Origin of the sequence: Streptomyces rapamycinicus NRRL 5491 (assembly GCF_024298965.1) — a bacterium.
Lineage (GTDB): Bacteria > Actinomycetota > Actinomycetes > Streptomycetales > Streptomycetaceae > Streptomyces > Streptomyces rapamycinicus.
Window position 1 is genome coordinate 10,741,587 of sequence record NZ_CP085193.1, and the last position, 113,383, is coordinate 10,854,969.

The following is a 113,383-nucleotide window of genomic DNA, read 5'->3' on the forward strand; positions in this document are numbered from 1 at the left end:
CCGGTGTACTCGGCGGCATACAGCTATCGGGTGCTCGAGGCCAGGACAGGCCGGTTGGTGGATACGTTCAACCTGAGCGGTTCAGTGAGTGCTTGGGATTCCTGCCCGGTCGAGCAGGGCGACATCGCGTCCAGTGACGCGGCGTATCAGCACGTTTCCAGCCGTGACTTGACAAAACGGCTGCGTTCCCTGGCCGAGGGGCCCACGGGGGACTGAGGTGAAGGGCCGGGCCAAGGCCCGGCGACCCTCCTCGTCACTGGCGCGGTCGACTAGGTCATCCGGCTCGTGCAGACGGCGACGGACCTTTGCGTAGCCGTGGGGAATGCCTGACTTGCCCCGCACCGGCGTCGGCGACGGGCACCTCGGCGCGTGCCGCAGCCAGGCCATGAACAGGCCCAGGTGACGGGCGCGGACCGTCCAGGCCGGCCGTTACCCCTGCCGAGGCTGTCCCGCCCGGGCGAGTGGACCCGCCCGACGCGACAGCGCACGACACACTTCACACCCAGCGGAGGTGGGCGCGGTCCGGCCCGCGGGGTGCTGGAGTGCGGTGCCGATGCCGAGCGCGTCGAGCTGCGGGCCGGGATCGCCGCGGCATGCCTCATCGGGCAGGGCCCGCGGGGCGACAGCGGCAATGAGGAATCCGTCACGGTCGTCGTGCCGGTCCAGAAGCCGGTCCAGAAGGACGAGCTGGGCGCCGTCGGGGGTCGGTGCGGATGACGCGGAGGTGCTCGTCGGCGAGGTGGCGCAGTCGCCGGGCGGTGCAAGGGGTCGGACCCGCACGCCCACGTGGCCTGCTCTGGCGGGGTCAGCGTTCGGGCTCCGGATGGACCGTGGAACTGGTCGTGGCGGTGCGCTGCATGAGGCCGCCCAGGATGAGGGTGAGGCCCGCTTCGAATGCCGCTTCATGGTCGAGGACCGGGACATCGGCCGGCAGGTCCTCCTTCGGACCTGTATCCGCCTGCTCCTCCAGCACGCAGCCGACCGTGTACCGGCTGGCGGCCAGCATCGCCATTTGTGCGTCCTTCTCGGGAATGCCGGAGGTGACGAGGAAGGTCATCTTGCGCCGGATCCGGTCGAGGTCGCTGGCCGGGGTGGTGCCGGCGTGGAGGCGCGCGCCGTCACGGCGCTGCAGCAGGGTGCGCCGGAAGCTGCGCGAGTTCTCCAGGAACCACTCGCGCCAGTCGTCCTCGGGCGACGGGAGCGGCGCGCTGGCGTGAGGGGCCATGGCGGCTTCCGCCATGGCCGCCAAGAGGTCCTTCTTGGTCCGGAAGTGGTAGTAGAGCGACGGCTGCTCGACGCCCAGGCGCTTGGCCAACCGCCGGGTGCTGACGGTTTCCAGTCCCACTTCGTCGAGCAGATCCAGCGCCTCGGTGACGACGGTCTCACGGTTCATCTTGGTCACGTTGACAATCTATCGGTGATAGAAGACTCTGGAAGGAAATCAATCACCGATAGATTTTGGAATGGCCGTCATGACGGACAAGATCACGAAGCGTTCTCTGCGGGTTCTCGTCGCAGGTGGCGGCGTCGCCGGGCAGGCGCTGGCTTTCTGGCTCACCCGCGGTGGTCACCAGGTGGCGGTCGTCGAGCGCTACCCGGCGCTGCGCGCCTTGGGCGCGCAGGTCGACCTGCGCGGGCAGGGCATCGAGGCGGTCGAACGCATGGGGCTGCTGAACACCGTGCGCAGTCAGCTGGTGGACGAGGCGGGCGTCGCGTTCGTCGATTCCCGCGGGAGGCCGAAGGCGACGATCATGGCGAACACCTCCGGCAAGGGCCGACAGACCCTCACCTCGGAGTACGAGATCATGCGCGGCGACCTGGTCCGCATCCTCCACGACGCGACCAAGGACGACACCGAGTACGTCTTCGGCAAGAGCGTGGACGGCTTCGACCAGGACGAGCACCACGTCACCGCCCATTTCTCGGACGGGACCTCCGGCGAGTACGACCTGCTGGTCGGCGCGGACGGACAGGGCTCACGCATCCGGCGGGCGCTCCTTCCGGAGGGGGGCGACCCGTACTGGCGCGTCGGCATCCACATGGCCTACTGGTTCGTCCCGCGCATCGCCTCCGACAGCAACATCCGCGACACCTACATGGTCCCGGGCGGCCGACAGATCATGCGGCGCAGCCACAACGCGACCGAGACTCAGGTGTACTTCGTGATGCGCGAGGAATCGGCGGAAGCCTCCGCGATCCACCGCGCTCCCGTCGAGCGGCGGCAGGAGTTCTGGGCCGACCGCTTTCGCGACGCCGGCTGGCAGGTCGAGCGCTTCGTCGAGGGCATGAAGACGAGCCCGTTCTTCTACTCCCAGGAGATCGCCCAGGTGCGCACCGATACCTGGTCCAAGGGCCGCGTGGCCCTGGTCGGCGACGCCGCGCACTGCGCCTCTCCCTACAGCGGCATGGGCGTCTCCGGCGGTCTGGTCGGCGCCTACGTCCTGGCCGGTGAGATCAACCGGCACGCCGATGACCTGCCCACCGCCCTGGCAAACTACGACCGCGTCCTGCGGCCCTTCGTCAACGAGATCCAGGCCGAGGTGAACCCCCGCCTGCTGCGCGTGGGCATGCCCATGAACCAGCACGCGATCAGCGCCTTCCAGAGCGCTACCGCGCTGGCCTGCTTCTTCCGCATCCCCGACCTGGTAGCGCGGTTCTCGAAGGAGGACCGCGGCGGCGGCTGGCAGCTCCCGGCGTACCCCGTCCCGGTCGCAGCCGCGTAGGGGCGACGACGGCAACCTCGGCATCAAGTGCGGAGTGCACGGGGAATCTGCTCAGAAGCCCGTCGACCGAGCACTACACGTCGATCGCGGCCGACCGACTCGGCAACGGGTAATCACACTGACATCCGGGCTGATAAGCCGTACGGGGTACCTCTGTGTGCTCGCGCACTCTTCTGGGCTTCGCATCAGTAGCTTGGTGAGCGGATGCCCTGCTGGGCGGCGTCGTCGGTTCGGGAGGAGCGTGCCATGCACAGGTTTTCCGTTGTTGCGGCAGCAGCCGCAGGAGCCATCGGCGTGACCCTGGGAAGCACCGCTGTGGCAGAGCAGCCAGGGGCCCGGCCGGCCGAGCGCTATCTGAACCTCCATCAGTGCGTCTACGTCGGCAGCGGCGGGCACTACACGAACGTGCTACCGAACACGGCGAATGCCGCCTTCAACACGGGCACGAACGTCTCCAGCACGCCGGACACCGTGCTCTCCTGCGGTCCGGGGGACGGGGGCTGGAGGCCGACGCCCGCCAACTCCGCGGTGAGGGCCTTCGATCTCACCGCCGGCCGGTACCTGAACGTGCATCAGTGCGTGTACTTCTCTCCCGGGCAGCACTACACAGCGGTGCTCCCGAACACCCCGAATGTCAACTTCAACACCGGCACCAACGTCTCCAACACGGCCGATACGAAGCTGAACTGTGGCCCTGGTGGGGGCGGCTGGCGGCTGCTCCTGGCCAACTCCGTCGTCGAATCGTTCGACCTGGCCGACAACCGGTACCTCAACCTGCACCAGTGTGTGTGGACTTCGAGCGGGCAGTACTACATGGGCCTCCTGCCCAACAGTCCCAATGGCAACTTCAATACCGGTACCAACGCGTCGCGCACAGCCGACAGCGCGTTGAACTGCCGCTCTGGCGGCGACGGTTGGGCTCTCGACGGCGTCAACTCGGCATATCGCCCCTTGGGCAGTTGAGCCCGGAGCCGCAAGCCCATCCAGGCTGAGCAGGATGCTCCGAAGCCGGTGATCGGATTCGCCGGCTTCCTCCGCCGGGCCGTCGGGCGCCGTCTCTGCCGGCCTCACCTTGCCGTGGAGTTCCGGAGCTGTCGAAGGACACGTAAATCGCGTGAAAACGCTCAAGCGAGCCATGCACGGCCGTACCTCGTTCGAACTTCTCCGAGCCCGGGTCCTCACCCAGCCACGACCGTCACGGAACCGCGGCCAGTGATCAGTCGTGCCGCGATTCGCCGGCAGCCGAGCGACGACCTCCGATGGAGGCGACCAATGCGTCTGCCACGATCGCCGCATCTGCTTCTGCAACATCTGCCGGGTATTCCGGCAGCAGATCGTCCCAGACGGGCATCCATGATCCGTGCAGTTGGGTCTGTCCCTCGGGCCGGGCGAAGAACCAGATGTGCAGGTGTGCGCCGCCATCTCCGATGCGGTAGACGTGGGCTCGCGAAATGTGTGGCAGGGCCTGCACGTGGCGGACGATGTGAGTGGACAGGACCCCCAGCTCGGCTGCCAGCTCATCGGGCAGGTCGGCCATGTCATAGTGCTCACGCGGATGCAGCATGAGCACCAGCGGCACACCGACTCCCGTGATCCGGGTGAGCCGCCAACTGCCGTTGAACCAGATCCCATCGCTTCGGTCACGGCACGCCTCGCAGTTCGACGGGTCCTCGCCGTGTCGCGGAGGCTCTGGCAGAACCGGAGGGCGCAGCGGCGCGACGCGCAATCCGTCCGGTTCGAACGGGCTGATGTCCCACCGTGCCATGCGCGCGAGCGGGAGCCGACGCTCACCATCCGCAGCGGCAAGCGCATGGTCGTAGAACTCGTCAGGTCGTAAGGCCATGGCCCGAAGGTTAGTTCGGCATGGACACCCAGTGAGGGCCGGGGTGACCTGACTCCTCCCTGGTGTTGTGCGCACGATCCTGGTTGTGGATGACCTGCGGATTCACGAAATCGCGGCCAGAGCCCAATGCGGAGTGCATGCCGCTCGCTCCTACTGCTGGAGCTCCATGACATCGGCGACCACGCAGCTGACGTTGTCGGGGCCACCGGAGGCGTTGGCGAGGGCGATGAGTTCGCGGACGGCCTGCTCGGGTTCGCTGATCTCGGCGAGCACTCGGTGGATGTCCCGGGTCGGCACGACGGTCGACAGGCCGTCGGAGCAGAGCAGATATCGGTCTTCCCGCTGGGCGTCGTGGAGGCGCATGTCGGGGGTGGTGTCGGCTCCTTGGCCCAGGGCCCGGGCCAACAGCGACCGCTGAGGGTGGGAGGCGGCTTCTTCCGGGCTCAGGCGTCCTTCGTCGACCATCGACTGGACCATGGTGTGGTCGTGGGTGATCTGGAACAGTTCTTCGTTCCGTAGGAGGTAGACGCGGGAGTCGCCGATGTGGACGAGGGCCAGCTGCGATCCGGTCCAGAGCATCGCGGTGAGTGTCGTGCCGGTGCCTTCGGCCGAAGATCCGCTCGCGGAGAGGGAGTTCACGGCCTGCTTGGCCTGTTCGATGACGTCTTCGAGGAGGTTGAGGAGGTTGCCGGCCGGGATGCTGTCGGTTTCGAGGTGCTTGAGTGCGTCGATGGCGGCTGCGCTGGCGGGGGCTCCTTGGCTGCCGCAGCCGTCGGCGACGGCGAGCAGCCGGGGTCCGGCGTAGGCGGTGTCCTGGTTGCTCTCGCGGACGAGGCCCGTGTCGGACAGAGCGGCGTAACGGATTCCCAGGGGCTTGGCGGTCGGGGACATGGCGGGGTCCTTCCGTGACAGGTGGTCGATGAGGAAGGTGGCCAGGTTCCGCCGTGCGGCGGTGTCGGCCTCGACCTGGGCCCAGAACGCGCGGACCTCCTGGGCTGCCGCGGCTGCATTCAGCGTTTGGACGTGCTGGATGCGGGCCAGGGGCATTCCCAGGCGGCGGAGCCAGGCGACCAGTCGGGCCTGGTCCAGCTGTTCCGGTGCGTAGTGGCGGTAGCCGGTCACCGGGTCGACGCGGGCGGGGGTCAGCAGGCCCAGTTCGTCGTAAAGACGCAGTGCCTTCGGCGACAGCCGGGACGCCTTCGCGAACGCCCCGATGGTCAGTAACCCCATGCTCGTTCCTCCTCATGCCGAGCGCGTCGCCCGGCTCCACTGATGCTGTGGGCTCCCCCAAGGTGAAGGTCAACCAAGTTTTCTGCTCGGCCCCGTCCGATGGTTCTCCCACTCAGCCGGCCTGGGCTCGTTCGGCCTGGGCCTTGGGGCCCAGCGGGGCCATGGCGCTCTGCCCTGGGTCCGCGAAGAGGGAGCGTGCGTACTCACGGCGGGTGAAGCCGAGCCCGGCGTAGAAGTCCGTCAGCTCCGGTTCGTGGTGGCGCACAGGACGGCCGCGCCCAGCTTCCCGGCCGGGTGCGAGCCCGCCACCTTCTCCCCTTCGGCGACCAGGGCGCGTCATGGGCAGTCGGGGTGCTTCGCGAGCCGGCGGGTGGCTGCGTCCAGTGCGCGGTCGCGGCTGGTGCCGATGTCCTGGGGCTCGACGAGGAACTCCTCGTCCGGCGGGATCGGTCCGTCGTAAGTGCGTCCGGTTCGATCCGCCGCCGAGCTGTCCCCTTCGGCATGAACAGTGACCGCCGCGCCGGCGAGGCCCAGCCGCTACGCCGATACCCGGCCCGGGCGCCGCGGAAGTTCCGCCGATGAGTTTCCGGCGGTTGTGCGGTCTACCCGTCGACGAAGGGAGCGCACCATGCGCAAGATCATCGTTTGCACGTTCCTGACGCTGGACGGCGTCATGCAGGCGCCGGGCGGTCCGGACGAGGACGCTCAGAGCGGCTTCGAGCACGGCGGCTGGCAGAAGCCGGTGGCCGACGACGAGGTCGGCACGGCCATCGCCGGTTGGTACGAGTCCTCTGACGCGATGCTGCTCGGCCGCAAGACGTACGAGATCTTCGCGTCATACTGGCCGACCGCCGATCCCGACAACCCGTTCACCGATCGGATGAACAGCATGCACAAGTACGTGGCGTCTCGGACCCTGACATCCGTCGAGTGGCAGAATTCCACGCTGCTGGAGGGCGACATCGTCGATGCCGTACGCAAGCTGAAAGCGTCCGACGACGGCAACATCAACGTCGTGGGCAGTGGCGACCTCGCCCAGACCCTCATGCGGCACGACCTCGTCGACGAGTACCGGCTGACCATCCATCCGGTGATCATCGGCACCGGCAAGCGGCTGTTCGCCGACGGAGCGATCCCCACTGCTCTGGAGCCGGTCAGCGTCTCGACGACGAGGGGCGGCACCATCGTCGGCGTCTACCGGCCGAGCGGTAAGCCCGGCTACGACAGCTATTAGGCAGTTTCGCGCCCCCAGTAGCGGGGGACGCGCAGGCGGGGCTGAGTGGGGCTGACGACAGCTTCCTCGGACGGATTCCGGAAGCGGTCAGAGCCGCTCGCTGCCCGTATGGTCGCGCGCACCCGCGCATATGACACTCTGGCCGCATGATGTGGAACGGTGATGAGTACCAGTCCCGGTTCGACCGCATCGCCGCCGAAGGAGGGGACGTCCACGGTGAGGCCGCGCTGGTCCGCTCCTTCCAGCCCACCACGGTCCTCGACGCGGGTTGCGGTACCGGCCGGGTGGCCATCGAACTGGCCCGTCACGGGATCGACGTGGCGGGTGTGGACACCGACGAGTCGATGCTCGCCACAGCCCGGCGGCTGGCCCCGGAGATCCGCTGGTATCTGCAGGATCTGATCAACCTCGACCTGGGGTTGTCATTCGATGTCGTGGTGCTGGCGGGTAATGTCCCTCTGTTCACCCCACCGGGAACGGAGCAGGCCCTGGTGGCTGGAGCGGCGGCCCACGTGCGTCCGGCCGGGCGTCTCGTCGCGGGTTTCGCCCTGGACCGCGGTTACACCCTGGACGACTACGACGCGCAATGCCGTGCGGTGGGCCTCATCGTTGAGGCCAGGTACGCGACTTGGGCTCGCGACCCTTACGCCGACGGGAACTATGCCGTTTCCGTGCATATCAGGCCCTAATGCTCTGTGCCGCTGGAAAATGCGATTCGATGCTGTGCACTGCGGCGATGCCGTTCGGTCAGGCAGCCTGGCGGTACTCGTTCACCAGGCTACCGAGAGCGGGCCGTCGATCGATTCGATGGGCCTTGAAGTCGGGGACGTTGTCCAGGGCGGGTGGTTCGATACCGTCACCGTCCGGGGGCAGTTGCTCCCGGGACTGTGGGGGCGGTGCCGGATGTACTTGGTCAGCACGTTCACGGCATGCGCCTCGTCGTCGAAGATTGCCCGTGGCATCTCACGGCCCCGGCGAAATCTGTGATCCCCCCAAATGTCATGCCGAAGTACGCTGGTCGAGCCGCGTCGACAACTGCTTCCGGGAGCGAGTGACCATGGACCCGTCAGTATTTGGCACGAAGCTGGCTTCCAGTCTCGTCGCGCCACTGGTGCGTAGGCTGTTCGTACGGGAAGGGCCCGGGGCGGGGCTGGTGCAGCGGCCGGTGCGAATGTCCGGGCTGGTGTCATTCAGGGGAGAGAAGCGGACTCTCGGCGAGACGGAGTTGCGGGGGCTCGTGCGGGAGCTGGTGGATCGCGCGGCACGTGAAACTCGCGAAAGCCCGCTTGATGGGGCGGAGTTGGAGGCCGTCACAGATGCCCTGGAGCTGACCGTGCTTGCTTTGGGCGATCTCGATCTCGACGACGCACAAGCCGTACGGCTCGGCCATGAGAAGCTCGCCGCGCGGCTGTATGCACAAGCGGGTGGTAAAGAGCTCGTACGTTTCCTCAGCGAAGATTCCGTCTCGCTGTACTCCGAACTGCTGAATAGCTCGTCCCTGCACATCCTGCACTTCTTCGCCCAGCGCTCGACCTTCGTGGCACGCACGCTTGTCGAACAGAGTCGGCAGCTGGAAGAACTGATCACCCGCACCGATGTGCTCACCGAGCGCTTAGCCTCTCGCAGCGGGCAGGACGCGGCATTCGAGGAGCGCTACGCACGATTCATCGCGGCCAAGCACAGCCGCGTGACGATTTACGGGATTGATCTGAACGAGTCCCGTGACTGGCCCCTGGACACGGCATACCTCAGCCTGGAAGCGACCCGGGACACCGAGCACCGGGCAGTGCCCGACCCCGCCCTCGACCTCGCCAGCGATGCGGGCATCGCGGTCCCAGAGCGCTGGCTGCCGTCCGCTCCGCAGCCTGTCGAACAAGCATTGGCCAGCAGCGAGCGGGTACTGCTGCGTGGCGTCGCTGGCTCCGGCAAGACCACACTTGTCCAATGGCTGGCCGTTAGCACCGCCCGTCAAGAACGGCTCACAGGTGAACTGGTTCACCTGATGGGCCGCGTGCCCTTCGTCCTGCCGTTGCGCACCCTGATGCGCGGTGACGCCACGCTGCCTGTTCCGGGCGACTTCCTGAACGCCGTGAGTTGCCCGCTCGCGGGATCCCAGCCGGCCGGCTGGGCCGACCGAGTTCTCTCCGGTGGGCGTGGGCTCCTCCTGGTGGACGGTATGGACGAGGTGCCAGAGCAGGAGCGCACCCGCACCCGACGGTGGCTGTCCGACCTCCTGGCCGCTTTTCCGGACAACCTGTGGCTGGTCACATCCCGCCCGTCCGCCATAAGTGAGGAATGGCTGGGCAGCGAGAACTTCACCGAACTCACCCTGTCCTCGATGAGCCGCGGCAACGTCACCGTCTTCATCCGTCGATGGCATGAAGCAGCGGGAGCCGATCATGCGATGGCCACGGCGCTGCTGGACGCCATCCGCACCAAGCAGGAGCTCGGACGGCTGGCGACCAACCCATTAATGTGCGCCCTGATCTGTGCCCTGCATCGTGAGCGCCGTGGCTTCCTGCCCCGCGGCCGCAAGGCCCTGTACGACGCCGCGCTGTCCATGCTCCTGGAACGGCGGGACCGTGAACGCGATCTGACCGTGGAATTGGACGAGGAGTCCCAGGTCGAACTGCTCCAGCGGCTTGCCTACTGGATGATCCGCAACGGACGTGCCGAGATGGACCGGGCGGACGCCGTGCACCAGTTGGAACGGCTGCTGCCGTCCATGCCATACGTCGCCGCACAGGGCTCCGCGGAGGAAATCCTGCGCCACCTGCTCGTCCGGTCGGGTCTGTTGCGCGAACCGGCCGCCGAGGCCGTGGACTTCGTGCACCGCACTTTTCAGGACTACTTGGGCGCACGGGCGGCGGTGGAGGAGCGTGACTTCGACGTGCTCGTCCAGCACGGCCATCTGGACCAATGGGAAGACGTGCTGCGCATGGCCGTCGCCCACGCGCGCCCGGACGAGCGAGCCCGGATTCTACGAGGTCTGGTAGAGCGCGGGGACCGGGAGCCGAATCATCGTGCTCGGCTCCATCTGCTGGCGACGGCGTGCCTGGAACACGCCCCGAAACTGGATCCGGCCGTACGCGCGGACGTGGAACGGCGGGCTGGTGAGCTGATTCCGCCGCGTAGTTTCCCGGAGGCGAAGGAACTCGCCCAGATCGGTCCCATCGTGTTGGAGTTGCTGCCCGGGCCGGATGAGGTCGCCAACGATCTTACGGCGGCCTCCGTCGTCACGGCCGCAAGCCTGATCGGTGGGGATTCCGCGCTGCCGTGCCTGGCTCGATATCTGCAGCACGGCAGTGGATTCGTGCATCATCGGCTGGGTTTCTACTGGGATCGGTTCGACACCGATGCGTACGCGAGCGAGATCGTCTGTCATCTGCTGGACAAGACGGACGTAGTCATCGTCATTCGTACATCGGAAGAACTCGCGGCGCTCAGCCGACTGGGAGGCCACGGAAGGGTCGAATTGATGGGCGACTTCAGTCCGGCCCAGATTGTGGCCGCCTTCGAAGATCGACAGTTGAAAAGCCTCAGGCTGACGAAGAACACCTCCGTCACCGATCTGGCCTTCCTGAGGAGCCAGGAGAGTCTGCGGGAGTTATACCTCGAAGGATGCCCGAAGCTCTCCTCTCTGGCGCCACTGACGCGGCTTCCCCTGGAGCGGCTGGTCCTGACCGACCTGCCGGGGATCACGGATCTGAACCCGCTACACCGGCTCACCCAGCTGAAGATGCTCAGCTTGCGCACGGGGTCGAAGTGGCGAGGACTTGAGGTCGTGCCGCATGAATCCCCCCTGGACTGTCTGTTCCTCCCGGAAGACGCCCGTGAGTTGACCGCTCTGGCCGACTTCTCCGGACTGTGCCAACTCGGACTGGACTTGGCTGTCCCGCCCACCAAGGAAGAATGGCAGGCAGTCGCGCACCTGGAGAAACTGAGAATCCTGAGCCTGAATTGTGCCGAACTCGCCACGCTCGCTGCCACCGGTGTCCTTCTCCAGGGGGTTGAGACCGTCTTTTTGATGGCACACCACGAGAGGCCGGATCTGGGGCCGGTCTGCACAGCGTTCCCTGCGCTCACCTGGCTCGCTGTGTACGACACCGATGAGGTCGACTTGGCTCCCCTGGCCGCACATCCTGAGCTGCGCCGCGTGACTACCCCGCCCGCCTGCCGCATCCTCCATGCCGACCGGCTGCCGGACACGATCCAGGTCAACCCCCGAAGTACCGGGGAGTAGGAAACGTGATACAGCCCACGGTCCTGAGACGACCGGTGGTCGTGCTGTCGGTCGGCTGGGGGCAGAGACCCGGGCGAACGGCGGGTCGGTACGCAGCACGGGTCCACGCCCATGATGGGCGTCAGCTGCTGGTCGTCATCCAGACGGGGTACTCGGCAGCCTCGACTCCGTCCGGTCTTTCGATCCAGGACGGTACTCCGACGAAAGAGCGCCACGGCGGGATCGGCGAGGGTGCGATAGGTACGGTCCCAGACACACTGTGAGCCAAGGGCCTCACTGGTCGTCGGCCGCGCGCTTGTCCCGGAGGGGCCGTAGGCTGCCAGGCAGGCCGGGGAGCTGGAAGGAACGCCTGTCCGGCGCCGGGGTCCAGGAGAACACCTCCAGCAGCTCCTCGGGCAGGTCCACCCTCGGCAGCATCGCATTCACTGCGGCCCGCCACTCCAGCAGGGAGGCCGGTTCGGGTTCCGGCTCAGGGACCGCGAAGTGCAGGCGGCCGTGGTCGTCGAAGACGATCTGCGCGTTGTCCGGGACCCGGGCGACGACCTCCCGGTAGGTACCCTCCAGCAGCGCGGCCGGATGCCCGCCCGCCTCCCTGGGCAGGTTCAGCGAGGCAAGCACGGTCCGCCTTGTCTGCTGCCACGCCTGGCCGGCCAGCAGCCACTCCCAGGGTTACGACTACCGGCACCTTCGACGATGGCTTGCTTCCCGTGGCATCCGGCACTGCCTCGCCCGCAAGGGCATCGAGTCGTCCCGGCGTCTGGGCCCGCACCAATGGGTCGTGGAGCGGACTATGTCCTCACTGTCCGGCTGCCGTTGCCTGCACCGCCGTTACGAGCGCAAGCCGGGACACCTCCTCGCCTTCACCATCATCGCCGCGATCCTCATATGTCACCGCAGACTGGCCAAGTGAAATGGCTTCTTGTAGTACTCCCCACCCTCGCCCGCGAACGGGTCCTCGCCGGGCTCAAGGCCCTCGCTGATGAGGAGATGGCCTATCTCGAAGCTGGAATGGTAAGCCGCACCGAGTCAGTCAGGCTCACGGACTCCCGTCCACTTGGAGCCCAATCGTGACGGTGTGCAGGAGGGCCGCGAGTGCCTCCGGCAGCTGTACGGCGGGCGGCGCGCCGCCTGGGTCAGGTCCGGTGAGCTGCCGCCACGCCCGTGCAGCAGGAGTTTGGCCAGGGTGGCGGCGTCCTGACCGGCCGTGCGGGCGACTGCGGTGACCGCCGTGATGACGATGACCTTGCCGCTGGCGCCGGCCTTCGCCCCGATGACGACCACAACGTCTGGGACGGCAGGAGATCCCGTACCGCGAGGGCCAGCGCTCGTGCCACGTCCGCGTCCCCTTCGGCGATGGCGGGGCCGTACACAACACCTCTAGCAGGGAGTACAGAAGTCGACGGCCCAGGCGGGGCCTCTACGCGCCCGGCCGCTCCTCCGGCTGGCTGAAGTTCAAGTGTGAGCAAGGTCAGGGATAGTGATCGGCGGATGGACCGATCCGCATGGCACCTGCTCGGGCTCGGCGCCCTTCTCCTCTCGTGGGCAGTCTGTTGGTTCACTCTCGTGGCGAGACCTGGTCCGGTAGATGCCCTTCCGTGACCCGAGTGCAACCACTTTTGCGGAGCGGCAGTTTGGTGCCTGTCGACCGTCCACAACTCTTTTCCGGCAATGCAATACGCTGAATCCGTGGCCACCTTCAGCGTCCTGAGGTACGTCACCGCAGCTCTAGTTGTGGTGTGACATGGGTCCGAGACGGTAGGCCGCACTCAAACTGAGTTCTGCGGGTACAAGCGCCGGGCTGATGCCCTGGCGCCCGTGCAGGTCTTCGCGACCCGTAGCGCGCGCCCGGGGCGCCGGATATCAGCCAAGTGCTGGTCTCCTGTCTCACTCGTCCCGGACACGCCCTACCCTCACTGCCGTGTCCACGTCGGTCTATGGGGGATTGGCTCATGCACGAACTGCTCTGCCGTCCGGCCGCGCCCGGCCTGCGCGAACAAGTGCTGGGGTATCGAGGCTTCCGCTTCAATGCGATCGGGACGCGGCGCAGACTGCTGCTTCCCGACTGCGTCGTGAAGGTGATGCTGGGCTTCGGTGATTCACTGCGCGTGCTGAGCCGGGCTGACCCGACGCGTTCCTGGAGCGCGGCCTCCCTCGCCAACGGCGTTCGTACCACCGCCGCCATCGGCGAACACACCGGCCTCATCCACGGGGTGACTGTGCTGCTCACTCCGTTCGCCGCCTACCGGCTGTTCGGGGTGCCCATGTCCGAGTGGGCCGAGCAGTCCGTGGCCCCGAGCGACCTGTGCCGTTCGACCTGGGCAGAGTTGCCCGCCCGGCTGGCCGGCCTCTCCGACTGGGACGGCCGGTTCGCGCTGCTGGACCAAGTACTGGGGGCGGCATTGGAATCCGGCCCCAGCCCCAGCCCCGAGGTGACCTGGGCCTGGCGAGCACTGCAGGGTAGGGCCGGGCGATTCCGGGTGGAAGAACTCGCCGCCCAGACCGGCTGGAGCCGCCGTCACCTCGAAAGGCGTTTCCGCCACGAGACCGGGCTGACACCCAAGGACACCGCCCAGGTGATGCGCCTGCAAGCGGCACTGCTCCGGAAGGAGGCCGGAGCGAGTTGGGTCGAGGCAGCCAAGCAGGCCGGCTATCACGACCAGCCGCACTTCAACCGCACGTTCAAGGCGATGACCGGCCAGACTCCGAGTGCTTTCCACGCCCACCGCATAGCCGCGCCCCCGCGCGATGCCCAGGACTTCGTGCCCGGACAGGTGACGAGCGTCATCCTCTCCCACCGGACGTGACCATTCTCTTTGCCATGAGTCCGTGAATCGCTGCCGCCTGGTGACGGGGCCTGGGGTGCTCGCGCGGACTCTCCTCGCGCCAACTCGCCGGTGAGCCGGGGGATCTACCGTTTAGGTAACCTAGCGCATGCTTGGCGGTCGGGCGAGCGATGCAACCTGTTGACTGATGATGTGGGCGTGGGTAGCCTCCGAGTGAACCAAGCAAGCGCTCGGTATTTGGGAGGCGTGCGAGCACCCTTGTGGAGCGTACGGGCGTGACCGTGGAGGACCTGGGCAGGTGGCGATCGCGCGGGAGCATGCTGTGAGAGATGCCCGGGCGGCTGCCGAGCACAGCACACGCCTGAGGCTTGGGACCGTGGTACCGGCCAACGACTACCGGCATCCCACCATTCTGGCCAAGGAAGCGGCCACCCTCGACCTCCTCGCCGAAGGCCGGTTGGAACTGGGCATTGGAGCAGGCTGGATGCGCTCCGACTACGAGCAGACCGGATTGCCGTACGATCCACCCGCGGTGCGCCTGTCCCGGTTACGCGAGGCAGTCGACGTGCTGCGTGGCGCTTGGCCAAACGAACCGTTCTCCTATCGTGGCGACCACTACCGCGTGGACAGACTGGACCTCGCGCCCCGCCCTGTCCAGCGTCCGCATCCGCCGCTGCTGATGGGCGGGGGTGGCCGGGTCATGCTGCGGTATGCGGCGCGGGAAGCCGGCATAGTCAATATCACGAACCGGACGGCAGCGGACGGACGCGGTGTCGACCCGGCCGATGTGGGGCTCGACCCGCTGCTGGCCAAGCTCGCGCTGGTCCGCGAGGCCGCGGCGGGCCGGTCACGCGCGCCCGAGATATCCGTCGCAGTCCGTGCGGTGGCCATCGGCGGACGAAGGAGTGTGCTCCACGCCGCGGTGGCGGAACACCTCGACGCTCTGCGAGGTACCCCGTCCGTACTGGAAGGCAGGACCACAGCCTCCGTCTTGTGATCGGGGCCGCGCCAGGTGGTCGAGGCCGTTCTCCAGTTCAGAGGGAAGGCAGCGGAAAGCAGGCGTAACGACACGGCTCATGATTCTCCGTGCTCGGAGAGGTTGCCCGCGCATCGCGTTGGTCAAGTGACCGCCCGGGTGGGAGATCCGCCGTGCGACCCCTCAGGGCGACGCCGCGCGTTCCTCGAGCTTGAGTCGTCGGGCTTGCTCGGAGGTCACTTCCGGGTGTCGATCGCAGAGTGATCGCCGCAGCAGCTCAGGGGCGGAGGGCTCGGCATCTCTTGAGAGAATCACTTGTTTCAATCACTTGACCGACTTACGTCCCCGCCCTACTGTTTTCCCACCGCAAGGGCCTCGGAGTTGGACGACACCGTCTCTGGCCCACCTGGAACAACAGACTCAGTCAGCACACGGACGTCGGCTTGCGGACTCCGCTGCGCCGCGGGTGAAGGCTGGCGCGTTCGTTGCGTATCCGCTTCTCCGCCCCCCTCCCTGTCCCTCTTCTCCTCGACGAGGAGCGCTGCAATGACGCAGACCCGAACGGAAACGGCCTCCGAGCCGCCGCCCGACAAGCCTGAAACCACGGTGCCGGAGGCTGAGGAGCCCGTCCGCTCGATCCGTGCTTTCGTGATGATCCTCATCGCCCTGCTGTGGCCCCTGGAGGTGGTGAGCCTCTCTTACAATCTCGTGGTTCCGGCGGCGACGGATGTCGCCGTGCACTTCCGGACGCAGCAGGTGGGATGGCTGTTCACCGTCCTGACGCTGGTTGGCGCGGTCGCCGGGCCGATCATGACAAAGCTGGGAGATATCCACGGCAAGAAGAAGGTCATGGTCTTCGGAGCCGCCGCGGCCTCGGTCGGCGGAATCCTCGCCGCCATGGCACCGAACTTCGCGGTTCTCCTGGCGGGCCGGGCCCTTCAGGGGCTGCTGTTGCCGCTGGTAGCTCTCTCGTACTCGTTGATGCGCGACATCTTTCCCGCTCGCTGGGTGGCCTTCTCCGCGAGTCTGACCGTGGGCGGGACGGGGCTGGTGACCGTCAGCGGACCGTTCATCGCGGGATATCTCATCGACAACCACGGATTCCGCGCCGTCTTCTGGCTGCTCATGGCCATGACGGTGATCGCCTTCTGTGGCCTTCTCGCGGTGCCGGAGTCGGATGTGCGGGCCCGCTCCAGGCTCGACTGGCCGGGGGCCACGCTGCTCGGCATCGGTATCGGCCTCGTACTCCTGGGGCTCAGCGAGTCGACGACTTGGACCTGGTCGTCCTTCAAGACACTGGGCTGCGTCTTCGGAGGGCTCGCCCTTACCGCCGTCTGGCTCGCCGTGGAGAGGAGGACTCGGGAACCTCTCGTCGACCTGGGTCTCGTATCGCGTCGCCCCGTCCTGACGACCATCGTCGTGGCAGGCCTGGCCTACGGAGCGGTGGGGGCCTACACGACGATCCTGCCGATGATGGCTCAGACACCGCGAGCGCTCGGACACGACTACGGCTTCGGCTCCACGGCGATGCAGCTCACGCTGTTCACCGTCCCTGCCGGGATCGCCACTACGGTGCCGAGCTTTGTGGTGGGCCTCTACATGCGGAGGATAGGCCCACGTCTGCCGGCCATCGCGGGTTCGACGGTGATGACGCTCGCAGCTCTTTACACGGCTCTGTGGCACAGCGAGAAGTGGCAGGTCATCGTCGGTTTCACGGTTCTTGGCGCCGGTGCGAGCCTGGTATACGCCGCGATACCCAACCTGGTCATCGAGGCGAGTCCCGCCGATCAGCAGGGCATTACGGCGGGCATGACCGGTCTGCTCCAGACACTGGGCTCCACGGCGGCCATCCAGGTGGTCTTCGTCGTCCTGCTCCAGAACATCGGGGTGCTGGTGCAGGGCAGCCCCGTCTACACGGACAGCGGATATGCGGTGGGGTTCGTGACCTGTGCCGGACTCGCGTTCGTGGCGGTGGTCGTGGGGATCCTCATCCCGCACGGCAGGCCCGCGCGGCAGACGGAGGAAACGCTCGCACCCGCCTGACACCTCCAGCAGGATGAAGGGGCCGGAGCGGATCATCCGCTCCGGCCCCTTTGCCCTTCTCCGGTTGTCCTCACGCTCCGGTGGCCGCCGCCTCCTCCGGAGAGAGAATGGCCGCTCCGGGGAGGTCGTGGCGGATCAGGATTTTGACGTGCTCGATGGCGCCGGGACGGCCGGGACGGAGCGCGGCGAATACCTCGGCCGTGCCGCCGAGCCCCGCGTATCCGGTGACCATGAGGGCCGGGTCGAACCGGCCGGTCTTGAGGTGGTCGAAGGCGCGGTGGAACGCGTGGTACTGCGTGTCTCCGAAGCCTGGTCCCCCGACGAACTCGACGGAGGTGTTCCGCAGGATCCCGGTGACGGGCCGAAACGACTCCTCGCGCATCGCGGCCCCGATGACCACGATCTTCGTGAAGCTCGGCGCGGTCGCCATCAACGAGCCGATCAGACCCGGAGCGCCCGATGCCTCGATGATGTGCAGACGCTGTCCGGAGGGGGCGCGCTCTCGCCACACCTGTAGAGGGTCGTCGACGAGTGGGTCGACCGCGGCGTGGGCGCCGTAGGCGAGTGCGATCTCCCGGCGTCGGGCGGAGGGATCGGAGACTACGATGGGCGAGGCGCCCCGCGCCGACAGCTCGATGACCGCGCCCAGCCCTACGGGGCCACTGCCGGTGACCAGAGTGCCATCGTTCTCTGTGATGCCCGAACGTATGACGCCGTTCACGCCGGTGGCCAGTGGCTCCGTCACCGCTGCCAGTACGGGTGACACTCCGTCCGGGATTTTCAGGTGTCCGTATGCGCCGACGACCAGGCGTTCGGCGAGCCCCCCGGGGTAGTCGTCGGCGTATCCGACGGTGTGGACCTGCCCGGACGGGTCGGTCACGCCGGGGAGTACCACCAGAGCGTCCCCGGCGGCGTACTCTTCCTCGGCGCCCTTGCCCGCCTCAACCACCCGGGCGGTGAATTCGTGCCCCATGACCAGCCCCCTGGCAGGGTCGAAGACCTCTCCCAGCGCTCCGGTCTCGTAGTGTGCGGCCAGGAATTCGTCGGTGTGCTGCCAGGCGGAGAGATCGCTGCCGCATACGCCTGTGGCGATGGGCTCGACCAGCAGCTGACCTGCTTCGGGGCGCGGCTCCGGGAGCTCTTCGACAGTGATCTTCCCTGACCGCATGACTGCTGCGCGCACCCCGGCACCTCCTTTCGTCGTGCTACGGCCGATTCGTTCCACGCCGTATATCCAGGGGATCCGATCGTCCGATCGAATCGCTTGATGGAATCACGGATGAGGTCTGGCGGGAAGAGGGGGGAGCGGCTCTAGCGGGACGATGCGCGGGCCCTGCGTTCTGTGGCCCCCTGCAACGCATGGACGAGGCCGCCGGTGGCGAAGTCGATCAGTGCTTCGCGTCCGCCCAGCTCCTGTGGCCCGTCAGCTTCGGGCTCGTCGCCGGGAGTGCGGGCCAGGAGCAGGACGACCGCTTCGACTGCCAGCCTCCAGGTGTTTTCGAGATCGTCCGGACGTGCGTCGGGGAATGCCCGGCGCACGAGTGCCTGCAGTCGTTCGGTGGCCGGAGTGGAAAGTGCTTCCATCTCCCGGCTGCCGCTCAGGATGAGTTGTCCCGTGATGGCGAGCCAGCGGCCGCCGCCGATATGGTCCCGTTCCAGCAGTGCGAGGTAAGGCGCCACCACCGTCTCCATGACGTCGCGAGCGTTGGGTTGTGCCTTCTGTGTCAGCAGTTGGTCACACCGCTCGGCGATGTCGGCGACGACGGAACGGCCGCGCCGCTCGAGTACCGCGGTGAGCAACGCTTCCCTGGAACCGAAGTGGTAGTGCACGGCGGCGGGTGCCAGGCCCGCGGCGGAGTTGACCGCGCGGATCGACACGGCCTCCACGCCCTGCTCGGCGAAAAGCTTCTCCGCCGCGTCCATCAGCGCCTCGCGAGTGGCCTCGCCGTCATGCGGACCCTTGCGGCGCTTCTTCTGATCGACCACACGCATTCCCTGGATGTCGGTTCCGGCAACGACTGTGGTCCCGACCCTATCCGTGCGCTCTTGAGTGGGCACCGCATCCGTTCGAATCAGTGGGCTGAATCACTTGTTCCGATCAATTGATCGGCGTAATCTCCTCGCAACGCGGCGGACACGGATCCCACCAGGTCTTGTGTGCCCGAACACCCCAGCACCCTTCCGCGGCAGTCCGCGCGGTTCCGATGCTCAAGGAGGCGGAATGACGCCCCGCAAACGACGGGCGACCGAAGTCGGCCCGGACCCCGAGTTCCTGCTACGGCTCTTCACCACGGTTGCCAGGGCCCGGGCCTTGGAGGACGCGCTGAGCGTTCATATCCGGGACCACGGGTTCGCCGGTTTCTGGCATCCGGGCAAGGGACAGGAGGCAGCGGCGGCAGGGGCCTGCGCCGCACTGCGCCAGGATGACTACCTCTTCTACCAGGGGCGCGGCGCGACGTGGCCACTGGCGAAGGGGATGGGGCTTCAGCCGGTCATCGGCGATCTGCTGGGGAGGGTCACCGGTTCGACGGGTGGCAGGGGTGCGGGGGTACCCCACTGGGCCGACCCCTCGCTGGGGATCATGGGAGAGGGCGCGACCCTGGGAAGTGTCTACCCCCTGGCCGCCGGCGCCGCACTGTCGGCGAAGCTGCGCGGAACCGATCAGATCGCTCTCGCCGACTTCGGTGACGGCACCTCCCACCGCGGAACCTTCCACGAAACCTTGATCCAGTCGTCGGTGTGGAAGCTGCCGCTCATCTACTTCTGTGAGAACAACGGCATCTCGGTATCCACTCCCTTCCACGAGGTCAGTCCCACCGAGAACGTGGCCGACCGGGCCGTCGCCTACGGTGTGCCCGGTGTGATCGTGGACGGGCATGATGCCGTCGAGGTCCACCGGGCCACGGCGGAGGCGGTCGCCCGAGCCCGTGCCGGAGAGGGGCCCACCCTCATCGAGGCCAAGGTCACCAGGGTCGGCGGGCACTGGGAGGGCGATGCGCAGCAGTACCGCGCGACCGACTATCTCGACGGTTACCGGGATCCGCTCGATGTCCTGCGGGAGCATCTCGGCGCGGAATACGAGGAGGCCGCCGACAAGATCGTCGGCGCGGCCGAGGCCGAGGTGGCGGAAGAGCTGCGTACCGCCGAGGCGGCCGAACTACCCGACCCCGGGATCATTCTGAAGGACGTGTTCGCGTGACTACCACGGAGACAATCCCCGCGCCCCCTGCTCAGGGCACCGCGGTGATGACCTATCAGGCCGCTCAGGGCGCGGCGCTGGCCGAGGAGATGCGCCGCGACCCGACGGTCTTCTGCATGGGCCAGGATCTGCGCAACGGAGGCTTCTTCGGCGGCACTCGGGGCATGGTCGAGGAGTTCGGGCCCCAGCGAGTGATCGACACCGGAATCACCGAGGCGTTCATGGCCGGATGCGCGGCGGGCGCGGCGATGACCGGCATGCGGCCGGTGGTGCAGATGGGATTCGCCGACTTCTCCCTCATCGCCGGGGACGAGATTTTCCAGAAGCTCGGCAAGTGGCGGTCCATGCACGGTGGCCAGTTCGAGTTGCCCGCCGTCATCATCATGCCGATCGGACCCAGCGGTGGCGCCGGGCCGGAGCACTCGGGCTCGATGGAGATGCTGGGCATGCACTTCCCCGGGGTGAAGGTCGTCGTACCTTCCGACCCCTGGGACGCCAAGGCGTTGCTGAAGGCGGCGATCCGGGACCCCAACCCCGTGCTCTACTACCCGAGCAAGCAGCTGGACTGGAAGCGCGGGCCAGTCTCCACCGACACCGAGCACCTCGTGCCGCTGGGACAGGCCACGGTCCGCCGGGCCGGTTCAACCGCCACTGTGATCGCGTACGGGTGTATGACGCCCCGTGCCGTCGAGGCGGCCGGGATTCTCGCGCCCGAGGGGATCGAACTGGACGTCATCGATCTGCGCACGCTCGTTCCCCTGGATCTGGACACGGTCACCACCTCCGTACTTCGCACGCACCGCGCCCTGATCGTCCACGAGGCGCCCAGGACCGCCGGGCCGGGCGCCGAGATCGCCGCCGCCATACAGGAGCGCTGCTTCTGGGACCTGGAGGCCCCCGTGATGCGCCTGGGCGCGGTGGACGCGCCCATACCGGCCAGCCGCTTCCTGGAAGAGCACTGCTTCCCGAGCGTGGACGACATCACGCGGGCCGCCCGTCGGCTCGCACACACCTGACACGCGACGCGCCGAGCAGCCGGAGACCCCACATGACGACACTGATCGACATCCGCCTGCCCCACATGGGGTCGGTTGAACGAGCGGTCATCACCGCCTGGCACAAGACCGCCGGCGACAAGGTGGCTGTTGACGACCCCCTGCTGGACGTGTCGACGGACAAGGTCGACACGGAGGTGCCCTCTCCCTCGGAGGGCACATTGGTGAGGGTCCTCGCCGAAGCAGGTCAAGAGGTGCCGGTGGGCGAGGTGATCGCCCAGTTCGCTCCGGCCCAGGCCACCGCCGAGGAGGTCGCCGCGGCCCTGGGCAGGGCAGTACAGGAGGCTCCTGTACGGGAACGGGACGTCACCGCGCCGGTGGCCACGACGCCCCGTGCGCCGGCCGCGGAGGCCCCCGCGGTATCGCCCCTGCCGGAGCAGGACGTACGGGGAGTCTCGCTGGTCCTGGGGGCAGCCCTCCGGCACCTGGCCGCCCCGGCGATTCACAGGCCGCGGCCGGCGACCTCTCCGCTGGTACGACGCATGGCCAAGGAGGCCGGAATCGACCTCGGTGACGTCACCGGAAGTGGGCCCGGCGGACGTGTGACCAGGACTGATGTGCAACGCTATCTGGACGTGGCATCCCAGACACCTCCCGTCCGCCGGGACACACCAGCGGACACCCCGACCGTGCCGGAGCCGACGGCCACGAACACCGTCAGTTGCCCGGATGGATACCAGGATCTGCCACACGAGGCGGTGCCACACAGCCCGATCCGCAAGGCGATCGCGGCGCACATGGTGGAGTCGGTCAGCACGGCACCGCAGCTCACCGCGCAGGTCGACGTGGACTTCTCACGCGTCATGGCGGCGCGCGAGGAGACCAACGCGGGCCGCGCCCGGCGCGGGCTGGGCAAACTCAGCCTGCTGCCCTTCGTCGCCCGTGCCGCCGTCGCGATGCTGCGCGATCATCCGGATGTGAACGGGACATTCACCGCCACGCATCTGCTGCGCTGGGGCTCTGTGAACCTCGGCATCGCCGTGGACGCGGACTCCGGACTCTACGTACCCGTCATCCGCAACGCGCAGCGGCTCAGCCTGGAGGGTCTCGCGGACGCCATCGCCGATCTGAGCGAGCGAGCACGAGGACGCAAGCTGACGGCTCTGGACCTCGCACAGGGCACCTTCACCATCAGCAACTCCGGCAGTGTCGGCGGCGTCATCTCCACTCCGATCCTGACCCGCCCCCAGGTCGCCTCCCTCGGTGTACCCGCCGTGGTGCGACAGCCCGTGGCAGTGAGGGGGAAGGACGGTGAGGAATACGTCGCCATCAGGCCGGTCGCCCGGCTGGGACTGACCTTCGACCACCGCGCGATGGATGGCTCTGACGCCCTGCGCGCCCTGCTCTCGATCCAGCGGAATCTCCAGGAATGGCCCGCCGAAGCCTACCGATGACCGCAAGGAGGAACACACGATGCCAGGAAGCGTCATCATCGCCGGGGCGAGAACCCCGATCGGCAAAATGCTCGGTTCGCTCGGCGGGCTGACCGCCCCGCAACTCGGTGCGACAGCGATCTCCGCCGCGTTGGAACGCGCGGGCGTGGCGCCGAGCGAAGTCGACGCCGTCGTCATGGGAACGGCCGTCCAGGCGGGCGTGGGGCCCAACCCGGCCCGTCAGGCCGCCGCTGCCGCGGGTCTTGCCATGGATGTGCCCGCCACGACCGTCAACAAGTTGTGCCTGTCCGGCCTGCACGCCGTCGCGCTGGCGGACCTCCTCGTCTCCTCCGGTCAGCACGAGGTGGTGGTCGCGGGCGGTATGGAGTCGATGACCCACGCCCCCTATCTGCTGCCCGGGGCCCGCCGGGGATACCACTACGGCCCTGCCGACGCACAGGACGCCCTGGACGCCGACGCCCTGGTATGCGCGTTCGATGGGATCTCCATGGGAGCGGCCACCGAGCGGTACCAAACCGGGCTCGGCATCTCCCGGCAGGAGCAGGACGCCTTCGCCGCCCGGTCACATCGACGGGCCGCTGTCGCGGCCTCGGACGGACGCCTCGCCGAGGAGATCGTTCCCGTGACGGTTCCAGGACGCCGGGAGGACCGCCTTGTCGACTCCGATGAGGGGATCCGGCCCGATACAACGCCCGGGACTCTGGCCCGACTCCGCCCGGCATTCGCCCCCGACGGGACGATCACCGCGGGCTCGTCCTCACAGTTGTCCGACGGCGCGTGCGCCCTGGTCGTGACCAGCCGTGAGCGCGCCGAGTCCCTGGGAGTGCGGCCGCTTGCCGCGATCGGGGCGTACGGCAGTGTCGCGGGCCCGGATCCCTCGCTGTTGTCCCAGCCGGCGGGCGCCGTGCGCGACGCACTCCGCCGCGACGGTGGCCTCACCATCCACGACCTCGACCTGCTGGAGATCAACGAGGCGTTCGCCGGGGTCGCCCTGCGATCCATGCGGGAACTGGATGTGGATCCCGAGAAGGTCAATGTCAACGGTGGAGCCATCGCTCTCGGCCACCCCGTCGGGATGAGCGGTGCCCGCCTGGTGCTGTCCCTCGCCCTGGAACTCCGCCGGCGCGGGGACACAACCGGCGTGGCCGCGTTGTGCGGCGGCGGTGGGCAAGGTGACGCGCTTCTGCTGAAGAGCGGCGCCGCTACATGAGCCGGAACGTGCCCCCATTCGTGCCGAACGATTCCTCGGGGCACGAGACGGTGCCAGGAATCGACACGGAGCGGCTGGCCGCTTTCCTGAGCCGCGCCGTGACCGTCCACGCCCACGCCGGAGACCCCCTGAGGGTGACGTTGCTCTCGGGAGGGCGCTCCAACCTCACCTACCGCCTCACCTGGGGACCACACGACTGGGTAATGCGCCGCCCCCCGCTGGGACATGTGCTGGAGTCCGCACACGACATGGGCCGTGAAGCGCGCGTGCTCACGGCCCTCGCACCAACGGCGGTGCCGGTCCCGGAGGTGGTCGCCGTCTGTGCGGACGACTCCGTGCTCGGCGCGCCCTTCTATGTGATGGAAACGGTCGACGGCTGGGTGCCTCGATCCGACGAGGATCTCGCACGCCTGGAGCGGGAGGCGGCCCGGAGCCTGGCGGACGGGTTCGTCGACACCCTCGCCGACCTGCACAACGTAGATCCCGGCGAGGCCGGGCTCGCGGACTTCGGCAGACCCGAGGGCTATCTGGAACGCCAGCTGCGCCGCTGGGCTCAACAGCTCGCCTCCTCCCGAAGCCGGGAAATCGACGGCTTCGAGGAACTCGCTCGGCGACTCGCCGAGCGGACGCCCCCCTTGCAGCGCGGCGCCATCGTGCACGGGGATTTCCGTCTCGACAACGTCGTGGTGGATCCCGAGCGGCCCGGCCGCCCGCGTGCCGTCCTGGACTGGGAGATGGCCACCCTCGGGGACCCGCTCGCCGACCTGGGGCTGTTCCACCTCTACTGGATCGGCTGGGCCGGGATCGAGAATCCCATCGCCGGCACCCCCGGCCTGTGCCCCGGATTCCCGCCATGGGAGGAACTCGCGGCCCGGTATGCCGCGCGCACCGGACTGGAGTTGGAACACCTGGACTGGTACCTGGCGTTCGCGCCCTACAAGCTCGCCGTGATCCTGGAAGGCATCCACTTCCGGCACCGCCAGGGGCTCACCGTCGGTGAGGGATTCGAGGCCATCGCCGGCATGGTCCCCCTCCTCGTCGACCGGGGACTCGCCGCCCTCAACCGCTGACCGCTCGCACACCTCAGGCCGCGCACCGGCCTCCGCACCGCACTCAGGGAACGGAATGGACTTCACTCCCGACAAACGATCCGCCGCTCTGCACGAAAACCTCGTCGATTTCATGCACACCCGGGTCCTTCCGGCCGAGGAGCGGTTCGTTGAACCGCACTTCGCGCCGGGCTCGGCCGTTCCTCCCGGCGTGCCGGAGACGGGCTGGGGCCGTCCGCCCGTCATGGCCGAGCTGCGGAGTGAAGCACGAGACCGTGGGCTGTGGAATCTGTTTCTGCCGCACTCGCCGCTGGGAGCGGGCTTGACCAACCTGCAGTACGCTCCGCTCGCCGAGGTCACGGGATGGAGCCCGTTGGTGGCCCCCGAGGCGCTGAACTGTGCGGCGCCCGACACCGGCAACATGGAACTGCTCTCGCTGTTCGGCACTCCCGAGCAGCAGGAACGGTGGCTGGGGCCCCTCCTGGACGCGCGTATACGTTCCGCCTATTGCATGACCGAACCGGCTGTCGCCTCCTCCGACGCGGCCAATATCGCCACCCGTGCACGCCGCGACGGCGATGAGTATGTGCTGAACGGACGGAAGTGGTGGTCCACCGGAGCTCTGGCACCGGAATGCGAACTTCTGGTCGTCCTCGCGGTCACCGACCCCGATACCGAGCCGCGACGCCGCCAGAGCATCCTGCTCGTACCGCGAGACACCCCGGGTGTGCGTGTGGTGCGGGGGTTGTCGGTGTTCGGCTTCACCGACGCGAGCCACGGCGGCCACGCGGAAGTCGTCTTCGACGATGCCCGGATCCCGGTCGCGAACATCCTGGGAGCGGAGGGCGACGGGGGGCGTCTCGCCCAGGCCCGGCTCGGCCCCGGCCGTATTCACCACTGCATGCGCCTGGTGGGCATGGCCGAGCGCGCCCTGCAGCTGATGTGCCGCCGGGCCGGGGAACGGAGTGCCTTCGGACAGCCCCTGGCCGGCCACGGCGCCGTACTGGAGTCGATCGCCGAGGCCCGCGTCCGTATCGACCAGCTACGACTGATGGTGCTCCACGCCGCTTGGCTCATCGACGAGCGTGGTGCCCGGGCCGCTCGCACCGAGATATCCGCCATCAAGGTCGCCGCGCCGCGTACCGCGGAATGGGTGATCGACCAGGCCATACAGGTGCATGGCGCTGCCGGTATGGCCCAGGATCTGCCGTTGGCGACACTGTGGGCACAGGCCCGTGGTCTGAGGTTCGCCGACGGCCCGGACGAGGTGCACCGCATGGTGCTGGGCCGTCGGGAACTCCGCCGCCAGGCGGATCTGTGTCAGGCAGGCCACGAGGGCGTCACGACGATCCCGTCCTGGGGAGGCGCACAGTGACGTCCCGGCCTGCCGCACGGATACAACCGGACCATGCCCCTTCCTCGCCGGTACGACTCGAGCGGGACGGGGCCCTGGCCAGGATCGTGTTGGCGCACGCGCACACCGGCAACGCCTTCGACCTCGGCTTCGTCAGGGCCCTGCGAGACGCCGTGGCACAGCTCGCACACTGGACCGAGGAAGCGGACTCCGAGAAGATCGAAGCCGTGCTGCTGAGCGCCGAAGGACCCAACTTCAGCGTCGGCGGCGACCTGCGGGCCTTCGTCGCCGAGCAGGACGCGGTGGGCGGATACGTCCGCGAGGTCGCCGAGACCGCCCACGAAGCGGTGCTCGGGCTGGCCGGACTGTACGTTCCGGTGGTCGCCGAGGTACAGGGTGCGGTGGCCGGCGGCGCGGTCGGGCTCACCCTGACGGCGGACCTGGTGGTGGCCGCCCGTGGCGCGAAGGTGAGGCTGGGCTACACGGCGCTGGGGCTGACCCCCGACTGCGGGGCGTCGTGGCTGTTGCCCCGTCTGCTCGGGGAGCGGCGCGCGCTCGACCTGCTGCTCACCAATCGTGTGCTCCCGGCCGCGGAGGCCGAGGCGTGGGGACTCGTCAATCGCGTCGTCGATGACGCCGAACTTCCCTCCGCAGCCGAAGCGCTGGCCCGTTCACTGGTGGACGGCCACGGGCTCGCCCTGTCGCGGGCCAAGCTCCTGGTGCGCGGCGACCGGCTCGACGGCCTGCGCGATCACCTCGAATGCGAAGCGGAGTTCATCGCCGCGGCCAGCGCTCGGCCACGGACCAGGAAGGCCATGGAGGACTTCCTCGCCGGGACGCGTCCGAAGCGGGGACACCGCGCCCGCTGACACCACAGCCGGGCGGACACGCGTCGGCCTGAGCACTCGGTGGGGTTCGTCATGGCCGCCGTTCTCTTCGACGGCCATGACACCTTCCACCACCGTCGGGGCTCACGGCGCCAGGACGAGGGATCGGCATGCGGCCGGGGTTCCCCAGGCATCACGGAGGGCGCGGGCTTTGCGGATCCACAGGGACAGGTCCAGTTCCTCGGTGTAGCCGAGCGCGCCATGTACCTGTAGAGCTGTGCGTGAGGCGGCGTAGGCAGCCTCGCCCGCGGCCACTTTCGCCGCCGCGCACTCCCGGTGGGCGGACGGGGCGTCCGAGGCCAGGGCCAGGGCGGCGGAGTGGATCAGAGGCTGGGCGAACTCCAATGCGAGGAGAACGTCCGCCAGGCGGTGTTTCACGGCCTGGAACGAGCCGATGGCGACTCCGAACTGGGTGCGCTGGGTGGCGTACGCGACGGTGTGGTCCAGCAGCGCGCGGCCGAGCCCCAGGGCCTGGGCGGCTGTTGTCAGGGCCGCCACATCGGTGGTGTACGCGGCCGCTGCCCGGACCGTGGGCCCCTCGACGAGGACCGTTGCGCCCGTCGGACGGGACAATCGGCGGGCCGGATCGGAGGAACGCTGAAGCGGGCCGCCCCCCGCTGCCAGCCATACGGTCTCGTCCTCGACGACGAATACGGCGTCGGCCGCGTCCGCGTCGAGCGCGTAAGGGCTCCCGGTATCGGGCACGCACAGGGAGACGAGCGCCGCGCCGGTGGCGATCCGCGGCAGCCACGTCTCGGCAGAGGCGTGGTCGCCGAGCCGGTCGAGGAGGGCGGCCGCGGCGACGGTTTCCACCAGCGGACCCGGTACGGCGTGGCGGCCCAGTTCGGTGAAGGCGACGCTCAGTTCGACAGGTAGCGGGCCCAGGCCCTGGTGTCGCTCCGGTACGGCGAGGCCGAAGACTCCCGCGTCGGCGAGCCGACTCCACAGGGTGCGGCCGGGGTCCGGGTCCCCGGCCGCCCAGGACCGTATCGTGCTTGGTGTGTCCGACGATCCGAGCATGCCGTCCAAGGTCTTCGCGAACGCACGCTGCTCGGTGTCGAGGAGGAACCGCATCACCGGCGTCCTTTCGGCAGGCCGAGCAGCCGCTCGGCGATGATGTCACGCTGGATCTCGTTGGTTCCGGCGTAGATGGGTCCCGCGAGGGAGAAGGTGTAGCCCTCGGCCCAACCGCCGCCCTCCGGCGCGTCCTCGGCGTCGTCGGCAAGCTCCCCGTAGGGGCCGAGCAGGTCGAGGGCGGTCTCGTGGAGCGCGATGTCCAGCTCCGACCAGAAGACCTTGTTGAGGCTGGACTCCGCGCCGATCGACTCTCCGGCCGCGATCCGCGAGACGCTCGCGTAGGCGAAGAGTTCATACGCGCGGGCGCCGATCATCGCGTCGGCCACGCGATCGCGCAGGGCCGTGTCCGCCGGGTCGGCCTCATCACGCCACAGCTGCGCCAACCGGTCTGCGGCGGCCGTGAAGCGGCCGGGGCTGCGCAGGGTCAGCCCGCGCTCGTTGCCCGCGGTGCTCATCGCCACTCGCCAGCCCTCACCCGGCGTTCCGATGACGTCCTCGTCGGGTACGAAGACGTCCTCCAGGAAGAGTTCGGCGAAGGCGGGCTTGCCGTCGAGGCGCCCGATGGGCCGGACCGTCACGCCCGGCGCGTCCAGGGGGAACATCAGATACGTCAGCCCCCGGTGTGGCTTGTCCGCTGCCGGATCGCTGCGGAAGAGGCCGAAGGCCCGGTCGGCGAAGGCGGCCCGGGAGGACCAGGTCTTCTGACCGCTCAGCCGCCAGCCGCCTTCGGTCCGCTGGGCCGTGGAGCGCAGACGTGCGAGGTCGGAGCCCGCCTCCGGCTCGGACCAGGCCTGAGCCCAGATGACTTCGCCACTCGCCATGGGCGGCAGGACGCGGGCGCGCTGCTCCGGTGTGCCGTGCTCGAAGAGGGTGGGGGCGAGGAGGTTGATGCCGTTCTGGCTGACCCGGCCGGGTGCGTCCGCCGCGTAGTACTCCTCCTCGAAGATCAGCCATTGGAGCAGCGAGGCACCTCGGCCGCCATGTTCCTCGGGCCAGGAGACGACCGACCACCGGTCGGCGAAGAGGGCGCGCTCCCACTCCCGGTGGGCCTCGAACCCCTCCGCGGTCTCCAGGGAGGGCAGGCGAGAGCTGGGGACATGTGCGGTGAGCCAGGCGCGGGCCTCAGCCCGGAACGTGTTCTCGGCGGCGCTGAAGTCGAGGTCCATCAGGTGCCGGCCTCCTTCATCGCGCGGACGTCCATGCCGCCCAGGGCGTCAGGGGCCGTCTCGGCGTTGTGCGCGTGCGCCAGATGGTGCAGTCCGAAGACCGAGTCCATCCCGGTGTGCAGGCCCTGTAGATCCTCGGCCTGGTTGACGGCACGTTTGGTCAGCGCGAGCCCCATGCGTGGCATGCTGGCGATGCGCGTCGCCAGCTCCAGGGTGTGCTGCGTGAGTTCGGCGCGGGGGACGACCCGGTTGACCATCTGGACCTCGTACGCCCGCTGGGCGCTCATCCGCTCGCCGGTGTAGAGGAACTCCTTGGCGATCCGCGGGGGCATCACCCATGGGTGTGCGAAGTACTCGACACCGGGGATCCCCATGCGTACCACCGGGTCGGCGAAGAACGCGTCGTCGGAGGCGATGATCAGGTCGCAGATCCAGGCGAGCATCAATCCGCCCGCGACGCAGGCGCCCTGCACCGACGCGATGACCGGCTTGGGCAGCTCACGCCACCGTCGGCACATGCCCAGATAGACCTCGGACTCACGGGCGAAGCGGCTCTCCGCGCCCTTCTTGTCCGAGTGGTCCCACCACAGCCCGGCTTTGCGGTCGAACGGCAGATGGGCGTCCCGCTCGGGGGTGCCGATGTCATGTCCGGCGGAGAAGTGTTTCCCCGATCCGGCGAGGACCACCACCTTGATCTCGTTGTCCTCGGCGGCGCGGTAGAAGGCCCGGTCCAGGGCGTAGGTCATGGCGGAGTTCTGGGCATTGCGGTACTCCGGCCGGTTCATGGTGACGATCGCGACGGGGCCCCGGGTCTCGTAGTGCACCGGTTCGTCATGGGCAGCGGGCATCCCGCACTCCTTTTCTAACAAGTGTTTGGTAGGTTACCGTACGACCGTGAGCGCCGTCGAGGATCGAGGAGGCCCCCGTATGACCGCCGCAGGCCCGCCCCCGTATGTCCCCGGCCATGCCCTGCTCGACGGCCGCACCGCGGTGATCACCGCGGCCGCGGGCGCCGGGATCGGCGGGGCCACCGCGCGCAGATTCCTCGAGGAGGGCGCCCGCATCGTCATCGGCGATGCCCACGCTCGCCGGCTGAAGGAGACCTGCGACGCGCTGGCCGAGGAGTTCGGCGCCGACCGGGTCGCCGGTCTGCCCTGCGACGTCACCGACGAGCGGCAGATCACGGACCTGCTCGACCTCGCCGAGGAGCGCCACGGGCGCCTCGACATCGTGGTCAACAACGCCGGACTCGGCGGCACGGCCCGCCTCACCGAGATGACCGACGAGCAGTGGAGCACGGTCCTCGACGTGACCCTGAACGGAACCTTCCGCTGCACCCGCGCCGCGCTGCGCCGGATGGAGACAGCGGGCGCCGGAGGCGTGATCGTCAACAACGCCTCGGTTGTCGGCTGGCGCGCGCAGACCGGGCAGGCCCACTACGCCGCTGCCAAAGCCGGAGTCATGGCGCTGACCCGCTGCGCCGCCGCCGAGGCGGCCGAGTGCGGCGTGCGGGTCAACGCGGTCGCCCCTAGCCTCGCGATGCACCCGCACCTGGTGAAGGTGACCACGGCCGAACTGCTGGCGGAGCTCACCGAGCGCGAGGCGTTCGGCCGCTATGCCGAGCCCTGGGAGGTCGCCAACGTGATCGTCTTCCTGGCCGGCGACTACTCCTCGTACATGACCGGCGAGACCGTCTCGGTCAGCAGCCAGCGGGCGTGAGACGACAATGGCCGGGTGCCGAACACAAGGAACACCAGCGTGCCGGAGAGCGGCAAGAAGAAGCCCACGATGAGCCCGTCGACCGCGCGGCGTGCCGAATTGCTCGCCGTCGCGGCGGATGTCTTCGCCGAGCAGGGCTACAGCGCGACCACCGTCCGGCAGATCGCGGACGCCGCGGGAATGCTCGCGGGCAGCCTGTACTACCACTTCGACTCCAAGGAGTCGATGCTCGACGAGATCCTCTCCGGGTTCCTGGACGAGCTGTGGTCCGGATACGACGCCGTGCTGGAAGCGAACCTCGCCCCCCGGGCGACCATCGAGGCCCTGGTCACCGAGTCCTTCCGGGAGATCGACCGGCATCGTGCCGCTGTCGCGATCTATCAGAAGGAGTCGCGGCAACTGTCCGCGCAGCCCCGCTTCGCCTACCTCGCCGCATCGCAGGAGAAGTTCAAGGAGACGTGGCTGGGCACATTGGAGCGCGGTGTCGCGGTCCACGCCTTCCGCACAGACCTGGACGCCCGGCTCACCTACCGCTTTGTGCGGGACACCGTGTGGGTCGCCGCGTCCTGGTACCGGCCCGGCGGACAGCACAGCCCCGAGGAAATCGCCCGCCAGTACCTGTCGATGGTGCTGGACGGGATCGCCGTACAGACATAGAGACCCCGCGAAGGAGCAGCAGCCATGCCCGAGGCATTCATCGTCGAAGCAGTACGCACCCCGGTCGGCAAACGTGATGGCGCTCTGTCCGCCGTGCACCCGGCCGACCTTGGCGCCCACGTGCTGAAAGCCCTGATGGAGCGTTCCGGCGCCGACCCCGCCGCCGTCGAGGACGTCGTCTTCGGCTGCCTGGACACCGTCGGCCCGCAGGCCGGGGACATCGCCCGCACCTGCTGGCTGGCAGCTGGGCTGCCGGAGGAGGTGCCCGGGACCACGGTGGACCGTCAGTGCGGCTCTTCCCAGCAGGCCCTGCACTTCGCCGCGCAGGGTGTGCTCTCCGGCACTCAGGACCTGGTGGTCGCGGGTGGGGTGCAGAACATGTCGATGATCCCCATCGCTTTCGCCAGCCGCCGGGCCGCCGAGCCGCTCGGCCTCGACGACGGCCCGTACGCGGGCTCCGAGGGCTGGCGGGCCCGCTACGGCGACCAGCCGGTCAACCAGTTCCACGGAGCGGAACTGATCGCCGAGAAGTGGGGCATCAGCCGGGAGGCGATGGAGGAGTTCGCGCTGCGCTCCCACCAGAGTGCGATACGGGCCATCGACGAGGGCCGCTTCGACCGCGAGCTCGTCCCGTACGGAGAGATGACGACCGATGAGGGGCCGCGCCGGGGCACCACGCTGGGAAAGATGGCCTCTCTGGCGCCGGTAGTCGAGGGCGGTCGGCTGACCGCTGCGGTCTCCTCACAGGTCTCCGACGGCGCGTCCGCGTTGCTCATCGCCTCCGAGCGGGCGGTCGCCGAGCACGGCCTGACACCGCGTGCCCGCGTCCACCATCTGTCGGTGCGGGGCGAGGACCCGATCCGGATGCTGTCCGCCCCCATTCCGGCCACGGCGTACGCACTGAAGAAGTCCGGGATGTCACTCGACGACATCGACCTGGTGGAGATCAACGAGGCGTTCGCGCCCGTCGTCCTGGCGTGGCTGAAGGAAACCGGCGTGGACCTGGAGAAGGTCAACGTCAATGGCGGCGCCATCGCGCTCGGCCACCCGCTCGGCGCGACCGGCACCAAGCTGACGACGACGCTGCTGCACGAACTGGAGCGGACCGGAGGCCGGTTCGGTCTGCAGACCATGTGCGAGGGCGGCGGCCAGGCCAACGTCACCATCATCGAGCGGCTCTGACACGCACGATCCGCCTGCCGCCGACCCGAGCGACAGGGGTGGCGGCAGGCGGATTGTCCGAGGCGTCTGGCACGCGCTCAGAGAGCCCGTGGCAGACGCCCCAGGACGGTATGCGCGTCGGCCATGATTCCCTCGACCAGCTCCGCGCACGACGGCAGGTCTTCGATCAGGCCCGCGACCTGTCCGGAGGCCATCACACCGAGATCCGTACGGCCGTCGACCATGGACGCCCGTAGCAGCATCGGAGTGTTGGCGGCCAGCAGGACCTGACTCCAAGTGAGGTCCTTGCCGTGCTTCATGGCCAGCCCGTCGCGGGCCATCCGCGTCCAGCTCAGGCCGGACAGCTTCCTGAAGGACGCGGCGTGACGTACCGCGCGTAGCAGGGCCACCGCTCGGCCGGAGCGCTCCAGTGTGTCGACCAGTTCACTGCGCAGCATCCGGTGGGGGAGCCCGTCCACCTTCGTGGTGACCGTGACGTCCTGGACCGAGGCTTGGAGATAGCGGTCCTGCACGGCACGTGGGACGGTGCTGTCCGATGTCAGCAGGAACCGGGTGCCCATCGCCACCCCCGCCGCCCCGTAGGCGAGCGCCGCGACCAGGCCACGGCCCTCGAAGAAGCCGCCTGCGGCGACGACGGGGATGTCCACGGCGTCCACGACTTGGGGCAGCAGGACGGTCGTGGCGACGTTCCCGGTGTGGCCGCCGCCCTCGGAGCCCTGGACGACCACCGCGTCCGCGCCCCAGGCGGCGACCTTCTCCGCGTGCCGGCGCGCGCCGATGGACGGGATCACGATGACTCCGGCTTCCTTCAGCCGGGCGATCAGTTCGCGGGAGGGCGCGAGGGCGAACGAGGCGACCCGCACGCCCTCCTCCACGATGATCCGCACCCGCTCGGCCGCGTCGCCCGCGTCCGCCCGTAGATTGACTCCGAACGGCGCGTCCGTACGGGACCTGACCTCACGGACCGCCGCCCGCAGCTGGTCCGGTGTCATCGTCGCCGATGCGAGGATGCCCAGCGCTCCGGCGTTCGCCGTGGCCGAGACGAGCCGGGGTCCGGCCACCCACCCCATGCCGGTCTGGACGATGGGATGCCGGACCCCGACCAGTTCCGTCAGCGGTGTCGCGATCGTGACACCGCTCACGACCTCACCTCCCGGTCCCGCAGCCCCTTCGGGTCGAGGACCTCCCGGATCAGGCGCAGTTCCTCCGCCGACGGCGCACGGGTGTGCGGTACCTCGTCCGCAACGGCCAGGGGGAAACCGGTGGCCTCCCGCACCTGGTCCACCGTGACACCGGGGTGCACGGAGCGCAGCCGCAGCGAGCGGTCTGGGGTGGCGAAGTCCAGCACCGCCAGATCGGTGACGACACCGCGGACCTCGTGGAAACGCCTCGTCGCGGGCTCGGCGTCCGCCGCCCGGTCGTAGCCGACACCCGAGACCATGTCCACCCGCTCGACGAAGACGCGCGGTGAGTGCCGGGGGACCCAGTAACTCGTCGGGTTGTTGAGCGTGTTGACGGGAGCACCACGCACGCCCAGCAGCTGCCGTCGTGGCTTGGCCCAGTCACCGATGCAGGAGATGTTCTGGTTGCCGTAAGCGTCGAGTTGGCTGGCGCCCATCATGACGTGGCGCCGCCCACCGGCGACCATCGCGAGGTGCCGGCGGTACGGCAGCCAGCCCTCGGTCACCTGGGAGCCGCTCGCCACCGCCGGGACATCGCCGATCAGCATCGCCTCACCGTCCGTGAGCAGCAGATCGGGGGAGAAGGTGAGCTTCGCCAACCGCGCGCCGATCGTGGGCACCGTGCCCATGGGGCTCGCCAGGATCTCCCCGTCGCCGCGCCACGCCTCGGCGCAGGCCACGACGCAGTATTCGGCGCGAGTCACGCTCTCGCTCATGTGGCCTCCTTGGCGAACGCCGCGACGGCGGCCTGATAGGCGTCCTCGTCTCCTGACAGGAACTGCTCGGTGAAACGTCGCCACTCCTCGGGATCGGTGGCGGCTTGTGCGTAGGCTCGCTGGAAAGCCTCGTCGCGGTCGTAGTCAGGGGCGCATGAGGTGAAGTGCGCGCCGCCCGGAGCCTCGACCACTCCGTTGATGTACGCCCGGGAGACCAGCAGGGTCTGGGGGCCGTGTTCCGCTCGCAACCCCGCGCTGTCCACGATCCGTTCACAGGAGAGGTACGCCTGGTCCGCGGCCTCGCAGAACAGGTCGTCGAAGTAGGGGTCGGGCCCGAGATACTGGCCGTTGCCGTGTGCGTCGGCCCGGTTGAGGTGGACGAGTGCGGCGTCCAGGCGCAGTGCCGGTACGGCGACGAGTTCCTCGCCGTCGTCGTACGGGGAGCGCACCGTGCGCAGCTGTGGGTTGACCTTCATCACGTCCGAGCAGAGGCCCGCTCGGATCGGCATGAAGGGCAGGCGGTGTCCGGCCGCGGTCAGCCCCCACATGAACATGGCCTCGTCCAGCTCCGTCATTTCGAACATGCCGTGCTCCCGGGCGGAGCGGAAGTGCGGTTCGAGGGATATGGAGTCGAGGGTGACGAACGCCGCGATCAGCTTGCGGATCTTCCCGGCCGCGGCCAGCAGGCCGACATCCGGGCCGCCGTAGGAGACAACGGTCAGATCGGTGATGTCCGAGCGCAGGAGGGCCCGGACGAGCGCCATGGGCTTGCGCCGCGATCCCCAGCCACCGATGCCGATCGTCATGCCGCTCTCCAGGCGGGCGACGACTTCGTCGGCGGTCATGGTCTTGTCCCTGCTCATGACTGCCCCTCCTGGCCTTTGCTCTTGTCCGTGCCGAAGGTGGCGCGGACGCGGTCGGCGACCCCGCTGAGGTTCGCTTCGAAGGTGAACCCCTGCTCGAAGCGGTAGCTGCGCCGGACGTCCACGGGGTCGATGCCATTGATGGAAGCCTTGGCCAGCCGCAGCAGATACCCGTCCTTGGCGGCGATCTCGTGGGCCAACTCCAGAGCCGCTTCCCGCAGTTCCGCGCGCGGGACGACTTTCCACACCGAGCCGTGGCGATGCAGTTCCTCGGCGGTGGCGGTGCGCGAGGTGTAGTAGAGGGCGCGCATCAGATGCTGGGGGACCAGTCGTGCCAGATGGGTCGCGGCCCCCAGAGCGCCCCGGTCCAGTTCGGGCAGGCCGAAAACGGCGTCCTCGCTTGCCACGATCGCGTCGGAGTTGCCGACCAGCCCTATGCCGCCACCGACGCAGAAGCCCTGTACGGCCGCGACGACCGGGACCTCGCACTCGTACACCGCGGCGAATGCCTCGAAACAGCCGCGGTTCGCTCCGATCAGTGCACCGTGACCGCCGTCGCGCTGCATTTCCTTGATGTCGACGCCCGCGTTGAATCCGCGTCCGGTGGCGGTGAGTACCACGCACCGGACGTCCGGGTCGCGGCCCGCCGCGCGCACCGCGTCGGCCAGGTCGTACCAGCCCCGTACAGGCAGGGCGTTGACGGGCGGAAAGTCGACGGTGACAACGGCGACGCCCTTTTCCGCCTCGGAGGTGGAGACACCCATGAGCGCATCAGCTACCTTTCTACCAAGCATTTGTTAGGTACCGTAGCAGCGGATCGTACGAAGCGGGAGGTTCATGGTGAGCGTGGCTTACGACCTGTCGGATCGGGTCGCCGTCGTCACCGGCGGTACCCGGGGCGTGGGCGCGGGGATCGCGCGGGCCTTCCTCGTAGCGGGCGCGGAGGTCGTCGTCTGCGCGCGCAGAACCCCGGACGCGACAGTGGAGGCGGATGGCCGCACGGCCCGATTCGTCTCTGTCGACCTGCGCGATCCGGCGGCCGTACGGGAAATCTTCGCCCAGGTGGCCGCCGACCACGGACGGCTGGATACTCTCGTCAACAACGCCGGAGGGGCCCCGTTCCGGATGCTGGCCGACGGCGGGGCCGAGCGCCATGCGCGTGTCGTCGAGCTGAACCTACTCGCTCCGCTGACGGCTTCCCTGGCCGCGTACGAGGTGATGAGCAGCCAGGCGTCGGGCGGTTCGATCACCATGATCGGCAGCGTCAGCGGCACTCGCCCCTCCCCGGGCACCGCCGCCTACGGCGCCGCCAAAGCTGGACTGGAAAGCCTCGCCCGCTCCATGGCCGTGGAGTGGGCGCCGAAAATACGGATCAACACGCTCGTCCTCGGCATGGTCCGCACCGAACTCTCCGCTCTGCACTACGGAGACGAGGCGGGCGTCGCCGCGGTGGGCCGCACCGTACCGCTCGGGCGGCTCGCGGAGCCCTCCGAGGTGGGTGACGCCTGCGTCTTCCTCGCCTCCGACCGCGCCACGTACATCTCCGGCGCGAGCCTGCTCGTCCACGGCGGCGGGGAGCGCCCCGCCTTCCTCGACGCCGCCACCGTCAACAAGGAGACATGAAGATGACCGGAATCTGCGCCGGACGCGTCGCCGTCGTCACCGGAGCCGGCCGAGGACTGGGCCGGGCGCACGCACTCGCCCTCGCCGCCGAGGGAGCGAGGGTGGTGGTCAACGATCTCGGTGTGGGGCTGGACGGGGCCGCGGAAGCGGACGGCCCGGCCCAGCGGGTCGTGGACGAGATCGCGGGCTTGGGCGGCGAGGCGGTCGCGCACGGCGGTGACATCGCGACGACCGACGGGGCCGCCTCGCTGATCGCCACCGCTCTGGAAGCATTCGGGCGGCTCGACACCCTGGTCAACAATGCCGGGTTCCTCCGGGACCGGATGCTGGTCAATCTGGACGAGGGCGACTGGGACGCCGTTATGCGGGTCCATCTCAAGGGACACTTCCTGCCGCTGAAACACGCCGCGGCGCACTGGCGAGCCGAGGCGAAGGACGGCCGTACGCCCCGGGCGCGCGTCGTCAACACCAGCTCTGGCGCCGGGCTGCTCGGCAGCGTCGGCCAGGGCAACTACTCCGCCGCGAAGGCCGGAATCATCGGTCTCACGCTCGTCGCCGCCGCTGAGCTGGGCCGCTATGGCGTTGAGATCAACGCCATCGCCCCGGCCGCGCGCACCCGCATGACCGAACACACCTTTGCCGAGACGATGGCGGCGCCGGGCGAGGGCGGATTCGACGCGATGGCCCCGGAGAACGTCTCCCCGCTGGTCGTCTGGCTGGGATCCACTGCCTCCACGGGAGTCACCGGACGGGTCTTTGAGGCGGAGGGCGGCCGGATCACCGTGATGGAGGGCTGGCGTCCTGGTCCGACTGCCGACAAAGGGGCCCGGTGGAGTCCGGCGGAGGCGGGCGAGGCGGTGCTGGGGCTGCTCGCCGCCTCGGAAATCCCACAGCCGGTCTACGGCGCACGATGACCGCCCGAAGCCTCGCTCGGCGCGTCGGCAGAAGATCAGGATCTATCACTTGTTTCGATCAGGTGATCGCACGTAATCTCCGAGATGCCGGAGGGAAACGGAACTGAGGTCGTCGGCACCGTTGGCGCCCGTGCACCTCTGAGTGTGCCGTCGTCCGGCCGGCCGTGAGGAGGTCCGCATGCCTGATGCAGTCGTGGTATCGGGATGTCGCACCGCAGTCGGTACGACCGGGGGGTTCTTCGCCGACGCCTCGGTGTGCCGGCTCGGCGCCGTTGTCATCCGGGAGGCCGTCCGCCGGGCAGGGCTGGACGGCGGTGACGTCGACGCGGTGGTCATGGGTATGGCCGCGCAGGCGGGGGCCGGACCCAATCCGGCCCGTCTGGCGGCAGCTCGCGCGGGTATCCCGCTGGGGGTGCCCGCCACCACGCTGAACACGCTCGGCCTCTCGGGACTGCAGGCCATCTCGCTCGCGGCGGTGCTGGTCAGCACAGGTCAGTGCGGCGTCGTGGTGGCGGGCGGAATGGAGTCGTCGAGCGCCGCGCCGCAGCTGCTCCCACGCCCGCGTCGCGGTGGGCCGATCGCCGTCGCGGCGGTGACCGAGCCATGGGGACTGAGCCCGTCGCCGCTGCCTCGCGGGGAGCGGAAGAAGCTTGGGGAGGAGTCGCGCCGACGCGCCCTGGCGGCTTACGCGGCCGGCCGGCTGGGTGAGGAAATCGTGTCCATGCCGGTGGCCCCGGCGGGAGGGCGCGGGGCCGGGGTGATCCGGGACCGGGACGAGGCATTGAGCGGGCGTGTTGCCCTTCCGCGGGGGTGGCCGTCGCCCGCGGACGGCGCGGCGGCCGTCGTCGTGATGAGCCCTGCCCGCGCGCGGAGTCTGGGTCCGCCTCCCCTGGCCTCGATCGGTGCTTACGGTACGTCGGCGGGTGGAGCCCGGTCCGCACCTGAGGCGGTTGCGGTGCGCGATGCTCTGCGGCGCGACAGCGTGCTCGATGTTCCGGACCTCGTGCTCTTGGAGATCCACGAGGAGTCGGCCGGGGCTGCGGCCGAGGCCGCGAGAGCACTTCGCGTCCCCTTGGAGCGGGTCAACGTGAACGGTGGGGCGCTGGCCTTCGGGCATCCGATCGGCATGTCGGGTGCGCGCATGGTGCTGACGCTGGCATACGAGCTGCGGCGGCGCGGGGGCGGGGCCGGTGCGGTGGCCGTCCGCGCGGAGGACGGGCAGTGCGAGGGACTGTTGATCAGCGTGTAGGCGTCGTCGTGACACCAGAGATACGGCACCACAACGAGGGAGTGAACGGTGAGACGAACGGATGGAGCCGGAGAACTCGGCGGCCGGGTGGCACTGGTCACCGGAGCGGCCCGTGGCATGGGGGCAGCCGAGGCCAGGCTCCTGCACGCGGCGGGTGCCGCAGTGGTCCTCACCGATGTCCTCGGTGAGGAAGGCGCGGCGCTGGCGACGGAATTGGGCGACGACGCGCTCTTCGTCCACCACGATGTGACCCTGGAGGCACACTGGCGGGCCGTGGTGAGCAGCGCGCTCGACCGTTTCGGACGCCTCGACATCCTGGTCAACAACGCGGGGACATACAGCACCAGACCCCTCCTGGAGGAGACCGTCGAGCGCTTCGAGCGGCTCTACCGGGTCAATCTGATCGGGCCGTTCCTCGGCATCCAAACCGTGGCGCCGGTCCTGCGTGAGGCCGGGGGAGGGACGATCGTCAACATCTCCTCGACGGCCGGTATGACGGCTTTCCCGGAGCATGCCGCCTATGGCGCCTCCAAGTGGGCGTTGCGGGGACTGACCAGGACGGCCGCGCTGGAACTCGGACCGCACGGAATCCGGGTCAACTCCGTTTACCCGGGCGCCGTGAGCACACCGATGCTCGCCGGCGTCGTTCAGCGTGCCAAGGAGCAGAACACCGCGGGACCGTCACCACTCAGGCGGTTCGGGGAACCGCGGGAAGTGGCGGAGCTGGTGCTCTTTCTCGCGTCCGATCGCGCCTCGTACGTGAACGGAGGCGAGTTCGTCGTGGACGGAGGGACCGTCGCGGGCCGGGGCGGATGATTGAGGCCCCCGGCCGCACGCGAACGGGTCAGCCGTCTGCCCGCGATGTGCGGGTCCGGGTCGCGGTCGTCGTCTTTTTCGTGGCCGTCGTCTTCTTCGCCTTCGCCGTACTCGTGCGCTTCGCGGGGGCGCGCTTCGGCTTCTCGGGGACCCTTTCGGTGTCGCTGTCGAGCAGGCCGTGCAGGATGACCGAGAGATACTGATCCGCCAGCGCCTCTTCGGTCAGCGGGCCCTCCGGCCGGTACCAGCGGACGGAGACCCACACGGCGTCCCGGATGAAGCGGTAGACCGTATCGGGATCGAGACCGGCCCGGAAGACACCGCTGGAGATGCCTTCCTGGAGGACCGAGACCCACAGGCGCTGCGTCCGGCGCTCTTCCTCGTCGAGGTAGGCGAAGCGAGGCAGTTCGCTCAACTGCTCCCGCTCGTTCTGGATGACGGTGACGGCGGCGCGGTGCGCATGGAGGGAGGAGAAGGCGGCGGTGATCAGCTGCCGGATCGCCTCCGCCGGCTCCAGCGACCTGTCGCTGATCTCCTGGTAGCGGTCCCCGATCTCCTTCAGATAGCCCGAGACCAGCTCATGGAGGATGGTCTCCTTGGAGTCGAAATGGTGGTAAAGGCTGCCCGACAGCACTCCCGCCGCGTCGCCGATCTCCCGAACCGTCGTCGACCGATAGCCACGTGTCGCGAAGAGATCCGCCGCGATATCGATGATGTCCTGCCTCCGAGCGGAGGTGTCGGCGGCGCGTCGGCGCCCCGCCGTGCGAGTCCGTTGGGCGGACGGTGGCTTGGTCATGGTCATCGGTCCAATTCCTCGAGGCACGTCGGCCGGGCGGCGACTGCACGGCGATGATACCTAGCACTTGCTGGGGTAGAGGTCCGGTCCGTCGGCACTGACCACGGCTGCTTCCTTTGGAGCCTGTGGTCAGCGGTCTTGACAGCGCAGTCCCTCACTGAAACGCTACCAAGCAAATGCTTGCTATGTCGTCGAGTCGGCGGGTTGTTCCGCCGGTGGCGATGTCTTCGGCCCCTCGCCCGGTCAGGAACGAGCCGCAGGTCACCTGAAGCGTGCCCGGCGCGGGGTCCGGAAAGCCCCAGGGACATCAATGAGGGGAGCCCTCCGCACATGGGCGCAAACGTTCGTAGCAGAATGCAGTTCGGGATTTTCCTGGGGCCGTTGCACAAGCCGTCGGGGAATCCGACATGGGACCTTGAGCGGGATCTCCAGATGATCCAGAGGCTGGACGAACTCGGATTCGATGAGGCCTTCATCGGCGAGCACCATTCGAGCGGCTGGGAGATCATCGGCAGCCCCGAGGTGTTCATCGCCGCTGCGGCCGAGCGTACCAAGCACATCAGGCTCGCCACTGGTGTGGTGTCCCTGCCCTATCACCACCCGCTCATGGTCGCCGAACGGCTTGTGTTGCTCGACCACCTGACCCGCGGGCGGGTGACGCTCGGCGTCGGCCCGGGGGCCCTTCCTTCCGACGCGTCCATGATGGGCCTCGACTACTCCTCCCTGCGGGAGCGCATGGAGGAGTCACTCGAAGCCATCCTCGCTCTCTTGCAGGACGAGGGCACCATCGACCGCAAGACGGACTGGTTCGAACTCCGCCGTGCACAACTCCAGATGCTTCCCTACACCAGGCCGCGTCCGGAGGTCGCGGTGACCGCTGTGGCCTCGCCCTCCGGCCCACGGCTCGCCGGGCGTCTCGGCCTGCCGATGATCGCACTCGCGGCCGGTACCCCGGCCGGCCAGAAGGTGCTTGCGGAGCACTGGCGGATCTACGAGGAGCAACTGGCGGCGGCCGGCCATCCGGCTCCGGACCGTGCCGACTGGCGGCTGGTGAGCCCGATCCATGTGGCCCCCACCCGTGCGCAGGCCGAACACCAGGTCTCATACGCGATCGAGGACGCCGGCGGCTACTTCTTCCGCGACTCCAGCGTGCTGACCTCCGTTCTCAACGAGGCCGGACTGCCGCCGGACGCACCCAAGCTCGATGTCTTCCGTGCCTCCGGGATGGGGTGCATCGGCTCGGTTGAGGACGTCATCGAGCACATCGAACGGTTGCGGGAGCTGTCCGGCGGTTTCGGCAAGTTCCTGATCATGGTGCAGGACTGGGCCGATCACGACGACACCCTGAAGTCCCTGGAGGTGTTCGCCCGGGAGGTCATGCCCCACTTCCAGGATTCAAACCGACGTCGGCTGGAGAACTGGAACACCTTCCACGCCGGCGAGCCGGAGTTCCAGCGCGACCTGGCCGCCGCCGGCGCCCGCGCGCGGGAGCGGTACGAGGAGACGCGCCGCTCCGGCGACGGCACGCGATGACGATGCCGTACCCGACCGGAGATGGACGAAGAGGGAGCCATATGCCTGATCTTCATGGCGCGGTGGCGCTCGTGACCGGGGCCGCGCAGGGCGTGGGACGGGCCACCGCGCTCGCGTTCGCCGAGCGGGGTACCGCCGTCACGATCGTGGACATCAACGCCGCGGGCCTGCGTTACGTCGCTGACGAGGTAAAAGCGGTCGGCGGCGAGGTGCGCCTCGTCGTGGCGGACGTCGGCAAGGAGCCGGATGTCGCACGTTCGGTTCAGGAGACGGAGGCTGCGTTCGGCCGACTGGACATTCTGGTCAACAACGCCGTGGCGTACAACCGCGACATCGAGGGCGCGGACCTCGACGTGGTCTCCACTCCCGAAGCGGTCTGGGCGCGTACCTTCGATGTCAATCTGCACGGTGCCACCTACGGCATCCGGCACGCCATTCCGCTGATGCTGCGCGGTGGCGGCGGTTCCATCGTCAACGTCGGCTCGACGTCCGGCTTCAGTGGCGACGTGGTGCATGTCGCCTACGCGGCGTCAATGGCGGCCAAGTATTCGCTGACGCGCTCGACAGCCACCACTCATGGCAAAGACGGCATTCGCTGCAACGCGCTGGCCACCGGGCTCATTCTCAGCCCCACGGCCAGGCAGAACCTCGATGGCGAGAAGCTGTCGGCCTATCACGACAATCTGCTGGTACCGGACTTCGCGGTGCCGGAAGACATCGCGTCCGTCATCCTCTTCCTCGCCTCCGACGCCAGCAAGTACATCAACGGCCAGACGATCATCGCGGACGGCGGCTTCCAGGCCCATCAGCCCTGGCACGCGCAGTCTCACATCGTCCATCCGGACGCCGTCGGCCATCAAGAAGGGCGAAACCGCGCATGACGCAGAACACCGATGAACCGGTGGTGGCGACCGCCGGCGGACCAGTCCCGGTGTCCCGGCTCGGCACCACGCTGATGCACGAGCACATCTTCGTGACCAGTCCCGAGATCCAGCAGAACTGGCCGGACTATCCGGAACAGTGGGACGAGGAAACGCAGATCGAGGCGGCGCTGAAGAAACTCGCCGACGCCAAGGCGAACGGCATCGACACCATCGTCGACCTCACCGTGATCGGGCTGGGACGCTACGTCCCGCGGGTGAAACGGGTCGCGGAGCAGACGGACGTCAACATCGTCGTCGCCACGGGTGCCTACGTCCTGCACGACCTGCCGGTGTACTTCCATTACCGAGGCCCCGGCACACCGGCCGGGGGCCCCGACCGGATGTACGAGTTCTTCGTCCGGGACATCGAGGAGGGCGTCACCGGCACCGGCGTGCGAGCGGCGATCCTCAAATGCGTGACCGATGCGGCCGGTCTGACCCCGGACGTCGAGCGTGTCCTGCGTTCAGTGGCCCGAGCACACCGCCGCACGGGTGCGCCGATCACGACGCACACTCACGCCGGGCTCCGGCGCGGGCTGGACCAGCAACAAGTCTTCGCCAACGAAGGAGTCGACCTGAGCCGCGTGATCATCGGTCATTCCGGTGACACGGACGACTACGGATACCTCGAGGAACTCATCGCGGCGGGATCCTACCTGGGGATGGACCGCTTCGGGCTCGATACCGTCCCGTTCGGCAAACGGGTCGAGATCGTCGCGGAGATGTGCCGACGCGGCCACGCCGACAAGATGGTCCTCTCCCACGACACCTCCTGCTTCTCGGACATGTCCGATCCGGTGCGCCGCAGGGAGCTCTATCCCGACTGGCGGTGGACGCACATCCCCCAGGACGTGGTCCCGGCACTGTTGGAGCGCGGGGTGACCCAAGAGCAGATCGACCAGATGATGGTGGAGAACCCGCGGCGGATCTTCTCGCACGACGGGGGTTACTGAGCGTGGCTCTGGCGGACCTCGTGGGAGCCGATCTGGGGACACGGAGGATGGCGTACCGGGAGGAGGACGCCATCCTCTATGCCCTGGCGGTCGGAACCCCCGCGGACCAGCTCGACCTGGTCTTCGAACGTAACCTGCGTGTTCTGCCGACCTACGGCCTGGTCCTGGGGCTCTGGGTCGCCGACGCCGCCGGAGCGCTCGGCGCCTTCCGGCCTCAGGACGCCCTGCACGGAGCCCAGACCCTCAACGTGCACAAGCCGCTGCCGCCCGAGGGCGACATCGATGTCCACGGGCGTGTGGCGGCCGTATGGGACAAGGGGAGCGCCGCGGTGCTGGAGGTGGTGGCCGAGTGCGATCACTTCACGGCCGGATACTCGATCTTCCTGCCTCGGCAGGGCGGTTGGGGCGGCGAACGCGGCCCCTCGGCTGTCCGGGCCGATAACCCGGCCCCGGTCGGTCCCGTGTGGTCCGGCAGTTACGCCACCTCGACCCAGCAGGCTGCACTGTACCGGCTCACCGGCGACCGCCACCTGATCCATATCGACCCGGAAGCGGCTCACGCCGCCGGCCTTCCCGGCGTCATCCTGCACGGACTGTGCACGCTCGGTATCGCGGCTCGCGAAGTTGCGGAGGCGGCGGGGGCTCGCCCCTGGGAACTCGCCTCACTGCGCGCACGGTTCACCGCGCCCGTGCGACCCGGGGACACGATCGCACTGTCCTGCCGCCGTGGCGGAGACGGTGCGATCGCGTTCACGGCCCAGGCCGCGGGGGCGACGGTGCTAAACGCGGGGTCCGCCGTTTACAGCCCTCAGGGCGCTGCAGATCCCGGGTAACCGCCGCCGTCGTACTCGGCGTCGAGCAGGTCGTAGTCGGTCATGAATCCCCGCTTCGGGATCGCCTCGGCGAACACCACTGTCCGCGGCTTCTTGTAGGACGCGATGAGTGTGCGGCAGTGCTCGATGATGTCGGCCTCGCTCGCTCCGGAGCCCGGCGTGCGTGTCACGATGGCCTTCACACTCTGGCCCCAGCGGGTATCGGGTACGCCTATGACGGCCGCGTCGGCCACCCCCGGGTGCTCGCGGAGCGTGCGCTCGACCTCCGCCGCGTAGATGTTCTCGCCGCCGGATTTGATCACGCGTCCACGGGAGCCGATGAAGGTGATCGTGCCGTCGGCCTCGCGGCGCCCGAGGTCGCCAGTGTGATGCCATCCGCCTCGCTGTCGCTCGGCGTTGAGTCCGGGGCGGTCGAAGTAGCCGCTCATCACATGTGGACCACGGGCCACGATCTCACCGACCTCGCCCGTCGGCACCTCATCGCCCCTCTCATCCACCATGCGCACCTGCAGGAAGGGAGACGGGCGGCCGTGGCTGCCGATCCCCCCGATGCCCTGGCCGTTGTAGGTGGCCATGCCCGCCACCTCCGTCTGGCCGTAGCCGCCCAGCGCCCGGCCCCAGGGGCTGTTGTCCACGGAGACCATGGCATTCCAGGCGTCGTCCCCGGGGGTGACCTGGAGACTGCTGATGTCGTACCGGCGATCGGCGTTGGCCTTCGCCAGTTCGTCCACCATCTGGGGGAAGAGCAGGGCGGACTGGCATCGCTCCGCCTCGATGAGGGCACACGCCGACACCGCGTCGAAACACGGCATGAAGACATTGGTGCCGCCTAGGTGGAAGGTCGCCGTGCAGAACATCAGGGTGCCGACGTGGTAAAGCGGGCCCGAGTTCAGATAGACGAAGCCCGGCTCGATCTGACGTTGCAGGGCCAGCGCGATGTTGTGGGTGAGAATGGCCTGCTGGCTGATGAGGGCCGCGTTGGGTCGGCTGTCGAACGCCGCGGTGTAGAGGGCCAGAACGGGTGTGGCGGGGTCGATCTCCGCCTCGGTGTCGATGTCCGGGGCGCTCCGGAGCCACTCCTCGTAGGAGTCCGGGCCGGTCCCGTCGTGCTGGATCCAGCGGGTCGGCCGGTGTTCCGCCAGCTGCCGCGCCTCGGCCAGGCGTGGGCCGAGTTCCGCTTCCTGCCAGATCACGAGGCGCGGACGCAGGTCGTCCAGGGCAAAGGCCAGTTCCGCTCCGCCGAGCCGCCAGTTCGCCGGGCACAGGATCGCTCCGAGCTTGGCGCAGGCCAGCAGGAGTTCCAGCACCCGGAAGGAGTTCTGCCCCGCCCAGAGCACCCTGTCGCCGGCCGCGACGCCCTGGGCGGCCAGGGCGTTCGCCACCCGGTTGACGCGGTCATCCAAGGCCGTGTAGGTCAAGCGCACCTGGCCGTCGACCACGGCCGTGGCCTGGGGACGGCCGCGTCGGTTCTCCCGCGCGATGTCGCCGAGGCTGAGCGTGTGCTGCTGATTCATCTCTTCACCCTCCCGAGGTCCGGGCCTCGATCTACCGAGGTCCGGGCCTCGATAGTCTTATCAACCAAGCGATAGTTCAAGTAGCATGAAGCGGCCCGATCGCTGAAGAGGACGCGCTCATATGCCCGCCGCCCCAGGAGCAGGTGCCGAAACCTGTACGGGCACGGGATCGGGCGTCTTCCCCACCCCGAAGGAGACGCAGTGGCAGGACATCGCCCCTTCCGATTCGCCGCCGTGGTCCGGCAGACGGATTCCGCCAAGGCATGGGCCGAGCGGGCCCGGCTGCTGGAGGATTCCGGTTTCTCGGCACTGCTGGTCCCGGACCACTTCATCGGTCCACGTTTCGCACCCTTGCCGGCCATGGCCGCCGCCGCTGCCGCCACGACCACGTTGCGGGTTGGCACGCTGGTGCTCTCGAACGACTACCGCCATCCGGTAGCCCTCGCGAAGGAGGCAGCGACCCTCGACGTGCTCTCTGACGGTCGGCTCGACCTCGGACTCGGCACCGGCTGGCTGCGGCAGGACTACGACCGCTCGGGCGTGGCTTTCGACCCCCCCAAGGTGCGCTTCGAAAGGTTCCAGGAGGCGGTGCGGATACTCAAGGGACTCTGGGGCGAAGGCCCCTTCTCCTTCCGGGGCCAGTACTACCGGATCGATGAGCTCGACCAGGAACCACGCCCGGTCCGGCGCCCGCACCCCCGATTGCTCTTCCCCGGTGGCGGGCCGCGGATGCTGCGGTTCGCCGCCGCCGAAGCCGACTCCATCAATTTCGCCCTGCAGGTCAAGGCAGATGGCTCCGGCCCCGACCAACGGGACGGCGGGCTCGCCGCCTTCCTGAAGAAGATCGACATTGTCAGGGAAGCCGCGGGGGAGCGCTTCGACCGGATCGAGCTGGGGACGAGCGTTCAGCAGCTCGGTGTGGGGGTGAAGAAGGAGGAGTGGAGCTACGCCAATACCTCCCAGCAGAGCGAGACCCCGCAGGTGCTGGTCGGCGGGCTCGACGAGATCGTCGAGAAGCTGCGCTACTGGCGTGACGAACACGGCCTCTCGTACTTCGTACTGCACAACGACAAGGACCTCGACGCCTTCATCCCGGTCGTCGCCGCGCTCGCGGGTACGTGAGGAACGGGCGGGGGCGTCGTTGGAACGCCCTGAGGCGGTGACGCGATCGGGAGGGCGTCACCGCTCCGCGCCCAGGAACTGCTCCGTCCAGATGGTTTTCCCCGACTGTGTGTACCGGCTTCCCCAGCGGTCCGTGAGCTGTGCGACGAGGAAGAGCCCGCGTCCACCCTCGTCGGTGCTGCGCGCCCGGCGCAGCCGCGGCTGGCTGTTGCTGGGGTCGGAGACCTCGCACACCAGCACCCGGTCGCGGATGAGACGCAGCCCGATGGGCCCACTCGCATACCGAATGGCGTTGGTGACCAGCTCGCTCACCACGAGTTCGGTGGTGAAGGCCAGATGATCGAGCCGCCAGTTGGCCAGTTGCCGGGTGACCCGCTCTCGCGCCCGTATGACCACGGACGGGTCCGCGGGGAACTCCCAGGAGGCGATGTCATGTGCCGGGATGGCCCGGGTACGGGCCAGGAGTACGGCGGCGTCATCGGGACGGGTCGTGTCCAGGAGCTCGGTGAACGCGTCGCGGCCGACATGGTCGAGGTTGCAACCAGGGGCGGCATGGGTGCTCAGCCAGTGACGCAGTCGCTCCATACCGAGTCCTATGTCGCCCGTGGGGAAGTCCACGAGGCCGTCGGTGTAGAACGCCAGCACACTCCCCGGCTCGAGCTCGAATTCGGCGGGTTCGAACGGCATCCCGCCCACGCCCAGTGGCGGACCGGGAACGAGGTCCACGAAGCGAGCCGTGGCGTCCGGTCGCACGACGATGGGAGGAGGGTGTCCGGCACTGGCGAGAACACACTTGCGCGTCCCCGGGTCGTACACGCCGTACAGGCAAGTGGCACCGAGGACGTCCGTGTCCGAGCCGGACTCCGCTCCGCGGTCCGCGGCCGGCCCGGTGACCAGATCGTCCAGGTGAGTCAGCAGTTCATCGGGGTCGAGGTCCAGGTCGGCCAGGGTCTGCACCGCGGTGCGCACTCTGGCCATCGTCGCCGCCGCGTGGATGCCGTGTCCGACGACGTCCCCTATGACGAAGGCGATGCGCAGGCCGGGGAGGGGAATGACGTCGAACCAGTCGGTGCTGACACCGGTTCCCGGGGACGCAGGCAGATGCATGCCGGTGGTTTCCGCCGCCGTGCTCTCGGCGACGGAGCGGGGCAGCAGGCTGCTCCGCAGCGCGGTGGCGGCGTGGCGCTCCCGGAGGGAGCGACGGGTGTTGTCCAGGCTCAGCGCGGCGGAGGCGGCGATCTGCTCGAGCAGGGCGAGGTCGTCGCCGTCGAACGGCGTGGTAGGCCACCGCGTGCGCCACACGGTGATCGCGCCCAGCAGCAGGCCCCGGGCGTACAGCGGAGCACTCAGCCCCGAATGCGTTCCTTCGGGAATCACCGACTGGACCAGGCCGGGGTCGTGGCCGAGTGACGCCTTGAGTGCGTCGATGTCGTTGATCAGAACGCCGTGCCCCTCCTGGAGCAGGCGCAGCTCCGGGAAGTCCGGAACGGTGGGGGTCTCGGCGCCCTCGACCGAAAGTTTGGCGGGCCACCCGCCGCCGCGCCGCACAGCGGCCATCCTGCGCAGATGCAGTTCCCCGAAACGCGTGACGGCTGGGATGTCGTCTCCCTGCGGCACGGCCTCGGCGAGGTCTACCGCCACCACATCGGCGAAATCGGCGGCAAGGAGAGCCGCGAGTTCTGTGACGATCCGTGCCGCATCCGAGGACGGCTCGATACTGACCGCGGCACGGAGCAGATCCAGATTGCGGTGAGTCCGCCAGTTCCGCTCATCCGGACGGGAGGCGGACGCGACCCCCGTCTCCGGATGGACCAGCACCAGGCAACGGCCCGTGGCTTCCGTCGTCGCGGCGGCTACCAGCGGGAGGATGTGCATGGAGGCCGTCACCAGGTGCCCGTCATGGTTGCGCAGGGTAGCGGGGTGGATGACTGACGGATCTGTGCGGGCGGCTGCCAGTGCGGTGGCGAATGCCTCCTGGTCCGCCCACAGGCGATGGGCGGGAAGTCCTCCGAGTTCTTCGGCCTGATATCCGAGGAGTCTCTCGAACGCCGGTGTCGACGCCAGGACCCGCCCGCGCCCGTCCAGCACGATCGCCGCGCCCCTGACAGCGTCGCTCGGAAGGGGAGGAACGTACCTGTCGTCCCGGCTGGCTGGACTCATCTCATTCTTCGCCGCACTCTTCACAAACACCTTACAGGGACTGCTCGCGATCGCGCCGCTGGAAGAGTGCCCGGTCCTCGCCACTGGTCAGCCGGTCGGGCGCCACGTCAATAGTGACGCACGGTGAGCGTGCGCGTCCTCGTCGTCATACCTGAGGTCGTGGTATTCCGCCACGACCGGCAGTCCGATGTGCAACCCGGCGCCGTCCTGCGGTCCGTTCCATCCGCCCGGCAGGATCAGATCGTCACCCTCGGCCAGCCGGACGAGCAGCACGACATAGGGCACTTGACGACCGGGTTGCAGCGCGCGGTGGCAGACGGTCCAGCTGGCCACCGTGCCCCGGCCGTCCGCCGTTTCCCAGGTCCACGCGAAGCTGCCGCAGCCGTTGCACATGGCCCGCGGCGCCCAGCGAAGCAGCCCGCACCCGTCGCAGCGCTGGAGGATCAGCCGGTGCTCGGCCAGCGCCTGCCACCACGGTGCGGAGTCACGGTCGGGGACGGGGCGGTTCATGAGTCCCTCCTGAGGACCAGGGCCGAGGTCACCCCGGATACATAGCCGGGCTGGCCGGTGACCAGCGCGGTTTCGGCGCCCTGCACCTGCCGTGCCCCTGCCACTCCGCGCAGTTGCAGTACGGCCTCGACGGCGTGGTTGAGGCCATGAACATATCCCTCGGACAGATGGCCGCCGTGGGTGTTGACCGGCAGCGTGCCACCGAGCGCGGTCTCTCCCGCGGCCACGAACGGTGCGGCTTGCCCGGGGGCACAGAAGCCGTAGTCCTCGAGCTGCATCAGGACCAGCGGGGTGAAGGCGTCGTACAGCTCGGCCACGCTGATCTCGCGCGGGCCGATTCCGGCGGCGGCGAACAGGCGGGGAGCCATCGTCCGCGCCGCGCTGGTGGACAGGTCGGCGTATCCGTCGGAGAAGTAACTGTGGCCACCACCGGTGGCCGCCGCGCTGATCAGCACCGGCGGATGGAGCAGATCGCGGGCGCGCTCGGCGGAGGTCACGATGACGGCGATGGCGGCGTCGGTCTCCAGACAGCAGTCGTACAGCCGCAGCGGTTCGGCGATCCATCGCGACCCCAGGTACTCGTCCATGGTCAGTGGGGCCCGCATGAGTGCCCGATCGTTGAGCGCGGCGTGTGCCCGCTGGCTGATCGCGACGCGACCGAGGTCCTCGGACGACGCTCCGCTGCGTTGCAGGTAGGCACGGCCGATGAGGGCGTACTGCTGGGGTGGTGCGAGAAGGCCGTAAGGCACCTGGTACTGGAATTCGACGAGGGTGGGAGCCGCACGTCCGGTTCCGCCCATGCGGAACTCGGACCGTGCGTTGAGCGACCGCCACACGACGACGGTCTCCGCCTGGCCGGCCGCCACCGCCGTCGCGGCGGCGCCGACAGCGGCCGAGGACATGCTGCCGCCGCCGTTCAGGTCGAGCAGCAGCCGTGGATCGCGGACGCCGAGGCAGGCCGCCACCGCGGCGGCGGGTGCCGAGTCGCCCACTGAGTGAGTGACCAGGCCGTCGATGTCCCGCAGCCCAAGGCCCGCGTCCGACAGCGCGGCGCTGATCGCGCGCAGCGCCAGCTCCAGCGTGCTGACCCCGGAATTCTTCGAGTACGGGGTCCAGCCGACGCCCGTGATGGCGGTGCGGTCACGCAGGCCGTGTCCGGGCACGGTCACCGCGGGGCGAGCTTGGAGCCGGGGAAGGCGGCGAGCAGCGTCTCCCGCCACGGGCCGTCCAGGAATTCGCGGGCGCGCTTGTTCCACTTCAGCAGCCGGTCGTCCCCCTTCACCTCGTCGTCCAGACCGAGCGCGGCGTCTCGGGCGCGCTGGAGGGCTAGATGCGCGTCGAGGTCGGTTCCCCAGACCGTTACCACCTCTGTGTCGCTGAGCAGTACCTCGTACAGACCGGTTAGGCGGTGGCCGTGCTCCGCCATGACAGGAGCGCGTTCCTCCCGCACCGCGGCGAGGTAGTCATGGGCGGCGCCGGGCTTTACCTGGGCGGACTCGAAGAGGAAGAACGGCGCCCGGTAGCCCTCCTGGACGATGTCGGCGAGAGCGGGACTTCCGGCTACCGCGCCGAGCGGCCGGGAGAAGGCGCTCCACCGCAGATCGTCGATCTGCGACAGGAACAACTCCGGCTTGACGTCATCGTAGATCTCCATCATCTGGCGCCAGCCGCCGTCCCAGCCGCCACGGCAGTCCCAGAGTGTGACGGCCTTGAACTGGGTGTGACCGGTGATGCCCACGGCGTAGAAGGCGCCGACGAGGTCGATGTCGGAGGAACGCACCGACTGGGATGTGGTGAGTACGGATGTACCGCTCTCCAGCGCTTCGTCCTCGCGCTTGTAAGCGGTCAGCCACTCCAGGTACTTCAGTGGCCGTTGCGAGTTCATGGGGTGGAACTGGACCTCTTCGAGCAGATAGATGCCGCGCCGCATGCCGGGCTCCTTGAGGATGGGGATCGACTCGATTATTCAACCGAGCGCTTGCTTGGGAGGTTAATTGTCGTGCGGCCGCCCGGTCAATGCGTCGTCCGCGACTATGGCCGGACCAGGATCGCCGCGCTGCCCAGACTTCCGCCGAACCCGGTGCACAACGCCACCGAGGGATCGCGCACCTGGTTCGCCACCGCCTCGCCCCGCAACTGGCGCACCGCCTCGGCGATGTTGTTGAGCCCGTGCACGTATCCCTCGGACAGCAAGCCGCCGTGCGGATTGACCGGGAGACGCCCGTCGTCGTCCGCCCCGCCGTCCCGGAAGAACGCGCCGGCCTCTCCGCGGGACACCAGACCGAAGTCCTCCAGCTGTACCGGAACGACCCAGGAGTACGCGTCATAGATCAGAGCGAGATCGATATCGCGCGGGGACATGCCCGCCCGTGCGTACAGCGGAGCGGCGAGGTAGGAGGAGAACAGCCGCTCGACATCCGGCGCCCGGTCCATTTCGGAGGTCCCCGGCCCGCCGCCGCGCACCACGGTGTGTACGCGGGGGCTGCCCGGCCGGGTGGAGTCCGCCACATCCGTCCGGGCGACCACGAGGGCCACCGCGCCGTCGCTCTCCAGACAGCAGTCCACACGGCGCAGCGGTGTGGCGACAAGGGGCGTGGCGAGGTAGTCGTCGAGTGTGAGGGGTTCGCGGAAGACCGCTCGGGGGTTGCGCGAGGCGTGGCGGCGGGAGTGGCGGACTACTGCCGCCAGATCCGCTTCGGTGGCACCCGTTTCGTACATCCACCGCTGGGCGGCCAGCGCGAACAGATGGACCGGCCCCAACATGCCGTGAGGCAGTGAGAACTGCGCTTCGGCTCCCGCGCCGATGCGCAGCGCGGTCTGCCCCATCCGCTTGCCGGAGCGGCCATTGAGGGCGCGGTAGACAAGAACGGCCCGTGCTGTTCCGGAGTCGATGAGCATCGCGGCGTCCGCGAGGATCGACGCACACTGGGTGCCGCCTCCGTAGAACTCGTTGCTCCATACCGGATCCGGCAGGCGCAGGGCCGAAGCGAGGTAGCCGACGGGAACGGAGTCGTCGAGGTGGTAGCTGAGCACCGCGTCCACGTCCCCGGCGGTCAGTCCGGCGTCGTCGATGGCCGCCCGGCATGCTTGGCGGGCGAGAGCGAGCACCGAAGTGCCGGAGTCCCGGGAAAGCTCGGTCATGCCCACACCGGTGATGGCCGCCTTCCCCGAGAAGGACTGCCGCCGCCAGGCCGTCTGCCCGCCGCTCACCGGTCCGCTGCTCAAGGACGCGCTCCGGCGGGGCCGGTGGCCGGTCGATACCGGTCGAAGCGCTGCGCCGCGCCAATCGCCACCGCTGCCTCGTCGAACGAGCGGAACATCCGAAGCCCGTTGCGTTCCGCGAACGCGGACAGCCTCTCCTGGTCGGTCGGCGGGGCGATATCCAGGTTGCGGGGAACGAGCGCGACACGTTGTGGGAAGCCGCGTTGCAGAAGGGAGCCGAGCGCGTCGAGGAGCGGGGTGAGGCCCGCTGTGCCGTAGTTGAAGTAGGCGGCGACGTTGACGTGGACCAGCACATCGGCATATGGCTGTCCGCCCTCGCCCAGCACGGGTTCGAGCGCGTCTCGCAGGATGTCTACGGGGGACGCGGGACCGATCGGGATCTCCAGTGGGTTGGCGACACTCGTGCCGGCGCCGTAGCCGAGGTCGCGCAGTCGCGTCCGCAACTCTTGGCGCAGCGGTGTGATGGTGAGCCCGGCGCGGTCGGCGGCGTCCGCGGCGAGCACAGATGCCCCGCCGCCGAGCCCGGCCACCAGTAGCCCCTCGGCTCCTTCCGGCGTGTGGGCTCGGTGGGCATACCGCTGGAGGTACCCGAGGGTCCCCAGCAGATCGTCCAGGGTGTGCACCAGGCTGATCCCCGTCGCCTCGGCCACTGCCTGCCAGACTTTCGGCGCTCCGGCCATGGAGCCGGTGTGAGAGGAGACGGCGCGGGCCCCCTGTCGGCTGCTTCCCCCCGTCAGCACGACGACCGGTTTGCGTCCGGACGCCCGCCGCAGGGCGCGCAGCAGCCGGTCCCCGTCCTTCACGCCTTCCAGGTAGAGGCCGATGACCTCGGTGTCCGCGTCGTCCACCAGCCACTCGACGAGATCCGCGTGGTTGACGTCGATCGCGTTGCCGATGCTCACCAGCTTGGCGTACCGGATGCCACGGCGGTCACCGGCGGTGACCAGGTCGCCGGAGAGCCCTCCGCTCTGTGAGACGACCGAGACGGTACCGGGCTCACGGGGTGATCCGAGTGTGAAGGTCTGCTGCCCGGCGGGGCTGAACACGCCGAGGCAGTTAGGTCCCAGCAGACGGGTGTCTGTTCCTCGCACGGTCGCCACGAGCCGGTCTTCGAGGTCTTTGCCCGCGGTGCCCATCTCCCCGAACCCGCCCGTGATGACGTGGATGAACTTCACCTTGCCCACCGCGGACTCGACCACTTCCGGGACGCGTGCGGCGGGCACGGCGACCACCAGGTAGTCGACGCTGCCCGGGATGGTGTCCAGCGAGGGATACGCGGATACGCCGTCGATCTCGGTGGCTGATGGGTGCAGGGCGTACAGGTCGTTCGTCCGGCCGATGCCGCGGTACGCGGCGAGAAACCTGTTGCCGAAACCCGGTTTGTTGGCTGACGCGCCGACCACCGCGACACCGCGCGGTGCGAACAACCGACTGAAGTCGGTGCCGACCTCCGGCGCCGGCCGTGCGCCGAGCGGGCTGGACACCATGGTGAGCCGGGCGTCCAGTGCCACCACCCCGTCTGCGGTCGCGACCACCGGATTGCATTCGAACTCGGCCAGCCGCCCCCCGAGCTCGTCGATGACGCCTCCCTCTCCGGCGATCGCGAGCAGTAGCGAGACGAGGGCGTCCCGGTCCGCCGGTGGCCTCCCGCGGCTGCCGGTGAGCAGAGGCGCCCCGGGGAAGGACTCCACCAGCGCTTGTGCGTCGGCGGGGGAGAGGGGCGCCACGCGCAGGGCGGTGAGATCCAGCATTTCCGTGGCGATGCCGCCCAGTCCGAGCAGGACAACGTGGCCGAAGCTCTCGTCCCGCACTACCCCCACGATGAGTTCGACACCGCTGGGGTGCTGCTCCTCGACCAGCCACCCATGAGGCGGGAGTCCAGCGGCGTGCAGCCGCTGCCACATGTCGGTGCCGGCGGCGGCCACGGAATCCGCGTCGAGACCGAGGCGGACAGCGCCGACATCGCTCTTGTGCACAAGCCCCTGCCCCCATGCCTTGAGCACGACCGGGGCGCGCAGGTCCGCCGCGGCCTCGGCCAGGCCGGCATCCGGAACGGCCTGATCGGTGATGGTGATCACGGCGCCACGCGGAGTGTGGATGCCATGCCGACGCAGCATCGACTTGACCACGGGTTCCGGAACGTGTCCCCGGCCAGGCCGGTCCCGGTCGGGCAATGGATCAAAAGCGGCGGGTGCTTTGCGGGTGGTGGCATCGGGAGCCGTCGGGGGCGTCATGCGCATCTCCTTCTGCGGCCGCTGTGCGGATCGTTTGGTGAGTCGGTCTGCCATGCGACAGGCTAGCAAGCAAGTGCTTGGTGGGTAATTATGGAGGTGGTGACGGCCGAAGCGTAGACAAGCGCTTGTTCAAATCCTAGTCTGAGCGACATGCCTGGACTCCACAAACCGGACACCAGGGGCTATGCGCTGGGATTCGACGTCGGCGGTACGTTCACCGACGTGGTTCTCGCGGGCCCCGAGGGCCAGGTCGCCGTAGCGAAGTGCCTGAGCACGCACGACGACCCCACCGAGGGAATCATCAGCGGGGTGACCGCCGCCCTGCGCGAGGCCCGTGTCAAACCTCAGCAGATCACCCGCGCCGTACACGCGACGACCCTCGCCACCAACGCCATCCTGGAACGGCGAGGCGAACGCGTCGCCTATGTGACCACCGCGGGATTCCGCAGCCTGCTCCCGCTCGGCCGCTACGCCCGGGTCGAGGAGGACCGTTACGACCTCTACTTCGATCCACCCGTTCCCCCCGTACCGGCGAAGGACTGCTTCGAAGTACCGGAGCGCGTCGACAGCGGTGGCCGCGTGCTGCGGCCCGTCGACGAGGACGCGGTGCGCCAGGTCGCCGAGGAGATCCGCGCACGCGGGATCCGGGCCGTGGCGGTGTGTCTGCTCCACGCCTACGCCAACCCAGTTCATGAACGCCGAAGCTGCGAGATTCTCCGGCAGGTGCTGCCCGCAGGCTCCACGGTCGTGATGTCCAGCGAGATATGGCCGGAGATCCGTGAATACGAGCGGGCGACGACGACGCTGATGTCCGCGTACGTCGGCCCCGTGATGACCCGCTACCTCACGAGGTTGCAGGACCGTCTCGCCGAACTCGGCGTGGCCGCCCGGGTGCAGGTGATGGAGTCCGGCGGTGGCGTCATGTCCGCCGACCTGGCCGGTCGCCGGGCCGTGGCCACCATCGAGTCGGGTCCCGCGGCCGGTGTCCTGGCCGCGAGCTTCACCGGCACGGCGGCCGGGCACCCCGACGTCATCTCCTTCGACATGGGAGGCACGACCGCCAAGGCATGTGTCGTCCGTGGCGGACGTCCCCACATCACACGCGAGTTCAGCGTCGGTGGCAAGGGAAGCTTCGGGGGACGCCGCGCCGGAACCGGGGTGCCCATCAAGGTTCCGGCCATCGACCTCGCCGAGGTGGGCGCGGGAGGCGGCAGCATCGCCTGGGTGGACGACGGCGGCGTGCTGCACGTCGGGCCGCGCTCGGCGGGTTCCGCTCCCGGACCCGCCTGCTACGGTCTGGGCGGCGCGGAACCGACCGTCACCGACGCCAATCTGGTCCTTGGATATCTGGATCCGTCGTCCTTCGCGGGCGGCACCATGGCGCTCGCCCCCGAACTGTCCGAGAAGGCGATCGACCAGCGGCTCGCCGGGCTGCTCGGAGTGGATCGCGCCGTCGCGGCGCACGCCGTCCATGACCTGGCGAACGCCACCATGGGCTCCGCCGTCCATGTGGTGACGGTCCAGCGCGGCATCGATCCCCGGGGCTTCGCCGTAGTGGCCTTCGGCGGTGCGGGACCGATGCACGCGGCGCGGGTCGCGGAGCGTTTCGGCATCTCTACCGTGATCGTGCCCCCGTCGTGCGGCGTGGGCTCGGCGGTCGGGTTGCTCGCCGCCGATCTGAGCACGGACCGAGTGCTGACACATGTGGTGTCCGCGCAGGACGCGGATCTCACGGAGCTCGAACGCGTCTTCACCGAGCTCGCCGCCTCCGCCTCCGGCGACCTCGACGTCGGGCTGGGAGATCCCGGCACGCGGGTCGAACGCTCCGCGGACGTCCGGTTCAGCGGACAGGCGCACGAGCTGACCGTCGCGATGCCGACCGAGCCCGTCGACGCGAAGGCCATGGACAGGCTGCGCCGGGAATTCACCGCCCGGTACCAGGAGGCGTACGGCATCGCCATGACCGGCCCCGTCGAGCTCGTCAGCCTGCGGGTGCGGGTCACCAGGTCGGTGGAGAAGGTGCCACTGGGACGGAGGCCCGAAACCGTCGCCCAGGGCGGCGCGCCGAGTTCGATCCGTCCGGTGTGGTTTCCCGAGTCCGGCGGCTACCAGGACACCCCGGTGTACGAGCGCGGACGCCTCGGCCCGGGCCACCGGCTGTCCGGCCCGGCGATCGTGGGGGACCACGAATCGACGGTCGTCGTCCCGCCGGGCTGGAACGCCTCGGTCGACGAGGAGTTCAACCTCGTGCTGAGTGCGGACACCGCCGAAGACGCCGCCGGAGCGACCACGTCGACATCCCAGGGGAACATGTCATGACCACCATGCCGCCCGCCGCTGTGCGGCCCGCCGCCGACGCCCTGACCGCCGAGATCCTGCGCAACGCCCTGGCCGTGGCGGCCGAGGAAGCCAGCATCGTGGTCGTTCGCTCGGCTTACTCGACCTTCGTCGTGGAGGGATCCGACGCGTCCGCCGCGATCCTGGACGCCGAGGGTCGGCTGATCGCCCACTCGGTGGCGACCACGCTGATGAACAGCATGGCACTGTCTGTGGCGGTTCCCCATCTGCTGGAGGACATCCCCGCCGACACCATGAGTCCCGGCGATGTGTTCGTGATGAACGACGCGTACCGCGGCGGCATTCACACCAACGACCTGCTGGTGTTCCGCCCCGTCTTCGTCGACGGCGCCGTACGGTACTTCACCGGAACGCTGATCCATGTCTCGGACATCGGCGGCGCCTCCGCCGGGGGCATGGCCTCCCTGGCCACGGAGATATTCCTGGAGGGTCTGCAACTCCCACCGGTACGAGTCGCCACCGCCGATGGGCTGGAACTCCCGATCACGCGGATCCTTCAGCTGAACAGCCGGACCCCCGACAAGGTGCTCGGTGATGTGCAGGCGCTGATCGCCGGCGCGACCACGGCGGCCACCCGGGTCGAGGCACTGATCACCGAGCACGGGCCCCAGGCATTCGACGAGGGGGTGCTCGGCTATCTGCGCCACACCGAGGAGCGGACCCGTGCCGCCCTCGCCGCGCTGCCGCACGGAACCTTCCGGGCTTCCTATGCCATCGACGACGACGGCATCCACCCCGGCCGAACCCATACCGTCCAGGTGGCGGTCACCGTCACCGACGGATCGGTCGTGCTCGACTTCGACGGCACGGACCCGCAGGCCCCGGCGGCCGTCAACGCGAGCCTGTCGCAGTCGTTGGCGGCCGTGGTCTTCGCCGTGCGGTGCTTCCTCGACCCGACGATCCCCATGAACGACGGATGCCTGCGCGCCCTGGACGTGCGGCTCCCCGTCGGGTCGCTGCTCAACGCACAGTCCCCCTACCCGTGCGGCGGCAGATTCCTCCCCGCCTACGCGGCCATGGAAGCGGTGTTCCAGGCGCTGTCGGACGCGGTGCCGGACAAGGCCATCGCGGCATCCGGCATCCTCCAGCCCTTCAGCATGGCCGCCCGCAACGCCCCGTACTGGATTCACCTTGCCTACGACTACGGGGGTGTCGGCGCCCGCCACGGCAAGGACGGGCCGGACGCCACGGGCGTCCACTTCGGTCTGGGACGCAATTCGGTGCCCCAGGTCGAACCGGTGGAGAACCGTTGCCCCATCGTCGTGGAGAGCGTTGAGTACCTCACCGACAGCGGGGGTCCCGGCCGCTGGCGCGGCGGCCTCGGCACCCGTACGGTCTTCCGGCTGAGGGCGGACGCGGACATCACCACCCGCGGCGACCGGCTGCGCAATGGTCCGCCCGGCCGCGACGGTGGTCATCCCGGCACTCCTGGCGGCTTCTACCGGCTGGCCCCGGACGGTGGCAGGGAGCGCCTGGAGTCGAAGGTCAACAACGAACCGTTCGTGGCGGGCCAGGCATTCGTTGTGGAAACCACCGGCGGCGGAGGCGTCGGCTGTCCCGAGGACCGGCCGGTCGACGAGGTACTGGCCGACGTGGCCGCCGGCAAGGTGTCCCGGCAGGCCGCCGCCGAGGTGTACGGGCTGGTCTGGGCCGGAGAAGAGATCGACCGCGCGGCCACCGAACAGCGCCGAGCCCGCCTGCGTGCCCATGTGCCGGAAGCGAACCGACCGGCCGTGGCCCAGAACTGAAATTCCCTTGTCGCGGCCCCGTGATCGGGGCCGCGATATCGCATCCCTCTGACTTCCTGTTCGGAACACCCCACCCACCACACGGAGGCGGAACCCGTGAAGTTTTCGATGATCTTCGAGGCCCAGATGGCCGATCCGACCCGCGAACACGAACAGCAGGTGCTGCGTGACTGCGTGGAGCAGGCCGTGTTCGCCGAGGAGATGGGGTTCGACCGGATCTGGGCCGTCGAGCACCACGCTCTGAAGTGGTACGCGCATATGAGCGCGCCGGAGATCTTCCTCACCTGGGTGGCGGCGCGGACACAACGCATCCGCGTCGGCCATGGAGTGGTGTGCATGCCGTTCGGATTCAACCACCCGGTCCGGGTGGCCGAACGGGCGGCGATGCTGGACATCCTGTCCGGCGGGCGGCTGGACCTGGGGGCCGGGAGGGGCGGCACCGTCCAGGAGACCTCGCTGTGCGGAGTGGACATGGACCGCACGAAGGCGGAGGTGGAGGAGGCACTGCGGATCATCGGGCAGGTGTGGCAGAAGGACGAGTTCGAGTGGCACGGCGAACTGCTGGACATCGAGCCTCACCCGGTGCTCCCGCGCTCGCTCCAGGAGCCCCATCCTCCGCTGTTCATGGCCTGCAGTCGCAAGGAAACCCTCAAGGAGGCGGCCGAGTTCGGGACCGGCGCCCTGGTCATGGGATTCGCCGGCCCCAAGGACGTGGCGGACATGCGCCGCGTCTACGACGAGGCGATCGCCGCCCGCACGGGCGACCGGTTCGTCTCCACCGTGGTGAATGACCATCTGTCCGCGCTGTGCCCGACCATCGTGCTCGACGACCGGGAAAGGGCTGAGCGCATCGGACTGCGCGGCCAGCGCTTCTTCGCCCAGTCCATCGCGCACTGGTACGGCGGTGCGGGCATCCCCGACGAGGCGGTGGTCGAGGGCGCCGACGAACGTGCCGAACTGGCCCGGGCCGCCGAACAGGAAGTCGCGATGTTGCACGAGTCGAACATCCCGGTCAACGCCTCGATGCGGGAGAAGTACCACGGATCGCATGCCTACGGGACCGCGGACGACGCCATCGAGTATGTGCGGCAGCTGATCGATGCCGGTGCCGACGAGATCATGTGCCTGATCCAGATGGGAACAGTCCCCCAGGACGTGTGCATGGAGACCATCCGGCAGTGGGGGAGCACGGTGATCCCCCACTTCCGTCGATGATGACACCGCGCCGCCCCGGGGCGTCCGCCGCGGGGTGGGCCGTCCTGGGGTTGCTCTCCTACGCGCCCGGGCTCTCCGGGTACGAACTCAAGCAGTGGGCTGATCACAGCCTGCGCTTCTTCTACCAGGCGCCCGCGATGAGCCAGATCTATTCGGAACTGCAGCGCCTGGAAGCACTGGGGTGGGCCGAATCCCGACTGGAGCCACAGGGGCACGGGCGCGACAAAAGGGTCTATGGGCTCACCGAGGACGGCGCGGCGGCGCTCGAGAGGCATGTGGAGTCGGCGCCGTTCCGGCCGCCCATGGTCAAGAATCCGGTGGCCATGCGGATCTGGCTCGGCCACCTGACCGGCGGGGCGGGCATGGACCGGCTGATCGACGCCTACGACGCGCACCTGAACGAGTTCCTCGAAGGCGTGAGGGCCGCGCTGAAGACCACCGAGGACCGCTCCGAGCTGGCCTATGCCGCGATGGCGCTGCGCTGGATGGCCCGCTCCAACCAGGCGCAGGCCGAAGCGCTCGGGGAGTTGCGACGAGAACTGGCCGAGCGCAGGGCCGAGGCCCCAACGTGCAAGGAGGGAACGGGAGGCCCTGTGGCTTGACGGTGTCGAGCGGAGAGGCAAGACTTGCACCAAGCGCTTGCTTGTTACTCTGTGTCCTCGGAGGCTGACATGGGTTGGGAGAACAAGGCCGCGCTGGTGACCGGGGCGGCCTCCGGCATCGGCCGAGCCGTCGTCCGTGAGCTGGTCGGTCGCGGAGTACGAGTGGCGGGGCTCGACAGCGACGGCGAGGCGCTCACCGCGGCGATGCGGTCGTTTCCCAAGGGGCGCGTCACATCACTTGTGGCGGACGTCAGCGATGCCGGGCACGTCGAACAGGCCGTCGACCGGACGGCAGATGCGTTCGGACGACTCGACGTGGTCTGCAACGTCGCCGGCGTCGTCGATGACGCCACCCCCACCCATCAAGTCCCCCTGCAGCAGTGGCATCGGGTTGTCGCCGTCGATCTGACCGGTCCCTTCCTGGTCACCCGCAGTGCCTTGCCGCACCTGCTGGCGAGCGGGGGCGGCTCCATCGTGAACATGGCGTCCTCTGCGGGGCTGTTCGCGGCAGGGGGCGGCAGCTCGTATACGGCAGCCAAACACGGGTTGGTGGGGCTGACGCGAAGAGTCGCCCTGGAATACGGGGATCGGGGCGTCCGCGCGAACGCAGTGTGTCCCGGCTACATCGCCACGGAACTGAACGCGTCCTACCGCACACCGGAACCGGCCAACGAGCCCGTCGCCGGGGCGGTGGCGGCCACCCCCGCGGGGCGATGGGGGACACCGGAAGAAGTGGCGACACTGGTCGCCTTCCTCGCCGGCGACGACTCGCGGTTCATCACGGGCTCGGTGTACACCATTGACGGCGGACTGCTTATCCGCTGAGCGGGACAACAGCCGACCCGTGGGGTCGGGAAGAAACGGAGCGATGGCATGGCTGACGACAGCAAGATCGGTAATGTGCTCTACCCCGTGGCCGACGTAGGCGCCGCGGCGGCCTTCTACGGTGAATCGCTCGGCCTCGCCACCAAGTTCACGGACGGCGACCGCTTCGCCGCACTGGACGCGGGAGGCGTGACGCTGGCGATCGCAGGTGAGGAGGAGGATGTCACCGGCGGGACCCCGGCGGCCTCCTTCAAGGTCCAGGACGTGTCCGCCACCGTGCGGCGGATGATCGACGCGGGCGCCAAGGTCGTTCGGGAACCGGAGGAGGGCCCACACGAGGTTCGTGCCGTTGTCGAGGACCCGTGGGGCAATCCCGTCGTCGTGTACTCAGCCAAGCACTGAGTATCTTCCCGCCGACCGTTCAGCCGGACACCACGCTGCCACCGAACGCCTGGAGCATGTGGTGACTCAGGTCGCCGGTGTACTCATTGATCATGTGACGGTGCTCGAAACGCCACTGGCCGTCCACCTGGCGGAAACGGTCGTGATAGCGGCCGGACAGGATCGGCTGTAGGGGCAGTGCGTCGGTGCACTGGAAGACGGTGACATACGAGCGGCACGTGGCCGTTCCTCCCTCGTCGTCCACATCGAGGATGGGGTTGGTCGTCACGTGCCGCGTGTGCGGGGTGCCATTGTCGGAGTACAGCCGAGTCCACCGCTCGTACATCGCCCGTACTTCACCCTCGCCGCTGACCTCTATGTCGTTCTCCTCGACGGTGATGGTGGCGTGGGCGAACAACCGGCCGAGGCCGTGGAAGTCACCGGAGTCGATCAGCTCGGCGTAGCGGGCGAGCAGGTTGGGGATGACGTGGTAACCGGATACCGGGGGTGCCATGGCTTCCTCTCCAGGGGAGTCCGAGTCGGCCGTCGGAGGCCGGTCAACGTTGTGGACGATTCGTCAGAGGGATACGCTCCGCGCCGCTCATCGACGACAACCCTTCGGGATAGTCCGGGTCACCCGCCTGACGCAGGTCCGGCAGCCACCGCACGAACAGCGCCAGCGCCTCGGCCATCTCGGCGCGCGCGAGTGCGTGGCCGAGGCAGAGGTGACCGCCGTGCCCGAAGCCGAGGTGCCGATGTGCGTTGGCACGCGTCACGTCGAACCGGTGCGGATCCGGGAACATCGCCGGGTCGCGGTTCGTCGCATAGATGTTCACTGCCAGGAGAGTGCCGGCGGGCAGTGTCAGACCGTGGTACTCGACGGCGTCGACCGCCTTGCGCAGCATGATGTGCAAGGCCGGTTCAAGGCGCATCGCCTCTTCGACCGCGCCCGGAACGAGGTCCGGCTCGGTACACACCCGCTCCCACTCGCCGTGCTCCAGGAGGAGCTGGACCACCCAGCCGAACTGGTACCGAGTGGTGTCGTGACCGGCGAAGAGCAGGTTGAGAAGCGCGCCGTGGAGCTCATCCTCCGTGAGCGGCCCGGTCTCGGTCTGGGCCGCGATCAGCGTGCTGACGAAGTCTTCGTCCGGTTGTCGGCGCCGGAGCTCGACAAGTTCGCGGAAGTACGTACGGAGGCCGAGGATCGCGGCATCGATACGGGCCAGATGTGGCGTGAGCGGGAACCGGGCGAGGAGCCCCAAGTCCACCGTCCAGCCGCTGAACCGTCCGATGTCCTCCTCCGGTACACCCATCAGTGCGCAGAGCACCTCGAGCGGATACAGGTGGGTGAAGTCGGCGACGAGGTCGAACGGATTCCGGTCGGCCATCCGGTCGATGAGCCCGCTCGCTACGGCGCGCATCCGCGGCCGCAGTGAGTCGGTGCGTCGGTGTAGTAGGAGGGGCCGATGCTGTCGAGCCGTGGGTCGAAGCACATCTGCCGTGCGACGTCGTAGGAGAGGACTTCGTACCCGCGCAAGGTCTGGATGATCCAGGACTGCTGGCGGATCAGGTCGAAGGCGGTCCCCGGGTTCGTGCGGAACCTCTCGTCCGCGAGGTCGACACGCGGTACCTCGGCAAGCGCCTGAGCTGTGGTTTCGGACATGGTGGTCTCCTGTCTCGTGGGGAGGCGGCTTCACCCGTGAGCCAGGTCCGCGAGCTGGTCGATCCGGGGGAGCAGATCTTCGGCGGGCAGCGACGGCAGCCAGAAAACGCACCGGGTGATACCCAGTGCGGCATAGCGTCGCAGTGCCTCGCGTTGCGGCTTGGCGTTGAACAGGGTTACCGGCGCCTGGTCCCGGCCCAGCTCGGCAGCTCTTTCCTGTAGTTCGGCCACCCGTGCGGAGAGCTCCTCTTCGAACGGTTCCGGGTCGGTGGACGCGAATTCGGCGGAAGACCAGTCGTCGGATCCGTCGCGGAAAGGCATCCAGCCGTCGCCGTAGTCGAGCACGCGCTGCAGGACCCCGCTGCCACTTCCGCCGATCAGCACCGGCGGACGGGGACGCTGGAGAGGTTTGGGCCAGGACCAGATCGCCGAGAAGTCGACGAACCGGCCGTGGTAACTGGCCTCGTCCTCGGTCCAGATCGCCGTCATCGCCTCGATGCGCTCACCCAGAAGCGTCATGCGGGTCTTCGGATCGGTGCCGTGATTGAGCATCTCCTCCCGATTCCATCCGGCCCCGACCCCCAGGATCAGCCGCCCACCGGAGATCAGGTCGAGAGAGGCGATCTCCTTGGCCAGCAGGATCGGATCGTGCTGGACGACAAGGCAGATCGCGGTTCCCACCTTCACCCGCGTTGTCGCCGTGGCTGCCGCCGTCATGGACACCACCGGCGACAGGCAGTGTGCGTACTCCCGTGGCAGCTCACTTCCGCTGGGCCAGGGTGTTTCCCGCCCCGACGGAATGTGGGTGTGTTCTGGGAAGAAGACCGACTCGAATCCCCGCGTCTCCGCCGCCCGGCCGAACTCGGCCGGTGCCATCGAGTACTCCGTGGGAAACATCTGTACACCGAAGAACATGGCACCTCGGGGGCGGCATCGGAGGCCGCGCCCCTGGACCCGGTGGGCCCAACGGTCGCGGATCTCGCGGCGCAGCAGTTTGCCCTGGCCGCCGGAAGCGTCCTGACCGTGTGGGAGCCTGTCGGCGATCACCACGGCGTCCGGGCGGCAGTGCTCCGGTAGCACCTCGGCGAGGGCGTCGCGTACCGTCGGTTCGTCCAGATCCTGCTCCGGCACGGGCGCCACGGCCAGAAGGATGTGCTGGTCCCGGCCTTTCCCGGGGACCGCGACCGCTCCGGCCTCCGCGACGCCGGGAACCGCCAGGGCGGCTTCCTCGATCTCGCCCGGCAGTACGTACCGACCCGCCCGGGCGATGGCGTCCTGCCGTCGGCCAAGGACGGTGAGTGCGCCGTGCTCGTCGAGCACGCCGAGATCTCCACCGACGTACCAGCCGTCGCGCAGCACCTCGGCGGTCTGCTCGGGCTGGCCGTCGTAGCCCGCCAGCAGATGCGGTCCGGTCAGGCAGATTTCCCCGGCCTCACCGACCAGCCGGTTCCCCGAGGCGTCGACCACCTTCACGGCGCAGGCCGTACGGGCCCGCCCGACGGCCCTCGTGGCCATCGCCGTCCCTGGGCGGCCGATGACGCTGTAAGGGGCTTCGGTCTGTCCGTAGTAGGAGAACACCTCGGTCGTGGGCAGTCGCTCCTTGATACGCGCCAGTACGGCCGGCAGCACGGATTCGCCTCCGAGGAGCACCACTCGCAGGGACGTGAGATCCGCCTGGCGGTGCTGGTTGTCACGCAGCAGCTCAGTGAAGAAGCTGGGGATCACACTGATATGCGTGATGCGCTCGCGCGCGGCCGCATCGAGGAAGGTCGCGGGGCTGAAGTCGGCCTCGAGGACGAGGCGCATTCCGCCGTAGAGGGCCGGCCCGGCGATGGCGATGAAGCCGACCCCCCAGATGATCGGTCCGGTACCGAAGACCGGATCCGGGCCACGAGGTACGTCCAGCCACAGCTGCGCGGTGGACAGCGCGCCGGAGTGGGTGTGCACCACCGCCTTCGGCAGTCCCGTGGTTCCCGAGGTGAAGAACAGGGCAAGCGGATCGTCGTGGCGTGCCCCGGGCTCCGGCTCGGCGTCGGAAGCGGCGTCGCTCTCGCCGTCGAAGTCCACCGTCGCGGGGGCGGGCCCGCCCAGCCGCAGCCAGTCGGTCACTCCCGGCAGCGCGGGGCGGATGCGCTCGACGACATCGTCGGCCCATCCGTCATAGACGAACGCCGTACAGCCGGATCGCTCCACGATCGCCACGAGCGTGTCATCGGACCAGTACGGGTTGAGGGCGGCTACGACGGTCCCCGTCTTGGCCGCGGCGATATAGACCTCGGTGATGCCCAACGGCGCGTGCAGCAGGCACGCGACCCGGCGGCCTTGGACGACGCCCCGGGAGCGCAGTACCGCGGCGCGCCGATTGACCTGGCGGTTCAGTTCGGCGTACGTCCGGCGTCCGGCGTCGCAGTCGAGCGCCACGGCGTCCGGTGTGCGCAGAGCCTGCGCGGTCAGTACGGCATAGCCGTAATTGGCGAAGGGCGAGTGGGTGTGTGTCGCCGTCAAGGATGCCTCCTGTGCGACGTGGGGCCGTGCAGTCCCGACGTGGCCGGACCCGGATTTCTGGTCAACCTAGCGCATGCTTGGTGATGTTTCAAGTGGTGTGCGACGTTCCTGCGCGGCTGGTCAGCGGAACGCGGGGATGACCTCCTGGGCGAAGAACCTGAGGGTCTTCTTCATCTCATCCAGAGGCAGCGGCCGTGTGCTGCCGAAGTCGCACATCAACTGAGAGTAGCCGAATTCCTGGAGCGTGCGGATCTGGCCGATCACCCGTTCCGGGTCGCCGATCACCTCGAGCTGCTCCCACCGGAAGTCGCTGTCCACCGAGCCGCCCTTGAGGTAGCGGTCCTGCCAGTACTCGAAGCCCTTGGCGATCTCACCGGTGGACGAGTCGATAGGCGCGCTCTGGTGGTTGAAGATCCGCTCGCGGTTGAAGAGCCGCTCGAAGCGCTCCTGGTCCGCCCGGGCCTGCTCGATGGTGGGCGCGGCATACACCGCGCGGGTGACCACGAGATCCGTGTCCGAACCTCCATGGCCGGCCTCGGACGCGGAGGCGTGCCAGGCTTCCGCCGCGCGGCCGACCTTCTTGAAGGTGGCGGCGGGGTCGGCCAGGATCGGCAGGCCGCGAGCGGCGTACAGCTCGACGGTTTCGGGGCTCACCGCGGCGACATAGACGGGTGGATGGGGCTTCTGGAGGGGCTTGGGTACCAGATTGATGGCGCCGGTCCGGTAGTACGTGCCCGTGTGCTGGAAGTTGTCCTGCGTCCACAGACCCTGGATCACCTCGAGGGCTTCGTTGAACCGGTCGCGAGCCTCCGCCAGGTTCAGCCCGAAGGACTCGAATTCCACGCTCTGGTAGCCCCGGCCGATACCGAAGTCCACCCGTCCGTCGGACAGTACGTCGAGCTGGGCGATCTGCTCCGCGATGTGTACCGGGTTGTGCAGGGGCAGCACGACGATGCCGGTGCCCAGCCGTAGCCGCTCCGTGCGGGCGGCGATGTAGGAGAGCAGCGCGGGAGTGCAGGGGATCGTTCCGTATGGCCGGAAGTGGTGTTCGGCCACCCAGAAGCCATCGAATCCCAACTCCTCTGTATAGGAGGCAAGTTCCAGGTTGTAGTCGTAGACCTCTCGTACGGACATGCCGTCGAATTGGTGGAACAGGTTGAAGGTCGAGAACTTCATGGGCCTACGCGGTGTGACCACGGCTCACTCCTCGCTGGATGGGTGCGCTGAACGATGACGTATCGTCTGACCAAGCGCTAGCTTGGTAGTCTAGCAGTCGGGAAACAAGAGACAGGAGAATCGGATGCGGGACTTCGCCGACCGACCGGGTGTGGCAGTTATCGCTGGTGCCACTGGTGGCATCGGTGCCGCCATCACCCGCATGCTGGCCGGGCGCGGCAGCCATGTGGCGCTGACGTACCGGAAGAACGCCGAGGCCGGGGCCGCCCTGGCGGAGGAGGCCGAGGCGGCGGGCGTCCGGGCGGCCGCCTGGTCGCTGGACCTGTCGGACGCGGACGCGACGGCGAGTTTCCTGGACGAGGTGGCGGACCGTTTCGACGGCATCCACACCCTCGTCTACGCGGCCGGACCGCATGTGCCCATGGTGCATCTGAGCCGGGTGACGCCGGACCGGTTCCGACAGCAGATCGAGGAGGACGCGATCGCCTTCTTCAACCTGGTGCAGCCGGCCCTGCCACGGCTGCGCGCGGCCAAGGGCGGCATCGTCGCGGTTACCACGGCCGCCACCCGTCGCTTCCCGGTCCGGGACGGGCTTTCCGCCGGGCCGAAGGGGGCCGTCGAAGCACTTGTGCGCGGATTCGCCGCGGAGGAGGGCCGGTTCGGCGTGCGTGCCAACTGTGTGGGCCCCGGAATGCTGCTCGACGGGATGGCCGCACGGCTGATCGGCTCGGGCGACCTCGATGAACAGGCCCTGGAGGTCACCCGCGGCAATATCCCCCTGCGGCGGTTCGGATCCGCGACCGACATCGCCGAGGCCGTGTGCTTCCTGGCCTCCGACCGGGCCGGGTTCATCTCCGGCCAGATGCTCGACGTCGACGGAGGCTACGGGGCGTGAGGCCGCGTGTCCCGGCGGGGGCATCCGCCACCCGCCGGTCACGCCGAACGAACCCGGCCTCGCCGTGCGAGCCGACGCCGCCTAATGAACCCGGAATGGTGGCAGACCTCATGAGGAGCCCTTCCCCCGGGAACGCGGAAGACCGAGAGTGCGCTCGGCGATGATGTTCCGCTGGATCTCGCTGGACCCCGCGTAGATGGTGTCGGCCCGGCTGAAGAGGAAGACCCGCTGCGCGAAGGAGAGATCGTACGGCGGGCCCTCCGCGAGTAGTCCGTCGATGCCCAGTACGTCCATCGCGAGCTCTCCGAACTCGCGATGCCAGGTGGACCAGTAGAGCTTGGCGAAGGACACCTCGGGCCCCGGTTCCCCGTCACCCAGCGACGTCATCGTGCGCAGCGCGTTGAGCCGCATGATCTCCAACTCGATCCAGGAGCGAACGAGTCGGTCCCGCAGAACCGGGTCGCCGATCGCCCCGTTCTCCCTGGCGATCGCGGCGATCCGATCGAACTCCCTGCGGAAGCCCAGCTGTTGGCCCAGAGTGGACGCACCGCGCTCATACGCCAGCGTCGCCATGGCCACCCGCCAGCCGTCGCCCACCGCGCCCACCACATTCTCCCGCGGGGTGCGCGCGCCGTCGAAGAAGACCTCGTTGAACTCCGAGGTGCCGGTGATCTGGACGATCGGCCGGATCTCGACGCCGGGTTGCCGCATGGGCACCAGCAGGTACGACAGGCCCGCGTGGCGAGTGGTGGCGGGGTCGGTGCGTGCCAGGACGAAACACCAGTCGGCCTCGTGGGCGAGTGACGTCCATACCTTCTGACCGTCGATGACCCACTCGTCGCCGTCCAGCCGCGCCCTGGTCCGTACCCCGGCCAGGTCCGAGCCGGCGTCCGGCTCCGAGTAGCCCTGGCACCACAGCTCCTCGCCGCGCAGGATCGGCGGCAGGAAGCGGTCCTTCTGTTCCTCGGTGCCCAGGTCGATCAGGGTGGGCCCGATCAGTCCCTCGCCGATATGGCCGACCCGGACGGGGGCGTCGGCACGCACGTACTCCTCGTGGAAGATCACTTGCCGTGCCAGTGAGGCGCCTGGGCCGCCGTGCTCACGGGGCCAGCCGAGGCATGTCCACCCGGCCTCGCCGAGTCGCCGCTCCCAAGCGAGCCGCAGCGGGAAGGCTTCGTGTTCCCGGCCTGGCCCGCCGAGCCCTCGTGCGTCGGCGAATTCACCTGTGAGGTTGTCGGCCAGCCATGCCCGCACTTCCGCGCGGAATGCCTCGTCCTCTTCACTGAACCGTAGGTCCATGCCTGTGTCCCGGGCCCGTTAGTCGGTGAACCGGCCGTAGCCACCGCGGAAGAACAGCAGTGGCGAGCGGTCCTCGGCCGCGAGGTGGCACACCCTGGCAACCACGATGACATGGTCGCCCGCGAGGTGTTCGTCCTCCGTCGTCACCTCGAGCCAGGCCACGGCCTCGTCCAGTACGGGAGCACCGCCGGGCGAAGGCGCCCAGCCCACGTCATGAAACTTCTCCGCACCCTTACGGGAGAGCTGTCGGCACACCTCCTCCTGGTGCTCGGCCAGGATATTGACGCAATACCGCTGCGCCGTGCGGACCCGGGGCCAGGAGGTGCTGGTGTGGGCGACGCAGAAGCCCACCAACGGGGGGTCCAGGGACACGGAGGTGAAGGAGTTCGCGGCCAGGCCGGTGGGGATGCCGGTTTCGGGGTCGATGGCGGTGATGGCGACGACACCTGTGGCGAAGTGGCCGAGGACGGTGCGGAAGGTGGCGGAGTCCAGCGCCTCGGACGGGCCGAGGGACGGCGAGTCGGTCGTAGTGGGCATGGTGAGCTCCAGAGGGTGTGAACGTTACTGTCCCGGTTGTCCAGGAAGAGCGGACAACTGGGCACGCAGAGCCGTTTTGTCGGTCTTGCCGTTGGCGGTGGTCGGCAGCTCGGACATGACGATCACGCGGCGCGGCACCTTGTAGTTGGACATGTGCTGCCGGGCCCAGGCGATGACCTCGCCTTCGACGAGCCCGGTGTTCGGGCGGGGGACCACGAAGCCCCAGGCGACCTCGCCCAGGGTCTGGTCCGGTACGGCCACGACGGCGGCGTGCCCGATTGCCGGATGGCGCTGCAGAAGGTTCTCGATCTCGGCCGGGTAGGCGTTGAATCCGCCCACGATGAACATGTCCTTCTTGCGGTCGACGATGGTCAGGTTTCCCCGTTCGTCGAGCACCCCGATGTCGCCGCTGTGCAGCCAGCCCTCCTCGTCCACCCCGGCCGAAGGCGTTCCGGACGCGTCCCAGTACCCCCGCATGACGCCGTAGCCCCCTACGTGGACTTCACCGCGTTCGCCCGGCGGCAGCGGTCTGCCGTCATCGGACGTGATGCGCAGACGCACGCCGGGCATGGGCCGGCCCGCGGTCGAGGCGACCACCTCCGCCGGGTCCCCGGGGCGGGTCATGGTGACCACCGAGCCCTCGATCAGCCCGTAGGCGTTGACCACGCGCTCGGTCCCGAGACGCTGCCGCATGGCCCGCACCAGTTCGGTCGGTACGGCCGCCGCACCCACGATCGCGACGCGCAGCGATGTCAGGTCCCGGCCCGGCAGTTCCGGGTCCGAGAGGAGGCGCGCGAACAGATTCGGCGGACCGGCCAGGATGCTCAGCCGCTCCTTTTCGATGAGGCCGAGTGCCCCGTCCGGGTCGAACACCGCGATGGGCAGGATGGTCGCCAGCCGTGCGACACAGGCGATGATGCCCGCGTTGATGCCGAAACCGTGGGCGAAGGGACTGATGACCGGGTATCGGTCTCCCTCATGGAGACCGACGACCTCGCTCCAGTCCCAGTAGGCGCGCAGAATCTGCTCGCCGGTCAGGGCCACCCCCTTGGGGGTGCCGGTGGTGCCCGAGGTGCACAGGATCTCGAACAGGTCCTCCGGCCGGACGGTGAGAGCCCGCCGCTCGGCCTCGGTACGATGTACGGAGTCGGCCCGGGAGACGAAATCGGTCCAGGACCGGACTCCGACGCCCTGTCCGGCACCATCGAGGAGGATGACGTCGCGCAGGTCCGGCAGCCCGTGGAACGGGTGGTCATCGCCTGGCCCCTGGGCGGCTTCGGCTAGCATGGACAGCTGGCTGACGCCGAGAAACCCTTCGTGGACGAAGAGTGCCTTGGCACCGGTGCGCCGAAGAAGATCCTCGCTTTCGATGCCCTTGCCCCGGGTGCTCAGCGGCACGATGATCGCTCCGGTGTCCCAGATCCCGAAGGCGGTGACCACCCACTTCCAGGTGTTGGGCGCCCAGACCGCGACTCGGTCGCCGGGCTGGACGCCGAGGGCGATGAGGGCGCGTGCTACCGAGGCGGCTTGGTCACGCAGGGTCTGAGCGGTGACAGTCACCTCTCCGTCCGCCACTACCGGGGCGTCGGGGGCGATGGCCGCACGGTCCCGGAGCATTCGCGGCAGCGTTCCCCAGCCGGGTACAGGTTCCATCTTCCGCGCTCCTCTTCGTTTACCCGCCGGTGGTGTGCGCTCGGACCGATGTCTTGCGGTCCCTGCCGAGGTGCTGCCCTCGGTGATCCGTGATCGTCGGCGGTGCCGAGGTCTCCTCGACCGTCTCCTCGACCGTGACGTCGATGTGCACGGGGGTGAGCGCGGTGAGTGCTTGGGCGATCCGGCCTTTCCACATGCCGTTGTTCACCAGGCTCGGACGGTTGAAGGTGACCCCCAAGGTGCTGGTGTCCAGAGTGCCCCGACGGTCGATCTCCAACTGCCAGCGGCTGATGCCGTCGATGCCTCGCAGGGCGTGATCGAGGCCGCTCAGCGGGACCCAGCGGCCGCGGATCAGGATGTGGTCACCGATTGTGTGCCAGGGAGTGGGAATGCCCGTCGCGCCGTCCGTGATGTGTGCCACCTGACCGGTGCGGACCGCGATGCCATCGAGCAGATCGTGCCACTCGTGCGTCACGATGAGTTCCGCGGTGCCGGAGGGATACGGGGAGGGCAGCACCCGGTCCTCGTCCAGCGGGGCACAGTGCAGGAGCCCGGGCCGGACCGGCCGCAGTACGGCCGCGGGCTCCTCCGCGTCGCGGTGGGCGACCGGAACACCCGTCACCGGGTCGGCATAGAGCTCGACCACGCGGGTGTCGAACTCGGCCGCCACATGCCGGACGGTGCGCTGGTCGACGATTTCGCCGGTGAACACCAGAAGGCGCAGCCCGAGGTCGAGCGGGTCGACGAGGAACTCCAGATGCAGGCGGGCCAGGAAGTCGGCCGCTCCGGTCGGGGTGGCCACCAGGACGTTCCCGCGCAGCGCCTGGAGAGTACGCAGCAAGCGCATCCGGCCCCGCGGCCCGGTGGCGACGGCCGCCTCGGCGACATCGGCTGCCGCCTGGGCGATCAGGGCACCGCCGAGGTCGCCGTCGTTGTTGAGTGCCACGACGACGCGGTCGCCACCGGTCACACCGGCCGCGGTGAGTGCCTCACGGGTGAGGCCGAGAGCCTCGGCCAGATCGGTGTCACCGAACGGGACGACGGTCTCACCGTCGGGGGAGGTCAGGAGCAGCCCGCGCGCGGTGGCGGGGGAGAGGCCCATGCGGGGCAGTTCCTCGCGGGTGGCCCAGGAAATCGATGCGTTCACAGTGTCACCACGTCGGTTGCGAAGAGCTTGATGGTGTTCAGGACGTGCTCGTTGGCCAGACCGCCGACCTGGAACTGACCGATCAGGTCAGTCACTCCCGCCTCTTCCAGGCGCGCGATCGCGCGGCGTGAGCCCTCCACGTCATCGAGGACGATCATGAGGTTGTCCCGCAGGGTCTCGATCGCCTCTTCCGGGGACTGACCGGCTGCCAGCGCCCCGAGGACGCGGTGGGTGGCGTGACGGGCGTCGTAGTAGTCCGGTGGCGCCACCAGATTCACCTGTCGGCGGATGTACCAGAGGATGGCGTCCGCCGCGTTCTCGTACGCCTCCTCCCGGCTCTGCGCGACATGCCAGGGGATCATCAGGGCGATCCTGCGGGATTCGGGGTCGAAGCCGTTGCGGGCCAGTTCCGCCTTGTACGCGGCGATGTCCTCGGCCACCGCGTCCATGCCCTTGAGCATCGTCATCCCGAGGAGGTTGTAGCCCCGCTTGGCGGCCGCCAGATAGCCGTCCAGGCTCGTGGAGGCCACCCAGACCGGGGGATGTGGCTTCTGTACGGGACGCGGATACACCCCCACATCGGGCACCGACCAGTACGCGTGTTCCGCGCTGACCGGCTCTCCATCGGCTTCGAAGATCTCGAGAACCGTGTCGAGGTTGTCCTCCCACAGCTGACGCGACTGTTCGAAGGGCCGCTGGAATGCCTGGTACTCCAGCGGCGAGGCGCCACGTCCGGTTCCGAACTCGACGCGGCCCTGGCTGAGGATGTCCAAAGTGGCCACGCGCTCCGCCGTCCGCACCGGGTGCTGGAAGGGCAGGAGCACCACGCCGAGGCCGAGCCTGATGCGCGTGGTGATCCGGGACAGCGCACTCAGCACCAGATCGGGGGCGGAGGAGTGCGAGAAGCCTCGCGTGAAGTGATGCTCCACCATCCACGCCGTGCTGTAGCCCAGCGTGTCGGCGAGCGTCACCTGTTCCAGCAGATTTTCGAAGCTCCGTTGTTCCACCTGTGAAGAACGTCCTCGTACCTCGAGTTCGTAGCCCAGGCCCACCCGCAGCGATCCCATCCGCCGCCTCCCTTCTGTTTAACCAAGCGCTTGCTAGGTAATGTAGCGCCGCACCCCTGAGCGCTCAACCCCCTCGGGTGCCTGACTCGGTGAATCCGCCGTCTTTCGCCGACGGTGCCAGCCCGATCCGCTCGGCCACCTCGACCCGGTGCTCGGCAGGACTGCCGAGCAGGGACTGCGACGACTTCGCCCGCTTGAGATGCAGATGAGCGTCGTGCTCCCAGGTGAAGCCGATACCGCCATGCACCTGGAGGCAGGTACCGGCGGCCGTCAGGTAAGCCTCCGTGCAGTAGGACTTGGCGAGCGACGCGTACAGCGGCAGCCGTTCAGGCGCGCTGTCCACGCACCAGGCGGCGTACCAGGCGGCGGACCGGGCTGATTCCACCCGCAGCAGGCTGTCCGCGAGCAGGTGCTGGACCGCCTGGAATGATCCGATGCGCTGTCCGAACTGGACGCGCGTCCGGGCGTATTCGACGGCCATGTCCAGACACCGCTGGGCGCCGCCGACAGACTCCAGGGCGATGGAGACCTGGGCCAGGCGCGCCGCGTGCCGCACTGCCCCGGCAGCGGAGCCGGGGGTGCCGATGCACGTCGCCATCACATTCCGGAACTCTGTCCGGGCGAACCGCCGGGTCTCGTCCATCGTCGTCAGTGGTGAAAGCGTCAGCCCGGCCGTGTCGCCAGGCGTGACGAACAAGGTGGGCCCCTGAGGGGTGTGGGCCGTGATGACCAGTACATCTGCCGCCTCGCCGCCCAGCGTCATGGGGTCGATGCCGTCGATCGCCCAGCCTCCGCCGGTCCGCCGTGCGTCAAGGGCGGATCCTGGTTCTCCGTGAGCGAGGTCGACGCCGGTCAGCGCGGCGAGCGTGTCTCCGGCGGCGATGCCGGGCAGCAACTCCTCGCGGGCGTCGCGGTCAGCGCCCGATAGAACCGCACCGGAAGCCAGTACGGCCGAGGGCAGGAGCGGGGAGGGGAGAGGGCCGCGTCCGGTCTCCTCCAGCGCCACCGCCAGATCGACGAAGCCGAACCCGGCGCCGCCGTATTCCTCGGGGACGGGCAGGGCCGGGAGGCCGATCTCCGACAGCAGACTCCACAGCTTCCGATCATGACCCTCCGCTGTGGCGGCCGCTCGGCGGACCTCCTCGGACGGTGCGCGTTCCTGTAGGAGCCTGCGCACGGTATGGCGCAGTTCCTCCTGTTCATCGGTGAAGGCGAACCTCACGTCGACCTCGCCATCTCGCTAGCTTCGATACCAACCAAGCATTTGCTTCGTTCGAAGCTACTGCCGCTCGAATCGCGCTGCAAGGACGTGGAGATGTCATCCGGTGCGGCGATCGGCCGCTTCGTGCGCCGTGATGCGCGAAGTGTTGACTCCGTCACACGGCGGACGTTAAATGTCCGCACCCAAACCAAGCGATTGCTTGTTCGCTGCGTGGCCGTTTGGTTGTACTGCGCGGGTCTCACCCCGCGTCTGGAGGAGAATCCATGGACGGACATCGCTCCGCGGCGCCGTACGGCGTGCCGGACGAACTCGACGCAGGTCGCCTGGAACACCGTTCCACGGCTTTCTGCGTCTTCGTGCTCATCGTCCTCGTTCTGATCGGCGAGATGATCGCCTTCGAGTTCACCTTCGTCTACCCGGCGCTCACCGAGCTCGCCGCCCTGTACAAGACCCCCGACATCGGCTGGGTACTGACAATCGCCAGCCTGGTCGGAGCCTCGGTCACGGCCACGGTCGGAAAGCTGTCCGACATGTACGGCAAGAGGCTCGTCATCGCGTGGATGCTGGGAGCTTTCGCGATCGGGACACTGCTGTGCGCGACCACATCCTCCTTCGGAGTGCTGTTGCTCGGGCGGGTGCTCCAAGGTGCGGCCATCCCGATCAGCGCGGTCAGCTACGGTCTGGTCCGCGACATCATGCCTCGCCGGCTCGTGCCGATTGGGCTCGGCATGCTCGCGTCGGGTGTCGGCGCTTCCGGCGTCCTCGGCCCGCTGCTCGGTGGCGCTCTGATCGACTGGGCCGGGGTCAGGAGCATCTTCTGGTTCCTGCTCGTCTATGTCATCGTCGTCGGCGCGGTCCTGCTGGCCGTCGTGCCCGAGTCGCCGGTCCGCGCCCCCCAGCGCCTGGATCTCGGCGGTGCGATCACCCTGTTCACGTCCGTCGCGCTGATTCTGCTCGCGGTGAGCAAGGGGGAGGAGTGGGGATGGAGTTCGGGACGGACACTGGCCTCTCTCGCCGGCGGAGTCCTGGTAATGGGCGTTTTCTTCCAGGTGCAACGACGGGTCACGGAACCTCTGATGCACCTCGGCCTGCTCACCCGGCGCTCGGTCGCGACGACACTCCTAGTCGCGCTGCTCGGGCAGTTCCCTCTTGCCGCGTACTCCTTCCTCAATCCCTTGATGCAGCAGAGTCCGCCACACCCGGGAAACGATCACGGCCTCGGCCTGTCCGCCTTCCGGCTCGGAGTGGAGATCACCGTCTTCCAGGGCGGCATGGCCGTGATCTTCGGGGTCGTCGGAGGGCGACTGGCGCGGCGTTGCGGTGGAAGGGTCGTCGCGATAGCGGGCTGCTCGGCGCTGACCGTGGGCATCCTGTCGCTCGGCTACGCGGGTACGACCCTGTGGGAACTGCAACTCGTCGCGGCGGTCACGGGCGTGGGATTCGGAATGTACTACGCGGCCATTCCCAATCTGATGGTGGAGGCCGTCCACGCGAAGGAACAGGGCATCGCGGCGGGGATGCAGGGAGTGGTCGCGGGATCCGCCGCCTCGGCCGCCACCGCGGCGCTCGGGGCGATCCTGGCCCGGCATGTTCTTGTGAACGACCCGGCCACCGGTGTCGTGATCTATCAGACGGACGGCTTCCGGTACGCCTGCTTCGCGGCCGCCCTCGTCGGGGCGGGCTCCGTGGTGGCGGCCGTCTCGATGCGACATGGCCGGGCGCCGGCGACCGGCGGAGCCGCTCCGGACGCCGACCCGGAGCGTGCGGCGCCCGCGGGAACGGCGCCACCGGCGCCATCCGCGACCTAGGTGTATCCCGTCGGTGACGGCGCGGCCAGGGGTGTCCCGGACGCCCCTCTCGAGTTCATGAAAGCAGACATGGAGAGGAACGAATGATGGCACGGCTTGACGGACGGGTGGCGCTGATCTCAGGTGGTGCCCGAGGCCAGGGCGAGGCGGAGGCCCGGCGCTTCGTGGCGGAAGGAGCATCGGTGCTCATCGGGGACGTCCTCGACGAGGAGGGCCGGAAGGTCGCGGACGACCTCGGTGCCGCCGCGCACTACACGCACCTCGACGTGACGAATCCGGAGCACTGGTCCGCGGCGGTGGACATGGCCGTGCGCAATTTCGGGAAACTGGACGCCCTGGTGAACAACGCGGGTATCGCTCGTTTCGGTGCTCTGCAGGACTTCCCGCTGGACGGCTATCAGCGAGTGGTCCAGGTGAACCAGGTGGGAACGTTTCTGGGCATGCAAGCCGTGATCCCCGCGATGCGGACGGCCGGGGGTGGGACGATCGTCAACATCTCCTCGACCGCCGGCCTCGCGGGTGTGACGGGCACCATCGCCTACGCCGCGAGCAAGTTCGCGGTGCGGGGCATGACCAAGGTCGCCGCCATCGAACTGGGTCCGCTGGGCATCCGGGTCAACTCAGTCCACCCGGGCGGCGTGGACACGCCCATGAACGACCAGGCGGTCGACATCGACCTCGCGGACCCCTCGGGGGATCCGAATGCGAAACTGCCGATGGGCCGGATCGGCCGCCCGGAAGAGGTGGCGAACATGGTCCTCTTCCTCACCTCCGACGAATCCTCCTACAGCACCGGGTCGGAGTTCATCGCGGACGGCGGCATGCTCGCGGGTCCGCTGTTCTGAGCGCCAGATGCCAGGTCATTGACGAGGGTGGCGTGCGGGATTAATGTGACCAAGCGATTGCTCAAATAGCGGCTGTTGAATGGAGGACAGGGTGAGCGCACGAGTGGCTCCGGTGGCCTCGCCGCTGACCGCTCCGTACTGGGAAGGCATACGAGCCCGCCGACTGCGGATACAGCGTTGCGCATCCTGCCGCCGCTACGTGCACTTCCCACGGCCCGAGTGCCCGTCATGCGGAGGCGCGGAGCTTTCGTATGAGGAGGTGTCCGGCCGCGGCCTGGTGCATACCTTCAGCGTGGTGCATCGCACTTTCGCTCCGGGATTCGCCGACCGTACTCCTTATGTCATCGCCTGGATCGAACTGGTCGAGCAGCCAGATCTGCGGGCCTTTGGCAACGTGCTCGGATGCGAGCCCGGGGAGTTGCGCATTGGAATGCCGGTCGAGCTGTGCTTCGAGGAACTGGACGGGTTCGGCCCCCTGCCCGCCTTCCGGCCGTTCACAGATGACAGTGGCCACGACAACACCCTCAGGTAATCGGGAGAACCCATGCGATTCGGTGTCACGGTCGGACTGCTGCACCCCGCCGTGTGGCGGGACTTCGCGATCGAGGCGGACAAACTCGGCTTCGAATCGGTGTGGGTCCCCGAGCACCTGGTCTTCACCGAGGACATGGCGCGGTCGCAGTATCCCGGTGGCGAGAAGCCGCCGGTCCTGCCCGAGGCACAGCTCTTCGACGCACCCGCCATGCTCTGCGCGATAGCCCAGGAGACCCGGAACATCAAGCTGGCGACCTACGTCTACCTCTTCGGTCTCCGTCACCCGTTCATCGGTGCCCGCGCCTTCTCCACCCTCGACGCCGTCTCCGACGGCCGTGCCATCGTCGGTGTGGGGTCAGGCTGGATGGAGTCCGAATGGGACGCGGTACAACTCGACTTCGCCAGCCGAGGCCGTCGGCTCGACGAAGCCATCACGGTGGCCAAGAGACTGTGGACCGAGCGGGTGGTCACACACCACGGTGAGTTCTACGACTTCTCCGGGGTGTACTTCGAACCCAAGCCGGTGTGCGAGCCGCATCCACCGGTCATCGCCGGAGGCACATCCAAGGCGGCACTGCGGCGCGCCGTGCGGTTGTGCGAGGGCTGGGTGGGCATGCCGGGCACCCTGGAGACGGTCAAGCCTCAGCTCGATCTACTCGAAGAGATCCTTCGTGCCGAGGGGCGCGGCCGGGACACCTTCGAGGTGACGGTGAGCGCGTTCGACATGGCCGGGCCCGAGGAGGTCCGGGAGTGGGAAGCGCTCGGCGCGGACCGCGTCGTGGTTCGCCCCTACACCCGTACGAGTACGGCGATCGAGGAACTGCGGCAGTTCGCGCGGGAGTACGGCGTCACCCCGGCGGCCGGCTGAATGGTCGCGTGGCACCGAATACCACGACAGGTCCGGGGCCCAGGCCGGTGAGGCGGAGGAGAGCGTATGGACGGAGTCAGGCTGGACGGCAGGACCGCGCTGGTCACCGGCGGCGCCGGTGGCATCGGTGCCGCCATCTGCCGGACCATCGCCGAGCGCGGAGCGCGTGTTCTCGTGGCGGACATCGACATCGCGGCGGCGGAACGGACCGCCCGTGCCCTGCCGGATGCCGTGGCCCTCCACGTCGATCTTGACGACCAGCTGGATGTCGCCGCCCTCGGCGACGCCGTGACCAGCCGGTTCGGCGGCGTGGACATCCTGGTCAACAACGCGGGCGTGAGCAGTGTCCAGCGTTTCACGGAGAGCGACCCGGACACCTGGGACCGCATGTGGCGCATCAACCTTCGCGCCCCCATGCTGCTGAGCCGTCTGCTGCTGCCCGGCATGGCCGAGCGCGGATGGGGGCGGCTGATCTACATTTCGACGGACGGGGCACGGGCCGGGGCCGGCGGCGAGAGCGTCTACGCGGCGTGCAAGGCAGGCCTGTTCGGCCTGGCCAAGACACTGGCGAGGGAAGCTGCCCGTAATGGGGTCACCAGCAACGTGGTGTGCCCGGGGCTCATCGACACCCCCATGCTTCAACAGGTCAGAAGTGCTCAGCCGGGGATGGTCGAGTCCCTCCTGCGTGTCGTCCCGATGCGCCGGGCGGGTCAGACGGAGGAAGTGGCGCACTTGGTGGCGCATCTGGCCACGGAAGCGGCCGCCTACACCACAGGGCAGACGATCAGCGTCAGCGGCGGCGTCACCATGGTCTGACGCCTCCTCGGCAGAGAGGCAATTCATGACGGAGCACACCACCGCCAACGGCGCCGGAACGCGGGCGGACAACTGGGGACGCTGGGGGGACGGAGACGAGCGGGGTGCCGCCAACCTCCTGACCCCGGAGGCCGTCCGCACGGCGGCGGGCACGGTCCGTGAAGGGCGAGTGCTCAGCCTCAGTCTGCCGATCCGCGGAGCGACATCGAGCCGCGCTCCGCAGACGGTCCCGCATCTGCCGGGCCGTCCGCTTCCCCAGCACTTCATGTCGGTCGACGGAGCCGACTACTGCGCGGGTGCCCGGCGAATGCATGGTGAGATCGGCGTGGCCGATGACGCGCTCATCCTCTCCCACCACGGAACCACCACCCATATCGACGCGCTGTCCCACATGTGGCGCGGCGACACCCTGTACAACGGGCATCCCGCCAACCGGGTGCGCTCGTACGGAGCCACCCGATGCGGCATCGAGAAGGCCGGCCCGATCGTGGCGCGCGGGGTTCTGTTCGATGTGGCAGGGCACCTCGGCGTACCCCACCTGGATGAATCCGTGCGCATCGGCGCCGATCTGCTGCGGGCCACCGCCCAGGCCCAGGACATCGAGATGCGTCCGGGCGATGTGGCCGTCGTACGCACAGGATGGCCGACCGTCTACGACACCGATCGGGCGCGCTACCAAGCGGGTCAGCCGGGTCTGACACATGACGGCGGCCTCTGGCTCGCCCGTCACGACATCACCGCCGTGGCCTGCGACAACGCCGGGATCGGCGCATTGGCCATGGACGGCACCTTCGACGCGGGGCCGGACGAGGACCTCCACCTGCTGCTGCTGTGGAAGTTCGGGATCTACCTCGTCGAGATGGTCTGGCTGGAGGAGCTGGCGGCCACCGGACGCCACGACTTCCTCTTCCTTGCCGCGCCCCTGGCCGTCGAAGGGGGCACGGGAAGCGCGGTCAACCCGGTCGCAGTGCTCTGAACGGCCGGGTCGGCCGGGCCCCTTCCTTCACTCGACGTTCATCCAGACGGATTTCAGATCCATCCACTCGTGCAGGGCCGTCGCCCCATTGGCCGTTCCACCGTTCCCGCTCTGCTTCTGCCCTCCGAAGGGCATCGCCCAGTGCATGGCCTTGTATGTATTGACCCAGACATTGCCGGCCCGCAGCCGGTTGGCCATCCGATGGGCGCGGCGGACGTCTTCGGTCCACACGCCCGCGGCCAGACCGTACGGCGTGTTGTTCGCCAGAGTCACCGCCTGATCCTCGCCGTCGAACGGGAGCGCCACGGCGACCGGGCCGAAGATCTCTTCCTGGCTGATGCGCAGCCCGTTGTCCTCGGTGGTGAACAGGGACGGCTCCGCGTAGAAACCACCACGAAGCGGTGAACCCTCCTTGATGAGATCCTGCGTCGTGCGCCCTCCTACAGCGAGCCGGGCACCCTCCTCCTGCCCGAGCCGCAGATAGGAGCGGACGGTGTCGTACTGGCTCTCGGTGGCGAGCGGGCCCATGCCGGTTGCCAGGTCCATCGGGTCGCCGACCGCGATGGACCTGGCGTGTGCGGCCAGCCGCTCGACGAAGTCGTCGTAGACGGAGGCCTCGATGAGCACCCGGGAGCCGGCCACGCACGCCTGACCGGCATTGGGTGTGAAAACGCCCGCCGAGACACCGGCGACCGCGGCGTCCAGGTCCGCGTCGGCGAACACGATGTTGGGGGACTTCCCGCCCAGTTCGAGCAGCAGGTTCTTGATGTTCACCGTGGCGCGCTCCATGACCCGCCGGCCGGTCTCCGTCGAGCCGGTGAAGCTGATCTTGCCGATACCGGGGTGTCCGGTGACCGCGTCACCCACCTTGGAGCCGCGTCCCGAGACGACGTTCACGAGTCCTGGCGGGATGTCGAGTTCGTCGAACAGCCGAGTCGCCTCGAGGATGGACACCGTCGCCTGCTGTGCGGGTTTGACCACGATCGCATTGCCCGCGGCGAGGGAGGCGGCCACCTTCGCGAAGAAGACGGGAAGCGGCCCGTTCCACGGGATGATCAGCGCGGTGACCCCCACGGGCTCCCAGCGGGTGTAGGCGAACGCGCCGGGGCGAACATCCACGGTGGACCCTTGAATGTTCTCGGCCAGTCCGGCTATGTAGCGGACCTGCATGGCGGCACCGGGAAGTTGGGCGAAGCGGGTCTCGCGCAGCGGGCGGCCGTTGTCGCGGGTTTCCACCTCGGACAGCCATTCGGCGTTCGTCTCGATGGCATCAGCCCAAGCGCGCAGCCGCGCTGCCCTCTCCGCGGCCGGGAGATCCGTCCAGTCGCCGCTGTCGAACGCATGCTGTGCCGCGCGCACGGCGTCGTCCACATCACCAGCCGTGCTCGCCGGAATCCGGGCCCAGACCTGCCCTGTGGAGGGGTCGACCGAGTCCAGCCAGGCTCCTGAGCGAGACGGTCGACGCTCGCCGCCGATGTAGTTCAGGAACTCCTTCAACGTCTTCTCCCTCACCTCTGTCGAACCAAGCACTTGCTTGAGTGTAGACAAGTGCTTGCTCAAGTCATAGCCTCCGGTCATGCCATTCCCGGATGAAAGGTGACCGGAATGCCGCTCGACGAGGCGTCCACGGCGATCGTCGCCCGGATCGACGAGACCATGGCACGCATCGGCACGGAGATCACTGACCCCGCCGAGGCCAGGCTGCTCACCGCCACACCACCTGAGGCGCTGGCCAACCCGACGCCGGTCGGCTCAGTGGAAGACCGGACCATTCCCGGTCCGCACGGGTACGAAGTACCCGTGCGTGTCTACCGGCCGCTCGATGAGTCGGCCGATCCTCCGCCCGTCATGCTTTTCTGCCATGGCGGCGGCTGGGTATTGGGCGACCTGGACGGTCACGATGGCATCTGTCGGCAACTCAGCAACCGTGTCGGCTGCGTCGTCGTCTCCGTCGACTACAGGTTGGCACCGGAACACGGATTCCCAGCGCCCTTGGAGGACATGTACGCGGCGCTCGTCTGGACCGCCGCACACGGTGACGATCTGCGGGTCGACCCCACACGACTGATCGTCGCGGGTGACAGTTCCGGAGGAAACCTGGCCGCCGCTGCGGCCCTTCTCGCCCGGGACCGAAACGGTCCCCCGATCGCCTTCCAGCTGTTGGTCTACCCAGTGGTCGACCACGACTTCGGGCGGGACTCGTACGTGGAGAACGGCTCGGGATATCCGCTTTCGGCGGACCTCATACGGTGGTTCTGGGACAACTACGCGGATGAGTCCGTGCGCCTCAATCCGTACGCCACCCCGATGCGGGCCCCCGACTTGGCGAACCTGCCGCCGGCTCACATCGTCAGCGCCCAGTACGACGTGCTGCGCGATGAGGACGAGGCATACGCCCGGCGATTGCGAGACGCGGGCGTCACCGTCAGCCTTCGATGCTATCCGGGAGCCTTCCACGGCTTCTTCGGCTTCGGTGCCCGCCTGCCGGTCGCACGCAAGGCGTTCGACGACGCCGTCCGGCAGGTGAGGGCGGTTCTCGACACCCGTGTGACCTCGGCTCGCAGGTAGATCCGCGACACATGGAGCGTAGCCGAGCGGCCTCGGGCGCGCGACGGAAGGAAATCAGCATGACCACATACAAGCTCGCCGTCATCGGCGGGACCGGCCCGCAAGGCAAGGGCCTGGCCTACCGTTTTGCCACAGCGGGCCACACCGTCATCATCGGGTCCCGACACACCGAGCGCGCACAGGTGACGGCAGAGGAGATCACCGTCCGGCTCGATGGCGACGCCGTCCACGTCAGCGGGGCGGACAACGCCACCGCGGCCGATGCGGCGGACATCGTCCTACTGGCCGTCCCATTCGACGGCCACGCCGCCTTGGTCGAGTCGCTGCGTGCCCAGCTCGCGGCCAAGGTGATGATCAGCTGCGTGAACCCGCTCGGCTTCGACAAACGGGGCCCCCACGGTCTTGATGTCGCGGATGGCAGCGCCGCGGAGGAAGCCCAGCGCTTGGTTCCCGACGCGCAGCTGGTGGGCGCTTTCCACCATCTGTCGGCGGTGAACCTCTGGAACGAGGCGGCAGAGCTGGAACATGAGGACGTGCTGGTGTGCGGCGACAACACCGAGGCCAAGGCCGTGGCGATCGACCTGGCACGCGCGATCTGCGGCCGTGACGGCATCGACGTCGGCCCTCTCCGGCTGGCTCGGCAGCTGGAACCGCTCACCGCCGTACTGATCAGCGTCAACAAGCGTTACGGCGTCCGCTCCGGCCTCCGCCTCAGCGGTCTGGACAAGCACTGATCAGGAGGTCCGATGAAGTCGGTTCTCATCACGGGATCGTCGAGCGGGTTCGGCCGCGAGGTCGCGGTCATGCTCGCCCGGCGCGGGTGGCTCGTCCTCGCCTCGATGCGAGACACCGCCAAGCGGGATCGGTTGTACGAGCTGGCCAAGGCGGTGGGCGCACCCACCGAATCGATCCGGGTCGTGCCGCTCGATGTGGCATCCGACTCTTCGCGCGGCGAGGCGGTCGAGCGGGTTCTCGAGATCACCGGCGGAAACCTGAGCGCGGTGCTGCACAACGCCGGCTACACCACGACAGGGTTCTTCGAAGACCTGTCCGGCGAGCAATGCCGGCACATTCTCGAAACGAACCTGATAGGCGCGATGGATCTCACCCGCCGCCTCCTGCCGGCCCTGCGGCACAACGGATCAGGGCGGATCGCGGTGATCTCCAGCAACGCGGTCAACGTTCCGCATCCGATGTTCTCCGTGTACGCGGCGGCCAAGTGGGCGCTCGAAGGATGGTGCGAGGCGCTGTCACTGGAACTACGGCCTCTCGGTGTGGACGTCCTGATCTTCCAGCCGGGAAACCACGACACGGCATTCGGCGCACACGCCGTGCCCGTGTTGCCGGAGCACAGCGCGTACGAGCTGCTCGCGGAGCGGGCACTGCCACGTCTGGCCGGCCTCTCCCACTACAGCAGGCCGAGTCACAAGGCGTCGCGGCGGATGTGCGATGTCCTCGAACGGGCCCGGCCACCGCTGCGGACCCGCTTGGGCGTGGACGATGTGGCGGCGAGCCTGCTCGCCCGGCTCGCACCGTACCGCCTGCGCCGACTGGGAGTTGAACGCATCACGGGGTTGGGCCGATGACCGGCCACCCGTCCAGGGCGGCGGCCTGTGGGCGGGGCAGGACATGATGCCGACCAGCCCATCAACCGCCTCGGCACCGCCGAAGAGATCGCTCAGGCCGTCCTGTGGCTGTGCGGCCCCGGCGCCGGATTCGTCATCGGCGTCGCCCTTCCTGTCGACGGCGGCTACGTCGCCCGCTGACGGACACGGCCCCCAGCGGCGACGCCTGCACGTGGTCGCAAGAAGTGCCATGCCTGCGGGCGGCCCATCGGACCGGCCGGGTTGCGGCTTCGGCAGATTTCGCCGGGTTCGCCCGCAGGGTACGGCAGCTCGGAGAAGCTCCTCACCGAAATTGCGTCTCTCCACGCCTGATATTCCTGGTTTCGATCACCGGTATGGCTCCCGCGGTTATCGCTCAGACGTGGAGAAACACGCGGCACTTTGCCGGTCGCATTGTGGTCGCTGAGGCACAGGAAACCGCGTTGTCGTACATGGAACGATTCCCCGCATGGGAAAGCCAATCGCCGTCGGATGACGGTGAGCGGCTCCCCTGGGCGGCCCTGCTGGCGCTCGCCTTGGCCGGTTTCGTGAACATCATGACCGAGACCATGCCAGCCGGATTTTCTCCGCTGTGGTGTGGGGAATGGTCGCCGGCTACGCCCGTCTCCTGGTGCCCCGGCACATGGCGCAACTCCCGCTCAGGAACATCATGGCGGCGGAGCTGCGCGCGTACACGGCGAAGTTGGAGGCCACCGTCTCCTCAGTCGACTACCGGCGCGGCATCTTGTCCGAGTTGTCCAGCATCCTGGAGGCGGCCGTCGATGACAAGCGGCTCGCCAGGCACCCCATGCACGCGAAGTCTGTGCGGTGGCCCAAGGCAACGCGGGAACGTCGAGAGGCATGGTCGCTGGAGACCGCGCTCCGAGTCCGTGACGCGATCAGCCCCCGGCACCGAATCACCGTCGTACTCGGTCTGGGATGCGGACTTCGTCAGGGCGAAGTGTTCGGGGGCGGATGGACCGCGAAGGACGTTCTCCCTCGTGCTCGCTACGCGACTCGGCAGTGCCGTGGCCGTGGACACGTGGAACACCTACACGTGGAAGCCTGCGCTGGCAGGGGGATCGGCATGCCGGCCGAAACTCCCCAGATTCTCCCCAGGGCTTATCGGGGCGGATTCCCCGGCTTGTGGGTGCCTGGACCCAAACGCGGATTGCAAGGTCAGTAAGTCGGATAGCCTGGGAAAATGTTGACCGAAGTCACCGCGATCCGCTATGTCACGCCCTTGCGTGAGGGCGGGTCGCTGCCGGGCATCGTCGAGGCCGACGATCTGGGCACCTATGTCATGAAGTTCACGGGCGCCGGGCAGGGCCGCAAGACCCTCGTCGCCGAGGTTGTCTGTGGTCAGCTGGGCCGTCGGCTGGGGCTGCGGGTGCCGGATCTGGTGCGGATCCAGCTGGACCCGGTGATCGGTCTGAGCGAGCCGGACCAGGAGGTTCAGGAGCTGCTCAAGGCCAGTGGGGGGCTCAATCTCGGCATGGACTACCTCCCGGGGTCGCTCGGCTTCGACCCGCTCGCCTTCGAGGTGGGCGCGGAGGAGGCCGGGCGGGTCGTGTGGTTCGACGCGCTCGTCGGTAATGTGGACCGCTCCTGGCGCAACCCCAACATGCTGGTCTGGCATGGGCGGCTGTGGCTCATCGACCACGGCGCCACGATGATCTGGCACCACGGCTGGCGCGGGCTGGAGAAGGCCGCCACCAAGCCGTACGACGCCTCCGACCACGTCCTCGCGCCGTTCGCGCCGGACGTCGCCGCGGCCGGCCGGGCCCTCGCGCCGCGGATCACCGAGGAGCTGCTCACCGAGGTGGTGGCGGACGTCCCCGACGAATGGCTGACCGACGAGCCGGGCTTCGACGGCCCGGACGCGGTGCGCCGCACCTATGTCGAGGTGCTGCTGGAGCGGGCGGCCACGGTGGGGACGAGGATCACGCTCGGGGAGCGCGCCGGTGAGGGGCCGTCCAAGGCCCCCGAGTGGCTGCGGGTGTGGGTCGACGGAAAGGCGTCGCAGTGAGCGGGTTCCACAACGGCCGGGATGTCTTCGAATACGCCGTGCTGCGGGTCGTCCCCCGGGTCGAGCGCGGTGAGCTGATCAACGCGGGCGTGGTCGTCTACTGCCGCGCCACCTCCTTCGTGGCGGCCCGGATCCATCTGGACGAGGACCGGCTGCGCGCCCTGGACCCCTCGGCGGACGTGCCCGCGGTACGGGCCGCGCTGCGTGCGGTGGAGTGTGTCTGCGGCGGGGGAGAACGGGCCGGTCAGGCGGCCGGGGAGGACGCGGGGCGGCGGTTCCGCTGGCTGGTGGCGCCGCGCTCCACGGTCGTCCAGCCGGGGCCGGTGCACACGGGTCTGACGGCGGACGCGGAGGCGGAGGTGGAGCGGCTGCTCGAGCTGCTGGTGCGGTGACGCATCGGCTCAAAGCGCGCGGAGGTGAGCGAGCACATACGGGCGGTCGTTGACAGGCGGTGGCGGGCCTCATAGCGTCTCGTGCGCAGGAGAGACTAAGCGGTTGCTCACTCCCGGGGCCGGGAGGTGAGCCGCCATCGATGCGAGGGAGAACCCGCATGTCCACCACAGAGCAGCGCGTTGCCATCGTGACGGGCGCGGCCCGCGGCATCGGCGCGGCGACCGCCGTGCGCCTGGCCGAGGAGGGCCGGGTCGTCGCCGTGCTCGACCTCGACGAGGGGGCCTGCGCGGCCACCGTGGAGAAGATCACCGAGGCGGGCGGCAAGGCCATCGCCGTGGGCTGCGACGTGTCGGACGCCGAGCAGGTCGAGGCCGCCGTCGCGCGTGTCGCCGAGGAGCTCGGCGCGCCGACGATCCTCGTCAACAACGCGGGTGTGCTCCGCGACAATCTGCTGTTCAAGATGAGCGAGTCCGACTGGGACACCGTGCTGAACGTGCATCTGCGGGGCGCGTTCCTGATGTCGCGCGCCTGCCAGAAGCACATGGTGGACGCGGGCTTCGGCCGGATCGTCAACCTCTCCAGCAGTTCGGCGCTGGGCAACCGCGGCCAGGTCAACTACTCCGCGGCCAAGGCCGGCATGCAGGGCTTCACCAAGACCCTCGCCATCGAACTCGGCAAGTTCGGCGTCACCGCCAACGCCGTGGCGCCCGGCTTCATCGCCACCGACATGACCGCCGCGACGGCCGAGCGCGTCGGCATGGGCTTCGAGGACTTCCAGAAGGCGGCCGCGAGCCAGATCCCGGTGCAGCGCGTCGGGGAGCCCGCCGACATCGCCAACGCGATCGCCTTCTTCACCGGCGAGGCGGCTGGTTTCGTCTCCGGCCAGGTCATGTACGTGGCCGGCGGCCCGCTCAACTGATCAGGAGTCACGCACCACATGACCGCGCAGATACAGGACAGCGGCAGGGCCGCCCTCATCACCGGGGCGAGCCGGGGGATCGGCTACGCCATTGCCGAGGCGATGGTGGCCCGCGGCGACAAGGTGTGCGTCACCGGGCGCAACGAGGACGCGCTCAAGGAGGCCGTGGAGCGGCTCGGGGCCGACCGCGCGATCTACGTCGCCGGGAAGGCCCATGACCAGGCGCACCAGGCGGCCGCCGTCGAGCGGACGATGGAGGCGTTCGGACGGGTCGACCACCTGGTGAACAACGCCGGCACCAACCCGGTCTACTCGCCCATCGCCGATCTCGACCTCGATGTGATCCGTAAGGTCTTCGAGACCAATGTCGTCTCGGCACTGGGCTTCGCCCAGCGGACCTGGAAGGCCTGGCAGCAGGAGAACGGCGGCACGATCGTCAACATCGCCTCGCTCGCCGGGATGTCGTCCTCGCCGTTCATCGCGGCGTACGGCGTCAGCAAGGCCGCCATGATCAACCTCACGGTGCAGCTCGCCCAGGAGTTCGCCCCGCGGGTGCGGGTCAATGCCATCTCCCCGGCGGTGGTGAAGACCAAGTTCGCCACCGCCCTGTACGAGGGGCGGGAGGACGAGGCCGCGGCGGCCTATCCGCTGAAGCGGCTCGGCGTGCCGGAGGACATCGGGGGCGCGGCCGCGTTCCTCACCTCCGACCAGTCGGCGTGGATCACCGGCCAGACGCTCGTGGTGGACGGTGGCATTCTCCTGGGCGCCGGGCTCGGCTGACCGGCGCCCGGTCCGGCCGCGCGCCGTCCCGGTCCGGCCCCGCGCCGCCGAGGTGGCCCGGGCGCGTGTGAGGCGTTGTCAGTGGCCGCCGGTAGGTTCTGTGTCCGTAAGACGGAAACACCGACCGGAGGTTGAAGACGTGCCCTATGTGCTGCCCGAGTCCTGGCGCGGGGTCCTCGGCGAGGAGCTGGAGAAGCCCTATTTCAAGGAGCTCACCGAGTTCGTCGAGGAGGAGCGGGCCAACGGGCCGGTGTACCCGCCGCGCGAGGAGGTGTTCGCCGCCCTGGAGGCCACGCCGTTCGACCAGGTGAAGGTGCTCGTCCTCGGGCAGGACCCGTACCACGGCGAGGGCCAGGGCCACGGTCTGTGCTTCTCGGTGCGGCCGGGCGTCAAAACCCCGCCGTCGCTGCGGAACATCTTCAAGGAGATGAAGGAGGAGCTCGGCCACCCGGTGCCCGACAACGGCTATCTGATGCCCTGGGCCGAGCAGGGTGTGCTGCTGCTCAACGCGGTGCTGACGGTCCGGGGCGGCGAGGCCAACTCCCACAAGAGCAAGGGGTGGGAGAAGTTCACCGACGCGGTGATCCGCGCGGTGGCCTCGCGCCCCGATCCGGTCGTCTTCGTGCTCTGGGGGAACTACGCCCAGAAGAAGCTGCCGCTCATCGACGCGTCGCGGCACGCGGTGGTGAAGGGGGCGCACCCGTCCCCGCTGTCGGCGAAGAAGTTCTTCGGGTCGCGCCCCTTCACCCAGATCGACGAGGCGGTCAAGGCCCAGGGCCACACCCCGATCGACTGGCGGATCCCGGACCTCGGCGCCTGACCGGGGCTGAGCGCTCCGCTGGAAGTGCCGCGATGGGTCGTCGGCCGACTGCGGCGCCGTCGTGGCTGGTCGCGCCCGCGCGGCGGAGCCGCACATCGGCACAGCCCCGCGCCCCTTCGGGGCGCTGCCCGAACCGTAGCGGACTTCCTCTGACTGCTTAGAGCGTGTAGTCGAAGCTGTAGGGGATCTCGGACTCCCCCCGCACGGCGGAGAAGGCGCCCGATCCGGTGAGCCCGGTCAGCTCGCCGGTGCCGGATCCGGGCACCATCTCGAAGGTGCAGCGGACGGTGGCGTCCTCGCCCCAGCTGCCGTGCTGCACCACGACGAAGCTGCCCGCGCGCCCGTCCAGGGTGCCGGTCAGCAGCTCGTAGCCGCAGCAGACGCCGGTCTTGTCGGCCCGGTAGGTGATGGCGTACTGGCAGCTGGTCCGCGGTGCCTCGATGCCGCCCGAGAAGGCGTTCGTGACCACGGCCCGGGCCAGCTTGGCGCGGCCCTCGCCTCCCTCGCCGCCCTCGGTCTCATCGAGGGCCGTCTCCTGCCAGTCGGCGTAGGTGAAGTGGCCGGTGGTGTGCGTGGTCATGGTGGGTCCTACCTTTCAAGGGTGGTTGCTCTGGTCATTCGTAAGATCGGAGGGCCCAGGGGTTCTGGGTATGGCTGGCATGTGGGCGCCGTTGGCAAGGCTCAAAGGACTTGGCCGCCCGGGACCCCGCGACGACTCGACCGCCAATTGGGAGACGCGACTCGATCGCTGCTGTAGGACAACGTCGGCGAGGTCGTCTGCGGGTGACATGTGAGACGGCGAGCTGGCGGAGGTGGCCGTGCCCGAGATCTGGGCCGGAGTGGACATCGGCAAGGAACACCACCACTGCGTGGTGATCAACGCGGACGGCGAACGGCTGCTGTCGCGCCGGGTCCTGAACGATGAGACCGAGTTGCTTCACCTCATCGGCGATGTCCTGGCGATATCCGCGGACGTGCTGTGGGCCGTCGATCTCAACCACGGCGGAGCTGCCCTGCTGATCTGCCTGCTCCTCAGCCACGATCAGCCGATGGCCTATCTGACCGGCCTGGCAGTCCACCGTGCCTCGGCCACCTACAAGGGCGAAGGCAAGACGGACGCGAAGGACGCCTTTGTCATCGCCGACCAGGCCCGCGTTCGCCGGGACCTCGGGCTGCTGAGGCCCGGTGACGAGATCGCTGTCGACCTGCGCACGCTGACCAACCGGCGCCTTGACGTGGTCTTCGACCGCACCCGGCAGATCAACCGGCTCCGCGCCCAACTGCTGGAGATCTTCCCCGCGTTGGAGCGGTCGCTGGACCTGGTCAATAAAGGCCCGGTGATGCTGCTGACCGGCTACCAGACCCCGGCCGCGATCCGCCGCGCCGGCGTCCAGCGGATCGAGACCTGGCTGAAGAACCGCAAGGTCCGCGGTGCCGCGGCGCTGGCGAAGACGGTTGTGGAGGCCGCCCGGGCCCAGATGACCGCACTGCCCGGCGAGAAGCTGGCGGCCGCCATGGTGGTCCGCCTCGCGAAGGGGGTGATGGCCCTTGATGAGGAGATCGTCGAGCTTGACGCCCTGATCGAGGCCACGTTTCGCGAGCATCCGCACGCCGAGGTGATCCGTAGCCTGCCCGGTATGGGCCCCAAGCTCGGCGCCGAATTCATCGCCGCGACCGGCGGTGACATGGACGCCTTCGGCAGCGCCGACCGCCTGGCCGGCTTCGCCGGCCTTGCCCCCAGGCCCCGTGACTCCGGCCGCGTCAGCGGCAACCTGCGCCGCCCCCGGCGCTACCACCGCGGACTGCTGCGGTCGATGTACCTCTCGGCGATGGTCAGCATCACGAAATGCCCCGCGTCCAAGGCGTACTACCAGCGGAAGAGAAGCGAGGGTAAGGGCCACAAGCAGGCCCTGCTCGCGCTCGCCCGCCGCAGGCTCAACGTCCTGTGGGCGATGATCCGTGACGGACAGTGCTACCAAGGTTCACCTCCCGTCACGACTGCGGCTTGACATCACGATTGGGAAGTCCTTTCCGGGGCCGGGATCGGCTGCGAAAGCCACTCTGGCCGCCATACCTGACATCTTCTGTCACGTATGGCGCCCACAATGGACCGCATGCGCGCCGACCGTCTTCTCTCACTGCTCCTGCTGCTGCAGAACCGGGGCCGGATGACCGCGCCCGAGCTCGTCGCCGAGCTGGAGGTCTCGGTGCGCACCGTCTACCGCGACGTGGAGGCGCTGAGCGCCTCCGGGGTGCCGGTCTACGCCGACCGGGGCCCGGCCGGGGGCTTTCGGCTGCTCGACGGCTACCGCACCCGGCTGACCGGGCTCACCGGCGACGAGGCCGACTCGCTCTTCCTCGCCGGGATGCCGGGCCCGGCCGCCGAGCTGGGGCTGGGCGCCGACCTCACCACGGCCCAGCTCAAGCTGCGGGCGGCGCTCCCGGCCGAGCTGGGGGAGCGGTCCCGGCGCATCCAGGAGCGCTTCCACCTCGACGCGCCGGGCTGGTTCCGGGACGCCGAGCCGGTGCCCCATCTGGCGGCGGCCGCCGAGGCCGTATGGGAGCGGCGCGTCCTGCGGGTGCACTACCGCCGCTGGCGCGGCGAGGTGCGGCGCGAGCTGTGCCCGCTGGGCCTCGTCCTCAAGGGCGGCATCTGGTACCTGGTGGCGAGGGTCGAGGATTCCGTGCGCAGCTACCGGGTGGCGCGGATCCTCGACGCCGAGGTGCTGGCGGAGGTCTTCGAGCGGCCCGCCGGATTCGACCTCGCCGCCTCCTGGGCGGAGTCGTCCCGCAGGCTGGAGTCCATGCGCTTCCAGGGCGAGGCCGAACTCCTGCTCTCCGAGCGCGGGGTGAAGCTGCTCCCGATGCAGTTCGGGGCGGCGGGCGCGGAGGCGGTGGCCGCGGCGGGCCCGCCCGACGACCAGGGGCGACGGCGTGTCGTCCTCCCCGTGGAGTCGCTCCCGGTCGCGGTCCACGACATGCTGCGGCTGGGCACCGACGCCGAGGTGCTGGGCCCGCCCGAGCTGCGGTCGGCCGTCGTCCGCGCCGTCGCCGAGCTGGCCCGCCGCTACGGCGCGCCGGACGACACCCCGTTTGACGACACCCCTTGAGGCCCGCCGCAAGGCCGCGCCGCGCCACGACACGCCGAGCGGCGCGGGCGCGAGCGGCTAGGGTCCTTCTGACGGATCTCCGCGACGCCGCGGAGATCCGTCAGAAGGACCCTAGCGTCGTCCGAAAGACGGGAGGCGGCGATGGCGGAAGCGCGGCAGCAGGCGCCGGAGGGCGATGCCGTACTGACCCGGATCGGGCAGGCGGTCATGCTGCACCGGGGCGGCGACCGGGAGGAGGCGCGCAATCGCCTCGCCGCGCTGTGGCGGGAGATCGAACGGGACGGCGCCCCGTTCCACCGCTGCGCCCTCGCCCACTATCTGGCCGACACCCAGGACGATCCGCTCGACGAGCTGATCTGGGACCTGCGGGCGCTCGCCGCCGCCGACGCGCTCACCGGAGCCCTGGCGCCGCGGGCGTTCCTGCCCTCCCTCCACCTCAAGGTGGCCGCGGGCCATCTGAAGCTGGGCCAGGAGGAGGCGGCCCGGGGTCAGCTGGCGCTGGCGCGCGAGGCCGCCGGCGCGCTCGGTGAGGATCCGTACGGCGACGGGGTGCGGGCGGCCATCCTGCGGCTGACGCTGGTCCTGGAGGGCGCCGGCGGGGACTGAAGGTCCGGCTATGCCGCCTCCGCCAGCTCCTCCCAGCGGTCGGCGAGTGCCTTCAGCTTGACGACGAACCGTTCGCGTTCCGCCTCGTCGAAGGACTCCAGGAGGATCTTGTCGAGCCTGCGCGCCCGGTGGTTCGCCTCCTGAAGGGCCTCCTTGCCCGCGTCGGTCAGATAGAGCAGTTTGCGGCGGCCGTCGGCGGCCGCGGTCTTCCGGGCGAGCAGACCACGGTTCTCCAGCCGCCGGGCCACATCGGCCATGGTGGAGGTGTCCAGGGCGACGGCGGCGGCCATGGAACGCTGGTCCTGGCCGGGATGGGCTTCCACGGTCTGCAACACCGCGAACTGGGGGCCGGTGAGGACTGGGTCCACCTCCCGTGCCCACACGGCGAGATACGCCTGGTAGAGACGGCGGACCTGATAGCCGGGCGCGGCCGTCAGGGCAGTGGGGGCCTCCGGCCCGGTTTGGGGGGGGGGGGGGGGATCAGTCATAGAACCTACTTAAGCACGCACGGTTGACGCCGAGGGACAGCGGGGCGGAGGCCGGCGCACCCTTCGGCCCCGGCCGCGGCCTCACCGACCGGTACCGAGGTGGATCGGTTCCGTACCGCTCGGGCTCCGACCGGTCGTCGTTCCGGCGCCGCTCCCGGCAGGCCGGGAGAGCCGGCCGCCGAGCAGGCTCCCGGCGCCGGGCACGACGGGCGGCAGCCCGAGCTCCGTCAGGATGCGGTACGCGGTGGAGGTGGCCGCCGACAGCACGGGCAGCCCCGCCTCGTCCTCGACGGGCTGGATCGACGCCAGCGACGGCATCTGCACGCAGGCCGACAGCACCAGCGCGTCGGCTCCGCTCAGGTTCAGGCGGCGCCAGTGGTCGCGTAGATCGGCGGGGTCCAGACGGGCCACCGCCAGGTTGTCCGGGACTTCGAGGCTGAGCGCGTCGACCACCTCGATCCCGGCGTCCTCGATGTAGTCGACCACCTTGGCGGTGAGCTCCTTCATATACGGCGTGATGATCGCGACCCGGCGGGCGCCGAGCGCCTCGGCGCCGCTGAGCAGGGCGCCGGCGCTGGAGACCACGGGCGCCTGGGAGCCCTCGGCCCGCAGCGCGGAGGCGATGTCGGCCTCCGCCGCACAGTGGTGACCCGGCCCCTGCGCCATGATGGCGACCAGGCAGGCGGTGGCGACGACGTCGGGCCGCGCGTCGGCCAGTTCGAGGGCGGCACGCTCGGTCTGCGCGTTCATATTGCGCAGTTCGTCCGGGGTGACGTGCTTCATCCGCATCCGGCTGCCGTGGAAGACGAAGCGGTCGTCGGCCGCGATGGACTCCCGCGCGTTGAGCATCCGGGGAAGCTCGGTCTCCATCGTCAGGTTGGAGCTGGGCACGATCAGCCCGATGTGATGGTCTGCCATGGGGTGGGTCCTCCGGAAGGGGGCGGCGGGTACCGGTCAGGCGGCCGGGGAGAGGATGGTCCGCAGCGCGTCGCGGAGCGTCGCGGTGGCGATCGCCGGGGCGTCCCAGAAGATCATGTGACCGGCGCCGGGGATCTTGTGCAGGGGCGCCCGCGGATTGCTCTCGGCGGCCTCCCGCGCCCCTTCCGCCGTCACGACGGGACTGTCGGCTCCGTAGAGCAGGTGCGCCGGTCCTGGCACCCGGGGCCACCAGTCGAAGAAGTCCTCGTGTTCGAAGCCGTGGTGCGTGGCCACGATGGCCTCCTCGGCGCAACTGGACAGCCAGCGGGCCCGCAGTTCCTGTTCCCGCCGCGGCCAGGTGGGCCAGGAGGCGGCCACCTCGTCGGCGTCCGTTCCGCGCCGGGCTTCGGCGAGTTGCCGCAGGAACACCTCCCGGGCGGTGGGGTAGGGCCCGCGGTCCGGGCCGCTCATCGGCGGATCGGCCAGCACGGTGCCGCGCAGGGGCACCTTGGCGCGCACCGCGACGGCCGCCGCGATCCGCGCGCCCATGGAGTGACCGAGGAGCAGCGGACGGTCGAGGCCGAGGTGGGTGATGAGGGCTTCGGTGTCCTCGGCGTACTCCTCCAGCCCGTAGCCGTCGCCCTCGTCCGAAAGACCCCGGCCGCGTACGTCGAGCACCACCGGCCTGACCAGGCCGGTCAGTTCGCGTGCCACGAAGTCCATGGTGACCGCGGGACTGGTGATACCGGGCAGGACGACCAGTGGCGGCCGGTCGCCGCCGTAGTCGAGGGCGTGCAGCCGCACCTCTCCGGAGCGTGCCCACCGGCTCGTGGCGGGTACATCGGCCAGATCGGCGAGCGCGCTCTGCGGGACCGAACGCCGTGTCATGTGCTGTCTCCTCGTCGATGGGAACGCCGGGCCGCGTCAGGAGCCGCCGGGGCGGGAACGGAGCCGAGGTAGCCGACGGCGTCGTCGAGGGTGACGACGTCGCCGTACTTGGCCTGGATGTCGAAGAGCGCCGCGTCCGCCGGCCCCTCGGCCCGGTCGCCCACGCAGGCACGGGGCACCAGCACCGGGAAGCCCGACTGGACGGCGTCGACCACGGTGGCCCGCACACAGCCGCTCGTGGTGGCGCCGCACACCACGACGGTGTCGCGGCCCAGAGCGGTCAGGGTGGCGGCGAGACTCGTGCCGAAGAAGGCAGAGGCCCCCTTCTTCACCACCAGCTGATCGTGTTCCGGCCGCATGGGCAGCCGCGGGTCGATGGCCACGGCATCGCTGCCCTCGACCAGGGCGCGCATGCCGGGAGCCTTGCGCAGCCAGGCGACCGCGTCACCGGACGCCTCGGCCTCGGTGTAGGCGATCGCGGTGAAGATCACCGGCACATCCGCGGGCCGGGCCGCCTCGATCAGGCGCGTGGTGGCGGCCACCACCTCGGAGAGGTCGGCACCCGAGGGATGCGAGTCCTCGGTGAAACCCCGGGTCAGGTCCACCACGACGACCGCCGGACGGCTGCCGCGCGGCACCGTGGCACCGAAGCCGGCCCGCTGGTAGGTGCGGTTGGTGGTCAGGCCGTACAGTCCGCCGCTCATCGGCGCCTCCCCAGCAGCCAGCCCGGAACGAACCCGAGCAGGAACGCGGCCGCGACCGGGCCGTACTTCTTCAGCAGCGGACCCGCGATCAGCACCATCCCGTTGAGCTCACCGGGCACCTCGGCGGGCGCACCGGCCGCGGGAGCGGACGCGGCGGGCGCCGCGCCGGAGGCGGGGGGCGCTTCCGCGCCGTCCTGCCGAAGGAGGAGGTTGCCGAGGTTCTGGGCGAACTGCTGGAGAATCTTGTCGGACACGGCCCCGATGGCGCCCTTGCCGAACTGGGCGATCTTGCCCCGGATCACCAGGTCGGTGGAGAGGTTCAGCTGGGCGCCGCCCTCGGCCGGGACGACCTCCAGGGAGACCTCGGCCTCGGCATCGCCGCTGCCGTGGGTGTCGGCGCCACTGGCGTGGACACGCAGCCTCCGCTTTTCGGCGTCGACCTCCAGGAAGCGCACGGTGCCGGCATAGGCGGCCGAGATCGGGCCCACCTTGATCTTGACCGCGCCACGCCAGGCATCGCCGTCACGGCCTTCGAGAGCGGCGCCGGGCATACAGGACGCCACCCTTTGGACGTCGCCGAGCAGCGCGAACACCGCGTCGGGCTCGGCTTGGACGGAAACGGTATTGATCAGTTGCATGAGTCCTCCTCGGCGCCCGCGGCCCGCTGGGAGCGCCGGGCGGTCGCGCAGGCGTCGATCGCCTCGACGATGGTCTGGTAGCCGGTGCACCGGCACAGGTTCGCGGCGACGACCTCCCGGATGTCCTCCTTGGTCGCCTCCGGCCGCTCCGCGAGGAAGCCCTGGGCCAGCATCAGAAAGCCGGGGGTGCAGAAGCCGCACTGCAGGCCGTGGTGGGCGGTGAAGGCCCGCTGGAGATCGCTGAGTTCGCCGGTGCCGGAGTCGGCGAGGGATTCGACGGTGGTGATCCGCGCTCCCTCCGCCTGGGCGGCGAACATCAGACAGGCCCGGACCGGGAGCCCGTCGACGAGCACGGTGCACGCGCCGCAGATCCCGTGCTCGCAGCCGACGTGGGTGCCGGTCAGCCGCAGATCGTGGCGGAGCACGTCCACCAGGGTGCGGCGCGGCGCCGTGATCACCTCGTAGCACGTCCCGTTGACGTCGAGCGTGATGAGCTGGACGTCGTCGCCCAGGCCGGTGGTGTCGTTCATGGTGTCTGCTCCGGTGTGCGGGGGATCAGGGCACGGTGGACCGTCTCCGGTGTGATGGGCGTGTTGTCCAGTTCGACGCCGGTGGGCCGCAGTGCGTCGTTGACGGCGTTGAGTACGGCGGCGGGGGCCCCGATGGTGCCGCCCTCGCCCGCGCCCTTGGCTCCCGTCGCGGTGAAGGCACAAGGGGTCTCCAGATGGTGGATCACCACCTCCGGGATCTCATGGGCGGTGGGCACCTTGTAGTCCATGAAGCTGGTGGCCGACGGCTCGCCCTGGGCGTCGTAGGTGATCTGCTCGAAGAGCGCCCCCGAGATGCCCTGTGCGATGCCGCCCCGGCACTGCCCCTCCACCACCTGCGGATTGACGGCGACACCGCAGTCCTCGACGCAGAAGTAGGCCAGGATTTCCACCTGCCCGGTGCCCTCGTGCAGTTCCACCACCACCCCGTGGGTGGCGTTGGAGAAGGTGCCGTCGTTGTGGACGTCGAAGACGGCGGTGGCGGTGAGGCCCGGGTCGATGTCCTTGGGCAGCAGATGCGACTTGAGATAGGCGGTGTCGGCCAGGTGCTCGTAGGAGAGTGCGACATCCGGGTCGTCGCGCCGGCGGACCCGGCCCCGGTCCAGTTCGGTCTCCTCCGGGAGGATGCCCCACTCGTCGGCGGCGATGGCGCGGAGCTTGTCGCCGAGCTTGCCCGCCGCCAGCCGTACGGCACTGCCGCCGACCGCGATCGAGCGGCTGGCGAAGGTGCCCCAGCCGTAGGTGATGCGATCGGTGTCGCCCTGGTGGAGTTTGACCTTGGCGATGTCGAGGCCGAGCGTATCGGCGACGATCTGCGCCATGGTCGTCTCATGGCTCTGCCCGTGGCTGATGGTGCCGGTGGTGGCGGTGACCGCGCCGCTGGTGTCCATCCGGACCTCGGCGAGGTCGAACCCGGGCACGACCTCCATCTTGCGCTGGGCGAAGGCGGCGGAGCCGTAGCCGGTGCGCTCGCTGAAGCAGCTGTAGCCGATGCCGATGTGCCGGCCCTCGGCCGTGGCCGCGGCCTGCCGGTCGTACCAGCCCGCCTCGCGCACCGCCCGCTCGCACAGGTCGAGGGATTCCAGATACGAACCGGGGTCGTAGGTGATGTTGTTGACGCCGGTGTACGGGAAGTCGGTGATGACGTTGCGGCGCCGGATCTCCACCGGGTCCAGGCGCAGTTCGCGGGCGGCGCGCTCCATGAGCCGCTCCATGGCCATGACGTACTGCGGACGGCTCACGCCCCGGTAGGGGGCGGTAGGCGCCTTGTTGGTGGTGATGGCCCGGCCGCGCACCCGGTAGGCGGGGACCTTGTAGACGCCGGGCATCTCGGCGGAGGCCATCAGCGGCTCGATACCGGCGGTGAACGGGTAGCAGGAGTACGCGCCCATGTCGCACACCACGTCCGCGTCGAGGCCGAGGATCCGGCCGTCGGCGTCGAAGGCGGCGCGTGCGGTGTAGTGCTGTTCCCGGGCCAGGAACGAGGCGGACAGGGCGTCCTTGCGGTCCTCGATCCACTTGACGGGCCGGCCCAGCCGCAGCGCGGCCGCCGCGGCGGCGATCTCCTCGCGGCCGACCACGCACTTGAGGCCGAAGCCGCCCCCCATGTCCGGGACGATCACTCGCACCGCGCGCTCGTCCAGCCGCAGACAGCGCGAGGCCACGGTACGCACCTGATGCGGCGTCTGGGTGCAGGTGTGCAGGACGAGCTGCTCCTCCCGGGCGTCCCACTGCGCCACCGCGCCACGCGTCTCCAGCGGCAGGGCGTTCTGCCGGCCGGTTCGCACATCGACGTGGACCACGCAGGGAGCCTGGTCGAAGATCTCGTCGATGCCCTCGGTGGCGAACAGGCCGACGTCGACCAGGGTGTTCCCGGCGGCCTCCGCGTGCACCCGCGGAGCACCGGGCGCGAGGGCCTGTTCCTCGCAGGTGATGGGCGGGAGGGGCGCGTACGTCACCTTGGCGGCCTCCAGGCCGTCCTCGGCGAGATAGGGGTCGCGGGCGACGACCACGGCGACGGGCTCGCCGACATAGCGGACCCGGTCGCGGGCGAGGACGGGCATGGCGGTCGGCACGAACTCCGAGAGCGGGCGGCCGAGCTGGGCGGTGATATCACCCAGCTCCAGATCGGCGGCGGTGAACGCGGCGACGACACCCGGGACCTGACGCACCCGCGTCAGATCGATCTCGGTGATCGTCCCATGAGCGACCGTGCTGCGGACGAACTGCGCGTGCAGCATGCCGGGCAGCTCGATGTCGTCGACGAAACGGCCACGTCCGGACAGCAGCCGGGGATCCTCCCGGCGCGCCACCGACCTGCCGACCAGCCGGTCGTCCTTGGCGGACGTCATCGTGCCATCGCCTCCTCACAGGCTCGCTCGATCAGATTGCGGATGAGGTGCTTGCGGTAGTCGCCGCTGCCGTTCGCGTCACTCGGCGGATCCACGGCGGAGGCCGCCGCCTCCGCGCAGTCCCGGAACGAGCCGCCGGCCGCCAGCACGGCCTCCGCCTCGGGCACGCGTACCGGCATCGCGGCGACACCGCCCAGAGCCACCCGGCCGCCGCGGACGAACCGGCCGTCGGTCGCCAGATCGACCGCGGCGGAGACGATGGCGAAGTCCCCGCGACGCTCGGCGAACTCGGTGAGCGCCGCGTGCGGCGCCGGGCGGGGGAAGACGATCTCCACGAGGATCTCGTCGGGGTCCAGGGCGGTGGTGTAGTAGCCGAAGAAGAACTCTCCGGCCGGGACGCGACGCCGCCCGCGCGGGCCGTGGGCCACCAACTCGGCGTCGAGCAGCACGGCCAGCAGACACCACTCGGCGGTCGAGTCGGCGTGCGCGATGCTGCCGCCCACGGTTCCGCGGGTCCGGATCGGCAGATGGCCGATCCATCGCATGGCGTCGCGGATGACCCCGAAACCCGCCCCGAGCCGGTCCGCGGGCGCGGTCTCCACCGTGTGATGGGTGGTGAGCGCCCCGATGCGCAGCCCGCCGTCGGCCTCGACTCCGAGGTGGTCGAGTTCGCGCAGGCCGGCGATGTCGACCAGATGCCCCGGGCGGGCCAGCCGGAAGTTCATCATCGCGACCAGGCTCTGGCCGCCGGCGATGACCTTGGCCTCGTCGGGCAGTTCGGCCAGGAGTGCCGTGGCGCCCTCGACGTCGCGCGCCCGGTGGTACTGGAAGGGAGCGGGCTTCATGTTTCTCCTGTCGTTTTCCGAGGCCGGCCCGGTCGGGGCGGGCCGCCCTTCAGCGCACCGGCTGGCCGACGGCCGGCTCCGGGGACGCGGGGGCGGGCACCGCGGCCGGGTCGTCCTCGTCGAGGTCGCGTCCCTTGGTCTCGGGCGCCGCGAACGCCGTCCAGATGACGGCCCCCAGGACGGCCGCGGCCAGTACCCCGAAGGTCAGCGGCAGCCCCAGCAGCGGCCACATCACCGAGCCGAAGAGCATCGGGGCGAAGCCGGTGAGCGCCCGGCTGAACGAGGACGCCCAGCCGAAGCCGCTGGCCCGCAGCGTTGTCGGGTACAGCTCGGAGGCGTAGGCGTACATGGCGGGGATGGTCAGCTGCATCAGGAAGCCGAAGACGGCGATGGCCACGACGGACCCCGTCGGCATGCGCATCACCAGCGCGAACACCACCAGCGCCAGAGAGGCGATCGGGGCCGAGACCCCTATGAGCCACTTCCGGCCGACCGCGTCCACCAGCACCGTGGAGGTCAGGACGCCGACGATGCCGACCGCGCTCATCAGCGTGGTGCTCATGAAGGCGGCCGTGTCGCCCAGGCCCTCCTCCTTGAGGATGGACGGCAGCCAGCTCAGGGCCGCGTAGTACACCAGCATGACGGTGGCGAACAGCAGCCAGGCGGCGGAGGTGATGCGCGGGCTGAACTTCCAGACCGCGCGCAGCTGTTCGAGCGCGGCGCGGGGGCCGTTCCCCCCGGCCTCGGGCACCGGGGCGGGAATGACGTACGGCTCGACGGGCGCGCCCGTGCGGGCGACCAGATCGTCGATGACGGCCCGCGCCTCGGCTTCCCTGCCCTTCCTGCTGAGGTAGACGGGCGACTCCGGCACCCCCCTGCGCACCCAGAACAGCAGCAGCGCCGGAATGCTCATCACGCTGAGCATCCACCGCCAGTTGCCTTCGAGGGACAGCATGGCCGTCGAGACCAGACCGCACAGGGTCACTCCGATCGGCCACCAGGCGTCCAGCGCGGTCAGTACGCGTCCGCGGTACTTCGTCGGGGAGAACTCCGCCACCAGGGCGTAGTCGACGGGCACACAACCGCCCAGTCCGACACCCGCGATGAAGCGCAGGGCGAGGAATATCCCGTAGTTCGGGGCCAGGGCACCGGCCACCGAGAACACCGCGAAGATCAGCAAGGTGACGCTGAAGGCCTTCTTGCGTCCGATGCGGTCGGCGATCGCGCCCCAGGTCACCGCGCCCACGGCCATGCCCACCAGATTGGCGGTGGCCACCAGGCCTCGCTGGGAGAGGGAGAGGTGGAAGTGGTCGCCCAGCAGCGGCATCAGGAAGCCGTTGAGGGCGATGTCATAGGCGTCGAAGAGGTAGCCGAGGCCGCCGATGATGAAGATCCTGCCCTGGACCCCCCATCTCCATGGGAGGTCCTGGACGATTTGGTCGCCTGTTTTCACTGTCGCTCCACGGGGTGTTCGGGGATGTGCCCGCGCGGGGCGACACCGAGGTGGATGAGCGGGAAGTGGCCCCGGAGGGGGCGGGGATGAGCGGGAGGGGAAGGGGAGGGGAGGGGCCGGTCAGCGGGCGAAGCGGTAGTCGAAGGCGCCCAGGTCCGGGTCCTCGAGCGGGCTGCCGCTCCACAACCAGTGGTAGGAGACGTCGGATTCGCCGTCGAAGCCGCGCCGCAGCAGGGCGTCCCTGGCCTCCTGCTGGGGGCCGTCGGGATAGTGGTAGAAGGTCTTGTTCTGCAGTGAGGCGTCCTGGACCATTCCGGCGTGCTTGGCTCGCCGGTCCACGTAAGCCCGCAGCGCTCCCTCGACGCCGTCGGCGTTGATACGGCCCAGTTCCTCGGCCAGTACGGCGGCGTCCTCCATGGCCTGGGAGGCACCTTGCGCCTGGTAGGGCAGCATGGCGTGGCAGGAGTCGCCCAGGAGGGCCACCCGGCCGTCCATCCAGACCGGGTCGCGGCGGCGGTGGTAGAGGGCGAAGGAGAGCACGTCCTCCTTGGCCTTGGACAGCATCGCCGCGGCCCGGTCGTCCCAGCCCTCGTAGGCGTTCACCAGGTCTTCCGCGGTGGCCGAGCCGGTCCATTTCTCGGCGATCTCGTCGGTGCAGGGGACGCAGCCGACGACGTTGAGGTACTCGCCGCCACGGATCATGTAGTGGACCAGGTGCCGGTCGGGGCCGTACCAGATGGTGCTCTGGAAGCGGTCCATCAAGAAGCGCGTGGCCGGGTCGGCGGCGATGAGGTCGCCGGGGATGAGGGCCCGGAAGGCCATCTCGCCGGAGAACAGCAGGGTGTCCGGGAGGCCTATGAGGTCGCGGACCCGGGAACGGATGCCGTCGGCGCCGATCAGCACGTCGGCCTCGAAGCGCCGGCCGTCATCGGTCACGGCCGCGGGGCGGCGGGGGTCGCTCCGGTCCAGTTCGCCGACCCGGCTCGAGGTGTGCAGTGCGACCACCGGGCCGGGGCCGGTCGGGTCGACGCAGGCATCGGTGAGGACACCGTGCAGATCGGCCCGGTGGTAGTGCCAGTACGGCGCGTTGTACTGCTGCTTGCAGTAGTCACCGAGCTGGGTCAGCCCGATGATGCTGCCGTCCTTCCATCGGCGCCGCACCTGGTCCTGGGGCTCGGTGCGGATGGCCTCCAGTTGCTTGCGCAGCCCCAGCCCGAGCAGGACCCGGCTGGCGTTGGGCGCCGTTTGGATACCCGCGCCGATCTCGCCGAACTGCGGTGCCTGCTCCAGCACGGTCACGTGATGCCCGCGCTGCCGCAGCGACAGCGCGGCGGTCATTCCGCCGAGCCCGCCGCCGACGATGACGACGTCGAGGGATTGGGTGGATGCCATCTTCTCTCCAGATGCAGGTGCGGCGGCGGGATCAGTGGTCGACGAGTCGGCCCGCGGTGACGACGTCCTGGCCGTCGACGGAGACGGTGCAGCCGCGCATGGCGATGTCGACGTGCGCGTACGATTCGCGCTCGAGTACGGGGTGGGGTCCGGTGGACCACAGGAAGTTCCCGGCGAACGCCCGCGCGTCCATGCCCATCAGCTCTTCCTTGCCGTACAGGGCGGTGGCGAACCAGTCGGCGGTGCGCATCAGGCCCCAGCCCATATGGGACAGGCTGCGTCCCCATTCGTCGTCCGCGTCGTCGAAGAAGGTGTTCAGCAGGTGGGCCTCGGCGCCACCGGACACCTTCTCGATGTTTCCGCCCGCGATCTCCAGAGTGACCGGCTGACGTACGTACTCCTTGAACGGCAGCAGGATGTCGCCCTCGGAGAGCACGATCCGACCCTCGGAGAACCGCGGCCAGCACAGGACCATGGTGCTCGGCCAGTGGTCCCAGCGGCCCGGGTCGTCGGCGAAGCCCACCTGGAACTCCGGCTTGGCGCCCGGCAGTTCGACGGTCAGGTCGGTGCCGGCCTCGGAGGTCACCCGCATGACGGATGCGCTCTTCAGCAGGTTGACGCCCTTGAGCACCTCCGCCTTGTCCTCCGGCTTGGGCAGATTGCGGATGAGTACGTCGGGGGCGTCGCACACGAAGAGGATGCGGGTGCCCGTCCGCATGATCTCCTGCTGGAGCGGGGCGTGGATGAAGCCCTCCCGGGTGAGGTCCACGACGAGGTCGGCGGCCTTGAGCAGGTCCTGCGCGGCGGTGTCGCCGAGCACCGCGCTCAGGCCGGGTCCGGCACCGGTGCGGGTGCTGTCCGAAGGCGACGGGTTGCCGCCGGGGACCGTGGCGGCGATGACATGCGCGCCGCAGGACTTGGCCGCGCCGAAGGCGGCCGCCACGTAGTCGCCGCGGCTGGTGGGCTCGGACAGGACGACGACGTGCTCATCGGGCTTGAGCTTGCACAGCTTCAGCTCCTGGGTGAACGCGTCGAGCAGGTCAACGGAGGTGAGGTCGAGCATGTCTCGCTCCTGGGGAGGGGGAAGGTGGCAGACGGTGATCGCACGGTCCGGGCGGGCGTAGAGGTATAGATCCAGCCATGCGGCCAGGTGGCTTCATGCGGAGACGTGGGTCTCAAGGGCGCCGCCGACGCAATTAATCCGAACGCGTACGATCTGGGTCTGGCAAGGGGTACGGCCAAACTTTTTTGTGATCAGCCCACCTCGCGGGGTGCCCCCAGCGGGCGGAACATGCTCGCTGACCTTGCATTTTCCCCAGATGTCGGCCGTCTTTCCCGGGTTCACGAAGATGAACGAAAGATGATTGCGGCTGGCGTGAAGCCTTGCGCCGAGAGTTCGTACGTGCTCGGATGGTTTCTGTTCACATCCGGATCGCGCGCCCCGAGCTGCCTGGCGATGGCTGGTTCTCGGCGGCGCGCCACCTCCAGGGAGGGCTTCCGATGGCCATCCTCGCGGGAACGTGCGAGGGCCGCAGGGCGTCTGCCCCGCGGCCCCGGCTGACGCGGCGTCGCTATTCGCCGGTGACGCCGTCGATCCGCTCGCGGATGAGGTCGGCGTGGCCGTTGTGGCGGGCGTACTCCTCGATCATGTGGAGGTAGATCCAGCGCAGGTTGTAGTCCCCACGGCCGCGACGGGTGACGACATCGTCCAGGGAGCGGCCCGCGGCGGCCTCCTTGGCCTTGGCCACCTCCTCCCGCCAGATGGCGAAGGCGGCCTCCGGGGTGTCCTCGTCGGTGAGGTGGAACTCCCCGTCCGGATCCTCCTCGCTGTACCAGATCGGCGCTATGTCCTGCTGGCCGAGCACCCGCCGGAACCAGCTCCGCTCGACCTCGGCCATGTGCCGTACGAGGCCGAGCAGGGTCAGCCCGGACGGCGGCGCCGACGCCTCGCGCAGCTGCTTGTCGGCCAGCCCCTCGCACTTCAGGGCGAGGGTCGCGCGGTGGAAGTCCAGCCACCCCTCCAGGCTGGTGCGTTCATCGGCGGTCCGGGGCGGGTCGGGACGTTCTGTGGCTGTCATGGCGGTCATGATGGCGGCGCCGCCACCCGGCCCGCCACGCGTTATCCGTCCAGCATCCCGCGCAGCAGCTCCCCGAACCCGGTGCGCAGCGCCGCGCGGTCCGGTACGGCGTCGTGGTCGGCGCCCGCGGCGCAGCTGAACATCAGCCCCTCGCACCAGGCGGCCAGCGACCGCGCGTGCCGCCGGGGCTCGGTGGACCCCAGCGCCGCCATCATCGCCTCGAGCGGCTCCCGGAAGCCGCGCCCCGTGGCGTCGTAGAACTCCCGCAGCTCGGGGCGGCGGGTCGCCTCCAGTGCGAGCTCGTAGCGGGCGATCAGCAGATCGCGCTGGGTGGTGAGCGAGCGGTGCAGGGCGAGCGCGAGCGCGTCGGCCAGCGGCGCGACCGGATCGGTTCCGTCCGGCGCCGCACCGGCGGGGCCCGGCATCTCGTCGGGCGCCAGCACCTCCGCCTCCCGCTGGGCCAGCCGCCGGACCGCCGCCTTGAGCAGGGCGGCGCGGGTCCGGGCGTGGTTGGAGGTCGAGCCGAGCGGCAGCCCGGCCGCCTCGTCCACCGCGCGGTGCGTCAGCCCCCGCATCCCGCGCTCGGCCAGCAGCGCCAGCGCGGTGTCGGCGATCAGCTCGACGCGGGACGCTCCGGACGCGGAGGCGGGCGGGGCGCCGGAAGCGGAAGCGGCGGTTCGATCAGCGGTCATGGGGCCAACCTAAGCCCATCCGCCACCCGTACTACGGATGTAGTAACGTAAGTGAGTACTACACCTGTAGTGTCCTTGGAGGAGTCATGCAGCAGCCCCGTGCCGTCGTCATCGGTGCCGGAGTCGGCGGGCTCACCGCCGCCGCGGCCCTGCACCGCCGCGGCTGGTCCATCACCGTCCTGGAGCGGGCCGCCCGCCTCGAACCGGTCGGTGCCGGAATCTCGCTCGCCGCCAACTCCCAGCGCGCCCTGGACGCCATCGACCTCGGCGACGACGTGCGCGCGCTCGCCGCCTGGCAGGGCGGCGGCGGACTGCGCACCCCCGGCGGCCGCTGGCTCTCCCGGATGGACAGCGCCACGACGGCCGAGCGGTTCGGCGGCCCGCTGGTCCTCCTCCACCGGGCCACCCTCGTCGACCTCCTCGTCTCCCGGCTGCCCCGGGGCGTCGTCCGCACCGGGGCCGCCGCCCGGCTGGCCGACCCCGGCGCCCCCGGCCGCCCGGCCCGGGTCACCACCGAGGACGGCGACCACGAAGCGGACCTCGTCATCGGCGCCGACGGCATCGACTCGGCCGTCCGCCGCACGCTCTTCCCGGACCACCCCGGGCCCCGCTACGCCGGATTCACCACCTGGCGCGTCGTCATCCCCGCCCCCGACCGGCCGTTCGAGCCGCACGAGACCTGGGGGAGGGGCCGGATCTGGGGCACCCAGCCACTCAAGGACGGCCGGGTCTACGCCTATGCGGCGGCCGTCGCCCCGCCCGGCGGCCGGGCCCCGGACGACGAGCGGTCCGGACTGCTGCGGCTCTACGGCGACTGGCACAGCCCCATCCCCGACGTCCTCGCCGCCGTCGCGCCCCAGGACGTGCTGCGCCATGACATCCGGTACATGGCCGAGCCGCTGCCCGCCTACCACCGGGGCCGGGCCGCCCTCCTCGGCGACGCCGCCCACGCGATGGCCCCCACCATGGGGCAGGGCGGCAACCAGGCCATCGAGGACGCCGTCGTCCTCGCCCACCATCTGGCCCCCGAGATCACCGACCCCTCCGCCGCCCTGGCCGCCTACACCCGCGACCGGCTGCCCCGCACGATGGACGTGGTGCGCCGCTCGGCGCGCACCGCCCGCATGATCACCCTCACCAGTGCCCCCGCCGTCGCCCTGCGCGACGCCGCGATCGCCGCCGTGGGCCGGCTCGCCCCCGGTCTCGCCCTCCGCTCCTTCGACGGCATCGCCGACTGGCGCCCGCCCGCCCCCACGTATCCTGCGGGGGCACAGCGGAAGGCGAGATCGGAAGAGACCGGGGAGAACATATGAGGGTCGGCTGCGTCGGGCTCGGCGACATCGCGCAGAAGGCGTATCTGCCCGTGCTGATGGCCCGCCCCGGTCTGGAGCCGCATCTCCACACCCGCACCCCGGCCACCCTCCAGCGGGTCGCCGACACCTATCGGGTCCCGGACGCCCAGCGCCACGCCGACCTGGACTCGCTGCTCGCGGCCGGGCTCGACGCGGCCTTCGTGCACGCCCCGACCGATACCCACGCCGATCTCGTCACCCGGCTGCTCGAGGCCGGGGTGCCCACGTACGTGGACAAGCCGCTCGCGTACCACCTTGCCGAAAGCGAGCGGCTCGTACGGCTCGCCGAGGAGCGCGGGGTGAGCCTGATGGTCGGCTTCAACCGGCGTTACGCACCCGGCTACGCCCAGTGCCTGGACCATCCGCGCGATCTGGTCCTGCTCCAGAAGAACCGCGTCGGCCTCGCCGAGGACCCGCGCACCCTGGTCCTGGACGACTTCATCCACGTGGTCGACACGCTGCGCTTCCTCGCGCCCGGCGAGGTGGACCACATCGATGTGCGCGCCAGGGTCCGCGGCGGGCTGATACACCATGTGCTGCTGCAGTTGTCCGGGGACGGGTTCACCGCGCTCGGCGTGATGAACCGGATGAGCGGCTCCACCGAGGAGGTCCTGGAGGTCTCAGGACAGGACACCAAGCGGCAGGTGCTCAACCTCGCCGAGGTGGTCGACCACAAGGGCCAGCCGAGCGTGCGCCGCCGGGGCGACTGGGTGCCGGTGGCGCGGCAGCGCGGGATCGAGCAGATCACCGACGCCTTCCTGGACGCGGTGCGCTCCGGGCGGCGGATCGGCGCCGAGGACGCGCTGCGCACCCATGAGCTGTGCGAACGGGTCGTCAGGGACGCCCTGGAGTCGGCTGGTCCGGCCGCCGGTCCGCCGGTCGCCCCGGCCGCCGGTCCGTCCGCCGTCTGAGCGCCCGGCCCCCCTCGGCGGCGCAGTAGACGGCGAGGGCCGCCATCGCCCCGTACACCGGCCAGGGCCCGATCCGCACATACGGGCTGGTGCCCTGCCCCAGCGGCACCGTGTACACGGTGGCCGCGCTGGTGCCGGTGGACATCCGGGGGCCCACCGGCTCACCGCGCGGCCCGAACACCGCGCTCTCCCCGGTCAGCGTGGCGTGCACCATCGGCCGCCAGGTCTCGGCGGCCCGCAGCGCGGCCAGCGAGGCGTGCTGCTCGGGCGCCCAGCTCCCCTGGAAGGTCGAGGTCGAGGACTGGACGACGAGCATCCGCGCCCCCTCCCGCGCCAGGGTCCGGCTCATGTCCGGGAACGCCGACTCGAAGCACACCAGCGGCCCGATCCGCAGGGAACCGGGGAGGTTCATCACCACCGGTTCGGTTCCCCGGTGGCGGTCCTCACCGGCCGCCTTGCCCACCGAAGTGGCCCAGCCCAGCAGCGGCCGGGCCGGGATGTACTCCCCGAAGGGGACCAGCCGCATCTTGTCGTAGCGCTGCCCCGTCGGGCCGTTCGGGCCGATCAGCACCGAGCTCTTGTAGATGCCGGGCATATCGCCGCGCCGCGCGTCCACGTTGACCAGCAGATCCGCGCCGACCGTCCGGGACAGCGCGGCCAGCCGCCCGCGCAGCCCCGGATGGGTGGTCAGATCCTGGGCGACGCTGCTCTCGCCCCACACCACCAGGTCGACATCGCGGCCGGCCAGCTGCCGGGTCAGCTCCGCGCTGCGCTCGAAGCGCGGCCCCGGCCCCTGGACGACCCCCGGCTGCACCACCGCGACCCGCGCCGTCCCGGGCTCCTTGGCCTGCGGTACCCAGGCCCATGCCCCGGCCGCCGCGGCGCCGCACGCGGCGAGCCCGGCCAGCGCGACCGTACGGGCCCGGGCCACCGCGATCAGCACGGTCACCGCCACGTTCACCAGGACCAGCAGAAAGCCGAGCAGCCAGACCCCGCCCACCGAGGCCAGCCGCAGCGCGGGCGCCACCTGCCACTGGCTCGCGCCCAGCAGCCCCCAGGGCCCGCCGAGATACTCCCAGGACCGGGCCAGCTCGGCCATCAGCCAGACGGACGGCAGCAGCACCAGCGCCGCCGCCACCCGCCCGGACTCCGGTCGGCCGTGCAGCAGCCGGTGCGTCAGCCACCCCCAGGGCACCCACAACAGCCCCAGCAGCAGCGCCAGGAGCACGATGAACACATGCAGGCTCGGCATCAGCCAGTGGTGTACCGCGAGCAGGAACCCCGCGCCGCCCAGCCAGCCGTCCCGCATCGCCCGGCGCCCGGTGGGCGCCGAGCGCATCAGCAGCAGCCAGGGCACCAGGGCCACATACGCCCACCACCACAGCGAGGGCGCGGGGAAGGCCAGTGCGGGCAGCGCGCCCGCCAGCAGTGCCATCGCGCCCCGCCACCACGGGGAGGCCGGCAGCCGCCCCCACCGACCCTCGCCGCCGACCGGCCTCCGCACCTCGGATGCCCCCCTCCTGTTGGCACAGGGCCAGTGTGCGGGAGTCAGCCGATCATGAACAGGGCGGGGGTGTGCCGGAGCGTGCTTCATGCCGATTCCGGGAGGTCGTGTTCCGGGAGGTCTCGTTCCGGGAGGTCTTGTTCGGCCCAGATGAGCTTGCCGCCCTCGGTGTAGCGGGTGCCCCAGCGGCGGGTCAGCTGGGCGACGAGGAACAGCCCCCGGCCGCCCTCGTCGGTGGTGCGGGCGTGGCGTAGCCGCGGCGAGGTGTTGCTGGTGTCGGTGACCTCGCAGATCAGTACGTCGTGCCGGATCAGCCGCAGCCGGATGGGGCCGGTGCCGTGGCGGATGGCGTTGGTGACCAGCTCGCTGACGATCAGCTCCGTGGTCGTCATCAGCTCGTCAAGACCCCACTCGGCGAGCTGGCGCATCGCCAGCGAGCGGGCGCTGGCCACGACGGCCGGATCGGAGGGCAGGTCCCAGGAGACGACGTGGCCGGTGCCCAGACCGTGGGTACGGGCCAGCAGCAGGGCCACATCGTCCGTCTGCGGGGAGGTCAGCAGGGTGTCGACGACCGTGCGGCAGAGCTCCTCCAGCGGCAGCACGGCCTGGCCGAGGGCGTTGCTCAGCCGGCTGAGACCGACGTCGATGTCCTGGTCGCAGGTCTCGATGAGCCCGTCGGTGTAGAGGGCGATCAGGCTTCCGGCGGGCAGCTCCAGCTCCGCCGACTCGAACGGCAGCGACCCCAGGCCCAGCGGGGGACCGGCGGGCAGCGTGGGGAAGGTGACCTCGCCCGAGGGGTCCACGATCGCCGGGGTCGGGTGGCCCGCCCGCGCCATCGTGCACCGCCGGGTGACCGGGTCGTAGATCGCGTACAGACAGGTGGCACCCATCACCGCGGCCGCCACGCCCTCCTGCCCGGCCTCCTCCTCGGTGAGCCGGATGACCAGGTCGTCGAGGTGGGCCAGCAGTTCCTCGGGCGGCAGGTCCATATCGGCGAGCGTGTGCACGGCCGTCCGCAGCCGCCCCATGGTGGCCGCGGCGTTGATGCCGTGCCCGACCACGTCGCCGACCACCAGCGCCACCCGGGCGCCGGACAGCGGGATCACATCGAACCAGTCGCCGCCGACCCCGCTGCGCGCGTCCGTGGGCAGATAGCGCGAGGCCACCTCGACGGCCTGGCCGCCGCTCAGGGCGTGCGGCAGTAGACTCCGCTGGAGGGCCAGCGCGGTGGCGCGCTCACGGCTGTAGCGGCTGGCGTTGTCGATGTTCAGCGCGGCCCGCGCGACCAGTTCCTCGGCGAGCAGCAGATCGTCCTCCTCGAACGGGTCCGGATGCCGGGAGCGGACGAACGAGGCCACGCCCAGGAGGGCCCCGCGGGCGCAGATCGGAACCACGATCAAGGAGCGCATCCCGAATTCGTGCACCTTCCGCGTCCGGGCCGGGTCGTCGCCGCTCCACGCCTGCAA

105 protein-coding genes and 3 pseudogenes (2 of these 108 only partly in view) are annotated in these 113,383 nt (G+C 69.3%); 58 read left to right on the forward strand and 50 right to left on the reverse strand.

Annotated elements, in window-relative coordinates; all coding sequences use genetic code 11:
* Positions 1-216: the final stretch of a hypothetical protein gene (locus LIV37_RS44680; protein ID WP_121826627.1), read on the forward strand. It extends 369 nt beyond the left edge of the window; the window shows 216 of its 585 coding nt (coding positions 370-585); its start codon lies beyond the left edge, outside the window; the stop codon is at positions 214-216.
* A 318-nt stretch (positions 217-534) separates the two neighbouring features.
* A complete protein-coding gene (locus LIV37_RS52790; RefSeq protein WP_020873665.1) occupies positions 535-717 on the forward strand; it encodes a hypothetical protein in 183 nt (60 codons plus the stop codon).
* An 88-nt stretch (positions 718-805) separates the two neighbouring features.
* Here the strand turns inward: LIV37_RS52790 and LIV37_RS44690 are convergent, their stop codons facing one another.
* A complete protein-coding gene (locus LIV37_RS44690; protein ID WP_167525972.1) occupies positions 806-1,393 on the reverse strand; it encodes a TetR/AcrR family transcriptional regulator C-terminal domain-containing protein in 588 nt (195 codons plus the stop codon).
* A gap of 79 nt (positions 1,394-1,472) precedes the next feature.
* On the opposite strand from LIV37_RS44690, the gene LIV37_RS44695 reads away from it, so the two are divergent.
* Both LIV37_RS44695 and LIV37_RS44700 read left to right on the forward strand, forming a co-directional pair.
* Positions 1,473-2,723 (forward strand): FAD-dependent monooxygenase, encoded by a 1,251-nt coding sequence (locus LIV37_RS44695; protein ID WP_121826771.1) that lies wholly within the window; start codon positions 1,473-1,475, stop codon positions 2,721-2,723.
* 246 nt (positions 2,724-2,969) lie between these two features.
* Positions 2,970-3,686, forward strand: coding sequence for a hypothetical protein (locus LIV37_RS44700; protein ID WP_148717928.1), 717 nt, complete (start codon positions 2,970-2,972; stop codon positions 3,684-3,686).
* A gap of 253 nt (positions 3,687-3,939) precedes the next feature.
* On the opposite strand, the gene LIV37_RS44705 is transcribed toward LIV37_RS44700, so the two are convergent.
* The 3 genes from LIV37_RS44705 to LIV37_RS44715 all read right to left on the reverse strand — a co-directional run bounded on the left by LIV37_RS44705 (position 3,940) and on the right by LIV37_RS44715 (position 6,061).
* On the reverse strand, positions 3,940-4,566 hold the full coding sequence (locus LIV37_RS44705) for a hypothetical protein (protein WP_121826626.1): 627 nt from the start codon (positions 4,564-4,566) through the stop codon (positions 3,940-3,942).
* A 150-nt stretch (positions 4,567-4,716) separates the two neighbouring features.
* Complete coding sequence (locus LIV37_RS44710) at positions 4,717-5,796, reverse strand: MerR family transcriptional regulator (protein ID WP_020873670.1); 1,080 nt, start codon at positions 5,794-5,796, stop codon at positions 4,717-4,719.
* 112 nt (positions 5,797-5,908) lie between these two features.
* Positions 5,909-6,061, reverse strand: a complete 153-nt coding sequence (locus tag LIV37_RS44715; RefSeq protein WP_020873671.1) for a hypothetical protein — start codon at positions 6,059-6,061, stop codon at positions 5,909-5,911.
* A gap of 363 nt (positions 6,062-6,424) precedes the next feature.
* On the opposite strand from LIV37_RS44715, the gene LIV37_RS44720 reads away from it, so the two are divergent.
* The 3 genes from LIV37_RS44720 to LIV37_RS44730 all read left to right on the forward strand — a co-directional run bounded on the left by LIV37_RS44720 (position 6,425) and on the right by LIV37_RS44730 (position 11,273).
* Positions 6,425-7,030: a dihydrofolate reductase family protein gene (locus LIV37_RS44720; RefSeq protein WP_020873672.1), complete on the forward strand. Its 606-nt coding sequence runs from the start codon at positions 6,425-6,427 to the stop codon at positions 7,028-7,030.
* A 146-nt stretch (positions 7,031-7,176) separates the two neighbouring features.
* Complete coding sequence (locus LIV37_RS44725) at positions 7,177-7,719, forward strand: class I SAM-dependent methyltransferase (RefSeq protein ID WP_020873673.1); 543 nt, start codon at positions 7,177-7,179, stop codon at positions 7,717-7,719.
* Positions 7,720-8,087: 368 nt separating this feature from the next.
* A complete protein-coding gene (locus LIV37_RS44730; RefSeq protein WP_121826624.1) occupies positions 8,088-11,273 on the forward strand; it encodes an NACHT domain-containing protein in 3,186 nt (1,061 codons plus the stop codon).
* 357 nt (positions 11,274-11,630) lie between these two features.
* On the opposite strand, the pseudogene LIV37_RS44735 reads toward LIV37_RS44730, so the two are convergent.
* Positions 11,631-11,930, reverse strand: a pseudogene (locus LIV37_RS44735) (hypothetical protein); the annotation flags it as partial.
* 4 nt (positions 11,931-11,934) lie between these two features.
* Between LIV37_RS44735 and LIV37_RS44740 the strand changes: the two are divergent.
* From LIV37_RS44740 to LIV37_RS44760, 5 genes and pseudogenes are all read left to right on the forward strand, one after another.
* Positions 11,935-12,183 (forward strand): annotated as a pseudogene (locus LIV37_RS44740) (IS5/IS1182 family transposase); the annotation flags it as partial.
* A 758-nt stretch (positions 12,184-12,941) separates the two neighbouring features.
* A complete protein-coding gene (locus LIV37_RS44745; protein ID WP_243146580.1) occupies positions 12,942-13,013 on the forward strand; it encodes an SCO3870 family protein in 72 nt (23 codons plus the stop codon).
* Positions 13,014-13,222: 209 nt separating this feature from the next.
* Positions 13,223-14,077, forward strand: a complete 855-nt coding sequence (locus tag LIV37_RS44750; RefSeq protein WP_020873679.1) for a helix-turn-helix domain-containing protein — start codon at positions 13,223-13,225, stop codon at positions 14,075-14,077.
* 301 nt (positions 14,078-14,378) lie between these two features.
* Positions 14,379-15,053 (forward strand): LLM class flavin-dependent oxidoreductase, encoded by a 675-nt coding sequence (locus LIV37_RS44755; protein WP_274596718.1) that lies wholly within the window; start codon positions 14,379-14,381, stop codon positions 15,051-15,053.
* 525 nt (positions 15,054-15,578) lie between these two features.
* The gene (locus LIV37_RS44760) at positions 15,579-17,075 is read left to right on the forward strand and encodes an MFS transporter (protein ID WP_020873681.1); all 1,497 of its coding nucleotides are present in this window, start codon (positions 15,579-15,581) and stop codon (positions 17,073-17,075) included.
* Positions 17,076-17,145: 70 nt separating this feature from the next.
* On the opposite strand, the gene LIV37_RS44765 is transcribed toward LIV37_RS44760, so the two are convergent.
* Positions 17,146-18,258 carry a zinc-binding dehydrogenase gene (locus LIV37_RS44765; protein WP_121826621.1) on the reverse strand — a complete coding sequence of 371 codons (1,113 nt, stop codon included), beginning with the start codon at positions 18,256-18,258 and terminating at the stop codon, positions 17,146-17,148.
* A gap of 128 nt (positions 18,259-18,386) precedes the next feature.
* The gene (locus tag LIV37_RS44770; protein WP_243146545.1) at positions 18,387-19,061 is read right to left on the reverse strand and encodes a TetR/AcrR family transcriptional regulator; all 675 of its coding nucleotides are present in this window, start codon (positions 19,059-19,061) and stop codon (positions 18,387-18,389) included.
* A gap of 235 nt (positions 19,062-19,296) precedes the next feature.
* Between LIV37_RS44770 and LIV37_RS44775 the strand changes: the two genes are divergently transcribed.
* Genes LIV37_RS44775 through LIV37_RS44805 form a run of 7 tightly spaced genes read left to right on the forward strand, consistent with a single transcriptional unit; the run spans position 19,297 to position 27,205 of the window.
* Positions 19,297-20,274: a thiamine pyrophosphate-dependent dehydrogenase E1 component subunit alpha gene (locus LIV37_RS44775; RefSeq protein WP_020873684.1), complete on the forward strand. Its 978-nt coding sequence runs from the start codon at positions 19,297-19,299 to the stop codon at positions 20,272-20,274.
* Positions 20,271-21,290 (forward strand): alpha-ketoacid dehydrogenase subunit beta, encoded by a 1,020-nt coding sequence (locus LIV37_RS44780; protein WP_202979704.1) that lies wholly within the window; start codon positions 20,271-20,273, stop codon positions 21,288-21,290. The genes LIV37_RS44775 and LIV37_RS44780 overlap by 4 nt, the downstream gene beginning before the upstream one ends.
* Before the next feature lie 32 nt (positions 21,291-21,322).
* A complete protein-coding gene (locus LIV37_RS44785; protein ID WP_020873686.1) occupies positions 21,323-22,723 on the forward strand; it encodes a dihydrolipoamide acetyltransferase family protein in 1,401 nt (466 codons plus the stop codon).
* 19 nt (positions 22,724-22,742) lie between these two features.
* Positions 22,743-23,933 carry an acetyl-CoA C-acyltransferase gene (locus LIV37_RS44790; protein WP_020873687.1) on the forward strand — a complete coding sequence of 397 codons (1,191 nt, stop codon included), beginning with the start codon at positions 22,743-22,745 and terminating at the stop codon, positions 23,931-23,933.
* Complete coding sequence (locus LIV37_RS44795) at positions 23,930-25,003, forward strand: phosphotransferase family protein (RefSeq protein WP_020873688.1); 1,074 nt, start codon at positions 23,930-23,932, stop codon at positions 25,001-25,003. Before LIV37_RS44790 ends, LIV37_RS44795 begins: the two co-directional genes overlap by 4 nt.
* Positions 25,004-25,058: 55 nt before the next feature.
* Positions 25,059-26,357 carry an acyl-CoA dehydrogenase family protein gene (locus LIV37_RS44800; RefSeq protein ID WP_020873689.1) on the forward strand — a complete coding sequence of 433 codons (1,299 nt, stop codon included), beginning with the start codon at positions 25,059-25,061 and terminating at the stop codon, positions 26,355-26,357.
* The gene (locus LIV37_RS44805) at positions 26,354-27,205 is read left to right on the forward strand and encodes an enoyl-CoA hydratase/isomerase family protein (protein WP_276064758.1); all 852 of its coding nucleotides are present in this window, start codon (positions 26,354-26,356) and stop codon (positions 27,203-27,205) included. The genes LIV37_RS44800 and LIV37_RS44805 overlap by 4 nt, the downstream gene beginning before the upstream one ends.
* A gap of 102 nt (positions 27,206-27,307) precedes the next feature.
* Here the strand turns inward: LIV37_RS44805 and LIV37_RS44810 are convergent, their stop codons facing one another.
* Genes LIV37_RS44810 through LIV37_RS44820 form a run of 3 tightly spaced genes read right to left on the reverse strand, consistent with a single transcriptional unit; the run spans position 27,308 to position 30,314 of the window.
* Positions 27,308-28,297, reverse strand: coding sequence for an acyl-CoA dehydrogenase family protein (locus LIV37_RS44810; RefSeq protein WP_020873691.1), 990 nt, complete (start codon positions 28,295-28,297; stop codon positions 27,308-27,310).
* On the reverse strand, positions 28,297-29,466 hold the full coding sequence (locus tag LIV37_RS44815) for an acyl-CoA dehydrogenase family protein (RefSeq protein ID WP_020873692.1): 1,170 nt from the start codon (positions 29,464-29,466) through the stop codon (positions 28,297-28,299). Before LIV37_RS44815 ends, LIV37_RS44810 begins: the two co-directional genes overlap by 1 nt.
* On the reverse strand, positions 29,466-30,314 hold the full coding sequence (locus tag LIV37_RS44820) for an enoyl-CoA hydratase (RefSeq protein ID WP_020873693.1): 849 nt from the start codon (positions 30,312-30,314) through the stop codon (positions 29,466-29,468). The genes LIV37_RS44815 and LIV37_RS44820 overlap by 1 nt, the downstream gene beginning before the upstream one ends.
* Positions 30,315-30,393: 79 nt before the next feature.
* Here LIV37_RS44820 and LIV37_RS44825 point away from each other — a divergent pair, with 79 nt between their 5' ends.
* From LIV37_RS44825 to LIV37_RS44835, 3 genes are all read left to right on the forward strand, one after another.
* Positions 30,394-31,185: an SDR family oxidoreductase gene (locus LIV37_RS44825; protein ID WP_020873694.1), complete on the forward strand. Its 792-nt coding sequence runs from the start codon at positions 30,394-30,396 to the stop codon at positions 31,183-31,185.
* Positions 31,186-31,254: 69 nt separating this feature from the next.
* On the forward strand, positions 31,255-31,842 hold the full coding sequence (locus LIV37_RS44830) for a TetR/AcrR family transcriptional regulator (RefSeq protein ID WP_121826769.1): 588 nt from the start codon (positions 31,255-31,257) through the stop codon (positions 31,840-31,842).
* A gap of 24 nt (positions 31,843-31,866) precedes the next feature.
* On the forward strand, positions 31,867-33,024 hold the full coding sequence (locus LIV37_RS44835; RefSeq protein WP_020873696.1) for an acetyl-CoA C-acetyltransferase: 1,158 nt from the start codon (positions 31,867-31,869) through the stop codon (positions 33,022-33,024).
* A gap of 77 nt (positions 33,025-33,101) precedes the next feature.
* Here LIV37_RS44835 and LIV37_RS44840 read toward each other — a convergent pair whose 3' ends face one another.
* The 4 genes from LIV37_RS44840 to LIV37_RS44855 are packed head-to-tail and all read right to left on the reverse strand — an operon-like array spanning position 33,102 to position 36,548.
* Positions 33,102-34,151, reverse strand: a complete 1,050-nt coding sequence (locus LIV37_RS44840; protein ID WP_121826768.1) for a nitronate monooxygenase — start codon at positions 34,149-34,151, stop codon at positions 33,102-33,104.
* Between the two features lie 11 nt (positions 34,152-34,162).
* A complete protein-coding gene (locus LIV37_RS44845; RefSeq protein ID WP_020873698.1) occupies positions 34,163-34,921 on the reverse strand; it encodes a CoA-transferase subunit beta in 759 nt (252 codons plus the stop codon).
* Positions 34,918-35,784: a CoA transferase subunit A gene (locus tag LIV37_RS44850; RefSeq protein WP_020873699.1), complete on the reverse strand. Its 867-nt coding sequence runs from the start codon at positions 35,782-35,784 to the stop codon at positions 34,918-34,920. Before LIV37_RS44850 ends, LIV37_RS44845 begins: the two co-directional genes overlap by 4 nt.
* A complete protein-coding gene (locus tag LIV37_RS44855) occupies positions 35,781-36,548 on the reverse strand; it encodes an enoyl-CoA hydratase family protein (RefSeq protein ID WP_020873700.1) in 768 nt (255 codons plus the stop codon). Before LIV37_RS44855 ends, LIV37_RS44850 begins: the two co-directional genes overlap by 4 nt.
* A 73-nt stretch (positions 36,549-36,621) precedes the next feature.
* Between LIV37_RS44855 and LIV37_RS44860 the strand changes: the two genes are divergently transcribed.
* From LIV37_RS44860 to LIV37_RS44875, 4 genes are all read left to right on the forward strand, one after another.
* A complete protein-coding gene (locus tag LIV37_RS44860) occupies positions 36,622-37,407 on the forward strand; it encodes an SDR family oxidoreductase (protein ID WP_020873701.1) in 786 nt (261 codons plus the stop codon).
* Between the two features lie 2 nt (positions 37,408-37,409).
* The gene (locus LIV37_RS44865) at positions 37,410-38,321 is read left to right on the forward strand and encodes an SDR family oxidoreductase (RefSeq protein WP_121826619.1); all 912 of its coding nucleotides are present in this window, start codon (positions 37,410-37,412) and stop codon (positions 38,319-38,321) included.
* Between the two features lie 178 nt (positions 38,322-38,499).
* On the forward strand, positions 38,500-39,570 hold the full coding sequence (locus LIV37_RS44870; protein WP_020873703.1) for a thiolase family protein: 1,071 nt from the start codon (positions 38,500-38,502) through the stop codon (positions 39,568-39,570).
* A gap of 48 nt (positions 39,571-39,618) precedes the next feature.
* The gene (locus LIV37_RS44875; RefSeq protein ID WP_274596710.1) at positions 39,619-40,386 is read left to right on the forward strand and encodes a glucose 1-dehydrogenase; all 768 of its coding nucleotides are present in this window, start codon (positions 39,619-39,621) and stop codon (positions 40,384-40,386) included.
* Positions 40,387-40,414: 28 nt separating this feature from the next.
* On the opposite strand, the gene LIV37_RS44880 is transcribed toward LIV37_RS44875, so the two are convergent.
* Positions 40,415-41,188, reverse strand: coding sequence for a TetR/AcrR family transcriptional regulator (locus tag LIV37_RS44880; protein ID WP_020873705.1), 774 nt, complete (start codon positions 41,186-41,188; stop codon positions 40,415-40,417).
* Positions 41,189-41,536: 348 nt separating this feature from the next.
* On the opposite strand from LIV37_RS44880, the gene LIV37_RS44885 reads away from it, so the two are divergent.
* Genes LIV37_RS44885 through LIV37_RS44900 form a run of 4 tightly spaced genes read left to right on the forward strand, consistent with a single transcriptional unit; the run spans position 41,537 to position 45,424 of the window.
* On the forward strand, positions 41,537-42,715 hold the full coding sequence (locus LIV37_RS44885) for an LLM class flavin-dependent oxidoreductase (RefSeq protein ID WP_202979703.1): 1,179 nt from the start codon (positions 41,537-41,539) through the stop codon (positions 42,713-42,715).
* A 41-nt stretch (positions 42,716-42,756) separates the two neighbouring features.
* Positions 42,757-43,596, forward strand: a complete 840-nt coding sequence (locus LIV37_RS44890; RefSeq protein WP_158635004.1) for an SDR family NAD(P)-dependent oxidoreductase — start codon at positions 42,757-42,759, stop codon at positions 43,594-43,596.
* The gene (locus tag LIV37_RS44895; RefSeq protein ID WP_020873708.1) at positions 43,593-44,591 is read left to right on the forward strand and encodes a phosphotriesterase family protein; all 999 of its coding nucleotides are present in this window, start codon (positions 43,593-43,595) and stop codon (positions 44,589-44,591) included. Before LIV37_RS44890 ends, LIV37_RS44895 begins: the two co-directional genes overlap by 4 nt.
* A gap of 47 nt (positions 44,592-44,638) precedes the next feature.
* The gene (locus LIV37_RS44900) at positions 44,639-45,424 is read left to right on the forward strand and encodes a MaoC/PaaZ C-terminal domain-containing protein (RefSeq protein WP_020873709.1); all 786 of its coding nucleotides are present in this window, start codon (positions 44,639-44,641) and stop codon (positions 45,422-45,424) included.
* Here the strand turns inward: LIV37_RS44900 and LIV37_RS44905 are convergent.
* Positions 45,400-46,938: an AMP-binding protein gene (locus LIV37_RS44905; protein ID WP_020873710.1), complete on the reverse strand. Its 1,539-nt coding sequence runs from the start codon at positions 46,936-46,938 to the stop codon at positions 45,400-45,402. The genes LIV37_RS44900 and LIV37_RS44905 overlap by 25 nt on opposite strands.
* A 201-nt stretch (positions 46,939-47,139) precedes the next feature.
* Here LIV37_RS44905 and LIV37_RS44910 point away from each other — a divergent pair, with 201 nt between their 5' ends.
* On the forward strand, positions 47,140-48,060 hold the full coding sequence (locus LIV37_RS44910) for a TIGR03621 family F420-dependent LLM class oxidoreductase (protein ID WP_020873711.1): 921 nt from the start codon (positions 47,140-47,142) through the stop codon (positions 48,058-48,060).
* Between the two features lie 57 nt (positions 48,061-48,117).
* Here the strand turns inward: LIV37_RS44910 and LIV37_RS44915 are convergent, their stop codons facing one another.
* From LIV37_RS44915 to LIV37_RS44940, 6 genes are all read right to left on the reverse strand, one after another.
* Positions 48,118-50,220 (reverse strand): SpoIIE family protein phosphatase, encoded by a 2,103-nt coding sequence (locus LIV37_RS44915; RefSeq protein WP_121826616.1) that lies wholly within the window; start codon positions 50,218-50,220, stop codon positions 48,118-48,120.
* An 87-nt stretch (positions 50,221-50,307) separates the two neighbouring features.
* Entirely contained in the window at positions 50,308-50,730 is a 423-nt protein-coding gene (locus tag LIV37_RS44920) for a Zn-ribbon domain-containing OB-fold protein (protein WP_020873713.1), read from the reverse strand.
* Positions 50,727-51,899, reverse strand: coding sequence for a thiolase C-terminal domain-containing protein (locus tag LIV37_RS44925; RefSeq protein ID WP_202979702.1), 1,173 nt, complete (start codon positions 51,897-51,899; stop codon positions 50,727-50,729). The genes LIV37_RS44920 and LIV37_RS44925 overlap by 4 nt, the downstream gene beginning before the upstream one ends.
* Entirely contained in the window at positions 51,896-52,660 is a 765-nt protein-coding gene (locus LIV37_RS44930) for a hypothetical protein (RefSeq protein WP_020873715.1), read from the reverse strand. Before LIV37_RS44930 ends, LIV37_RS44925 begins: the two co-directional genes overlap by 4 nt.
* Before the next feature lie 101 nt (positions 52,661-52,761).
* On the reverse strand, positions 52,762-53,955 hold the full coding sequence (locus tag LIV37_RS44935; protein ID WP_020873716.1) for a thiolase C-terminal domain-containing protein: 1,194 nt from the start codon (positions 53,953-53,955) through the stop codon (positions 52,762-52,764).
* A complete protein-coding gene (locus tag LIV37_RS44940; RefSeq protein ID WP_121826615.1) occupies positions 53,952-56,186 on the reverse strand; it encodes an acetate--CoA ligase family protein in 2,235 nt (744 codons plus the stop codon). The genes LIV37_RS44935 and LIV37_RS44940 overlap by 4 nt, the downstream gene beginning before the upstream one ends.
* 150 nt (positions 56,187-56,336) lie before the next feature.
* Here LIV37_RS44940 and LIV37_RS44945 point away from each other — a divergent pair, with 150 nt between their 5' ends.
* The 6 genes from LIV37_RS44945 to LIV37_RS44970 all read left to right on the forward strand — a co-directional run bounded on the left by LIV37_RS44945 (position 56,337) and on the right by LIV37_RS44970 (position 63,336).
* Entirely contained in the window at positions 56,337-58,505 is a 2,169-nt protein-coding gene (locus LIV37_RS44945; RefSeq protein WP_020873718.1) for a hydantoinase/oxoprolinase family protein, read from the forward strand.
* Positions 58,502-60,292, forward strand: coding sequence for a hydantoinase B/oxoprolinase family protein (locus LIV37_RS44950; protein WP_020873719.1), 1,791 nt, complete (start codon positions 58,502-58,504; stop codon positions 60,290-60,292). Before LIV37_RS44945 ends, LIV37_RS44950 begins: the two co-directional genes overlap by 4 nt.
* A gap of 96 nt (positions 60,293-60,388) precedes the next feature.
* Positions 60,389-61,507: an LLM class flavin-dependent oxidoreductase gene (locus LIV37_RS44955; protein ID WP_020873720.1), complete on the forward strand. Its 1,119-nt coding sequence runs from the start codon at positions 60,389-60,391 to the stop codon at positions 61,505-61,507.
* Complete coding sequence (locus LIV37_RS44960; protein ID WP_121826614.1) at positions 61,504-62,109, forward strand: PadR family transcriptional regulator; 606 nt, start codon at positions 61,504-61,506, stop codon at positions 62,107-62,109. The genes LIV37_RS44955 and LIV37_RS44960 overlap by 4 nt, the downstream gene beginning before the upstream one ends.
* Before the next feature lie 69 nt (positions 62,110-62,178).
* Positions 62,179-62,934, forward strand: a complete 756-nt coding sequence (locus LIV37_RS44965; RefSeq protein ID WP_020873722.1) for an SDR family NAD(P)-dependent oxidoreductase — start codon at positions 62,179-62,181, stop codon at positions 62,932-62,934.
* Between the two features lie 48 nt (positions 62,935-62,982).
* Positions 62,983-63,336 (forward strand): VOC family protein, encoded by a 354-nt coding sequence (locus LIV37_RS44970; protein ID WP_020873723.1) that lies wholly within the window; start codon positions 62,983-62,985, stop codon positions 63,334-63,336.
* 19 nt (positions 63,337-63,355) lie between these two features.
* On the opposite strand, the gene LIV37_RS44975 is transcribed toward LIV37_RS44970, so the two are convergent.
* From LIV37_RS44975 to LIV37_RS44995, 5 genes are all read right to left on the reverse strand, one after another.
* Complete coding sequence (locus LIV37_RS44975; RefSeq protein ID WP_020873724.1) at positions 63,356-63,829, reverse strand: nuclear transport factor 2 family protein; 474 nt, start codon at positions 63,827-63,829, stop codon at positions 63,356-63,358.
* A 43-nt stretch (positions 63,830-63,872) separates the two neighbouring features.
* Entirely contained in the window at positions 63,873-64,736 is an 864-nt protein-coding gene (locus LIV37_RS44980) for a cytochrome P450 (protein WP_020873725.1), read from the reverse strand.
* Positions 64,724-64,978, reverse strand: coding sequence for a hypothetical protein (locus LIV37_RS44985; protein WP_020873726.1), 255 nt, complete (start codon positions 64,976-64,978; stop codon positions 64,724-64,726). The genes LIV37_RS44980 and LIV37_RS44985 overlap by 13 nt, the downstream gene beginning before the upstream one ends.
* Before the next feature lie 30 nt (positions 64,979-65,008).
* A complete protein-coding gene (locus LIV37_RS44990; protein WP_020873727.1) occupies positions 65,009-67,483 on the reverse strand; it encodes a TIGR03619 family F420-dependent LLM class oxidoreductase in 2,475 nt (824 codons plus the stop codon).
* Between the two features lie 120 nt (positions 67,484-67,603).
* Positions 67,604-68,680: an LLM class flavin-dependent oxidoreductase gene (locus LIV37_RS44995; protein ID WP_202979701.1), complete on the reverse strand. Its 1,077-nt coding sequence runs from the start codon at positions 68,678-68,680 to the stop codon at positions 67,604-67,606.
* A 130-nt stretch (positions 68,681-68,810) separates the two neighbouring features.
* Here LIV37_RS44995 and LIV37_RS45000 point away from each other — a divergent pair, with 130 nt between their 5' ends.
* Positions 68,811-69,554, forward strand: a complete 744-nt coding sequence (locus LIV37_RS45000) for an SDR family NAD(P)-dependent oxidoreductase (RefSeq protein WP_309471227.1) — start codon at positions 68,811-68,813, stop codon at positions 69,552-69,554.
* Between the two features lie 108 nt (positions 69,555-69,662).
* Here LIV37_RS45000 and LIV37_RS45005 read toward each other — a convergent pair whose 3' ends face one another.
* The 6 genes from LIV37_RS45005 to LIV37_RS45030 form a co-directional block, all read right to left on the reverse strand.
* Complete coding sequence (locus LIV37_RS45005; RefSeq protein ID WP_020873730.1) at positions 69,663-70,853, reverse strand: acyl-CoA dehydrogenase family protein; 1,191 nt, start codon at positions 70,851-70,853, stop codon at positions 69,663-69,665.
* 18 nt (positions 70,854-70,871) lie between these two features.
* On the reverse strand, positions 70,872-71,390 hold the full coding sequence (locus tag LIV37_RS45010) for a flavin reductase family protein (RefSeq protein ID WP_020873731.1): 519 nt from the start codon (positions 71,388-71,390) through the stop codon (positions 70,872-70,874).
* A 24-nt stretch (positions 71,391-71,414) separates the two neighbouring features.
* The gene (locus LIV37_RS45015; RefSeq protein ID WP_121826613.1) at positions 71,415-73,043 is read right to left on the reverse strand and encodes an AMP-binding protein; all 1,629 of its coding nucleotides are present in this window, start codon (positions 73,041-73,043) and stop codon (positions 71,415-71,417) included.
* 19 nt (positions 73,044-73,062) lie between these two features.
* Positions 73,063-74,190 carry a phenylacetate--CoA ligase family protein gene (locus LIV37_RS45020; protein ID WP_202979700.1) on the reverse strand — a complete coding sequence of 376 codons (1,128 nt, stop codon included), beginning with the start codon at positions 74,188-74,190 and terminating at the stop codon, positions 73,063-73,065.
* Positions 74,187-75,257, reverse strand: coding sequence for an LLM class flavin-dependent oxidoreductase (locus LIV37_RS45025; RefSeq protein ID WP_020873734.1), 1,071 nt, complete (start codon positions 75,255-75,257; stop codon positions 74,187-74,189). The genes LIV37_RS45020 and LIV37_RS45025 overlap by 4 nt, the downstream gene beginning before the upstream one ends.
* A gap of 64 nt (positions 75,258-75,321) precedes the next feature.
* On the reverse strand, positions 75,322-76,479 hold the full coding sequence (locus LIV37_RS45030; protein WP_020873735.1) for an acyl-CoA dehydrogenase family protein: 1,158 nt from the start codon (positions 76,477-76,479) through the stop codon (positions 75,322-75,324).
* 263 nt (positions 76,480-76,742) lie between these two features.
* Between LIV37_RS45030 and LIV37_RS45035 the strand changes: the two genes are divergently transcribed.
* The 6 genes from LIV37_RS45035 (at position 76,743) to LIV37_RS45060 (ending at position 82,326) form a co-directional block, all read left to right on the forward strand.
* Positions 76,743-78,287 carry an MFS transporter gene (locus LIV37_RS45035; RefSeq protein ID WP_020873736.1) on the forward strand — a complete coding sequence of 515 codons (1,545 nt, stop codon included), beginning with the start codon at positions 76,743-76,745 and terminating at the stop codon, positions 78,285-78,287.
* A gap of 86 nt (positions 78,288-78,373) precedes the next feature.
* Positions 78,374-79,132 carry a glucose 1-dehydrogenase gene (locus LIV37_RS45040; RefSeq protein ID WP_121826764.1) on the forward strand — a complete coding sequence of 253 codons (759 nt, stop codon included), beginning with the start codon at positions 78,374-78,376 and terminating at the stop codon, positions 79,130-79,132.
* A gap of 79 nt (positions 79,133-79,211) precedes the next feature.
* A complete protein-coding gene (locus LIV37_RS51925) occupies positions 79,212-79,664 on the forward strand; it encodes a Zn-ribbon domain-containing OB-fold protein (RefSeq protein WP_121826612.1) in 453 nt (150 codons plus the stop codon).
* 12 nt (positions 79,665-79,676) lie between these two features.
* Positions 79,677-80,534 carry a TIGR03619 family F420-dependent LLM class oxidoreductase gene (locus LIV37_RS45050; RefSeq protein WP_020873739.1) on the forward strand — a complete coding sequence of 286 codons (858 nt, stop codon included), beginning with the start codon at positions 79,677-79,679 and terminating at the stop codon, positions 80,532-80,534.
* A gap of 66 nt (positions 80,535-80,600) precedes the next feature.
* Complete coding sequence (locus LIV37_RS45055; RefSeq protein ID WP_020873740.1) at positions 80,601-81,350, forward strand: SDR family NAD(P)-dependent oxidoreductase; 750 nt, start codon at positions 80,601-80,603, stop codon at positions 81,348-81,350.
* Between the two features lie 25 nt (positions 81,351-81,375).
* On the forward strand, positions 81,376-82,326 hold the full coding sequence (locus LIV37_RS45060) for a cyclase family protein (protein WP_020873741.1): 951 nt from the start codon (positions 81,376-81,378) through the stop codon (positions 82,324-82,326).
* A gap of 27 nt (positions 82,327-82,353) precedes the next feature.
* Here the strand turns inward: LIV37_RS45060 and LIV37_RS45065 are convergent, their stop codons facing one another.
* Positions 82,354-83,856: an aldehyde dehydrogenase family protein gene (locus tag LIV37_RS45065; RefSeq protein ID WP_202979698.1), complete on the reverse strand. Its 1,503-nt coding sequence runs from the start codon at positions 83,854-83,856 to the stop codon at positions 82,354-82,356.
* Between the two features lie 75 nt (positions 83,857-83,931).
* Between LIV37_RS45065 and LIV37_RS45070 the strand changes: the two genes are divergently transcribed.
* From LIV37_RS45070 to ung, 9 genes and pseudogenes are all read left to right on the forward strand, one after another.
* A complete protein-coding gene (locus LIV37_RS45070; RefSeq protein WP_020873743.1) occupies positions 83,932-84,894 on the forward strand; it encodes an alpha/beta hydrolase in 963 nt (320 codons plus the stop codon).
* Between the two features lie 59 nt (positions 84,895-84,953).
* Entirely contained in the window at positions 84,954-85,628 is a 675-nt protein-coding gene (npdG, locus tag LIV37_RS45075) for an NADPH-dependent F420 reductase (RefSeq protein WP_020873744.1), read from the forward strand.
* A 12-nt stretch (positions 85,629-85,640) separates the two neighbouring features.
* Positions 85,641-86,480 carry an SDR family oxidoreductase gene (locus LIV37_RS45080; protein ID WP_020873745.1) on the forward strand — a complete coding sequence of 280 codons (840 nt, stop codon included), beginning with the start codon at positions 85,641-85,643 and terminating at the stop codon, positions 86,478-86,480.
* 54 nt (positions 86,481-86,534) lie between these two features.
* Positions 86,535-86,660: pseudogene (locus LIV37_RS45085) on the forward strand (SDR family oxidoreductase); the annotation flags it as partial.
* 1,042 nt (positions 86,661-87,702) lie between these two features.
* Positions 87,703-88,527, forward strand: coding sequence for a HipA family kinase (locus LIV37_RS45090; RefSeq protein ID WP_020873748.1), 825 nt, complete (start codon positions 87,703-87,705; stop codon positions 88,525-88,527).
* Positions 88,524-88,919 carry a DUF3037 domain-containing protein gene (locus tag LIV37_RS45095; protein ID WP_020873749.1) on the forward strand — a complete coding sequence of 132 codons (396 nt, stop codon included), beginning with the start codon at positions 88,524-88,526 and terminating at the stop codon, positions 88,917-88,919. Before LIV37_RS45090 ends, LIV37_RS45095 begins: the two co-directional genes overlap by 4 nt.
* 158 nt (positions 88,920-89,077) lie before the next feature.
* Positions 89,078-89,839, forward strand: a complete 762-nt coding sequence (fabG, locus tag LIV37_RS45100) for a 3-oxoacyl-ACP reductase FabG (protein WP_020873750.1) — start codon at positions 89,078-89,080, stop codon at positions 89,837-89,839.
* Between the two features lie 18 nt (positions 89,840-89,857).
* On the forward strand, positions 89,858-90,619 hold the full coding sequence (locus LIV37_RS45105; protein ID WP_020873751.1) for an SDR family oxidoreductase: 762 nt from the start codon (positions 89,858-89,860) through the stop codon (positions 90,617-90,619).
* A 139-nt stretch (positions 90,620-90,758) separates the two neighbouring features.
* Positions 90,759-91,439 (forward strand): uracil-DNA glycosylase, encoded by a 681-nt coding sequence (gene ung / locus LIV37_RS45110; RefSeq protein WP_020873752.1) that lies wholly within the window; start codon positions 90,759-90,761, stop codon positions 91,437-91,439.
* Between the two features lie 157 nt (positions 91,440-91,596).
* Here ung and LIV37_RS45115 read toward each other — a convergent pair whose 3' ends face one another.
* Positions 91,597-92,019, reverse strand: a complete 423-nt coding sequence (locus LIV37_RS45115) for a DUF3224 domain-containing protein (RefSeq protein WP_020873753.1) — start codon at positions 92,017-92,019, stop codon at positions 91,597-91,599.
* 232 nt (positions 92,020-92,251) lie between these two features.
* Between LIV37_RS45115 and LIV37_RS45120 the strand changes: the two genes are divergently transcribed.
* The 3 genes from LIV37_RS45120 to LIV37_RS45130 all read left to right on the forward strand — a co-directional run bounded on the left by LIV37_RS45120 (position 92,252) and on the right by LIV37_RS45130 (position 95,155).
* Positions 92,252-93,448, forward strand: a complete 1,197-nt coding sequence (locus tag LIV37_RS45120; protein ID WP_167525781.1) for an IS110 family RNA-guided transposase — start codon at positions 92,252-92,254, stop codon at positions 93,446-93,448.
* 105 nt (positions 93,449-93,553) lie between these two features.
* Complete coding sequence (locus tag LIV37_RS45125) at positions 93,554-94,549, forward strand: helix-turn-helix transcriptional regulator (protein WP_020873754.1); 996 nt, start codon at positions 93,554-93,556, stop codon at positions 94,547-94,549.
* A gap of 141 nt (positions 94,550-94,690) precedes the next feature.
* On the forward strand, positions 94,691-95,155 hold the full coding sequence (locus LIV37_RS45130) for a hypothetical protein (RefSeq protein WP_020873755.1): 465 nt from the start codon (positions 94,691-94,693) through the stop codon (positions 95,153-95,155).
* Positions 95,156-95,163: 8 nt separating this feature from the next.
* Here the strand turns inward: LIV37_RS45130 and LIV37_RS45135 are convergent, their stop codons facing one another.
* The 13 genes from LIV37_RS45135 to LIV37_RS45195 all read right to left on the reverse strand — a co-directional run bounded on the left by LIV37_RS45135 (position 95,164) and on the right by LIV37_RS45195 (position 108,150).
* Positions 95,164-95,643, reverse strand: a complete 480-nt coding sequence (locus tag LIV37_RS45135) for a MarR family winged helix-turn-helix transcriptional regulator (RefSeq protein WP_254807155.1) — start codon at positions 95,641-95,643, stop codon at positions 95,164-95,166.
* A gap of 81 nt (positions 95,644-95,724) precedes the next feature.
* Positions 95,725-96,561 carry a maleate cis-trans isomerase family protein gene (locus LIV37_RS45140; RefSeq protein ID WP_020873757.1) on the reverse strand — a complete coding sequence of 279 codons (837 nt, stop codon included), beginning with the start codon at positions 96,559-96,561 and terminating at the stop codon, positions 95,725-95,727.
* Between the two features lie 36 nt (positions 96,562-96,597).
* Positions 96,598-97,449 (reverse strand): alpha/beta fold hydrolase, encoded by an 852-nt coding sequence (locus LIV37_RS45145; protein ID WP_020873758.1) that lies wholly within the window; start codon positions 97,447-97,449, stop codon positions 96,598-96,600.
* Positions 97,446-98,153 carry an isochorismatase family protein gene (locus tag LIV37_RS45150; protein ID WP_020873759.1) on the reverse strand — a complete coding sequence of 236 codons (708 nt, stop codon included), beginning with the start codon at positions 98,151-98,153 and terminating at the stop codon, positions 97,446-97,448. The genes LIV37_RS45145 and LIV37_RS45150 overlap by 4 nt, the downstream gene beginning before the upstream one ends.
* The gene (locus LIV37_RS45155) at positions 98,150-98,791 is read right to left on the reverse strand and encodes an SRPBCC family protein (protein ID WP_020873760.1); all 642 of its coding nucleotides are present in this window, start codon (positions 98,789-98,791) and stop codon (positions 98,150-98,152) included. The genes LIV37_RS45150 and LIV37_RS45155 overlap by 4 nt, the downstream gene beginning before the upstream one ends.
* Positions 98,782-99,321, reverse strand: a complete 540-nt coding sequence (locus LIV37_RS45160) for a (2Fe-2S)-binding protein (protein ID WP_020873761.1) — start codon at positions 99,319-99,321, stop codon at positions 98,782-98,784. The genes LIV37_RS45155 and LIV37_RS45160 overlap by 10 nt, the downstream gene beginning before the upstream one ends.
* Entirely contained in the window at positions 99,318-101,690 is a 2,373-nt protein-coding gene (locus LIV37_RS45165; RefSeq protein ID WP_020873762.1) for a xanthine dehydrogenase family protein molybdopterin-binding subunit, read from the reverse strand. Before LIV37_RS45165 ends, LIV37_RS45160 begins: the two co-directional genes overlap by 4 nt.
* Entirely contained in the window at positions 101,687-102,535 is an 849-nt protein-coding gene (locus LIV37_RS45170; protein ID WP_020873763.1) for an FAD binding domain-containing protein, read from the reverse strand. Before LIV37_RS45170 ends, LIV37_RS45165 begins: the two co-directional genes overlap by 4 nt.
* A gap of 49 nt (positions 102,536-102,584) precedes the next feature.
* A complete protein-coding gene (locus tag LIV37_RS45175) occupies positions 102,585-103,988 on the reverse strand; it encodes an MFS transporter (protein WP_020873764.1) in 1,404 nt (467 codons plus the stop codon).
* A 120-nt stretch (positions 103,989-104,108) separates the two neighbouring features.
* On the reverse strand, positions 104,109-105,380 hold the full coding sequence (locus tag LIV37_RS45180; RefSeq protein ID WP_020873765.1) for an FAD-dependent oxidoreductase: 1,272 nt from the start codon (positions 105,378-105,380) through the stop codon (positions 104,109-104,111).
* 31 nt (positions 105,381-105,411) lie between these two features.
* On the reverse strand, positions 105,412-106,443 hold the full coding sequence (locus LIV37_RS45185; RefSeq protein ID WP_020873766.1) for a 2,5-dihydroxypyridine 5,6-dioxygenase NicX family protein: 1,032 nt from the start codon (positions 106,441-106,443) through the stop codon (positions 105,412-105,414).
* 508 nt (positions 106,444-106,951) lie between these two features.
* Positions 106,952-107,458 carry a DinB family protein gene (locus LIV37_RS45190; RefSeq protein ID WP_121826763.1) on the reverse strand — a complete coding sequence of 169 codons (507 nt, stop codon included), beginning with the start codon at positions 107,456-107,458 and terminating at the stop codon, positions 106,952-106,954.
* Between the two features lie 41 nt (positions 107,459-107,499).
* Positions 107,500-108,150 (reverse strand): TetR/AcrR family transcriptional regulator, encoded by a 651-nt coding sequence (locus tag LIV37_RS45195; RefSeq protein WP_020873768.1) that lies wholly within the window; start codon positions 108,148-108,150, stop codon positions 107,500-107,502.
* 86 nt (positions 108,151-108,236) lie between these two features.
* Here LIV37_RS45195 and LIV37_RS45200 point away from each other — a divergent pair, with 86 nt between their 5' ends.
* Positions 108,237-109,463 carry an FAD-dependent monooxygenase gene (locus LIV37_RS45200; protein WP_020873769.1) on the forward strand — a complete coding sequence of 409 codons (1,227 nt, stop codon included), beginning with the start codon at positions 108,237-108,239 and terminating at the stop codon, positions 109,461-109,463.
* On the forward strand, positions 109,460-110,413 hold the full coding sequence (locus tag LIV37_RS45205; RefSeq protein ID WP_020873770.1) for a Gfo/Idh/MocA family protein: 954 nt from the start codon (positions 109,460-109,462) through the stop codon (positions 110,411-110,413). The genes LIV37_RS45200 and LIV37_RS45205 overlap by 4 nt, the downstream gene beginning before the upstream one ends.
* Here the strand turns inward: LIV37_RS45205 and lnt are convergent.
* The gene (lnt, locus tag LIV37_RS45210; protein WP_243146543.1) at positions 110,337-111,848 is read right to left on the reverse strand and encodes an apolipoprotein N-acyltransferase; all 1,512 of its coding nucleotides are present in this window, start codon (positions 111,846-111,848) and stop codon (positions 110,337-110,339) included. The genes LIV37_RS45205 and lnt overlap by 77 nt on opposite strands.
* Before the next feature lie 155 nt (positions 111,849-112,003).
* A protein-coding gene (locus tag LIV37_RS45215; protein ID WP_020873772.1) for a SpoIIE family protein phosphatase crosses the window boundary here: on the reverse strand, positions 112,004-113,383 show its 3' portion. The gene runs 1,092 nt beyond the window's last position; 1,380 of the gene's 2,472 nt are visible here — the last part of the coding sequence; the start codon falls outside the window, past its right edge; the stop codon is at positions 112,004-112,006.

Coding starts and splice junctions, on each gene's coding strand:
- LIV37_RS44690 (WP_167525972.1), bottom strand. CDS start 1,393: ATGAACCGTGAGACCGTCGTCACCGAGGCGCTGGATCTGCTCGACGAA.
- LIV37_RS44695 (WP_121826771.1), top strand. CDS start 1,473: ATGACGGACAAGATCACGAAGCGTTCTCTGCGGGTTCTCGTCGCAGGT.
- LIV37_RS44700 (WP_148717928.1), top strand. CDS start 2,970: ATGCACAGGTTTTCCGTTGTTGCGGCAGCAGCCGCAGGAGCCATCGGC.
- LIV37_RS44705 (WP_121826626.1), bottom strand. CDS start 4,566: ATGGCCTTACGACCTGACGAGTTCTACGACCATGCGCTTGCCGCTGCG.
- LIV37_RS44710 (WP_020873670.1), bottom strand. CDS start 5,796: ATGGGGTTACTGACCATCGGGGCGTTCGCGAAGGCGTCCCGGCTGTCG.
- LIV37_RS44720 (WP_020873672.1), top strand. CDS start 6,425: ATGCGCAAGATCATCGTTTGCACGTTCCTGACGCTGGACGGCGTCATG.
- LIV37_RS44725 (WP_020873673.1), top strand. CDS start 7,177: ATGATGTGGAACGGTGATGAGTACCAGTCCCGGTTCGACCGCATCGCC.
- LIV37_RS44730 (WP_121826624.1), top strand. CDS start 8,088: ATGGACCCGTCAGTATTTGGCACGAAGCTGGCTTCCAGTCTCGTCGCG.
- LIV37_RS44750 (WP_020873679.1), top strand. CDS start 13,223: ATGCACGAACTGCTCTGCCGTCCGGCCGCGCCCGGCCTGCGCGAACAA.
- LIV37_RS44760 (WP_020873681.1), top strand. CDS start 15,579: ATGACGCAGACCCGAACGGAAACGGCCTCCGAGCCGCCGCCCGACAAG.
- LIV37_RS44775 (WP_020873684.1), top strand. CDS start 19,297: ATGACGCCCCGCAAACGACGGGCGACCGAAGTCGGCCCGGACCCCGAG.
- LIV37_RS44785 (WP_020873686.1), top strand. CDS start 21,323: ATGACGACACTGATCGACATCCGCCTGCCCCACATGGGGTCGGTTGAA.
- LIV37_RS44790 (WP_020873687.1), top strand. CDS start 22,743: ATGCCAGGAAGCGTCATCATCGCCGGGGCGAGAACCCCGATCGGCAAA.
- LIV37_RS44795 (WP_020873688.1), top strand. CDS start 23,930: ATGAGCCGGAACGTGCCCCCATTCGTGCCGAACGATTCCTCGGGGCAC.
- LIV37_RS44800 (WP_020873689.1), top strand. CDS start 25,059: ATGGACTTCACTCCCGACAAACGATCCGCCGCTCTGCACGAAAACCTC.
- LIV37_RS44810 (WP_020873691.1), bottom strand. CDS start 28,297: ATGCGGTTCCTCCTCGACACCGAGCAGCGTGCGTTCGCGAAGACCTTG.
- LIV37_RS44815 (WP_020873692.1), bottom strand. CDS start 29,466: ATGGACCTCGACTTCAGCGCCGCCGAGAACACGTTCCGGGCTGAGGCC.
- LIV37_RS44820 (WP_020873693.1), bottom strand. CDS start 30,314: ATGCCCGCTGCCCATGACGAACCGGTGCACTACGAGACCCGGGGCCCC.
- LIV37_RS44825 (WP_020873694.1), top strand. CDS start 30,394: ATGACCGCCGCAGGCCCGCCCCCGTATGTCCCCGGCCATGCCCTGCTC.
- LIV37_RS44830 (WP_121826769.1), top strand. CDS start 31,255: ATGAGCCCGTCGACCGCGCGGCGTGCCGAATTGCTCGCCGTCGCGGCG.
- LIV37_RS44835 (WP_020873696.1), top strand. CDS start 31,867: ATGCCCGAGGCATTCATCGTCGAAGCAGTACGCACCCCGGTCGGCAAA.
- LIV37_RS44845 (WP_020873698.1), bottom strand. CDS start 34,921: ATGAGCGAGAGCGTGACTCGCGCCGAATACTGCGTCGTGGCCTGCGCC.
- LIV37_RS44850 (WP_020873699.1), bottom strand. CDS start 35,784: ATGAGCAGGGACAAGACCATGACCGCCGACGAAGTCGTCGCCCGCCTG.
- LIV37_RS44855 (WP_020873700.1), bottom strand. CDS start 36,548: ATGGGTGTCTCCACCTCCGAGGCGGAAAAGGGCGTCGCCGTTGTCACC.
- LIV37_RS44860 (WP_020873701.1), top strand. CDS start 36,622: ATGGTGAGCGTGGCTTACGACCTGTCGGATCGGGTCGCCGTCGTCACC.
- LIV37_RS44865 (WP_121826619.1), top strand. CDS start 37,410: ATGACCGGAATCTGCGCCGGACGCGTCGCCGTCGTCACCGGAGCCGGC.
- LIV37_RS44870 (WP_020873703.1), top strand. CDS start 38,500: ATGCCTGATGCAGTCGTGGTATCGGGATGTCGCACCGCAGTCGGTACG.
- LIV37_RS44880 (WP_020873705.1), bottom strand. CDS start 41,188: ATGACCATGACCAAGCCACCGTCCGCCCAACGGACTCGCACGGCGGGG.
- LIV37_RS44885 (WP_202979703.1), top strand. CDS start 41,537: ATGCAGTTCGGGATTTTCCTGGGGCCGTTGCACAAGCCGTCGGGGAAT.
- LIV37_RS44890 (WP_158635004.1), top strand. CDS start 42,757: ATGCCTGATCTTCATGGCGCGGTGGCGCTCGTGACCGGGGCCGCGCAG.
- LIV37_RS44895 (WP_020873708.1), top strand. CDS start 43,593: ATGACGCAGAACACCGATGAACCGGTGGTGGCGACCGCCGGCGGACCA.
- LIV37_RS44900 (WP_020873709.1), top strand. CDS start 44,639: ATGGCGTACCGGGAGGAGGACGCCATCCTCTATGCCCTGGCGGTCGGA.
- LIV37_RS44905 (WP_020873710.1), bottom strand. CDS start 46,938: ATGAATCAGCAGCACACGCTCAGCCTCGGCGACATCGCGCGGGAGAAC.
- LIV37_RS44915 (WP_121826616.1), bottom strand. CDS start 50,220: ATGAGTCCAGCCAGCCGGGACGACAGGTACGTTCCTCCCCTTCCGAGC.
- LIV37_RS44920 (WP_020873713.1), bottom strand. CDS start 50,730: ATGAACCGCCCCGTCCCCGACCGTGACTCCGCACCGTGGTGGCAGGCG.
- LIV37_RS44930 (WP_020873715.1), bottom strand. CDS start 52,660: ATGCGGCGCGGCATCTATCTGCTCGAAGAGGTCCAGTTCCACCCCATG.
- LIV37_RS44940 (WP_121826615.1), bottom strand. CDS start 56,186: ATGACGCCCCCGACGGCTCCCGATGCCACCACCCGCAAAGCACCCGCC.
- LIV37_RS44945 (WP_020873718.1), top strand. CDS start 56,337: ATGCCTGGACTCCACAAACCGGACACCAGGGGCTATGCGCTGGGATTC.
- LIV37_RS44950 (WP_020873719.1), top strand. CDS start 58,502: ATGACCACCATGCCGCCCGCCGCTGTGCGGCCCGCCGCCGACGCCCTG.
- LIV37_RS44960 (WP_121826614.1), top strand. CDS start 61,504: ATGATGACACCGCGCCGCCCCGGGGCGTCCGCCGCGGGGTGGGCCGTC.
- LIV37_RS44965 (WP_020873722.1), top strand. CDS start 62,179: ATGGGTTGGGAGAACAAGGCCGCGCTGGTGACCGGGGCGGCCTCCGGC.
- LIV37_RS44970 (WP_020873723.1), top strand. CDS start 62,983: ATGGCTGACGACAGCAAGATCGGTAATGTGCTCTACCCCGTGGCCGAC.
- LIV37_RS44975 (WP_020873724.1), bottom strand. CDS start 63,829: ATGGCACCCCCGGTATCCGGTTACCACGTCATCCCCAACCTGCTCGCC.
- LIV37_RS44980 (WP_020873725.1), bottom strand. CDS start 64,736: ATGCGCGCCGTAGCGAGCGGGCTCATCGACCGGATGGCCGACCGGAAT.
- LIV37_RS44985 (WP_020873726.1), bottom strand. CDS start 64,978: ATGTCCGAAACCACAGCTCAGGCGCTTGCCGAGGTACCGCGTGTCGAC.
- LIV37_RS45005 (WP_020873730.1), bottom strand. CDS start 70,853: ATGGACCTACGGTTCAGTGAAGAGGACGAGGCATTCCGCGCGGAAGTG.
- LIV37_RS45010 (WP_020873731.1), bottom strand. CDS start 71,390: ATGCCCACTACGACCGACTCGCCGTCCCTCGGCCCGTCCGAGGCGCTG.
- LIV37_RS45015 (WP_121826613.1), bottom strand. CDS start 73,043: ATGGAACCTGTACCCGGCTGGGGAACGCTGCCGCGAATGCTCCGGGAC.
- LIV37_RS45025 (WP_020873734.1), bottom strand. CDS start 75,257: ATGGGATCGCTGCGGGTGGGCCTGGGCTACGAACTCGAGGTACGAGGA.
- LIV37_RS45035 (WP_020873736.1), top strand. CDS start 76,743: ATGGACGGACATCGCTCCGCGGCGCCGTACGGCGTGCCGGACGAACTC.
- LIV37_RS45040 (WP_121826764.1), top strand. CDS start 78,374: ATGGCACGGCTTGACGGACGGGTGGCGCTGATCTCAGGTGGTGCCCGA.
- LIV37_RS51925 (WP_121826612.1), top strand. CDS start 79,212: ATGGAGGACAGGGTGAGCGCACGAGTGGCTCCGGTGGCCTCGCCGCTG.
- LIV37_RS45050 (WP_020873739.1), top strand. CDS start 79,677: ATGCGATTCGGTGTCACGGTCGGACTGCTGCACCCCGCCGTGTGGCGG.
- LIV37_RS45055 (WP_020873740.1), top strand. CDS start 80,601: ATGGACGGAGTCAGGCTGGACGGCAGGACCGCGCTGGTCACCGGCGGC.
- LIV37_RS45060 (WP_020873741.1), top strand. CDS start 81,376: ATGACGGAGCACACCACCGCCAACGGCGCCGGAACGCGGGCGGACAAC.
- LIV37_RS45070 (WP_020873743.1), top strand. CDS start 83,932: ATGCCGCTCGACGAGGCGTCCACGGCGATCGTCGCCCGGATCGACGAG.
- npdG (WP_020873744.1), top strand. CDS start 84,954: ATGACCACATACAAGCTCGCCGTCATCGGCGGGACCGGCCCGCAAGGC.
- LIV37_RS45080 (WP_020873745.1), top strand. CDS start 85,641: ATGAAGTCGGTTCTCATCACGGGATCGTCGAGCGGGTTCGGCCGCGAG.
- LIV37_RS45090 (WP_020873748.1), top strand. CDS start 87,703: ATGTTGACCGAAGTCACCGCGATCCGCTATGTCACGCCCTTGCGTGAG.
- fabG (WP_020873750.1), top strand. CDS start 89,078: ATGTCCACCACAGAGCAGCGCGTTGCCATCGTGACGGGCGCGGCCCGC.
- LIV37_RS45105 (WP_020873751.1), top strand. CDS start 89,858: ATGACCGCGCAGATACAGGACAGCGGCAGGGCCGCCCTCATCACCGGG.
- LIV37_RS45115 (WP_020873753.1), bottom strand. CDS start 92,019: ATGACCACGCACACCACCGGCCACTTCACCTACGCCGACTGGCAGGAG.
- LIV37_RS45125 (WP_020873754.1), top strand. CDS start 93,554: ATGCGCGCCGACCGTCTTCTCTCACTGCTCCTGCTGCTGCAGAACCGG.
- LIV37_RS45130 (WP_020873755.1), top strand. CDS start 94,691: ATGGCGGAAGCGCGGCAGCAGGCGCCGGAGGGCGATGCCGTACTGACC.
- LIV37_RS45135 (WP_254807155.1), bottom strand. CDS start 95,643: ATGACTGATCCCCCCCCCCCCCCCCAAACCGGGCCGGAGGCCCCCACT.
- LIV37_RS45140 (WP_020873757.1), bottom strand. CDS start 96,561: ATGGCAGACCATCACATCGGGCTGATCGTGCCCAGCTCCAACCTGACG.
- LIV37_RS45145 (WP_020873758.1), bottom strand. CDS start 97,449: ATGACACGGCGTTCGGTCCCGCAGAGCGCGCTCGCCGATCTGGCCGAT.
- LIV37_RS45150 (WP_020873759.1), bottom strand. CDS start 98,153: ATGAGCGGCGGACTGTACGGCCTGACCACCAACCGCACCTACCAGCGG.
- LIV37_RS45155 (WP_020873760.1), bottom strand. CDS start 98,791: ATGCAACTGATCAATACCGTTTCCGTCCAAGCCGAGCCCGACGCGGTG.
- LIV37_RS45160 (WP_020873761.1), bottom strand. CDS start 99,321: ATGAACGACACCACCGGCCTGGGCGACGACGTCCAGCTCATCACGCTC.
- LIV37_RS45165 (WP_020873762.1), bottom strand. CDS start 101,690: ATGACGTCCGCCAAGGACGACCGGCTGGTCGGCAGGTCGGTGGCGCGC.
- LIV37_RS45170 (WP_020873763.1), bottom strand. CDS start 102,535: ATGAAGCCCGCTCCCTTCCAGTACCACCGGGCGCGCGACGTCGAGGGC.
- LIV37_RS45180 (WP_020873765.1), bottom strand. CDS start 105,380: ATGGCATCCACCCAATCCCTCGACGTCGTCATCGTCGGCGGCGGGCTC.
- LIV37_RS45185 (WP_020873766.1), bottom strand. CDS start 106,443: ATGCTCGACCTCACCTCCGTTGACCTGCTCGACGCGTTCACCCAGGAG.
- LIV37_RS45190 (WP_121826763.1), bottom strand. CDS start 107,458: ATGACAGCCACAGAACGTCCCGACCCGCCCCGGACCGCCGATGAACGC.
- LIV37_RS45195 (WP_020873768.1), bottom strand. CDS start 108,150: ATGACCGCTGATCGAACCGCCGCTTCCGCTTCCGGCGCCCCGCCCGCC.
- LIV37_RS45200 (WP_020873769.1), top strand. CDS start 108,237: ATGCAGCAGCCCCGTGCCGTCGTCATCGGTGCCGGAGTCGGCGGGCTC.
- LIV37_RS45205 (WP_020873770.1), top strand. CDS start 109,460: ATGAGGGTCGGCTGCGTCGGGCTCGGCGACATCGCGCAGAAGGCGTAT.
- lnt (WP_243146543.1), bottom strand. CDS start 111,848: ATGGCACTGCTGGCGGGCGCGCTGCCCGCACTGGCCTTCCCCGCGCCC.